We start from the raw sequence: 115,343 nt of genomic DNA on the forward strand, positions 1-115,343 counted from the left end.
CACTTCCAGCGTGGTCTGGTTGTAGACCTTCTCCCGGTTGAAATAGGCGCCCAGGATGAAATCGAACGGCCCGCCGGTATTGCTGGTCAGGCGCAGGTCCTGCGCAAACTGGCTGGCCCGGTCGAAGTAGGGCACTTCAAGGTTTCTGGCGGTGATGCCGTCGGTGTCTTCCTTGAAGAACAGCGAGCCCTTGTCATAGCTGGTGATGCTGGTGACCGCGAGCGTATCCGAAACATCGTAGTTCACGGTGAGCGCCACCGAGGTGGTTACCGCGCGGCGCTTGTCACGCACGTTGGAGGCGATCTGGAACTGGCCAAGGCCGGGGCGGTTGACCGCTTCGGGTTGGGCGTAAATCCCGTAGTTCTGCGGGTTCTGGAAGCTGTGCGAGGCGCGCAGGGTGATCTTCACCCGGTCGCTCGGCTCCAGCTTGAGCGTGCCGCGCAGGCCCCACTCATCGGTGCTGGCGAGATCGGGAAAGCCGGGGTTGACGTTCTTGAACCAGCCATCGGCCTTGGCATAAGTGCCCGCGATGCGCAGCGCGGCCTTCTCGCCCAGCGGCACGTTGACCGCGCCGTTGAGGTCGACGCGGTTGTAGTTGCCGTAGCCGGCGTTGAAGTATCCACTGGTTTCGCCGAGCTTGGCATCGCGGCTGATCAGGTTGACCGCACCGCCGGTGGTGTTCTTGCCGTAAAGCGTGCCCTGCGGCCCGCGCAGCACCTCGACGCGCTCGATATCGTAGAGCGCGATGCCGAGGAACGCGAAGTTGCCCTTGTAGACTTCGTCGTAATAGGTCGCGACCGGGCTCGACTGGTTGAGGCTGAAGTCCGACATCGAGACGCCGCGCAGTGCGAAGATCGGGGTGTTGTCACCCACGGTCGAGGTCAACTGGAGGTTGGCGACCTTGTTGACGAGGCTGTCGACGCTGGTGATGCGCGACTTGGACAGCGCATCACCGCCGATTGCCGAAACCGAGATCGGCACGGACTGCAGGTTTTCCGAACGCTTTGCTGCGGTCACGACGATTTCGCCGGAGTCTTGCGCCTCGGTGCCGGTCGTCGCCTGTGCTGCCTGCTGCGCAACGGCCGGCTGCGCCGCGAGCAGGGCGGCCAGCGCGGCGCTGGAAAGAAATACAGTCCTCATGGGTTTTCCCTCGCTTCTTTTCAAATTTCTCTGATTATTGTGATTGATGCTCATGCGTCTTGGCAAAACCGGCCACCAGACGCGCTCTCATCGCGGCGCGTTCCAGGCGGAGCGGGTTTTGGCGCAGGCGCCCGATTTCCTCGGCTGTGTAGGGCTGGAAATTCTGCGGCACATGCGCCGGATCGAACCGGAACAAGGTCCAGTTGACGAGATTGGCCAGGCGGTCATCGGGCAGATCGACGGTGGCGACACCCGGCACGCGGCCGATGAATTCGCGCCCGCCCGGCACGCTGAGGAAGCGCGCGACAATGCCGCGCATCGGTGGGTTCGAATGGTCATCGCCGCCACCATCCGGGCGATGGCAACCCTGGCACTTGAGCTGATAGTCGGTGCGGGCCTGATAGGCATCGCGCACGCCGGGAATGGCTGCCTCATCCGCTTTCACTGCTGCGCTTGCCGCCAATCCAAGGCCAAGCGGAAAGCCTGTGAGAAGGGCAAGGCGGCCGGGCTTCATTGGCCGCCCGCAGCGGCGTGGAGCTTGCCGACATCCTGCGCGGAAAGCGAAGTGCCGCCCGCCCGGATTGTCGCCACTTCGGCTTCGGCGAAGGGCGTGAAGGCGGGGCCGGTCTTGGCAATCTCGGTACCGACGTGGTTGAGCACCGCCGCCACCGAGGCATCATCGAGCGTCGCCTGCGCGGGCATCACTCCGGCATAGGGCTTGCCGCCGACCTTGATCGGGCCGCTCACCCCGCGTGTGACGACGAGCGCGAGATAGCGGCGCCCGGCATCGCTTGACGCCATGACGCGGAAGTCCTCGCCAAGCGGCGGGAAAACGCCGGGCACGCCTGCACCGGTCTTGGTGTGGCAAGCCGCGCACCGGCCATAGATCGCCGCGCCATCCGCCGCAGCGTGGACCGGCAGCGTCAGGCCGGCGAGGGCCGCAGCACCGCCTGCGACGAAGGCGAGGGAGGCCGCGCGTTTCACTTGGCCGCCGGCAACGCTACGCCGATGACCGCCGCCACCGAGCAGTTGTAGATCGAGCTCTCCGAGCCGAGGCACCAGTTGTAATCGTTGTTCGATTGCGGCCGGACCTGCGGGCGATCACCTTCGTTGCGGTTGCACAGGCACTGCCCGCACGAGGAGGTGCCGCAGCAATCATTGTAGCTGATGACATAGGCGCGGCCATCGGCCGGGTTGGTGCAGGTGCCGATCCAGGTGATGGGCGACATTTCGGTGCCCGGCGGGCAGGTGTTGACCGAGCCGCCGCAGCATGAGCAGAGGAACCCGTCGATGGCGCAGTAGCGCCAGTAATCGCAAGATGACTGATCGCCCGGATCCTGTTCAAGGCCGGAGACAACGGCAGGCCGGGCAGCGCCCGCGCCGTGTGCGCCGTGCGGCGCTTCCGGGGCCGGCGTTGCCGCGCGGGCAACGGGAAGCAGCGGGATGGAGGCCGCACCGGTCATCCCCGCGCCCAGAAAGGCGAGCAGCGAACGGCGCGAAGTGCCGCGGGCAATCCCGCGCGCGAGGTTTTCAGTGAGCTTGTCGAAACGCGCCATGGGTCAGGCCTCCTGATGGTTGTGCGCCTGGCGGCGAGAGAGAAATTCCTGGATCGAGGCGACGCCCCGTTCCTTTGCCTCGAACAGGCTTTCCAGATGTTCGCGGCTATTGATAAGGCCGACCGAGGCGACGCGGCCTTCCTCGTCTAGCAGTACGGCATAGGGCAACTTGGAAACGCCAAACGCGCGGCCCAGCGCTTCGGACAGAACCATCGGCAGCGCCTCCAGCCCATGTTCGCGGGCCATCGCGAGATAGCCGGACTTGCTGCCGTCGCCCGCCATCACGATATCGAGCCAGCCAGCCTCGGCGCGCGCGGCGCTGCGCACCACGGGCAGCAACGATTTGCACATCGGGCAATCGGGCGATGCGAAGAACAGGAGCTGGCTGCGGCCATCACGAGTGCCGCCAATGGCGACGCCCGCGCCGTTCACGTCTGCCAGCGTCATCGGTGTGGCCTTTTCGCCCAGCGCAACCTTCTGGTGCAGCGTGAGCGCGCCGGCCGGGGCAATGCGTTCGTGGAGGATGCCGACCTGACGCGCGAGCGCGGCGATCAGCAGGGCTTGGCCGATGACCGCCGCCCACAAGAGGATCTGGCTTGTCAGCATCAGGCTGCTTTCCATTGCGGCGCCGGGATCGCGAGAAGTTCGCTGGCGCCAAGGTAGAGTGCAAGGAGCCCGGCCGCCGCGAACGGGGCATCGAGCGTGAGCGGCGCGTCCGGAAACAGGGCAACGGCTGCGGCCAGCAGCGCGAGGCCGCCAGCGCGCAGCATTTGCGCCGTGCTGACGGGCTTGGGGCGCGCAGCAAGATCGCACCCGCAATCGAGCGTTTCGCCCCGGCGGCGGGCAAGGGCGAGGGCATATGTGCCCCAGACCAGTGCCGCGATGACCGCGCCGGCAAGGCGCAGCGGCGCTGCCAGCAGGCAGGCGGCTGCAACAAATTCCAGCGTCCCGGCAAGCACCAGCAGCAGCTGGCCCGGCACCGCGCCGACGCCAACGAGCCGCGCGGTCGCCTCAGCCAGCCGATCGCGGGCCAGAACCTTGTGCAAGGCCGAGGCCGCGAGCAGGCCCACGCAGAAGAGGACCAATGCGGCCATCAGGGCACCTGGATCACGATCGGATTGGCCGCGACGGTGGCCCCAAGCGTGCGCACGAACGCGCCGGTCGCCGCATCATAGATGTCGATCGCGCCGCCGGCCTGTGCGACCACGAGATGCGGTGTCGCCTCACGCGTCACGGCAATGGCGACAGACTGGCCCTTCAGCGCAATCCGCATGGTGCGGGCCTTCTTGGCCGGATCGACCACCCACACCTCGCTGCCGCCGTCCTTGTGGCTGCCTTCTTTGCCGTAGGGGCTCATCAGCACATAGAGCTTGCCCGCGGCATCGGCGTTGATGACCTGCCAGCCGCCGGGACGCCATTCCGGCGATCCGCCATCGGCTGTGCCGACGCTGAAGCTGCCGGGGAGCGGCTTGGCGACGGTGCCCGAAAGATCGAAGCCCTGGATCATGCCATGGAAGCTGACGAACCACGCTGTCGTGCCGACCATGGCCGGGGTGCCGAACAGCGCCTGATTGTCGATGTCCTGCACCTTGGGCACCGACTTCGACGAAGCAGCCGCGCCATTGGCATCGAGCGCCACGCTGAACAGCGAGCCATCGGCGCAAAGGCTGGTGAAGCCGCGTTCACCGGTGGGATAGATCTGCGAACAGCCGGGAAGATCGATCTCGCCCAGCACCTTGCGTGCGGCCAGATCGACCACGGTGACCGACTGGGCGGGCGTGAAGTTGGCCACGAGTGCCCACTTGCCGCCGTTGGTCAGCTGGAACAGGTGCGGATAAGTAACCGATTGCTGGCGCTTGCCGCCGGGCAGCACGATCTCGCCCTTGGGCTGCAGCGTCGAGGCATCCCAAATGGTGATCGCGTCGGTGCGCTCACCGCGTGTGAGGCGGGTGTAGAACGTCTCGGCGGTGTAGAGTTCGCCGCGATCCTTCGCGATGAGGAAGTTGGCAAACTGCGACGCGCGGACGAGGCCCTTGAGCGGCTGGACCGTATCGGCCGTATCAACCACGGCGATGCGGCCATCGATGATCGCGTTGAAGTGGAAATCGTGGATCGTGACCCAGCTCTGCGGCCATGTGGCAGGCAGCTTTGCGACGCTGGGGAGGGTTTCTTCGGCCAGTGGCTGCGGGAAACGGTTTTCGGCCGCCATGACGGGTGAGGCCAGAACAGCGGAGAGGCACAGCGCAGATGCGAAAACGGGTGCGATCAATCGCATTCTATTTCCCTTTCAAAACGGGCGGACCCCGCTTTCCCGTCTGCAAAATGGCCCAAGCGGCATAAAATTGTCAACTGTCCTAAATTGGACGATGGACATAAATTCAACCTGGGTTAGGATGTTCACATGGCACTTCGCCATGCCGGAGACTGATATGGACGGTATCCCGAAGCTGGTGACCGACCTGATGATGCCCGATCGCGACGGCGGCTATGCCAAGGGGTATGAGACTCGCGAACTCATCCTGCGCACCTCGCTGCATATTCTGATCGAAGAGGGCTACCGCGCCATGTCGATGCGCCGGATCGCGGCGGCTTGCGGCATGCGCCTCGGCAATCTCACGTATCACTACCCGACGCGCGAGGATCTCGTGCGCGAACTGCTCAACGCGGTGATCAGCAGTTACGAGGTCGAGTTCGGCGCGATTGTCCATGCACCCGGCCTTGCACCGGAAGAACGCCTCACGCGGCTGTGCAGTCTCATCATCGAGGATATCGGCAGCAAGAAAACGACGCGCCTGTTTCCCGAGCTCTGGGCGCTCGCGAACCACGATGCCTTCGTTTACGAACGCGTCCACGAACTCTACGACCGTGCCCGCGCGCCGCTTGTCGAGATCATCGCGGAAATGCGTCCCGATTTGCCGGAGGAGAAGCGTCTGGACCTTGCGCTGTTCATCTCCGCCTCCATGGAGGGGCTTACTGTTTTCGCCGGGTATCAGATGCCCTTTGCGCAGCGGATGCCGGCGGTGGAGCATATCGCGGTCCGCTCCTTCATCGATATCGTGCGAAGCTTCGATCCGGCCTAGACGACGCTACCTTCAAGGATCTGCAGCGTCTTGAGGTCGGAGTGGAAATCGAGCGCATAGTCGCCGCCCTCACGCCCGATCCCCGAAATGCCGATCCCGCCGAACGGCGCGGTGAGATCGCGCACGAGGAAGGTGTTCACCCACACCGTGCCCCCGCGCACTGCCCGGCCAACGCGCTGGGCACGCTCTTCGCTGCCGGTGTAGACGATGCCGGAGAGGCCATAGGCGGTCGAATTGGCGAGCATCACACCTTCGGCTTCGTCCTTGAACGTCTGGAAGGTGAGGACAGGGCCGAAGACTTCGCTCTGGACGACTTCGCTCTGGTTGTCCTTCGGCACGATCAGCGTCGGCTCGATCCAGTTCGCGCCTTCCTTCCAGCGCTTGCCGCCGCGCACGATGGTATCGCCTGCCGCCCGCGCGCGGTCGATGAAGCCGAGGACGCGGTCGGCATGGACGGGGTGAATCAGAGCGGACATCGTGGTTGCGGGATCGCGGCTGTCGCCCATCACATGCGCATCAGTATAGGCGTGGAACTTGGCGAGAAATTGGTCCTTCACGCTGTCCTCGACGATGATCCGCGTGCCAGCCATGCAGACCTGCCCGCTGTCATCAAACTGGCCCGCGGCCTTCTTTGCCGCTGCATCGAGATCGGCATCGGCGAAGACGAGGAGGGGGGACTTGCCGCCCAGCTCTGCGGTGAAGGGGACGATGTTCTCCGCCGCCGCCTTGCCGATGATCCGTGCTGTCGGCACCGAGCCGGTGAAGCTGATGCGCTTGATGCGCGGGTCGGAGGTCAGTGCATTGCCAAGCTCCGCGCCAAGGCCCTGCACAATGTTGAACACGCCCTCCGGAAAGCCCGCTTCCGCGATCAGGTCTGCCAGCACCGAGGCGGACAGCGGGGACCAATCAGCGGGCTTGAGGATCACCGTATTGCCCGCCGCGAGCGCAGGCGCGCACTTCCACGTGGAGAGCATGAACGGCGCATTCCACGGCGTGATGATCAGCGCCGGGCCTGCCGGCATGCGGATCACGCGGTTGAGCGTACCGCGCGAGGACCAGACGCGTTCCTCATGCGCCGTCGCCAGATCGGCATAGTTGCGGAAATTCGCCGCGCCGCGCAGGATCACGCGCAGGCGCAGGCTTTCGAGCAGCATGCCCATGTCGAGGCATTCGATCGTGGCCAGCTTTTCGACATTGGCCTCGATCAGGTCCGCCAGTCGGTGCAGATAGGCACCGCGCTCGGCGGCGGTCAGCGCTGCCCAGGCTGGAAATGCTGCGCTAGCCGCTTCTGCAGCAAGCGCAGCCGTCTGCGCATCTCCGCGCGCCATGTCGGCCAGCTTGCAATCCCAGTCGAACGGGCAGCGCGTCTCGAACGTTTCAGCCGAGCTGACCCGCTTGCCGCCGATAAAATGGTCGGGCGAGACGGCAAAGCCGCCGATATCGATGCGTTCGCGCATGGCGCTTCCCGTCAGATGTAGTGGAGGTAGTAGGCGAGCTGTTCTTCGGCCGACTTGCCTTCGAGAATGCGCACTTCCTCGCGCTTGATGGCGATGAAGTTGTCGACCAGTTCCTGCCCGATCGCGCCGGACAGAACTGTGTCCGCCTCCAGCGCATCGAGCGCAGAGCCGAGATCGTGCGGGGTGTGGCGATCGGTGCTGATCGTCTCCAGTCCGTCGTTCACTTCCTCCGGCGGCAATTCGTAGGCATTGTCGAGACCGAGCAGGCCCGCCTGCAGCATCGCGGCCATCGCAAAGTAAGGGCTGGCGGCGCAGTCTGCCATGCGGTGCTCGATGCGGGCGGCAGGGCCGGTCTCTGCCGAAACGCGCACGGTCACGCTGCGGTGATCGATGCCCCAATTGGCCCAATAGCCCGAAAGGCTGGCGGGCTGGAGCCGGGCATAGCTCTGGGTGAGCGGTGCCATGATCGCGGACAGCGCTTCGTGGTGGCGCAGCATTCCGGCGATCGCGCCCTGCATGGTGGGCGAAAGCGAGCCATTGGCCACATCGTTCGCGAAGGCATTGCTGCCGTCCGCCTGCATGAAGCTGAGGTTGAAATGGAGCCCGCTCCCGCTTTTGTCGGCGAAGGGCTTGGGCAGGAACGAGAGCAGGTAGCCGCGCTTGTAGAGCACTTCGCGCGCCATCTGGCGGAAGAGGAAGGCATCGTCCGCCGCCTTCATCGCATCGGCATAGCGCAGGGTAAGCTCGAATTGCGGCGCATCGAATTCGGCATTGATGGATTCGATGGGAATGCCGCAAGCCGCCGCTGTCGCCCAGACTTCCTCGATCAGGCCGGCCGGATCGGCGAACGGGCCGGTGCCGTAAACGAACCCGCCCGGCGTGTCATAGGGCACCCAGCTACCATCCGGTCCGCGCTGGAAGACATAGGCTTCCATTTCGATGCCCACCATCGGATCGAGCCCGCGCGCCCGCCACGCCTCGATCGCGCGGGCGAGCGCAGAACGACCGCACAACGCGAACGGCTCGCCCTTGAACCGCAGCGCGCCCAGCGCGATTTGCGTATTTGCCTCCCACGAGGGGCGCATTTCCGCCGGATCGAAGGTCACTTCCATATCGGGCAGACCCGTCAGCAGCCCACCGCCCGGTGCTGCCACCAGCGCCTTGTCATAAGTCACCGCAAAGGTGCCAACGCACATGCGCGCATGGCCCTTGGCTGCCTCGCTCATCGGCACATATTTGCCGCGCGCGAGATTGAGCTGGTCGGCGAAGAGAATCCGGCATCTTTCGAAGGCTTTGGGTTCGAAGCTCTCGGCGCGCACCTGGCTGGGTTCGATCCTGGACATGCGGTTCATCTCTCTCCCCTTCAGCGCGCTTTTACGCGTACCGGCAGATGCTTTATGCCGTGAATGAAATTGCTGCGCAAAAAGGCGTGATCGCGCACTTGCTCGATTGCTGTCAGGCGCTTGGCCAGTTCCTGCATGACGATAGCTACTTCAAGCTTGGCAAGCCACATGCCGAGGCAGATATGCGGGCCGCCCTGGCCGAACGAGAGGAACGGATTGCGCTCCCGGCCAAGATCGATGCGGTAGGGATCGGGGATCGCCGTCTCGTCGCGGTTGCCCGAAATGAACCACAGCAGGACCTTGTCGCCTTCACGCACCTGCTTGTCATGGAAGGTGAAATCGCGCGTCGCGGTGCGGCGGAAATGCGTGGTGGGGGAGGCATAGCGGATCATTTCGTCCGCCGCGCCTTCCCAGCTGTGGAATTCGCCGTTCTGAAGCCGCTGCAGCAGCGCGGGATCATTCGCCAGTGCATGGATCGTGGCCGAGATCGAATAACGCGTCGTGTCGTTCCCCGCCGCCACCAGCAGGCAGAAGAAATTGCGGAACTCGTCGCGCGACATTTGCGCGCCGCTGTTGGTCGGCTCGCGCACCAGATTGAGCACGCCGATTTGTTCGCCCGCATCCATCCGGTCGAGCAGCTTGTTCGCATAATCGAACAAGTCCATCGCGGCGGGCGAGCGGAACGGGAGCATGCGGTAAGCATCGCTATCGAGCTGATCGACGACGAAGTCGGTGTAGTCCGGGTCGGCGTTGGAAATCAGCGCATCGCCCTTTTCGACGAGCCACGGGCCGTCTTCCTGCGGCACGCCCATGATCTGCGCCAGCATCTGCATGGGCAAGCGCCGCGCGATGCGGTCGACAGCGTCAAACTCGCCTTCCTCAAGCGCGACATCGAGCAGTTCGGTCACGATCTTGCGGATCTGGTCCTCGAACTGGGCAACGGTGCCCTTGGCAAAGGCCTTGGAAACCAGCGCGCGAAAGCCGCGGTGGTGCGGCGCGTCGGTCTCCTGGAAGGTTTTGCGCGCCTCGACTTCCTCCATCGTCTGGTCTTCCATGCGGATGCCGCGCGCGGAAGACAGCAGATCGGCCTGCCGGTTGAGTTCGAGCAGGTCGGCATGGCGCGTTACCGACCAGAAGCCCTTTTCGCCGCTCGCCATTTCGGACCACGCCATCGGCGCTTCGCGGCGCATGCGCGCGAAAGTTTCGAAGGGTGCGCCGTCGTTGAAGGCATCGAGCGAGGACAGATCGACGTGCGCGTCAGCCTGGCGCGAAAATGCAAATGGCATGGGAACCTCTCCTGTTCGATTGCCGTGCTAGTCCCACCTTGGGCCGAGGGACTTGGCATAACCGGACAGAGTGCGCTGTGTGCGGCTTGGGGGCCTTCTTGTCCGCGCGCAGCAGGCCTATTGAGCGCTCATCGCAGCACAAGGAACCGCAACATGGGTGAGATCATCGGAGCAGGGCTCGTCGCACACGCGCCGACCATCATGATGTCCGAGGCGGACCGCCACGAGCTCAACGAGGGCAAGGAAATCAGCCTCGTGCCCGGATTGCGGCGGCTGAAAAGCGAAGTGCTTGATGTGCTGAAGCCCGATGTGATCGTGCTGTTCGATACGCACTGGTTCACCATCGTGGAATTCTGCATCGCCGCGCACGCGCGCCGGACGGGGCTCTACACATCGGACGAACTCCCGCGCGGCATGAAGCAGCTACCCTACGATATTCCGGGCTGCCCCGAACTCGCCGCCGCGATGGCGCAGCGCGCCACCGAACACGGGGTGCGCACCACGGCGAACGATGACCCCTACCTCCCGATGCACTATCCCACGGTCAATCTCTCGACCTTCCTGCAAGGCGAGGAAAAGTGGATTTCGGTGAGCCACGCCTATTCGGCTGAGCCGCACAATTTCCTCGGCGTCGGCGCAGGGATCGGGCAGGCGATCCGCGAATCCGACAAGCGCGTGGTGCTCATTGCCAGCGGATCGATGAGCCACCGCTTCTGGCCCTTCGACCAGATCGCGCAGCACGAAGCCTCCGATCCCATCCACATCTCGTCACCCGAAGCGCGCGAGGCGGATCTTGAGCGGTTGCGCTGGTTTGCCGAGGGCAATCACGCGGCGGTGATCGACACGATGCCGGATTACCTGCGCCACGCCCCTGAGGCCCGCTTCGGCCACTACCTGATGATGGCGGCAGCCTGCGGCGGGCACGAGTGGAAGGCGAAAGGGCGGCAGTTTTCGGACTACGAAAACGCGACCGGGACCAGCCAGGTGCATGTCTGGTTTGATATGTAGGGTTTGCCGTTTGGCGCCGCGCACCCCCACCCGGCCTCCCCCGACCGGGGGAGGGGAAGAAGGAGTGCGGCTGTTGGATTTGGCGGCGCGGCGGTGGGCTGTTCGGGCAATGGGGAGTGATCGCGCGACCGGTGCGGCACCTGCACAGGTGCTGCGGGAGGGGCGTCGTATTCCGCCGGGTGCGAGTGGCCGGACTGCGGAAGAGGTCCGGCGCAGCCATTTGTGTCGATCATGGCCCGGGACCGGGGTAGCGGCTCGCAGGCGTGCCGGTCTTTGCTCGCGTCCGGCAGAAGCGGGACGGGAGCCATGATCCTGTGCTGGCGCGGTAAGTGCCTGGCCAAGGACTTTGGGGAAACCGCCCCACCTTGAACCCGCAGCCCGCACCGGTCGCGTTGGCCTGTTACGGCCAAAGGAGCGAGGGCGAGGCCGGCCAAGCCTGCTCCCGATCTGGGCGGGGCGTATAACCTATATGGTTCATTTTGTCAAGGGTTGTGTGCCTCCGGGATCGCGGCGCACCCCCACACACCTTCGTCATTCCCGCGAAGGCGGGAATCCAGACCTCCAAACGCCGCGCTTGCCGCTCTGGATTCCCGCCTTCGCGGGAATGACGAAGGTTTGGATGCTAGCGGATTGGACTAATAAAGCACCTTCGCCTCGATCCAGGCGAGGATTTCCGCACGGCGGGTGCGGTCGTCAAGCACGTCCTCGTCCACCCCCAGCTGCCACGCGAGACCGGAATTTGCCGGATCGGCCGCCAGCGCCGCCAGCTTGTCGCGGTAGGCCACCAGTTCAGCCATATCGGCAAAGAACCCCTGCGCCACCATGTCCTCGGCATAGAGCGTGTAGAGCTGGACAAGCTGCCCGAGATCGAACTCCGGGTGATACTGCACCGCCCACACTTCGCTCTTGCCGAGCGGGATCACCGCCGCCTGGATCTCGCTGTGCGCGTTGGAAGCCAGCAGCGTCGCGCTTTCCGGCAGGCGGATCACTTCGTCATAATGGATGCAGGGCGCGTCGAACACGGGGGCCTTACCCTTGAACATCGGATGCGTGCGGCCTGCGTCATTGAGCAGGATCTTGCGCGCAAAGCCCACTTCGCGGCCCTTGGGATTGAAGGCGACTTCGCCGCCTGCCGCGACGGCCGCGATCTGCAGGCCCCAGCACGAGCCGAAGATCGGCAGGCCGGCCTTCGCCGCCTCGACCAGCAGCGCGATCTGGTTGGTTACCGCAAACTCGGCATCATAGGCATGGAGCGCCGAGCCGGTGACGACAAAGCCCGCGTAATCGGCCCAGGTCCGCCCGCCGGGGATCGTCTCGCCTTCGTCGGCGCCGTTCAGCACGTCGAGCGCGATTTCCGGGTGATGCGCGGCAATCGCCTCGATGTAGATCTCGCTCGAGGTGCGCACGCCGAGTTCATGAGCGCGGGCGCGCTTGGGCGCGGTATTGCCTTCAAGCAGCAGCAGTCGGGTCATGGTCTGTCCTGCAAATCAGTGCGCGGTGCCGGCGAGCTTGGCCCGGCAGGCCTGCGGGGAAACCCCGCTCCAGCGGTGGAACGCGCGGGTGAAGTTGCTGTGCTCGGCATAGCCCAGCCTTAGCGCGATCTGCGCGATCGACAAATCGGGGCGAACGCGAAATTCGAACACCGCCTGCCGCATCCGGCATTCATCGAGCACCTGCTGGAACGAACTGCCTTGCTCCGTAAGCTTGCGGCGCAAGGTGCGGCTCGACATGCCCATTTCGCGCGCAAAGCGCTCCTGTTCGATGGCCTGCGTATTGAGATCACGCAGCACCATCTGGCTCAGTCGGTCGACCAGCGGCGTCTCGCGCCGTTTGGTGACGATCGAGCGGGTCAGCAGGCGCACGTCGGCCAGATGGGGATTGGCCTGCGCCGGAAGCGCGAGATCGAGCATCGCGGCGGGGAAGCGGATCTGGTTGGTATCCGCGCCAAAGGTGCAGGGCGCGCAGACGACCTTGCCAATATCGCCGCGCATCTCGTGGCTTTCGGCCTCGAACGCGAATTCGATCTTGTCCCATCCCCCACGCGTCCCGCGCTTCAGGATCTGGCTGACGATGCCCAGCGTGAACATCGCATCATGGTGGCGCGGCCAGATATCGGGATCGAGGATGCGGTAGCTGACCGAGGCCATGTCGTCCTCAAGCCCCAGGCGGATATCGGTGCAATCCTGCAGCAGCGAAAAGTAGTCCACCAGCCGCCGCAGGGCCGAACCCACGCGGCCTGCCGAGTTGATCGCATCGCCCAGCGGCCCGAGCGCGGCGAGATCGTAGTTGCCCCCGGCCAGCCACGGGATAGCGACATCGCGGGTGCGGGCGACAACGGCTTCAGAGAAGCGCACGAATTCCGCCAGCGGCATGGATTCGGGTGGCATCGAATCCGGCGGTGGGCCGGCGCCCAGCACGGGCGCGGCGGCGCGATCTTCCAGAAAGCTTTCCCAGCCGTTCATTGCGGCGGCGCGTACGGTCGCTGGTGCCATGCTGTCTCCCCGGGGGCACGCGTAGGCGTGTTCTTGTGATGCGAGGCTAAGCGATTCGCAGCTTAGGGATATTGATCCAAATCATCAAATCATGATCCAAATAGTCGTGGGCGAGGGCATGGACGTGGCGGCCGGAATGTCCGATCCTGCCAAGCGTGCGCGACCCTGCCATGCAAGGGCACCGGAGATATACGGGGAGACAAACGGCAGATGGCGAACGCAACGCCCGCGCGGCGCGACATTGACGTCAATGGCTGGCCGGCGATCCTCTGCGCGGTGATCCTCGGCACGATCGGCGTGCTCTCGTTCATCATCCAGCCGGGCGTGGTGCAGGGCTATGTCACCCAGCTTCATGTGGACGAGGCGACTGCGGTCAACCTCGCGGGCGTCGAGATGCTGGGGGTCGCGCTGGCGACGATTTTCATGGCGGTGTGGGGCACGCGGATCAACTGGCGCTGGGTTGTGGCGGCAGGACTGGTCATTGCAGCGCTCGGCAACTTTGCCTCGCTCGGTGCCCCTCAAGGCGGACCCTTCGAGATTGCGCGCTTTGTCACAGGGCTTGGCGAGGGGACGATCACCTCGATCAGCTTCACCTTCGTCGGCGTGACCATTCGCGCCGAACGCAACCTCGCGCTCTATCTCACGTTGCTGCTCACCTATGGCGCGTTCGGGCTGTGGTATCTCCCGGAATTCCTGGGCGGTCATGGCCTTGACGGCATGTTCATCGGTTTCGCGGTGCTCTCGCTGGCTTCGCTTGCTACCCTCCCGTTCCTGCCGCACGCCTATTCGCCCGAGGAAATGGTCAATCCCGAAGCCCGCCAACTGGCGACGCCGATGCTGGTCGTCGCACTGGCCGGCGTGCTGGCCTACAACATCGCGCAAGGGATCGCCTGGGCGGTCCTGTTCCTCGTCGGCATCGGTGCAGGGCTGGCCGAGCAATCTGTGGCAGACGCGCTGTTTCTCTCGCAGATCCTCGCCGTTGGCGGCGCGCTCGCTTCGGTGTTCCTCGCGGGGCGTATCAGCCGCAATGGTGCCATCGCTTTCGGCATCCTTGCCGGTGCGGCGAGCATCACGCTGCTGATCGGCAAGCCCACCCTGATGCTCTTCGTGGTCGGTGTCTGCGGTTTCAACGTGCTGTGGAACTTCGTGCTGCCGTTCATCCTTGGCCGCGTCTGCGATTTTGACGAGAGCGGGCGAATGATGTCGTTCGCGATCATGATGCAGATGATCGGCCTCGGCGGCGGTCCGCTGATCGCGGCGCAGCTTCTTGATGGAAGCGGCTATCGTTCGGCCGAATTGCTGTGCGTGGCGCTGTTCCTCGTGAGCTATGCGCTGTTGCTGGTTCCCATCCGCAAGCATCAGGCGCTATCCGCGCTGCCAACCTGATTCCGTTTCAAGAGGAGCTCATGCGTGTTTGAAATCGTGCCAGAAGGCACCGGCCTCGCTGTCCATAACCCGGCGACCGGCGCGCTGATTTCCACCGTGCGCGACTATGCACCCGCCGAGATCGCCGCGATCATCGATGCCGCCGATGCCGCTCGCCCCGCCTGGGCAGCCGAAACAGCCAAGGCGCGCGCAGCCGTGCTCCGCCGCTGGTACGGCCTCATCATGGAGCGGCAGGAGGAACTTGCCGCGCTCATCACCGCCGAATGCGGCAAGCCGCTGGCCGAAGCGCGCGGCGAGGTGGCCTACGGTGCCTCGTTCATCGAATGGTTCGCCGAAGAAGCCAAGCGCGCCTATGGCGAAACGGTGCCGACCTTCGCGGCGGGCAAGCGCGTCCTCACCATCAAGCAGCCGGTTGGCACTTGTGCCGCGATCACGCCGTGGAACTTCCCCATCGCGATGATCACCCGCAAGGTCGGCCCCGCGCTCGCGGCGGGTTGCTCGATCGTGCTGAAGCCCGCCGAGGCGACACCGCTCTCCGCGCTCGCGCTCGAAACCTTGGCGCGTAAGGCAGGGCTGCCGGCGGACTTGTTCCGCGTCACCCCGTCCAATGATCCGGCGGCAGTGGGCACGCTGTTTTGCCACCACCCCAAAATTCGCAAGCTCAGCTTCACCGGCTCGACCCGCGTGGGCAAGATCCTGATGGCGCAGGCGGCGGAGAACGTCACCCGCCTCAGCCTCGAACTCGGCGGCAACGCGCCATTCATCGTGTTCGATGATGCCGATCTCGATGCCGCTGCCGATGGCCTGATGGCCTCCAAGTTCCGCAATGCGGGGCAAACCTGCGTCTGCGCCAATCGTGTGCTGGTGCAGGACGGCGTCTATGATGCCTTTGTCGAGCGCGTGCGCGCAAGGGTCGCGGCGCTCGTAGTGGGCGATGGCGCTACCCCCGGCACCACAGTCGGCCCGCTGATCAACGGTGCGGCGGTTGAGAAGGTGGACGCGCTCGTGCGCGATGCGCTTGCCGGCGGTGCGACCGCGCTGATGGGCGGCAACCGCTCGGACGTCGGCCCCGGCTTCTTCGAGCCGACCGTGCTCACCGGTGTGCGCGGCGATATGGCGATTGCCACCTCCGAAATCTTCGGCCCCGTGGTGCCGCTGATCCGCTTCGCTGATGAGGATGACGCCGTTCGCCAAGCCAACGACACGCCCTTTGGTCTCGCCGCCTACTTCTACGCGCGCGATCTGGGCCGCGTCTGGCGCGTGATGGAAGCGCTCGAATACGGAATGGTCGGCGTGAACGACGGCATCCTGTCGACCGAAGTGGCGCCGTTCGGCGGCATCAAGCAGTCTGGCCTTGGCCGCGAAGGTTCGCGCCACGGCCTCGATGAATATCTCGAACTCAAATACTGCCTCATGGGGGGAATCGGCCGATGACAAGCAATCAGGACCTCTGGGCCCGCCGCGAAGCCGCCGTGCCGCGCGGGGTCTCCTCGATCCACTCGCGCTTCTTCGAGCGCGGTGTGAATGCCGAAGCGTTTGACGCGGACGGCAACCGCTATATCGACTTCGCGACCGGCATCGCGGTGTGCAACACCGGCCATTCCGACCCGCGCATTGTCGATGCGGTGAAGCGCCAGCTTGATCAGTTCTCGCACTGCTCGTTTCAGGTAACGCCGTACGAGAGCTACATCTCGCTGGCCGAACAGCTCAACGCGGCGGCGCCCATCGAAGGGCCGGTCAAGACGATTTTCCTGACCACCGGCGCGGAAGCGCTGGAAAACGCGGTGAAGATCGCGCGTATGGCGACCGGACGGCGCGGCATCATCACCTTCCAGGGCGGCTATCACGGCCGCACGCTGCTCACGCTGGCGATGACCGGCAAAGTGCTTCCCTACAAGGCCGGGTTCGGCCCGCTGCCCGGTGATGTGTTCCACACCCGCTTCCCGATCCCCTACCACGGCTTTGACGAGAAGCAGGCCGTAGCCGCGCTCGAAGCCCTGTTTGCCGCGACCATCGAGCCCTCGGCCGTCGCCGCCATCGTCCTCGAGCCGGTGCTGGGCGAGGGCGGGTTCTACACCGCCTCCTACGCTTTCTTCCGCGCCCTGCGCGATATCTGCGACAAGCACGGCATCCTGCTGATCGCCGACGAGGTCCAGTCGGGCTTTGCGCGCACGGGCCGCCTCTTCGCGATGGACTGGGTGCGCGAGGCGACCGGCGTGACGCCTGATATCATGACCATCGCCAAGGCCATGGCAGGCGGATTCCCGATTTCGGGCGTCATGGGCCGCGCCGATATCATGGACGCACCCGATGCTGGCGGCCTCGGCGGCACCTATGGCGGCTCGCCGCTCGGCTGCGTGGCGGGGCTGGAAGTGCTTAAGATCATCGCCGAGGATGGGCTTTGCGAACGCGCGGTCACCATCGGCAACACGATCAAGGGCACCCTGCGCGCGCTGCAGCAGGGCGGCATGCGCGTGATCGGCGATGTGCGCGGCCCCGGTGCGATGATCGCAATGGAGCTCGTCCACGATGGTGATCCGGACCGGCCCAATCCTGAGCTGACCAAGGCGATCGTGCAGGAAGGCGCGAAGGACGGGCTGCTGCTGCTCTCCTGCGGCATGCGCGGCAATGTGGTGCGCTTCCTGCCGGCACTGACCATGCCCGATGATCTGCTGAACGAAGCGATGGACCGGCTGACCGGCCTGATGCGGCGGGTGGCTGGATAACCAAATTGGAAATAGGGACTGTCCCTATTTTTCCGGCACGCCTTCGCCCTTCCGGTAGCGCCCCGGCGGAATGCCGAAATGGCGGGCGAAGGCGCGGGTGAAGCTCGCGCTCTCGGCAAAGCCGACGTCGAGTGCGATCATGCTGACATTGCGGCGGCTGGTGCGCAGCAGGCGCGCGGCGGTTTCCATGCGGTGTTCGTGCACCAGCTTGCGCCAGCCGGTGCCCTCAGCGGTCAGGCGGCGGTGCAAGGTAGGCACCGAAAGGTCCAGCCGCCGTGCCGCTTCGGCAAGGTCGGGCGGTGCATCGAGCGGTGCCTGCTCGATCATCGCGCGGACCTGACCCGCCAGCGATGCCGCCGTCCCGCGACCGGCCAACCGTTGGAGATGTTCCTCGAGGATCGGATGGAGGCTGGGGCTGAGCACGCGGCCGCGCGCATCGAGATAGCGCCCATCCATCGCAATCGCGTTGCAGTCCTGCTCGAAGAACACGTCGCAGCCGAAGAAGTCGCGGTAGCGCGCATAGTCGCCCACCCGTTCGTGCTCGAAGCGCACTTCGCGGAAATCGATCTCGCCGCCGGTGAATTGCCGGGCGAGGCTGGCCATTGCGCCGATCGAGTACTCTGCATCCTGCCGCCGCCGGGTGAGCGATTGATCGAGCACGCCGTAGGAGAACGTGGCCCAGCCGCCTTCGTCAGCGAACTGGTTCCGGCTCGCCTGCTGCATGGTTGCAAGGTGGCGGGTAAAGCTGGTGAACGCGGTGCGCAGGTCTGGCGCGCTGAGGAACAGGAAGCTGAGCGGGCCGAGGCTGTCCGATCCGGATAGCCGCCCCGCATGCAGCCCGAAGTGCGGGTTGCGCACCAGTTCCGCCGCGTCCTCGAAGAACGAGACGAAGCTTGCGAGCGGGATCAGCCCGTCCGGATCTTCCAGCACCTCGCGCGTCACGCCGATGCGCGCCAGCAGCCCCGCCGCAGAATGGCCGGTCAGCTCGACACAATTGGCCACGTGGCGCAGGAACTGCGCGGCGATCTGGGGCTCGGCCATGCGGCCTAGCCTATCAGCCGCACCCGTGTCGGCAAAGCGCTGTCACTTTGTCTCGAGCGCGGACTCATAGAACGCCGCGCCCTGGCCGCCAGCCGCGCGCTTGCCGCGGAATTCCCAGTCGCCGCCCATCGCGGTGGAGATCACTTCTTCGGACTCGGTCGGCTGCGCGCCGCAATCGTCGCGTATCGGGGTGGGGCCATGGACGATGGTGTTGGTGAGCTTGCCAAGGCCTTCGACCTCGACTTCCACCACATCACCCGGCTGCACCGGGCGGCTGTTGGCAGGCGTGCCCGAAAGCAGCACGTCGCCCGGCTCCAGCGTGATCGTGCGGGCGATGTCTGCGACGAGGTAGTGCATGTCCCACTCCATCTCGCTGGTATTGCCGTCCTGCCGGACTTCGCCGTTGACGATGGTGCGGATCTGCTTGTTCCGGAAATCCCAGCCCGTCACGAGGCCGGGGCCGATCGGGCAGAGCGTGTCAGACCCCTTCACCCGCAGCATCGAACCTGCATCAGTGTCGCGGAAATCATGGAGGCCGTAGTCGTTGGCGACCGAGTAGCCGAGGATGTAGTCGGCAACTTCATCGGGCGAAACGTTGCGGCAGGTCTTGCCGATGACGATGGCGATCTCGCCTTCGTAGTTGAGGTACTTGCAGCGTTCGGGGCGCACGACTGCGCCCTTGTGGGTGTTGAGCGCGGTCAGCGGCTTCTGGAAGTAGGTCGGCGCGGCGGGGAGCCTGGTGATGAACTCCTTGACCCGGCTGATGTAGTTCAGATGCACGCAAATGATCTTGCTGGGGTTGCAGGGCGCCAGATGCACCGCTTCATCGACGCCAACGCTGCGCCCGTCCTTGGTGACAAGTTCGTCGCCGTGGCGGGTGGTCAGGATGGGATAGCCATCGAGCAGGATGCGGCGGTATTCGGTGGTCATCGTCTGGCCCTCGTTTTCATCTGTGCTACGCCTTAGCCGCGCGGCGCGCCACAGGCATTGGCCGCTGCGGCCAAGCTTGCAGGACAGCGGACGCTAGAAGCGGGTGACAGCATCGAGACGAGGTAATGATGAGCGACCTGAAAGGCCTGTTCTATCCCCGCACGCCGAGCGGCAAGGCGAGCATCGTACCGCCGGTGCCGTGGCACTATTCGGGCGAGCTCATCACGCTGGAATACCGCACCGACCCTGCGAAGATCGCGGCGCTGCTGCCCGAGGGTTTCACGCTGGCCGAGGAAGACCCCGGCGCGGTCGCGGCGATCTGGGCGGACTGGCAATCGACCTCCGACGATCCCTTGCAGATCCTTGATCCGGTGCGGGTGCAGTACAAGGAAATGTTCATCGTGGTGCGGTGCCAGTTCCAGGGCAAGACCTGGTCGCGCTGCGTCTATATCTGGGTGGACAAGGAATTCGCGATGCTGCGCGGCCAGCATCAGGGGTATCCCAAAAAGCTCGGCTCGATCCAGATGAGCCGCCCGGTCTACGTCGGCAAGGCTGGCCCGCGCCTGCAGCCGGGCGGAACCTTCGGTGTGACGCTGGCGGCGTTCGACCGGCGGCTGGCCGAGGGGCGCTTCACCATCACCGAGGCGGCGGAGAAGCCCGGCTTCGTCAACGGCTTGCCGATGGTGCACAACCGCTGGATGCCCGCGATCGAGACCGACGGAACCCAGAGCCTCGACGAAGTGGTCACCATGTCGAGCTACGATGTGGACTTCGGGCGCTGCTTCAAGGGCGATTTCGATCTCACGTACTTCGATTCCCCGGTCGAGGAATTGCTGGATATCGCGCCGCAGGAGAAGATCGCCGGGTACTGGCACGAAGTCGGCGTTTCGTGGCGGGCAGGAACGACATTGGCGCGGAACAACCTCGTCTGATCACCGGACCACCGCACCTCCCTTCATCACCAGCTTGATGCGGGCAAGCGCGGATAGATCGCGGGTCGGGTCGCCATCGACAGCAATCAGATCGGCGAGCAGGCCCAGCTTGACCGCACCGCGGTCGGTTAGGTGGAAGGCCTGCGCATTGCCCGAGGTGGCGGCGATGAGGACGGCGGCGGGGCTCATCCCGGCGGCGGCCATCGCGGTCATTTCGCGCACGTTCTCGCCGTGAGCGAAGACGCCGACATCGCCGCCCATGCAGATCGGAACGCCGGCGGTGACGGCGAGCCGCAAGACCGAGCGCCCCTCCACAACGCCCGCCGGGGCGGGCTCCGCACCGTTCCAGCCGCGATAGCGCGCGATGGCTTCCCCGGCGGCGAGCGTGGGGCAAAAGGCGATGCGCTTGGCGGCCATGGCCTTGAACACGGCGGGCGTGCCTTCATCGCCGTGCTCGATGGTATCGACCCCGGCAGCGATGGCGCGGCGCATGCCTTCCGCCGTCACGGCATGGACCGCGACGGTGCGCCCCGCATCGTGCGCGGCGGCGGTGGCGGCGTCCATTTCGGCCTGGCTGAAGGTGGGCAGGCTCGGCTCGCCCGGGCGGTAGTGGTAATCGGCATAGAGTTTCACGACGTCTGCGCCCGCCGCGATCTGATTGCGGACGGCGCGCACCACGCCCTCGACACCGCTGGCTTCCTCGGCGCCCTGCGGGACGGCGACGCCGGGTTCGAAGCCCTTGGGGCCATAGGCGCCCTGCGCGACAATGGCGCGGGTGGCGACGAGGAGGCGGGGGCCGGCAGTTAGGCCGCTGTCGATCGCCTTCCTGAGGCCGACATCGGCATAGCCCGCGCCTTCGGTGCCAAGATCGCGCTCGGTGGTGAAGCCTGCACGCAGCGTGGTTTCGGCGGCCTTGGCGGCGCGGATGGTGCGCAGGGCGAGGGGTTCGTGGAGGACCTGATCGTCCCACGGGGCTTCATTGTAGGGGTGGAGAAACAAGTGGCCGTGGCCCTCGATCATGCCGGGCATGAGGGTTTGGCCGGGGAGGTCGATGGTGGCGGTGCCCGGCGGGACGGTGAGGTTGGGGCCGACGGCGGCGATCCTGTCGCCCTCGACCAGCACCTGCCAGCCGGGATGGGGCGCGGGATCGGTGCCATCGAACACTTGTGCGGGGCGAAGCAGGGTGCGCTGCGGTTCGGCAGCGCCAGCGGCGGCGGGGAGGGCGAGGACAAGCGCGAGCGCGGTGGTGAGAAGGGCCTTCATGCGCGGTGCGCTCCGTTTGAATTCAGGTCAGGTTGACACAGTTGACACAGTCCAGAGGAGAAACTCGCGCGGGCTTTTCCGGCGGGGGCGCTGGCGGCTGGCGGGGCCGAGCGGGTGGCGGAATTGCGCGGGTTTCTGCTCATGCGGGGAGTGTATCGCAGAGCGATGCTGTAGGACAGGGGGCGCTGGGCAGGCTTTGCTGTCCTGCGCATGGCGGTGCGGTCGGCTTTGGGGTGTTTCGTTGCGAATGCTGCCGTTCTGTAGGCGACCCCATTGAGGACATCGCTTGAGGTGATAGCCTCTCGTGATGAGACTTTTCCTCTTAACCGTGTCGTTGCTTCCCATTGATGCGACTGCCGCGTCGTTGGTCGCGGCCTTGAGGGTTGAGGCAGACGCATCAACTTTTATGGTACAGGTCACGGAAGGACTTCCCGGTGGCAACCAGATTGCAATTGACTGCACTGAAAACTGCACAAGGGCGGTTCACTATCGCGAGACAACCGGTGACGCGCCCCTTGGCCTGTTTTCTCGTGATCAGAATGGCTTAGTTTTCTCCATCTGGTCCGGAGGATCAGCTTATCGCGTGATTGTTTGGTCGGTGGCCGGGACCAGCGTGCAGAAAGTTGTCGAACTATCCAGCCGGGGCAGACCCAACTTTTTGTCCGACGCAAATGGTCGGCCTGCGATCGAAATCTTTGAAGGCGAGAGCGGCTTTGTTCCGCTGCACCGGGTACGTTGGACTTTTATCAAGGGTCACTTCGTTCGCTCTGCTGCGAAGGTCAACTAACCACCCAATCGCTGCCATCTGCGTTCGCTAGGGCACTCCCCGTTAGCTGTCATTGCACCGGAACCACGGTTGGCCCGGTGCGGGCATTGCGGGAGGGCTGCGAATGAAAACACAAGCCCCGTGTTGAGCACGGGGCGACGGGGAGAGAGGACAATGTCAGGGGAGGTCTGGACTACCACCCCTTAGTGCCTGTGGACCGCACCTTGAAGCGGGGTGACAAATTCCGCGGGGGCGGTTAGCTGATCGAGGTGACCGTACTAGAACTCCAGAAGCCCGCCGAATCCCTTATCGAGCGCACTGCCGCTGCGCCGATTGATCCGCGGCAGCTCGCGCGCGATTTGCAGCCGTTTCGTGATCCGCAGCCGGTGCGCAGCGGGTGGGAACTGGCGATCACGCTGGTACCGTTCATGGCCTTGTTTGCGCTGATCACGATTGCGGTGAAAGCGGGCTATTGGCCCGCGCTCGCGGCGACTCCGCTGGCCGGGCTGTTTCTGCTGCGGCTGTTCATCATCCAGCATGACTGCGGGCACGGTGCCTTCTTGCGCAACCGCACCAGCAACGACTGGATCGGTCGCGCGCTGGGCGTGTTGACCCTTACGCCCTATGATTGCTGGCGGCGCTCGCATGCGCTGCACCACGCTGGCACCGGCAATCTCGAAGCACGCGGGTTCGGCGATGTGGATATGCTGACGGTGCGCGAGTATCGGGAGCGTAGCTGGCTGGGACGGTTCGCGTATCGGCTCTATCGTCATCCGGCGGTGCTGCTGGGACTGGGGCCAGCCTATCTGTTCCTGCTGCGCCACCGGTTGCCGATCGGCCTGATGAACGAAGGCTGGACTTATTGGGTGAGCGCCATGGCCACCAATGCGGTGACCGCGCTGGTGCTGGCCTTGCCGCTCTATTTTTTCGGGTTTGGTGTGACGGCGCTGGTGTTCTTCCCTGTGCTGCTGTGTGCGGCATCGCTGGGGGTCTGGCTGTTTTACGTGCAGCATCAGTTCGAGGACGCGTACTGGAAGCAGCGGGCGGACTGGTCTTTCTACGATGCTGCATTGATGGGCAGTTCGTACCTTGAGTTGCCACGCATTCTTGGCTGGTTCACGGGGTATATCGGGATCCACCATGTCCATCATCTATCGAGCCAGATCCCCTTCTATCGCTTGCCTGAAGTGCTGAAACAGCATCCGACCTTGCGCGATCTGAACCGGTTCAACGCGCTGCAGGCGTGCGGCACCTTGCGGCTGGCGCTGTGGGACGAGGACCGGCGCGGGATGGTTTCGTTTCGCGAGGCGGCGGGCTCTGTGTGATCCGCGGGCGCTTGGCGGCTGCCCACCCCAAACCCCTCCCGCAGGCGGGAGGGGTTTCTTCGTACTAGCGCTGCTAAGGAAGCGGCCCGTCCGGCAGGCCGAGCGCGGCGCGGTCTGCGGTCGCGCCGGCAAGGTCTATGCCAGCAAGGGCCGCGCGGGCCTGCGCATCAAGGAGGCGGACGCGGGCGTCGGTTGCAGCCTCTTCACGCATGTTGAGCAGGAAGAAATCGCTCGCGCCGAGATCGAAGCGGCGGCGTTCGGCGGCGGCGAGGTCGTCGGCGAGGCGGGCTTCGTCACCCGCCAGGCGGGCGGTCTTGGCGGCACCATCGACGGCGATGCCGATGCCCTTGACTTCGACCGCGATCTGTTCGCGCACGAGCTGCTGGCGGGTGCGCAGTCCATCGATTTCGGCGCGGGCCTCGGCGATCTTGCCCTTGGCGCTGCGGCGCTGGAGCGGGACGGTGAGGCGGACGCCGACAATGGCTTCCTCGCCATCGCGCGATTTGCCGCCGGGTCCGGTCTTGCCCAGATCGTAGGAGAGCTCGCCGCGCAGATCGAGGCGCGGTTTCAGCTCGTTTTCGGCGAGCGCGAGCTTGAGTTCGGACTGGGCGAGGCGGGCGCTGATGGTCTGGACGTCGGGGCGATCGAGCGGTGTGCCAGGGCGGGTGGGGCGGAAGCCGGGGAGGCTGGCGGGCAGGCGTTCGGGGCCAGGGAGGATGCGCTCGCCATTCTCGTCACGGTAGAAGAACGAGAGCGCGTTGGCGGCAGCGCCGAATTCCTGTTCGGACCGGACGACGAGCGCGCGGCGGCGGACGATGTTGGTATCCGCCTCGGTGAGGAGGATGGCGGGGCGCGCGCCGAGCTGGACCTGACGGGCGATGCCGGCGCGGCGCTGTTCGGCGAGATCGAGGAGGGCCTGATAGGCCTTGAGGCGCAGGCCAGCCGCGACCCAGTTCTGATAGGTGGCGGCGGCGCGGGCCTGAACGCCGATGGCGACCATTTCGCGTTCGAGGCGCGCGGCATCGATATCGCGCGCGGCCATGGCGATGCGGCCGCGCCTTTCGTCGATTGCGCGGTCGCGCAGGAGGGAGAACAGGCCGCCGATTTTCAGTTCGCCGAGGCGGTCTGTATAGGCCTTGTCCTCGTAGATCGGGAAGGTGCCGCTGCTGACGCGGTAGCCGCCGTAGATCGAGCCGCCGTTATCGGTGAGGGGGCGGGTGGCCTTTCCTTCGAGATACGTGCCTGAATAGTAGCCGAGGACGCGGCTTCCGGCATCGACATCGAACACGGTGTCGAACGCGCCTTCAGCGGAGAGCGCGCGGCCTTCGGCCTGGCGGACGCGGGCCATCGCCTCGACGATCTGGGGTGCCTGCGCGGCGGAGCTCGCCAGGATTTCGCCCAGCGTGAGGGGGCCGGACGCGGGGCTCGCCGCCGGTGCCGGATCGGCGGGCAGCTGCGCGGCGAGCGGCCATGCGCAGCCGAGCGCGAGCGCGGCGAGGACAGGTCGGATCAGGCGCATGTTAGCGGGGTCCCGTCACTTGGGCTTGCCCGCCTTGCGCACGGTGGCATCGTCGTCCTTCGAGACGCTGTCTCCATCATCGCCCTTGGCATCCTTGCCGCTGATCGAGGCCTTGATGTCCTTGCTGAATTCGAGCGGGAAATCGTTGAGCTGACGCCACAGTTCGTAGCCGACGGAGACGGTCTCCATCTGGATCCAGCCGCGCACCTTGGCGCCGAGCTTGGTGAAGCGCAGGTCGGGCCAGGGGCGCTTGCCCGGTGCGGGATCGATGAGGACGCGGAACAGGCCGCCCGAGCCGGAGGTGGGATCGACGGCGCGCACGCGGCCATCGAAGATGCCCTGCGCGACCGAGGGCCAGCCGCTGAACTGGATGGCCGGCCAGCCTTCGAATTCGAGGCGAACCTGCTGGCCGGGGCGCACCAGCGCGATATCGCGGCCATCGATGTAGAGCGCTACGGCGCGGGTCGCGGTTTCGGGCGCGATGGTGGCGAGCACCGAGCCGGGCGAGACGACGCCGCCGCTGAGGCCGGCGTTGACGGTCTGCACCCGGCCGGCGCGCGGCGCACGCACGAGCTGGCTGGACTGGCGGGCAAGCTGCACGTCGATGCGCTGGAGCTTGGCGCGCGATTCCGCGAGCTTGGCGCCGCCTTCGGCGACCTTGATCTGCGCGAGTTCGACATCGCGCCGGGCGATCAGGCCTTCGCGGAACAGCGCTTGCGCACGGTTCACATCGAGCATCGCGGTGGCGCGCGACTGGGTGACCGCGCCGATTTCCGCTTCGATCTGCGCGCGTTCGGCGGCGAGGCGGGTGAGGTAATCAGGATCGAGATCGACCACGCGGGCGATGGGCTGCCCGGCTGCGACCAGTTCGCCGTCCTTGACGTACCATTCGGTGATGCGCCCGCTGACGAGCGCGGAGACGTCTGCCGAGCGGTCATCAGGATTGAGCGCGACGACGAGGCCGTCGCCATTGGCGGTCTGGACCCAGGGCACGAAGGCCATGACGAGCGCAGCGGCGGTGATCGCGAGCGCGACCATCCACGCGGTGATGACCACCACGCGCGGCGCCTTCATGCCGGCGAGCGTGGGGAAGTGTTCGATGTGTTCAAGCCGATAGGGCACGTGCGGCCTCCCGTTCTTTCACATGGGCCTGCAGTTCGGCGGCGGAGGCAAAGCGGAGCTGTTCCTGCTTGCCGAGCCAGAGCCAGCCATCGAGCGCTAACGAGCCGGGGCGCGTGGTGCACAGCATCACGGTGGTGCCGGCGGCCTTGAGCCGTTCGAGCACGCCGAACAGCTGCGCGGGCGGCATGACATCGAACACTGGCGCGAGCACGAGCACCTTGGGGCAGGCCAGCAGCGCGTTGGCGAGCTTGAGTTCCATCACCTCGCCCACGGTGAGCGGCCAGCCCGAATTGGCAAGCGGCGTGTCGAGTCCATCGGGCAGGCTGGCGATGCGTTCGCTGAGGCCGACCGCATCGAGCGCATCGAGGATGCTTTCCGAGGTTGCATCGGAGATCGCGAGATTGAGGTACTCGCGGATGGTGACCTCGACGATCGTCGGCCGGTCAAGCACGATGATTTCGGAGCGCAGCATGTACATGTTGAGCCCGCCGAGATCCGAGCCGCCGACAGTGACAAGGCCGTGATCGGGCGCGACATGGCGCTTGAGAAGCATCGAAAGCGTGCGCTCCACCCCGGCTTCGGGCACAGTGACGACGCGCTCGCCGGCGTGAAGCGAGAAGTTGAGGTGCGTTTCGCCGAGCTTGACGTCGCGCAGGGCAATCGCGCCGTCGCGCGGGCCCTGGGTGCTGGGGATCGGCAGCTTTTCCTGGGTGATGCCATAGAGCAGCGAGAGTTCCTCGCAGCTGGCGACGAGATCGTAGAAGGTATCGAGGTACCAGCCGAGCTGGCCGACCCCGTAAAACACGCTGGAGAGGATGAGCTCGGCGCCGACGAGCTGGCCGATGGTCAGCTCGCCCGCAAGGATCAGGTTACCGCCCAGCGCAAGGAGCGCGGCCGAGGCGGTGGCGTAGAGCGTGAAGAACGCCAGCGTCTGCGCAAAGCTGTAGCGGAAGTAGCCCTTGTGCTTGGCGATGTAGTTGGCGGTCATCGCCTCCGACCGGTCCATCGCGAAGCCGACATGGCGGCTCGACTTGTAGAAGCCGTTGGAGCCGCCGACGCTTTCGAGCCAGCGCGCGGTATCGTGCTTGGCGTGGGAAAGTGCCACCGCGCTGGTCATCGAGCCGCGCGACCACAGCAGCCAGATCACGAGGAGCGCGAGCAGCAGCACCACGTTGAAGGCGAGGAAGAACGGGTGATAAAAGCTGGTGACGATCAGGCCGACCGCCGATTGCAGCACGATGGTGAAGCCGCCGATCAGCAGGCTGGGCACCGATTTCTGCACGACGGTGAGATCGAAGAAGCGGTTGAACAGGTCTGCCCGCCGCGCATCGCCGAAGAAGGGATCGCGCGCATGGACCGCGCGGATGGTGATCTCGGCGACGATGCGGGCGAACAGGCGCCGTTCGAACAGCGTCATGATGTAGACGCGCAGCGCCGAAAGCATCGCGACGACGAAGAGGAGTGTGAAGAGGAGGACAGCGAGCGTCCACAACTGCGCGGGCAGTGCGGTGTAGGCGACGCTGTTGATGAGCAGCTGAACTGAAATGGGCGTGGCCAGCGACAGCAAGCCGATGGCTATGCCGTATACCGCTGCCAATCGCAGATAGCCGGCATCTGGCCCGATGATTTCGGCCAGCCAGCGTATTGCATCGCGCAGTTCGACCCGCGTTGGTGCAGCCATGAAATTCCCTGAGAGCTCTGATTTTCCGAAACGGTGATGCCTTTCTAAGCCATTGTGCACCGCAGCGCCAATTACAACTCTTGTCTGGAGGCTATAATCTGTGATTATGGTCTCGCATGACGACTATCCGCCAGTTGCAGTATCTCGTCGCGCTTGCCGACGAAGGCTCGTTCGCCGAGGCCGCGCGGATCAGCCACGTTTCGCAGCCGGCGCTGAGCCAGCAGGTCAAGGCGCTGGAGGAGCGGCTGGGGGTGCGGCTGCTTGACCGGTCCACCACCGGCGCGATCCTGACGCCGATCGGGCGGAGCATCGTTTCGAAGGCGCGCGGGATCCTGGGCGAAGTGCGCGGGATCGAGGAACTGGCGCGCAGCGCCGCGACGGGCCTCACCGGAACCTTGCGCCTGGGGACGACGCCGACGCTGGGGCCCTATCTGCTCTCGCCGATCATCGCCGACCTCCACCGCGCGGCACCGGGCCTCAGGCTCTATGTGCGCGAGGGAATTCCCGACGAGCAGGCGCTGCAGGTCTCGCGCGGGGAGCTTGACGTGATGCTGGGGCCGCTGCCGATCCGGGGCGACGATCTCGAGATCGAGCCCTTGTTCCGTGAGCCGCTCGATCTGGTGGCGGCAGTGGACAGCCCGCTGGCGCGCGGGCCGGTGGAATCTTCGGCACTGGCGGGGCAAGTGCTGCTATCGCTTGATACGCGGCATCACCTGCACCGCGAAACGCGCGAGATTGCCGAGACCCATGGCATGGCGCTGAGCCCGGACTACGAAGGCACGAGCCTTGATAGCCTGCACATGATGGCGGCCTCGGGCCTCGGCCTCACGGTGCTGCCGCGGCTTTATCTGCAAAGCGACGTGGGCGGGCTTTCAGGGCTGAGCGTCGTCGATGTGGAAGGCTGGAAGGCGCACCGTTCGGTGGCGCTGGCCTGGCGGCGCGGCACGAGCATGGAAGCGGCGTTTCGCGTGATTGCGGAGCACGTGCAGCGTTCGGCGCGGCGGATGCTGGACAAGGCTTTGGGTTGAGGTGGGGGCTTGTGGAGAGTTTCTCGCAGAGACTCAGAGAAGAAGGGACGACCGCAAAGAACTCTTGCTGGGCCGTGACGCCCCTTGTCAATTGGCCGTTGCGGTTTGCGAGGACGAGTGAGGCAGATTACGGCCTTGCCGCTTGATCAACCTCTTTGCGATCTTCTTTTCCTCAGCGTCTCTGCGAGAAATACGCTTTTCTGGAGGTTGCGGTTGTTCCCCTCTCCCAATCCTCTCCCCTGAAGGGGAGAGGGCTATTCGGGGTTAGGGCGTGGCCTGCCAGCCGCCGCCCAATGCCTTGAACACGCTGATCTGGGCGTCGGCGCGGTCCGCTTCGGCTTGGGCGAGTGCGGCGCGGGTTTGGGCGCGCTGGCGCTCGGCGTCGAGCAATTGCAGGAAGCTGTCCGCGCCGTAGTCGAAGCGGGTGCGCGAAAGGCGGGCGGCATCGCTGCTGGCGTTCATCGCGCGGCGCAGCGCATCCTCGCGGCTGGTGGCACCGCCGGCGCGGGCGAGGGCCTGTTCGGCTTCCTTGAGCGCGTTGAGAACAGCGGCATCGAAGCGGGCGAGCGAGCCTTGCGCGATCGCCTCGTTCTGCCGGACGCGGGCGCGCGCGGCGCCGTTCAGCGGGAAGTTCCAGCTGATCAGCGGGCCGACGGAATAGCCGACCGAGCCCGAATTGCCGAGATTGCTGAAGCGCGTGGCGCCGAGCGAGACGCTGCCGAGCAAGCTGATCGAGGGATAGAGCGCGGCGGTGGCGACGCCGATGCGCGCGGTGTCGGCGGCCAGCGTGCGTTCGGCCTGGCGCACATCGGGGCGGCGCGCGAGGAGGGACTGACCATCGCCGACGGGGAGTGGTTCGCTCGCTGCGGGCACGGTGCGGCACTTGGCCGCCGCGCTGTCAAGGATCGCGGCGGGGGGATCGCCGGTGAGGACGGCGAGCGCATAAAGTGCGGAGCGGCGCTCGGCTTCGAACACCGGCACCTGCGCGCGGGCCTGCTCGACAAGGACGGTGGCCTGATCGACCTCGCTGCGCGTGCCTCTGCCGGCGGAAAGGCGGCGTTCGGTGAGTTCGAGCGTGCGGGCCTGAAGCGCCTCGGTCTCCCGCGCGACGTCGGCCTGTTCGCCGAAACCGCAGGCCGAGGCATAGGCGCGCGCCGTTTCAGCGGCGACCGCAACGCGCGCGGCATCGACGGCAGCCTGCGCGGAAGCCGCATCGGCGCGCGCGGCTTCGATCGAGCGGCTCACCCCGCCAAAGAGATCGGCTTCGTAGGACGCATCGAAGCCTACCGTGAAGAAATCGTTGGTAATCGCGCGGCCGAAGGCGGGGATGACCTGGCGGCTGTGGCTGTATTGCGCGCTGGTGGTCGAGGTGGGCAGGCGCGCGGCTCCCACTTCGGAGAGCGCTGCGCGGGCGCGCTGGAGATTGGCGGCGGCGACGCGCAGATCGGTGTTCTTTGCCAGCGCCTGCGTGACGAGCCGGTCGAGCTCCGGATCCTTGAACAGCTGCCACCACTGGTCCGGCAGCGGCGAGGGCGTGACCGTGCCGCTTTCGAGCGCTTCGGTAAGGCGCACTTGTTCGGGTGGCAGCGCGGCGGGGCGCTTGTAGTCTGGCCCCACGGCGCAGGCAGCAACGAGAAGCGCAGGGATCAGCGCGGCGAGACGCTTCATGCCTCGCTCTCCGGAGCGGCTGGAAGCTCGTCAACTGGCTTGGGCTTGCGGCGCAGCATGGCGCCGACCCGTTCGCCGAAATTGCGGCTGATGATGTAGAACGACGGCGTGAAGAGGAGGCCGAAGCCGGTCACCCCGATCATCCCGAAGAACACCGCGATGCCGAGCGCCTGGCGCATTTCCGCGCCGGGGCCAGTGGCGATGACGAGCGGCAGGGTGCCGAGGATGAAGGCGATCGAGGTCATCAGGATCGGGCGCAGGCGCTGGTGCGCGGCGCGTTCGGCGGCGGCGCGGGGTTCCAGCCCGTCGTCCTCGCCCTGCCGCGCGAACTCGACGATGAGGATCGCGTTCTTCGCGGCAAGGCCGATCAGCACGACAAGGCCGATCTGGGTGAGGATGTTGTTGTCACGCCCCATCAGGCCGACGCCGACGATGGCCGCGAGCAGGCACATCGGCACGATCAGGATCACCGCCAGCGGCAGCACGAGGCTTTCATACTGCGCGGCGAGCAGGAGGAACACGAAGATCACCGCGAGGCCGAAGACGAGACTGCCGGTGTTGCCCGCCTGCTGCTGCTGGAAGGCCAGTTCGGTCCATTCATAGGTGAACCCGGCGGGCAGGTTGGCCTTGGCTAGCTTGTCCATGGTGGTGAGCGACTGGCCCGAGGAGAAGCCGCGCTTGGTATCGCCCTGGAGTTCGGCGGCGGGATAGAGGTTGAACCGCACGACGCGGTAGGGGCCGCTGTCGTTCTTGAGCGTCATCACCGCAGCGAGCGGGACCATCGTGCCCGAGGCTGAGCGGGTCTTGAGCCGCAGGATATCGCCGATATCGTCGCGGTAGGGCGCGTCGGCCTCCGCCGTCACGCGGAAGGTGCGGCCGAGGAAGTTGAAATCGTTGACGTATGTGCTGCCGAGATAAGTGCCGAGCGTGGAGAACACGCGCTCGACCGGCACGCCGATCTGCTCGGCGCGCTCGCGGTCGATATCGGCCTTGAGGCGCGGGGTCTTGGTGTTGAAGGTGGTGAAGACCGAATTGAGCCCGGGTTCCTGATTTGCGGCCATCATCATCTTGAAGGCGGCACCTTCGAGCGCGGCATAGCCTGCGCCCGAGCGGTCCTCGATCATCATCTTGAAGCCGCCGCCGGTGCCGATGCCGCGCACGGGCGGGGGCGGCACGACGAGGACGTTACCCGCAGTGATCGCGCCGTAGGCCTTGCGCAGCTCGTTCGCGACCTGATCCGACGAGGCGGTGCGGTGGTCGAAATCCTTGAGCGTGATGAAGATCGCGCCAGCGTTCGGCGCGGTGGTGAAGGTCGCGCCGTCGAAGCCGGCAAACGCGATGGTGGTCTTCACCGAAGGGTTCTGGCGCGCGATGGCAGCGGCTTGCTGGACAATCTCGTCGGTGCGCTGGAGCGAAGCGCCCGGCGGCAGCTGGACGACGCCGATCAGGTAGCTCTGGTCCTGCGCGGGGATGAATCCGGTCGGCGTTGCATAGAAGCGCCAGCCGGCGATGGCGAGGAGCAGCACATAGGCGATGCCGATCATGCCGAGCGCGCGCACCAGCCGCGCAGTCAGCTTGCCGTAGCGCACCGACAGGCGTTCGAAGCCGTGGTTGAAGCTGCGCGCAAAGCGCACCGGCAGGCCGCGCCAGCCCGCCGGGGGCGCGGTTTCCTCGTGGCTCTTGGGCTTGAGGATCAGCGCGGCGAGCGCCGGCGAAAGGGTGAGCGAGACGAAGGCGGAAATCGCGGTGGCGCTGACGATGGTGAGCGCGAACTGCTTGTAGAACGCGCCCGAGATGCCGGGGATGAAGGCGGTGGGGATGAACACCCCGCACAGCACCAGCGCAATGGCGATGAGAGCGCCGGAAACCTCGTCCATCGTTTTGTGTGCAGCCTCGCGCGGGGCGAGGCCTTCTTCCATCAGCCGCTCGATGTTCTCCACCACGACGATCGCGTCATCCACCACGATGCCGATGGCGAGCACGAGGCCGAATAGCGAGAGGTTGTTGAGGCTGAAGCCGAACGCGGCCATCGCCGCGAAGCTGCCGACGAGCGAGACCGGGATCGCGATGATCGGGATGATCGAGGCGCGCCAGCTCTGCAGGAACACCAGCACGACCAGCGCGACGAGCACGATCGCTTCAAACAGTGTTTCTTCCACCGCGGCGATCGAGGCGCTGATGTATTCGGTCGGGTGGTAGGGGATGGAGTAGATCAGGCCGGGCGGGAAGGCCTTCGACAGCGCTTCCATCTCCGCCTCGACCGCAGCGGCGGTCTTGAGCGCGTTGGAGCCGGGGAGCTGGGTGACGGCGACGCCGATCGACGGGTATTTGTCGCGATAGGCGTTGGTGCCGTAGTCCTGCGCGCCGAGTTCGATGCGGGCGATATCGCTGAGGCGGGTGAGGCGGCCATCATCCGAGCGCTTGATGATGATATCGCCGAACTCTTCGGTCGTGGTGAGGCGTCCGGTGGTCTGGATGCCGAGCTGGAAGGCGGTGCCGCCCTGGTTGAACGGCGGCTGGCCGACCGAGCCGGCGGCGACTTGCGCGTTCTGGGCGCGGATCGCGGCGATGATCTCGTCAACCGTGAGATTGCGGCTGGCGGCTGCATCGGGATCGATCCACACGCGCATGTTGTAATCGCGCCCGCCGATGATGCGCACGCCGCCCACGCCGGGCACGCGGCTCAGCCGGTCGACCACCTGCAGCGTCGCGTAGTTCGCCACGTATTGCTGGCTGAGCGACTTGTCCGGCGAATAGAGGTTCATCACCATGAGCAGGTCGGGCGAGTTCTTGCGCACCGTCACGCCGATCTGGCGGACTTCCTCGGGCAGGCGCGGCTCTGCCGTGGCGACGCGGTTCTGCACCAGCACCTGCGCCTGATCGACATTGGTGCCCGCCTTGAAGGTGACGGTGATCGAAACGTTGCCGTCGCCCGTGGAGGACGACTGCATGTAGATCATGTTCTCGACGCCGTTGATCGATTCCTCGAGCGGGGCGGCGATGGTTTCGGCCAGGGTTTCGGCGGTTGCGCCGGGGTAGTTGGCCGAGACGACGACGGTGGGCGGGGCAATTTCCGGGTACTGGCCGACGGGCAGCGAGGGATAGGCGATTCCCCCGATGATCACGATCAGGATCGACAGCACCGCCGCGAAGATCGGCCGGTCGATGAAGAAATGCGGCAGGCGCATTACTTGGCCGTTGCCTCGGCCGCAGCAGGTGCCTTGATGGCGTTGGAAGCAGGCGAATCCGCCGCCGCGCGGGGCTTCAGCGGGATGACCTTGGCATCGACGTCCATGCCCGGCTGCAGCCGCGCAAGGCCATCGAGAATGACCTTCTCGCTGGGCGCCAGGCCGGTCTTGATCACGCGCAGGCCTTCGACGAGCGGGCCGGTTTCGACGTTGCGCTGAACCGTCTTGCCATCCTTGCCGACGACATAGACGAAGCGGCGGGTCTGGTCGGTGACGATGGATTCATCGGGCACCAGCAGCGCGCTGTAGGTGCCCGACCCCAGCAGGCGGGCGCGGCCGAACATGCCGGGGACGAGGAAGCCGGTGGGATTGTCGACTTCGGCAAAGGCGCGGATCGTGCCCGAATTGCGGTCGATCGCGTTGTCGACGAACTTCATCAACCCGTGCCAGCGATAGTTCGTTTCATCCGCCAGCTTGATGTCGACCGGATTGGGGGCATAGCGCGAGGATTCGCGCTCGCCCGATTGGGCCTGGCGGACATATTTGAGGTAGAAGGTTTCCGCGCCTTCGAAAGCGAAGCGGATCGGATTGACCGTGACGACGCGGGTCAGCACCGTCTGCCCGGCGGCAACATAAGTGCCGATCGAAACGCGCTTGTCCGATATGCGGCCGCTGATCGGCGAGCGGATCGTGGTGAAGGACAGATCGAGCGACTTCGCCTCAAGGTTGGCGCGGGCCGCCCCGGCTGCGGCCACGGCGCTGCGCAGATTGGCTTCCTTGGTCTCGAACTCCTCGCGGCTGATCGCCTGCGCATCGACGAGTTTCTGCGCGCGGGCCAGTTCGGTGCGGGCATTGGTGACGAGCGCCTGCGCCTTGGCGAGATCGGCGCGGGCCTGCTGCGCGGCGGCGCGATAGGGGCGCGGATCGATGGTGAAGAGCACCTGGCCCTTGGACACCTCCACGCCTTCGCGGAAGTTCACGCTATCGACCGCGCCGGAGATACGCGGACGGATCTCCACATCCTGCACTGCCTCGAACCGGCCGACATAGTCATCCCAATCCACGACCTGACGCTTGAGCGGCACGGCAACCGAGACATGGGGCTTGGGCGGCGGAGGCGGGGCTGAGGGGGAGCAGGCGGCGAGCGCCGCAGTTGCGAAAAGCGGGGGGAGGATGATTCGGCGCACGCCTTCAAAGTATGGGCATGCCGGTTACAGCGCAACCGTTGCTGCGGTGCAGCGAGAGGCCCCCGGCGGCTGGAGCAAATTCGACGTGCTTGAACAGGTTCCGTCTTGGCAGTGGCGCAGGCTGAAATCCGTTGCTAAAAGCGACCTATTGCGACACGCAACGCAGTGAATGCTTCCAGGGGAGTGGGTAATCGTGGCTATCGAGGCAAAGGTTAACGGAAAGCCGGTCAGCTTCGCAGTCGAGCCGGATACGCCGCTGCTCTGGGCCATCCGCGAGGAGCTGGGGATGACCGGCACCAAGTTCGGGTGCGGGATCGCAGCCTGCGGTGCATGCAGCGTGCATGTTGACGGGGAAATCACCCGATCGTGCAGCGTGCCGGTAAGCGATGTGGCCGGAAAATCGATTACCACGATCGAGGGCCTCTCCGGGGCAGGGGGCACGTTGACGACCTTGCAGCAGGCGTGGATCGCGCATCAGGTGCCGCAGTGCGGATACTGCCAATCGGGGCAGATCATGGCAGCGGCCGCGCTGCTGGCGAAGACGCCCAAGCCCACCGACGCCGATATCGATGCAGCGATGACCAATATCTGCCGCTGCGGGACTTATCCCCGCATCCGCGCGGCGATCCACGATGTGGCCGGCACGGCTGCTGCGCCTGCCGCGGCCCCCGCCACGCCCGCCACCAACCCCGCCTGAGGAGCAAGCACATGGGCATGATCCGCAGAACATTCCTGATTGGCGGCGCGGCACTGGTTGGCGGCGGCATCTTCGCAGTCCAGTATGGCGACAGCTCGGCCAAGTCGCAGGCCGCCAAGCTGACCGACGGCAAGGGCGGGCACAATTTCGGCACCTGGCTGCGCATCGGCGAGGACGACACCGTCACCATCTATTCGCCGCACACCGATATCGGGCAGGGTTCCAACACCGGCCTTGCGCAGATGCTGGCCGAAGAGCTGGATGCTGATTGGAGCAAGCTTTCGGTCGTCTCCGCGCCGGCGGAATCGGCGTTCGCCAACGTGGTGCTGGGCAAGGGCTTCCTTTCCGAAATGAGCGGCTATCCCGGCATCATCGGCGCGATGCCGATGTCTCTGCTGGGCATGGTCGCGCGCCAGCTCAACCTGCAGATCACCGGCGGCTCCTCGGCGCTGCGCTTCACCGGGCAGCAGGGGCTGCGGGTGCTGGGCGCAGGCACGCGGGCGGCGCTGATCGAGACGGCGGCGGGGCGCATGGGCGTTCCGGCTGGCGAGCTGACGACGGCGGACGGCAAGGTGGTCCACGCCAAGTCCGGCAAGTCGTTGCGTTATGGCGAACTGGCGGCGGAGGCGGCGACGCGGAGTCTTTCGACCAAGGTCGCGCTGAAGGACCCCAAAGACTTCAAGCACATGGGCAAGTCGGTTCCCCGTTTCGACATTCCGGCGAAGGTCAACGGCACCGCGCAATACGGCATGGACGTGACGAAGCCCGGTATGCGGGTGGCGACGGTGATCGCGGCGCCGGTGCGCGGGGGCAAGCTGCTTTCGGTCGATCCGGCACCGGCCATGGCGATTGGCGGCGTCGAGAAGGTGATCAGCCTTGAAAGCGCCGTCGTGGTCGTTGCCAAGGGCTACTGGCAGGCGCTGAAAGGCGCCCGCGCGCTGGCGCCCAAGTTCAGCGACGGCGGCAACGGGCTCATCACCACGGCCACGATCTTCGCCGAGCAGGACAAGCTGCGCGCCGAGGGCAAGCCGACCAAGACCGCAGGCGAAGGCGATGTCGATGCCGCGCTCAAGGCTGACGGCGTGAAACTGCTCGATGCCGACTACAAGATGCCCTTCCTCCACCACGCGATGATGGAGCCCTTTGCGCTGACGGCGCATTACAAGGACGGGCACCTCGATCTGTGGGGCGGGATGCAGGATCCGCTGGGTGCCAAGGCGGCAGCGGCCAGCGCGGCGGGCCTGAGCGCGGACAAGGTGACGTTCCATCCCATGCTGATCGGTGGCAGTTTCGGCCGCCGTCTGCCGATGTACATGGAGATTGTCGATCAGGTGGCGCGCGTTGCCATGCAGGTGCCGTTCCCGGTCAAGCTGATCTGGTCGCGCGAGGAGGAAGTGTCACAAGGCGCGTACCGTCCGCAAAGCTCGGCGAAGCTGACGGCGGCGCTCGGGGCCGATGGCAAGATCACGGCGTGGCGCAACGACTTCGCCCAGCCGGAAGACGGCCTGCGCGAAGTGCCGTTCTTCTATGACGTGCCGGCTGTGGCGCGGCGGCATTTCAAGCAGGTTTCCAACCAGACGGTCGGCGCATGGCGTTCGGTCAACGCCACGCAGCATGGCTTCACGACCGAGAGCTTCATGGACGAGCTTGCCCATACGGCGGGCGCCGATCCGGTCGAGTTCCGCCTCAAGCACCTGAAGCCCGGGCGGCATCGCACGGTGCTGGAAGAAGTGGCGAAGCGCAGCGGCTGGGGCTCACCGCTCGAACCGGGCCGCGCGCGCGGCGTGGCGGTGGTGGAATGCTTCAACACGATCGTCGGGCAGGTGATCGAGGCCTCGCTCGCCGAGGACGGTACGCCCAAGGTGCACAAGGCGTGGGCCGTGGTTGATTGCGGCACAGTGGTGAACCCGACCGCCGCCGAAGGGCAGATCCTCGGCGGGCTGGTGATGGGGCTCTCGTCCGGCATCGGTGAGGCGATCACCGTCGACAAGGGCGCGGTGCAACAGAGCAACTTCAGCGACTATGAAGTGCTCAAGCTGGCGAATGCGCCGACGGTTGATGTCCATTTCATCAACAGCGGCGCGGAAATGGGCGGCATTGGCGAACCGGGCCTGCCGCCTGCGACGCCTGCGCTGGCGAATGCGCTGTTTGCGCTGACGGGCAAGCGGGTGCGCTCGCTGCCGATCAGGGATCAGGCGAAGGCTTGAGGGGACGGTTAGCGGGGCCCCGGGTGACGGGGTGAACTTGCCCCATCGTTCGTCATTCCCGCGAAGGCGGGAATCCAGAGCCGCTGGCGCTGTGGTTGGCCGCTCTGGATTCCCGCCTTCGCGGGAATGACGAGGAGGTGGGGACTGATTCCAGTTTCGGGCCGCTGCAAAGCGCCCGGTTGGCATTCACGGCGCGATCTTCACCGCCCCTTCAGGCGTGGTCCAGCCTCGGATCGCAACGCTGGCTGGCTTGGCGCTGGCCGGCACGCGGACGGTGATCGCGCGTTCTTCGCCCGGCATAAGCGAGACATAGTTGTCCTCGTAGTAGGCAGGGAGCACGCGTGCGCCGGCCTTGTCGAGGACGGTGAGCTTGATCGCGAGCGCGGGGGTCTTGCCGGTGTTGGTCAGCGTGAGAGCGAGTGGGAGATCTTCGCCGACCGGGGCAGCGGACTTCGCCTTCAGCGCTATCGTGGCGGGCGGCATCGCGTTCAGTTCGCGGTAGGCAGCGGGATCTCGGCCGCGCCAGTAGAAGTTGCGGCTGAGCAGCGCGCCGTTCGCATCGGCCAATTCCAGCGCGACGAGGGCCATGCCGCCGCCTGCCATGAGCGGGGCGAGATCGACCGTTCCCGCTTCGGTTGCCGTGTTGGCAGGGGCAGATAGCGCCTTTTCCTGCTGGAGCAGCGTGCGGCCCGCAAGATCGGTCACGCGAATCCGTGCGGTGAGGCCCGGCAGATCGCCGCGCGTGGTGTTGATCAACATGAGCTGGTTGTCCGGCAGATTGAGCTGGATGTGCACCGGCTCGGCCCCCGTGCGGGCGCCGTAGTAGGCGGCGTGGGTGTCCATATCCGAGCTGTAGAGCTGCCAGGCGTTTGACGGCCACGAGGGGTGGGTCATCCAGAACAGGCGGCCGGAGTTCTTCGTCCAGAGGTGGCCGACGAAGCCTTCCATCATCGCCTTGTGCGTTTCGAGGTTCATCATCTGCGCCTTGCGCTCGAATTCGGCGAGGCTGGTTGCTGGGCCGAACATCTGGGCCAGCGTATCCATGAACGTGCGCGTGTCGCCGTTCCCGCTGAAATGCCAGTCGTGGTAGGCCATGGTGTCGCCGAGCGGCCAGCGATCCGCGGCAGGGACGCTGGCCTCGATCGCTTCGCGGGTGGCGAGGCTGGGCGTGCCGGTTTCGACCGAGAAGCCTGAGGCGAGATCGGTGAAATAGCCTTCGGGCGGACGGTAGTTATAGGGGCCGGAGCCTTGCAGGTTCACGACGTTGGACGAGCCGGTGTACCAGCGGGTGCCATCGAGCTTCGTGACCAGTGCATCGAGGCCTTCGTTGAGCGCGGGGTAGGGGACGCCTTCGTTGCGGCCGAACCAGACCACGATGCTGGGGTGATTGCGATAGCGCGCGATGGTGTCTGCCGCGTTGGCGAGGAATAGCTGGGGGTCTTCGGGTTCGATCTGGAAATCCTGCGTGGATTGCCAGAAGTCGTTGAGGATCATCATGCCGTTCTCGTCGGCAAGGTCGTAGAACGCGGGTTCGGTGTTGTTGCCCATCCAGTTGCGGATCACGTTCATGTGGGCTTCCCGCTCAAGGCGGAAATAGGGTTCGAGCTCGGCGCGGCCGAAGCGCTTCATCGCATCGTCCATGCCCCAGCTGCCGCCGCGCGCGGCGATGCGCACGCCGTTGACGCGCAAGGTGAGGTGGGGGAGCGCGATGGAGGGCGGGACGGGGCGGACGGCGGGGGAGTGCTCGCCGCTGGGGGTGAGGCTTTGCGCCCAGCCGAGCGGGGTTTGCTTGATGGCGGCGTGGCGCACGTCGATCAGCGGGCGTTCGCCGGGCTTGGCATCGGTGGGATCGACTTCGACGCGGTTCAGGCGGCCATCGCTGCCGAACAGCGAGAGTTCGTAGCTGATTTCGCGGATGCCGAAGCGAAGGGTTCGGGTGTCTGACGGCGCGCTGCTGGCGGCGGCGGTGATGGTCAGACTGTAGAGCGCGGGATCGCCGTAGCCGTTGGGCCACCAGAGGCGCGGATTGGCGATGTGGAGCGCAGTATCGGTGGCGGGCGAGAAGGTGACGGTGGTTTCGCCGGGCGCGGCGGTGAGCGCGCGGGTGAGAGTGATCTCGCCGATTTTAGCGGTGATAGTAAGCGGGACGGGCTGGCTGGCCGCGTTGGTGAGAGGGACCATGATCGTGATGTCCGCGCTGTCTGTGCGCGGCAAGGGCAGGTCGGTGACGACATGGGGATCGCCGAGGCGTACCGGGCCGGTGGCTTCCAGCGTGACGCCCTGCCAGAGGCCGGTGTTGCGATCGCGGATGCCGGGGATCCAGTCCCAGCCTTCGGTGGCGACAAACGTCGGCCCGTCGATGGCGAGCTGGCCACCGTTTTCGCCGACGCCGCCTTTCACGGACTGTTCGTGCGGGATGCCGGGGTGCGGCGGGGGGCTGACGCGGACGGCGACGACGTTCTCGCCGGCTCGCGGAGTGAAGGCGAAGCGGCCGCGCGTGAAGGCGCCTTTCATGCTGCCTTGGCGCTCGCCGTTGATCCAGACTTCGGCGGCGTAGTTGATCCCGTCGAAGCGCAGGGCGAGGGATTTGCCGGCGGCTTCGGCGGGGAGGGTGAAGCTGGTGCGATACCAATAGTCCTGCCGGGCGAGGCTTTCGGGAATCGCGAGGTTGCTGAGGCCGTAATAGGGGTCAGGATAGATCCCGCGGTCGACCATGGTGGCGAGAACGGTGCCGGGGACGCGGGCGGCGAGCCACTTGGCGGTATCGACGCCGGGGCGGGACAGCGCGGCGCCATCAGGTGCGACGAGATCGGGGGCGGGGATCAGTTTCCAGCCATTGACCTGCCACTGGCCGGGGGCGGTGGGGGCGAGTGCTGGCAGGGGCGTGATGGGCACGGCGCGCGGGGCGCTGGGCGGCGTCTTGGCATGTGGGAGCAGCCAGGGGTCCTGCTGTTCGGTGAGGCCGATATTGGCCTTGCGCTGGAATGGCCAGCCGACCCCGACATCGCGGAACTGGACGGTGGCGAAATCCGGACGGGCGGCGAAGAGCGTGGCGGGATCGCCGAGCGCGTCATCGATCTGCGCGGCGGCGAGTGCTCCGGCGAAGTGCGGCTTGCCGGGCAGCGGCGGGGCGATGGCGATGCGCGGTTCGGCGGCGGGGCTGGCGGCGGCTTGCTGGCCTGTGGGCTTGCCGTCGATGAAGAGGCGCGCCGTCTTGCCGTCATAAGTGGCGGTGAGCTGGCTCCAGCGTCCGGCGGGGAGGGGAGCGGCGGCGGCCAGCAGGGCCTGGTCCAGCCGCAGGGCCGGGCGGCCATCGACGAGGACGAGGGCGCGGCGGCCCTGCTCGATCAGGGTGACTTCGCCGGGCTGGATGCGGCTGGGCTGAACCCATGCGGACAGCGTGAAAGGCGCGCCTGCCGCGAGGATCGGGCTGGCAGCGGGGAGGTCGCGCTCGATCCCGATGCCGCCTTCGAGAATGCGGACATTGTAGGGGCCGCCGTTGTCGGGCACTTCGGCGCAGAGCGGCGTTGCGGTGAGCGCGCTCGCAGCAAGGAGGAACGGCGCCAGACGGCGCTGGGTGGTGGGCATGGTTCGTCTCTCTCCCCGCACCCGGGTTGGATGCGCCCGGGTTCCTGACAACGCAATCAATTTAACGCAGCATAGGCAATTTAAAATGCATAATACATGCATTATTTTGAGACAGGTTTGCACCTTGCGAGGATATCGCCCTTGGTGCCCAGCGTCACGCTGGCGAGCCCGAACGAGAGCGGGCCGCGCGTGGTGAGAACGAGGGGGCTGGAGACAGCCTGGCTCGCCGATCCCGCGGGAAGCAGGCACTTCAGCGGGACGGCGAGGGTCTGCCAGGTGCCGAGAGGCATGGCGTTGAGTTCGGGCAGCGCCACCGGCGCGCCGCAGGGGCCGCTGCCGCAGCGGGCGGACAAGGTGACCTGCGCGCCGGGCCTGGCATCAAGCCGCATGGTGATCAGCAGCAGGACATCTCCGTTGGTTTCACGCGCAAGATCCTGCGGCGTGGCGGCCTCAAGCGCAATCGTGGCGGGCTGAGTTCCAGCGGCCAGCGTGATGCGCCGCGCACCTTCCTGCACATCCTTGTCGATTGCGGCGATGGTCAGGCGATGGCCCGCGGTGGACGCAGGAACGGGGCCAACCGTGTGCGGCGCGGCGGCCAGATCGGTCAGCACCAGCGACCAGCCGGGGGCGGCCTGTCCGCGCTGGACGAAGACGCCGGGCAGGGCCTCGGCAGCGACGCCAGCGTCCTCGGGCAGACCCGTCCATGGTGCGGGGCCGCCGGCCATCGACAGGCCGTAGCCATAAGCGAAGAGCGGATCGTCGCCGGGCCGGGCGGTGCGCGGCCAGGCGGTGGGGAGGCGGCCGGTGAAGTCTGCGCCATCATTTGCATAGAGCACATCGGCGACGCCGCCGCCTTCCGAGCCCGGCAGCCAGGCGACGACAAAGGCATCGGCGGCGTTAAGCTCCGGGTTCACGAACAAGGGCCTGCCGGTGAGCATGACCGCGACGACGGGGATGCCTTGCGCTTTCAGCGCTTTCATCGTGGCAAGCGGGCCGGTGAGATCGCTGCGCAGCTGGAGCGAGCGGATATCGCCCTGAAACTCGGCATAGGGCGTTTCGCCGAAGACGACGATTGCGGCATCGGGCTTTTGGGTGAAGCGGCCATCGGGCGCGAGCTGGGCGCTGCCGCCGGAGGCTTCGGCGGCGGACTTGAGGCCTTCCCACAGCGTGGTCGCGCCGGGGAAGAGATCGCGGGTGAGGCCGGTGCCCTGCCAGGTGATCGTCCAGCCACCGGACTGGCGGGCGACATCGTCCGCGCCGTCACCCGCGACGAGCAGGCGCGCGCCCTTCTTCAGCGGTAGAACGCCGATGTTCTTGAGCAGGACCAGCGACTTGCGCACAGCCTCGCGGGCAATCGCGCGGTGCTCCGGGCTGCCGAGGAGGTTCCACTGGCCGGCAAGGGGCCGGGTGGACGGCGCGCCCATTTCAAACAGGCCGAGGCGCAGCTTGACGCGCAGGATGCGGCTTACGGCGTCGTCGAGCCGGGCCATGGGGACGGTGCCGTCCTGAACCTGCTTCAGCAGGCTGGCGTAGAGCGGCTTCCAGCTATCGGGCGCCATGTACATGTCTACCCCGGCGAGGAGGGCCTGCGGGCAGCTGGCGTTGGTGCAGCCGGGGATCTGGCCATGCGCGTTCCAATCGGTGACGACGAATCCGCCAAAGCCGAGGCGGTCCTTCAACACATCGGTGACGAGGCCCTTGTTGGCGGCGATCTTGACGCCGTTCCAGCTCGAGAAGCTGGTCATCACGGTGGCGACCCCGTTTTCGATCGCGGGGAGATAGGGCGCGCCGTGGACGAGGCGCAGCGTGGTCTCATCGATTTGCGCATCGCCCTGATCGTGGCCATCGGTGGTCGCGCCATCGGCAAGGAAGTGCTTGGTGCTGGCGATGACGTGGGGGCCGGCGAGCACGCGGTCGGTGGTCGGCGGGCCTTGCAGGCCGCGCACCATGCGGCCGACATAGCTCGCGACGAGCGCGGGATCGGAGGAATAGCCTTCGTAGGCGCGGCCCCAGCGCCAATCCTGCGGCACGGTGACAGTGGGTGCGAAGGTCCATTCCTGCCCGGTGACGCGGATCTCGGCGGCGGTGGCCGCGCCGATCTTCTCGATCAGATCGGGATCGCGCATCGCGCCCAGGCCGACATTGTGGGGGAACAGCGTGGCACCGATGATGTTGCTGTGGCCGTGGACTGCATCGGTGCCCCAGATCACCGGAATGGCCGGGCAGCCGGGGCGGCCGCGAATCGAGGCGGCATGGAACTTGTCCGCAAACTTCAGCCATTCGGAGGCGGGCGCGAGGTCGTTGCCGCCCGGCCCCGAATTGCCGCCATTGAGCACCGAGCCGAGATTGTAGCGCGCCACGTCCTCCGGCGTGAGGCTCGCGATATCGCCCTGGATCACTTGCCCGACTTTGCAGGCGGCATCCATCTGCTTGAGAAGCGACGCGATTTTTGCCTCGTCCGCGTCCGTGACGACCTTGGGCCAGGCGATTCGCGGCCATTGCTCCGGATGGACGCTGGCGGCCGAGTCGCTCGCGGCAACGGAGGGCGCTGCAAGGAGTGCGGACGGCGTCAGGCAGGCCGCGATGGCTACCGCCCAGGTTGTCGCCGCAATGTGGCCGTTCCGGTGCGAAATCCGCTTCATTCCTTGGCTTTCCTCTCCGTTGCCCGGGCCTCGTGAACCTTCTCGGGACAAATCAATAATGCATGATGATGACGTAATGTGAATGACAACGTTGACAATACGGCGAAGATGATCTTATTTCAACCATGCCACACGCCTCCGGCCAAATCCGCACTGCGGGTAGCCGGATAATCAGAAAGGCGGCAGCACCCCGTTCAAAGCGGGGGCTGCCGCTCAACTTTCAAGGGGAGAGACCATGTCTGATCGCATCGCACGTCCAAGGACCGTGCTGTCTAAGAAGGGACTTATGGGCGCCGCGTCGATCATGGCGCTGCTGGTTGCGGGCAATGCCGCCGCACAGGCTGCCCAAGGTTCGGGGCCGCAACAGGCCGATACCGCCGCTGCCGATGAAGGCGCCGCGCCGATCGTCGTCACCGGCTTCCGCCAGTCGCTCGCCGCCGCGCTTGATGCCAAGCGCAATTCGAACCTCATCATCGAATCGGTGAGCGCCGAGGATATCGGCAAATTCCCCGACCAGAACATCACCGAATCGCTGCAGCGCCTGCCCGGCATCCAGATCGACCGTGAGAACGGCCAGGGCACCAAGGTGCGCATCCGCGGTCTTGAGCAGAACCTGACCGTGCTCAACAACGAACTGTTCGTGACCGGGCAGGAAGTGTTCAAGGTGGGCGAGGGCAACTTCACCCGCACCGACAGCCTTGAAAGCGTGCCTTCCGAACTCATCGGCGGGGTCGAGGTGTTCAAGTCCCCCAACGCCTCGCTGCTGGAAGGCGGCCTCGGCGGTATCGTCAATCTCAAGACGCGCAATCCGCTCGATCTCAAGAACGGCCTCACCGTGGCGGGCAACGCACGGCTCAACAAGGCCAATGGCATCGATGGCTGGAAGCCGACCGGCGCGGTCGTCGCGAGCTACAACTTCAACGACAAGTTCGGCATCATCGTCTCGGGCAGCTACAGCAAGACCAACGGCCATTACGACATTCTGGGCGGCGAGAACCGCGGCAACTGGGCCTTCGGCGCTGGCCGCCGCGATACCGCGACGGTGCCGACCAACTACTACGCGCCCGAATACCGCTATGTGACGGACCGCGACCAGTACCGCACGCGCTGGGGCGTCTCGGTGGGCCTCGCCTATCGCCCGACCGATACGCTGAGCATGGACCTCCAGTACTTCCACTCCGATCTCAAGGTGGACACGCGCGAAGGCTCGGTGAAATTCCCGTTCGGCCAGGGCGAATCGCTGGGACTGCTGCCGGGCTACAAGATCAACAGCAACGGCGTGCTCGAGAGCGGCACCATCCGCGCGCAGTCGGCCGAGGCCATCTCGGTGGTGGACGAGTCGAACATCAAGTCGGACAACGTGCAGTTCGGCACCAAGTTCGACAACGGCTCGAACTTCCGTGCCAATGTCGAAGCGACTTACTCGACCGGCAGCCTCTTCCGCGACGTTGCCAACAACGACGTGCGCTTCACCAAGTATACGGTGCGGCAGGGTGCGGTGGGCGGACCGCTGCAGGACGGCGTGGCGCTCAACAGCGCGGCGCCGGCGACGTTCGACTTCACGTATAGCAACGGCGCGTTTCCGCGCTTCGGCATCGCGCCGGGCAGCCCGCAGGATCTGTTCAGCAACCCGGCCAATGGCTTCTTCAAGTCGCACTGGGCCTTCGGGGACCGCTCCAAGATCAAGGGCCACTCGATCCGCACCGACCTTGCCTGGGATGTCGATCCTTCGGAAAAGGGCAAGATCACGCTGAGCGCGGGCTTCCGTTATGGCCAGCGCACGGTGGACTTCACCTCGGGCCGCTATCTGGCGGACTATTCAGGCAAGGGCGAGATCGACGCGACCAAGATCCCGCTGGCCGAGCGCGATCCCACCTTCAACTACAACTACACGCCTTATGGCTACTTCCAGGACGGCGCGATCGGCTACAAGATCTGCGACCTGCCGGAAGCGAACAAGCCCGCCGCCTTCGCCGGGTGCAGCCGCTTCGGCAATTCGCCGGCGCTGATCACGCCCTATGATACGTTCACCAGCAATGCGGGCCGGGTCGAAACCTTGGTCAATCCCAACGTGCCAGGCGGCAAGGTGCTGATCCAGAACCGCGCGCAGATGGTCAATGCGCTCAAGTGGATCCAGAACCTCTATCCGTCCACACCGTTCAGCTTCTTCGAGGATCCGCTGCAGACCTTCTTCGTGAAGGAGGAGACCAAGACCGGCTATGTCATGGCCGATATCGGCGGCAAGGATGACAGCTTCCATGTCAACGTGGGCCTGCGCATCGTCAACACCCAGCTGAAGGTGGACCAGAACCAGGGCACCGCGAATCCGACTTACTGGGGCACCGACAGCTGGAACGGCGTGGTCAAGGACTTCGACACATCGAGTGTTCAGCGGTCTTACACCGACTTCCTGCCGAGCGTGAACGTGGTGGTCGATGCCGCGCAGGACATCAAGGTGCGTGCCTCGGCAGCCCGCGTGACCTCGCGCCAGCCGCTGTTCGATCTGGGCCGCGGCTTTGCCACCGACTTCACCCGCGATGCGGCGACCGACAAGTTCCTGTTCACCAGCGGCAGCCGCGGCAACGCGACGCTCGATCCGTTCCGGGCCTACCAGTTCGATCTCGGCGTCGAATACTACTTCGGCCGGCAGGGCCTGCTTTCGGCGGGCGTGTTCTGGAAGGAAGTGGACAGCTTCGTTGTAACGCAGACGGTGCCGGTCTTCGTCAATGATCAGGGTGGCGGGCGTGTCGGCCCGGTTTCGCAGCCGGTCAACGGCAAGGGCGGCCGGGTCAAGGGCTTCGAACTGGCGGCGCAATATGCCTTCCCGTTCGGCCTCGGCTTCACCGCGAACTACACCTTCTCCGATACAAGCACCGAGTTCAGCAACGACTTCGAGACGGGCCTGCCGCTGCCGGGCGTTTCGAAGCACTCGTTCAACGGGCAGGTCTATTTCGAGAAGCACGGGTTCGCGGCGCGCGCTTCCTACTCGTGGCGCTCGAAGTCGTACCTCGGCAACTTCGGCTTCGGCGATGGCGGCGTGACTCGCACGCTGGGCATCTACCAGAAGCCCTATGGCCAGCTCGACGGGCAGATTTCGTACCAAGTAACGCCGAACTTCAACGTGTTCCTCGAAGGCATCAACCTGAACAAGGAAAACACCAAGACCTACCTGCAGTTTCCCGAGCTGCCGTTCCGGTATGAATCGGGCTCGCGCCGCATCTTCGCCGGTGTGAAGTTCAACTTCTGACCTTAGCTCCACTCCCTCGGAGCCTCTTGGGGGGAGGGCCTTTGCGGGCCTTCCCCCCTTTCTTGTGAGGCGCATTCCAGCGAGATATTGTGTTGCGGCCGGATGACCGCCAGCATCGGACCGGACCTATGATGACCCCTGAACCCTTGCGTTCGATCCTGATCGTCGGCGGCGGCACGGCTGGCTGGTCGGCGGCGGCGCTGCTTTCTGCCGTGCTCGCGCCGTCTGGCTGCAAGATTACGCTGATTGAATCGAGCGACGTGCCCACTGTCGGCGTGGGTGAGGCGACGATCCCGCCGGTGTTCGAGTTTCTGGCGAACTGCGGCGTGGATGAAATTGATTTCATTCGCCATTGCCAGGCGACATTCAAGTTGGCGATCCGCTTTGATGACTGGCTGGAGCGAGGCCATTCCTACTGGCACCCGTTCGGCAATCTGGGCGTGACGATCAACCAGCGGCCGTTTCACCACTACTGGTGGAAGAACAAGGCGGCAGGGCATGGCGAAAGCTTTGCCGATCTGTGCCCGGCGATCGCTTTGGCGGAGGACGGCAAATTCGCGTTCCCGCCGCCCGATGGCAGCTATCCGGGCGGGGCGCTCAACTATGCGCTGCATTTCGATGCGGGGCTGGTGGCGCAATTCCTGAAGCGGCATTCGGTGGCGCGCGGGGTGGAGCATGTGGATGCGCGGATAGCGGGCTGCGAACTGGCTGATGATGGCGCGATTGCGGCGGTCAGGCTGGAGGATGGGCGCCGGATCGCGGCGGATTTCTTCATCGATTGCTCAGGGTTTCGCGGGCTGCTGATCGAGGACGCGCTCCACGCAGGCTACGAGGACTGGACGAAATGGCTGCCGTGCGACCGCGCGGTGGCGATGCCGACGGCAACCGTTGGGCCGCCCGCGCCCTACACCGTTTCCGCCGCGCACGAGGCGGGCTGGCGCTGGCGCATTCCGCTGCAATCGCGGGTGGGCAATGGTTATGTCTATTCAAGCCGGTTCATCAGCGACGATCAGGCGGCGGATACGCTGCGCGGTGCCGCCGCGGGTGAGGCGCTGGCGGAGCCGCGGTTCCTGCGCTTCACGGCGGGGCACCGCAAGGCGATGTGGGTGAAGAACTGCCTCGCTGTCGGGCTTTCGAGCGGGTTTCTGGAACCGCTGGAATCGACGAGCATTCATCTGATTCACACCGCGCTGAACCGGCTGCTCGATTACTTCCCGGACCGGCACTGCGATCCCGCGCTGGCGGCGGCGTACAACCGCGAGGCGGCGGACGAATATGCGCATATCCGCGATTTCCTGCTGCTGCATTACGTGCCCAACCGGCGGCATGGCGAGCCGTTCTGGGATGAGATCCGGGCCAATCCGCTTCCCGATACGCTGGCGGCAAAGCTTGACCTTTTCCGCCGCACCGGCCGCATCGTTTCGCGGCGGCGCGAGCTGTTTGCCGATATCAGCTGGTTCTTTGTCGCGGCAGGCATGGGGATCGTGCCGGAAGCGCTCGATCCGCTGGCCGATGCGGCGCCGTTCGGCGATGTGCGCCGCGTGATCGGGCAGATTAGCGAGGTCATGGGACGCTATCGCAAGGCCGCGCCGACGCATGGGGACATGCTGGCCCGGCTGCTCGATCCAGCGCTCAAGGGACGGCCCAACTTCCAGCAAACCTGGGGCGGGGCATGATTGCGGGCCTCGAACTCGGCGGCACCAAGTGCGTGGCCACGCTGGCGCGGGGGCGCGAGGTGATCGACCAGCGCCGGGTGCCGACGCGCGATGCAGCTGCCACTGTTGGCGATCTCACCGCGATCCTCGATGGATGGGTGGCCGCGCATGAAGTCGAGGCCATCGGCGTCGCCGCCTTTGGGCCGATCAGTACCGACCGGGCGGCGGCCGATTTCGGCACCTTCCTCGCGACGCCCAAGCCGGGCTGGCAGGGCTTCACCCTCGCGGCGCATCTGCGGGACCGGTACGGCCTGCCGGTCGGGCTCGACAGCGATGTGAACGGCGCGGCGCTTGCCGAGGGGCGCTGGGGCGGCGCGGTTGGTATGGCGAATCATGCCTATGTCACCGTGGGCACCGGGGTCGGCGTGGGGCTCGTGGTGGGCGGACGGACCATGGCGGGCCGCGCACACAGTGAAATGGGGCACATTTTTGTCGACCGTATGCCGGGGGACGAAGCGCCCGGGATATGCCCGTTTCACGGGGGCTGCGTGGAAGGATTGATCGCCGGACCAGCACTTGCTGCGCGGGCGGGGGTGGCGGGCGAGGCACTGGACGAATTGCATCCGATATGGAATCCGTTCGTCCATGTTCTTGCTCGGCTCGTCCATACCATTGTGTTGACCGGGGCACCCGAGCGCGTGGCACTTGGCGGCGGGGTCCTGACAAGTCGGCCCGGATTGATCGCGCAGGTCGATGCTGCCGTGCGCGCGAGCCTTGGTGGTTATGCGCAGGCTTCGTTCGGCGTGGGGGCGCCGGTGCTCGGTGATCAGGCGGGGCCACTGGGCGCGCTGGCGATCGCGCTCGATGTGCTGGAGGGCGGTACGGCGTGAATTTGGGGCTGACGCGCAGTGGCTATCGCGGCGCGACGATCGAGGATGCAGGGGCCCACAACACCCGGATCGTGCTGCGCGCCATCCGCGCGCAGGGCACGCTGACCAAGGCGGATCTGGCGCGGCAGACTGGCCTCGCCCATCCCACCGTCACCAATATCACCCGCCGCCTGATGGAGCGCGGCCTGCTGCGCACCGCCGGCATGCAGCGCGGCGGGCGCGGGCAGCCGGCGACGCGGCTCGTGATCAATGCCGAGGGCGCGCATGCCATAGGGCTCAATGTCGACCGCGATCACATCACGATGGTGCTGGCGGATTTTGCCGGGACGGTGAAGGCGCGGCTCGATCAGGAAATCGCGTTTGCGCTGCCCGAGCAGGTGCGCAGCTTCTATCGCCGCAATCTCGACAAGCTGCTGGCAATGGCGGGTGTGGGTGCGGAGGCGATCACCGGGATCGGGCTTGCGTTGCCCGATGGCCTCGGCGTGATCGATCTGCCGGGCATGCCGGGGGACTATGCGCAGTGGTCTGCCACCAATCTCGAGGCCTTGTTTGCCGAACCATTGGGCCGGCCGATCTTCATCGAGAATGACGCGGCAGCGGCGGCCATCGGCGAGATGCAGTTCGGGCGCGGGCAGAAGGAGGCGAGCTTCTTCTACATCCTCATCAGCTATGGCCTTGGCGGCGGGCTGGTGGTGGGCGGGCAATATGATCGCGGTGCGGACGGGCGCAGCGGCGAGATCGGCTTCATGAGCGTGCCGGGCGAAGGCCCGAACGGACAGGGCACCATGGTGCCGCTGCAGTCGATCGTTTCGATTGCCGGGCTCAACCGGCGGCTGCAACAGGCTGGCCGATCACCCTTTGCGCATGGCGAGGCGATTTCGGCAGACGCAGCGTTGCAGCGGATCCATGACGAATGGATCGAGGAATGTGCCCGCGCGCTGGTGCAGCCGCTGGTGGCGGTGAACCTGCTGATCAATCCGGGCGTGGTGCTGGTGGGCGGGCGCCTGCCGATGCCGCTGCTCGAACGGCTGACGCAGCGCACCAATTTCCTGCTGCGCAGCGGCGGGCGCGATGCCCCGGCAATTGCCCCGGTGATGGCGGCGGCGCTGGCAGAGGATGCCTCTGCGGTGGGTGCGGCGCTCCTGTCGTTCGACGATCTGGCGCTGGCGGTCGAGGCGGGCTAGCCGGACCCCAAGTCAACCAACTTCGTCATTCCCGCGAAGGCGGGAATCAAGAGGGGCCTGCGCGGTGTGTGCGGCTCTGGCCCCCCGCCTTCGCGGGGGTGACGAAAGGGGATGATTGCGGTTGTCCTATCCCGAGCGCGGCGGGGCGGTGCTGCGGCGGATCAGGAGTTCGTGCGCGAGGTGGATATCGCCGCCTTCGGGTTCGCCTTTCAGCACATGGAGCAGCATGTCCATCGCCTTGTAGGCCATGTCTTCCACCGGCTGGCGGATCGTGGTGAGCGGGGGCCAGACGACGCGCGAAATGTCGGAATCGTCGAAGCCGACGACCGAGAGGTCTTCCGGCACATGCAGCCCGCATTCGCGCGCGGCGGCGACGGTGGCGGCGGCCATGTCGTCGTTCTGGGCGAGGATCGCGGTGGGTGGTGGATTGAGCGCGAGCAGGCGGCGCGCGGCCGCCAGGCCGGAATCGAAGGTGAACAGGCCGGATTCGATCAGTTCCGGGTGCAGCGTGAGGCCCGCCCTGGCGAGCGCCTGCATGGTGCCGACGAGGCGCGCATCAGATGCGGCGTGGCTGGGATCGCCCTTGATCACGCCGATGCGCTTGTGGCCGAGCGCGACGAGATGTTCGGCGGCTTCCTGCGCGGCGGCGACATCGTCCATCGCCACGGAGGGGCCATTGCCAAGCAGGCGGGTGGGCGAGATCCGCGCAAACGGCATGCCCACTTCGCGCAATTCGGCCATCAGCCCGGCGTGGTCCGAGGCGGGAGGGGCAAGCAGCACGGCATCAAGCGCGGCGGAACGCAGCAGCGCGATGATCTCATCCTCGCGGTCGGTGACGGATTCGACCGGCAGCACGACAAGGCGGAAGCGCTCACCGTGGAGGCGTTCGAGCGCGCCTTTCTGCAATTCGACGACGTAGCTGGGGCTCGGCTTTTCGTAGACGAGGCCGATCAGGTAGGAGCGGCTGCGCACGAGGCCCTGGGCCGAGACATTGGGGTGATAGCGCAGCGTGCGCATAGCCTCGCGCACCCGGGTTTTTACCGCTTCGGTGACATGCGGCTCGTTGTTGACGACGCGGCTGACGGTTTTGGCCGAAACTTCGGCCATGCGCGCAACGTCGACAATGGTGGCCCGTTTGGGTCTGCTCATGGGTATCGGGCCGCCTCGGTGGATCTGCAAAGGTTCTTGGATGATCCTACACCGCGGCGGCCACGAATTGCAAAGCGCTGCTAGGCGCGGACCACTTCGCTGTCGATCATGCCGAAGGGGGCGCGGCCCGAGCGGTCCACCGCCGTCATCCGCACGGTATCGCCGAAAGCCATGAACGGCGTTTGCGGTGCGCCATGGGCGATGATCTCGATCGCGCGGATTTCCGATATGCAGCTTGAGCCGACTTCGGCGTAGTTGGCGTTCGAGACAGTGCCCGAGCCGATCACCGTTCCGGCGACTAGATCACGGGTAAGCGCGGCATGGGCGATGAGTTCGTGGAAACCGAAGGCCATCGCGCCGCCATTGGCCCGGCCGACTTCGCTGCCATTCCAGTCGATGATGAGATCGAGACCGACGCGCCCGTCCTGCCATGCCTCGCCGAGTTCGTCGGGGGTGACGGCGAAGGGGGCCATCGAGCAGGCCGGCTTGGCTTGAATCCAGCCGAAGCCGGTCTTCATTTCGATGGGGGCGATGGCACGCAGCGACCAATCATTGATCTGGACGATCAGCCGGATATGCTTCATCGCTTCGGCGGCGCTGGTGCCCATCGGCACGGCATCGACCACCACGCCGAACTCGCCTTCGAAATCGATGCCGTGTTCGATGGCGGGGAAGGGGACGGGATCAGCAGGGCCGTAGAACCGATCGGACAGGCCCTGGTACATCAGCGGGCGGTCCCCTTCGTGGGGATCGTGCTTGAAGGCTACGGCCATGAGATCGCCGTGCGTGGTGAAGGCCGAGCCATCGAGCCACTGCCAGGTGCGTGGGAGCGGCGCGGCGAAGGTCACATCGTCGGTCGGCTCACCTTCGCCGGCGTTGAGGCGGGCTTCGGCTTCCTTGAGCCTCGCTTCGGTCGAGGGCCAGTTTTCCATTGCGGCGAGCAGGTTCCCGCCGACACGCAGGGCACGGGTCCCATCCGCCGAGACAAGTGCCAGCGCGCCATCGGGCGTGCCGTCACGCAGGGTGGCGAGCCTCATGCCTTCAGTTCCGGCGCAAATTCGCCGTCGATCAGCACGAAGACGATGCGGCAGTTCTTGTCGGAGCGGTTGGCCCAGCCGTGGTTGGTGCCGCGCTGGATCACGATGTCGCCCGGATAGACGGTGGTTTCGCCCTCATCCATGATCAGCACGAGTTCGCCTTCGATGACGATGCCGTAGTCGATGGTTTCGGTGCGGTGCATCAGCGCATGACGCGCGCCTGCCTTGGCCGCGTTGGATGCATGGCCTGCGCCGACTTCGGCGAAGTGGGAGGCGGCTTCCTCGGCCGACATGTTGCGGATCGCATCGCCTTCGGGGGGAATGTCGAGCACGCGGATGCGGGTGCCGTTCTTGGGCGGGGCAAGGATCACACCGGCTTCGGCCGGTTCGCCCGAAGCAGCGTCGATGGGGGCGGGGGTGGCCTGCGTATTCCAGACTTCGTGGAACATCGGCCCGATCGCGCCGCCGACTTGCTGGACGCGGGGCGGGGCGCCATCTTCCTGGATGATCGCGCGACCTTCCGCATCGTGGCCGGTGACAATGCGGCGCACAGGTTTGACGTCCATATAATCTCCCGCGATGGTTATCTATCTGTTTGACAGATGGGTTTAGTTCACTTCGGATCAACAATGCCTATGAAGCGGCGGCAGGTCAATCCGCTGCCGGCTTGCGCTCGGTCGCAAACAGGGTTGAGGGCAATCGCGAGACGGCGAGCACCGCAATCGTCAGCAGCGCGGCGACCATGATCGCGCCAGGGACCAGACCGGCGAGCCGCGCCGCCGCGTCATGTCCGGCAACCGCGAAGTAGGCCGAGCCGACCAAGGCGATGCCGAGCGCGCCGCCGAGCTGCTGTGCGGTGCGCATCGTCGCGCTGGCGGTACCGGCATGGGTGCGCGGAACTTCCGAGACGACGATCGGGCCGAGCGGGCCTGAGAGCGTGCCGAAGCCGATCCCGGCGAGCGCGAGGGTGGCGATGAGCAGCGGCCCGCCTTCAACCCGCGCATGGATCAGCGCGAGGGTGGAGACGATGCCCGCCGCCATCAGTACGCCGCCCGCCATGGGCAGGAGGCGCCCGAGCTTTGGCAGCAGACGCGGGACGAGCAGGGCAACTGCCACCATCACGCCGAGGCCGAAGGGAATGTGGATCAGCGCCGTTTTCAGCGGGGTGAGCGCGAGGCCCTGCTGCAGCGCGACGGCGAAGATCATCAGGAAGCCGACCGAACTGCTGTTGAACGCCATCGCGGCGATCACGCCCCAGCGGAACGTGGGGAGGGCAAACAGCGAGGGTTCGATCATGGCCGGAAGCCCGGCCGCGCGGCGGGCGACGGAGCGGCGCCAGCCAAGGCCCACGGCGCTGATTCCGCCGAACAGGATCGCGGCTGCGGGCGCCAGACCCAGATCGTCGTGCGCCTGGATCAGGGCGAGGAGGATCAGGCCGAAGCCTGCGGCGAAGAGCGCCGCGCCGGGTAGATCGATGGCGAGGCCCTTGTGTTCCTCGCCCGTGCGGGGGAGCGCCACGCGGCCCACGGCGAGCGCGAAGAGGCCGACCGGCAGGTTGATCAGGAAGATCAGCCGCCAGCCGAGGCCGAAGAGGTTGAGCTCGATCAGGAAGCCGCCGATGATCGGGCCGATGATCGCGGCAAGGCCGATGATCATGCCGAAGAAGGCGAGGCGGCGCACCCGTTCCAGCGGGGTGTAGAGAAGCTGGACGATGGCCATGGTCTGCGGCCCCATCATCGCGCCCGCCGCCCCCTGAAGGACGCGCGCGAGGACCAGCACGCCCGGTGTCGGGGCAAGGCCGCAAAGCGCGGAGGCGGCAACGAAGCCCGCCACGCCGCCAAGGAACAGGGTGCGGTGGCCGAACGTATCGCCCAGCCTTCCGCCAAGCAGCAGGAGCGAGCCGAGCGTGAGCAGGTAGCCCGCGACGATCCACTGCATCGCGGCGGGAGAGGCGCCGAGCCCGCCGCGAATGGCGGGCAGCGCGGTGTTGACGATGGTCGTGTCGGCCACTTCCAGCACCACGGCGGTGAGCACGGTGAAAAAGGCCAGCGCCCGCTGGCGATCATCGAGTTCGTGCGGCAGCTTGCTGCCTGAGGCCGCAGCCGGTGCTGCCTGTTGCGCTGTCATTCGCGGTTGTCCGATGTCCCGTGCGCCTGCTCGTGGCGGTTATTGGTGCCGACCCCGATCAGCCGGTCAAATTAAAATCTTGCTTCTATTATGACCACGTCTCGCCTATGGTCAAGCGCAGCACGCAGGGTATCACGGGAATGACAGCCCGCCTGCGGGACAAAAATTGTTTGGGGAGAATATCTTGGCAAACACATCGACGGCCGCGCGCACCGCCGGGCCACAAGCGGGTCTGGCGCAGGGGCTGACAGTCATCATCGCAGGCTTCCTGCCGATTCTGGCCATTGTCACGATGTTTCCGGCGATCCCCGCGATCATCGGCCATTTCGCGCCCACCGATCCGACCGCGCCGACCAAGGTGCCCTCGATGGTGACGGCACCCGGACTGACGATTGCACTGGTGGCGTTGTTTGCCGGGCTGATGGTCGATCGCTTTGGGCGGCGCACCTTGCTGCTTGTCTCGACCTTCTTCTACGGCCTGATCGGCGCGGCGCCGTTCTTCCTCGAAAACCTCGATACGATCTATGCCTCGCGCCTGCTGCTGGGGCTGTGCGAAGCGGTGATCCTCACCACGGTCAACACGCTGATCGCCGATTACTGGCCCGATGAAGGCCGCCGCAAGTGGCTGGCACTGCAGGGGCTGGTCGGGCCGGCGCTTTCGTCGGTGATGATCTTCTTTGCCGGCACGATGACGGCGTGGCGGTGGAACGGCATCTTCCTGCTCTATCTCCTCGCGGTGCCGATCTGGGCGGCGATGGTGCGCTGGATGTTCGAGCCTTCGAGCGACGCGACCGTGCGCATGATGCTGGGGATGGACGAGAAGGATACGCAAGGCTTCCCGTGGCGCGCAATGCTCGGGATTGCCGGCCTCACGCTGTTTTCCTCGGCGATCTACTATGTGTTCATCGTCAATGGCGCGACTGTCTGGCAGGAACTGGGCGTGACCGATCCGCAGAGCATCGGCCAGATCACCGCACTGCCCACGCTGTTCATTCTGGCGGGCGCGAGCCTGTTCTGGTGGCTGGGCGCGCGCGGGGTCGGCTCGCCAGTGCTGATCGCGATCTTCCTGAGCTTCCTCGGCTCCGGCCTCGCGGTGATGGGGCTGGCGCATGACTGGAAGGGCATGATCCTCGGCATGGCGCTACAGCAGACGGGCGCGGGCATGGCGATCCCGACGCTGATCGCCTGGGCGCAGAGCCAGCTGCCCTTTGCACACCGCGGGCGCGGCATGGGGATCTGGACCGCGACGTTCTTCTTCGGCCAGTTCTCCTCGCCGCTGCTGGTGAGTGTGCTGCGCGGCGCGATGGGCACGATGCAGGGCGCGTTTCTCGTTGCGGGGATCGTCAGCGCGGTGGGGGCCGCGCTGTTGCTGGTGGTGCTGTCGGGCGCGGGGCGGAAAGCGGCAGCCTGACGTTCAGGCCGCCGCTCCCTCCTCCGCCTTGCGCCGCTGCATCAGCGCGCGGCGGGCGCGGATGGCTCCGGCGTCGGTCTTGAGGATCGCGGGGCGCGCGTCCCAGAAGTCCTGATTGCCGAGCGCGCGCTGGGCGGCCTCGATCATCGGCTCGTCTTCTTCCACGAACACGCGGCGCGCCATTTCGGCGGCCTGCGGGTTATCCTCGTGATCGTAGAAGTAGTGCGAAGACGTTTCCGTCTCGGGCGTGATGATGTGCGGGTTGATCATCGGCGGGACGATCAGATCGGCGCGCTGCGTGCCCGCGCGGGCGAGGCCGACGGTGAGCGCCATGGCGGCGGGCGCATGCCAGCGCATGTGGAGCCATTGGTCGATCTTCTGGCCCGGCTCCAGCATCGGCTTGGACCATTCGGGCGCTTGCGCGTCGGTCATGTCCCAATTGTTCCAGATGGCGCCATCCTCGTCCTGGCGCACGGTCTGCGCTCCGTGGAAGATCGAGCCGTTGACGCCGAAGGTCTCGATATGGAGGAACTCGGCGTGGGTGAGGTCCATCAGGTTGTCGGTGATGAGCTCGTAATTGCCTTCGATCCGCAGACAGCCCCGGTGCATGCCGCGATCCGCGTCAAGGAAGCTGAAGTCGGGGATCTTTGAAGGGTCGGCCAGTGCGGGATCGCCGGGCCAGAACCAGAGGCCGCGATGCTTCTCGACAATCGGCATCGCAGGCGCGCTGACATGCGCGGGCGGGCCATCGGGGAAGGGTGAGTGGACGCAGGTGCCCTGCCCATCGAAGCCGAGGCCGTGGTAGCGGCACTGCACCGTATCGCCCACGCGCTTGCCCATCGAGAGCGGCACGAAGCGGTGCGGGCAGCGGTCGGCGATCATCGCATAAGTGCCGTCCGCCTTGCGCCAGATCAGCCACGGCTTGCCGAGCAGGGTGCGCGAGAACAGGGCGTCGCCGGCGATTTCGTCGGCCCACGCGGCCATGTACCAGACGTTCTTCACATAACTTGTCATAGGGCACTCGATTTGAGCAGCGAGACCGCGTGGGCAGCGGCCCGGGCAGTCAGCGCCATGTAGGTGAGCGAGGGGTTCTGGCAGGCGGACGAGGCCATCTGCGCGCCGTCGGTGACGAACAGGTTGGCCACGTCGTGCGCCTGGCTCCACTTGTTGAGCACGGAAGTCGCCGGGTCATTGCCCATGCGCGCGCCGCCCATTTCGTGGATCGCGGTGCCGCCGGGGCCGGGGCGGTCGAAGCCGAACATCACATGGCCGCCTGCTTTGGTCAGCATTTCGGCGGCATCGGCCTTGGCCTGCGCCAGCGCGGCATTTTCCTCAGCGCCGAATGCGAAATCGATGTGGAGCTGGGGGATGCCGTTGGCGTCCACCTTCGTGCGGTCGAGTGTGAGGCGATTGGTGGCGCGCGGCACGCAATCGGCAAAGCCGACGAGGACCATGCGCCACGGACCGGGTTTGCGCAGACTGTTCTTGTAGTCCGCGCCGATCCCGGCTTCGCGCTTGCCGGCGGTCCAGGTCGATTGCAGCGCGCCGCCCTGAAACGAAAAACCGCGCGTGTGGCCCACGCCGTCCATCGTTTCCATGTTGCGGTAGCGCGGAATGACCGCGCCGGTTGGGCGGTTGCCGAAGCTGGTCCAAGCCTCGAAGCCGGGCATGATCGCGGCGGCGGAGAGCGTGTTGGCGTGGTCCATGATGTGGGTGCCGAGCACACCGCTGCTGTTCGCAAGCCCGCCGGGCATGGCCTCACTGGCGGAGTTCAGCAGGAGATGGACCGAATTGAATGCACCGGCATTGAGGAAGATCAGGCGCGCGGTGGCCTGATGCCGGGTCTTGGTCTTGCTGTCGATCCAGCGCACGCCAGTGACTTTGCGGGTCTTGGGATCGTAGTCCACGTGTTCGACCGCGGCATCGGTGATCAGCGTGAGGTTGCCGGTGGCTTGAGCTGCCGGAAGCGTGCTCGATTGCGTGGAGAAATAAGCACCGTAGGAGCAGCCGCGCGCGCAGATCGAGCGGCTTTGGCACAGGCCGCGCCCGTCCTTTTCGGCGGTGAGATTGGCGGTGCGGCCAATGGTGAGGCGGCGTTCGGGCCATTGCGCCATGATCCGCTCGCGCACCGCCTGTTCGACGACATTGAGCGCGAAGGGCGGCTGGAACTTGCCATCGGGTAGCTGCGGCAGGCCTTCCGCCGCGCCCGAGACGCCGATGAACTCTTCGACCTTGTCGTACCACGGGGCGATGTCGGCATAGCGGATCGGCCAATCGGTGCCGTGGCCGTCGCGCTTGTTGGCGCCGAAATCGTAGTCCGACCAGCGATAGCACTGGCGGCCCCAGGTGAGCGAACGCCCGCCGAGCTGGTAGCTGCGGAACCAGGTGAACGCGGTGTCCGCGCCGGTCTGGTAGGGGTTTTGCGCGTCGTTGACGAAGTGGCCTTGCGTGAATTCGGTAAAGTGGCGGTTGAGGCGCTGCACCGCGTATTCGCGGGCATAGAGATCGGCATCGCCTTCACCCCGGAAGGGCATGTCCCACGGGGCCTTGACCTCGGTCTCGTAGTCCACCTGATGCTCGATCTTGCGGCCGCGTTCGAGGAGGAGGACCTTGAGGCCCGCCTCGGTGAGTTCCTTGGCCGCCCAGCCGCCGGTTATGCCGGAGCCGACGACGATCGCATCGAATGTCATGCTGTCTTCCATCAGCCGAAATCCACCGCTGTCCAGTCGCTGGAATAGGCGCGGGTTTCTGGCGTGACCGGCACCTTGGGATCGAACCGTCCGGGGACCAGTTCGTAGTTCAGTTCCTTCGATCCGCCGACTTCGCTGGTGTAGTAGCCGGTGAGGATCAGGCCCTTGATCGCGCGCCATGGAGCGGCGCTTGCGTCTCCCTTGAAGGCGGCCGCATCGAGTGCGGCGAGGGCATCGTGGCGGCGCGCGGAGGGCAGGGTGAGCCACTTGGGGCCGAGCCTTGCCTCCAGCCATGCGGCGTGATCGAGGCTGCCATCTGCGCGCATGAAGGGCGCGAAGGCAGGGTTTGCTGCGGGCGGGCGGCGCGTGCCTTCGAGGCCGTGGGCGAGCGCGACGAGGACGAAATCGCCCGTGCCGACTGCGCCCGCGCCGGGGGTATCGGTGGCGGGGATCACGTGATCGGCGACCATGCGCATGAACTTGCGGCGGCGGGGGGAGGGCGCGTCCTTGGGATCGAGCTTGCCCAGAACTGCCGCGCCGCCGGGCACCGCGGCCTGCAACGCAACGAGGGCGGCGGCGCCAAGAAAGCTGCGGCGGCTCCAGCCGGTCATTCGGCGATGCCCATGATGCGGCGGTTGAGCGCGCGGTCGGCGCCCCCGGCGGCGAAATCATCAAAGGCGTGTTCGGTGACCTTGATGATGTGCTTCGCGATGAAGGGCGCGCCTTCTGCTGCGCCGACTTCGGGGTGTTTCAGTGCGCATTCCCATTCGAGCACGGCCCAGCCGGCGAAATCATTGGCTGCCATCTTGGAGAAGATCGCGCCGAAATCGACTTGCCCGTCACCCAGCGAGCGGAACCGGCCCGGGCGATCGACCCAGCCCTGATAGCCGCCATAAACACCGCTGCGGCCATTGGGGCGGAACTCGGCATCCTTCACGTGGAAGCACTTGATCCGCTCGTGGTAGATATCGATGAACTGGAGGTAATCGAGGCACTGCAGCACGAAGTGGCTGGGATCATAGAGAATATTGGCGCGCGGGTGATTGCCGACGGCTTCGAGAAAACGCTCGAAGGTCACGCCGTCATGCAGGTCCTCGCCGGGGTGGATCTCGTAGGCGGCATCGACGCCGTTGTCCTCGAACACATCGAGGATTGGCTTCCAGCGGCGGGCGAGTTCGGCAAAGGCATCCTCGACAAGCCCTGCAGGGCGCGCAGGCCATGGGTAGAAATAGGGCCAAGCGAGCGCGCCGGAGAACGTCGCGTGGGCAGTGAGGCCAAGGCGGCGGCTGGCGACGGCGGCGTTCTTGACCTGGCTAACGGCCCATTCCTGCCGTGCGGCGGGCTTGCCGTGGAGTTCAACGGGCGCAAAGCCATCGAACTGGGCATCGAATGCGGGGTGGACGGCGACGAGCTGGCCCTGGAGATGGGTCGAAAGCTCGGTGATCGCGAGGCCCTTGTCCGCCAGCATACCAGTCACTTCGTCGCAGTAGGTCTGGCTTTCTGCCGCCTTGGTCAGGTCGAACAGCCGCGCGTCCCAGCTGGGGATCTGGATGCCTTTGTAGCCGAGGGCAGCGGCCCAGTCGGCGATGGCCTCGAGGCTGTTGAACGGCGCGGCATCGCCTGCGAACTGGGCGAGGAAGATGCCGGGGCCTTTGATGGTCTTCATGGAGTGGTTCCTCAGACGGAAAGCGGCGTCCACCCGGCGCCATTGGTTCTTGCGGCGGCGCTGGCGCGGACGGCGGTATCGATGAAGGCCATGGAGCGCAGGCCCTCTGCGGCGCCGGGCAGCAGCGGGGCGCTGCCGCCGCGCAGCACTTCGGCGAAATCACGGTAGAGGTTGGCGAAGGCTTCGAGATAGCCCTCCGGGTGGCCGCCCGGCGTGCGGGTGCGGCGCGCGGCATCGGGGCCGAGGAGGCCGGTGCCCGCGCGGATACTCTCGCTGCGGCCATCGAGGTGGTGGAGCGTAAGCGTGTTCGGCTCCTCCTGCCGCCACACGAGGCCGCCCTTTTCGCCATAGACCCGGATGCGCAGGCCATTGAGTTCGCCGACTTCGATCTGGCTGGCGAGAAGCACGCCGCGCGCACCGTTTTCGAAACGGAGGAGTACGGAGCAATCATCATCGAGCTGGCGACCCGGCACGACCGCGCCGAGATCGGCGAGGAGTTCGGTAACATGGAGGCCGGTGACGAACTCGGCGAGCTGGAACGCATGGACGCCGATATCGCCGATGCAGCCACCAGCTCCGGCGCGCGCGGGATCGACGCGCCATTCGGCCTGCTTGCCTTCCGCCGGGCTGGCGAGCCAGCCTTGCGGGTATTCGACGACGACTTTGCGTACGGTGCCAAGCGCGCCTGCGGCAATCCGCGTGCGGGCTTCGCGGACCAGCGGATAGCCGGAATAGGTATAGGTGAGGGCGAAGGGGAGGCCAGCTTCGGCCACCGCGACGGCCAGTTCGCGTGCTTCATCCAGTGTCGCGGTCATCGGTTTGTCGCTGATCACGGGAAAGCCGGCGGCGAGCGCGGCGCGGGCCGAGGGGAGGTGATCGTGGTTGGGCGTGACCACCGCAACGAACTGCGCCCCGTCCACCAGCGCGCGTTCGGCGGCGAGCATTTCGGCGAGGCTCCCATAAGCGCGGGCGGGATCGATGCCATAAGCGATGCCCCCGGCACGGCTGCGCGCGGGATCGCCAGAGAAAACCCCGGCGACCAGTTCGATCTCGCGGTCCAGTTCTGCCGCGATCCGGTGCACGGGGCCGATAAAGGCACCCGGGCCGCCGCCGATCATGGCCATGCGCAGCCGACTCAAGACTGTCTCTCCCCGTCTATTTGTAATGTGTGTTCTAATTTGTTAGAGGCCGGGTTTCAAGCGTTTGATGGGGCGCAAAAGGGGAGAACGTGTCGATGGGTGGCTTCGATCTGGATCGGCGTTCGCTGTTCGCGCTGGGCGGGGCTGCGCTGACGGGAGCGGCCTTGCCGGTGAGTGTTGACGCTGCCGTTCCGGGGCGCATGGCCAAGACCGCGCCGCAGTGGGGACGGGGCATCGACGGGCAACGCAAGGCCGATCTGGGCAATGGCTGGTTTCGCAATCCGGTGCTTGCGGGCGACTATCCCGATCCTTCCATCCTCAAGGATGGGGAGGACTACTACCTCACGCATTCAAGCTTCGATGCCGCGCCGGGCTTGCTTGTCTGGCATTCGCGCGATCTGGTGAACTGGGTGCCGGTGGGGCCGGCGTTGGCGCATCCGGCGGCAATCGGCTTTGCGGTTGATCTGGTGAAGCATGCCGGGCGCTATTTCATCTACATCCCCTTCATCCCCGCGCCGTGGTCCGACAAGGTGAAGGATGCGCCGGAAATCTGGGTGATCCATGCGGACAAGATCACTGGGCCATGGAGCGAGCCGATCGACCTTGGCATTCGCGGCTATATCGATCCGGGGCATGTCGTGGGCGAGGATGGCAAGCGCTATCTGTTCCTTTCGGGCGTGGCGCGGGTGCCGCTGGCGGACGACGGGCTTGCTGCGGCGGGTCCGGTCAGCCACGCGTTCGATGGCTGGAAGTATCCCGACGAATGGGTGACCGAGGCCTATGCGCTGGAGGGGCCCAAGCTGATGCGGCGGGGGGACTGGTTCTACCTCGTGACGGCAGTGGGCGGCACGAGCGGGCCGCCGACGGGGCATATGGTGACGGTCGCGCGGTCGAAATCGGTTCAAGGGCCGTGGGAGAATTGCCCGCACAATCCGATCCTCCGCACGAAGGATGCGAGCGAGGCCTGGTGGTCGCGCGGGCATGCCACGGCGGTCGAGGGGCCGGGCGGGCAGTGGTACTTCGTCTACCATGGCTACGAGAACGGCTATCGCACGCTGGGGCGGCAGACCTTGCTGGAGCCCTTTGCGTGGACGGCCGATGGCTGGCCGCGTGCGCTCGGCGGCGATCTTTCGCGGGCGCTGCCGATCCCGGGCGGGAAATCGGGCGCACCGCATGGGATGGCACGGTCCGATGCGTTTGCATCATCCTCGCTCGGCACGCGCTGGACGGCCTATGGCGCATCGCCCGACGAGGCGGCGCGGATCGCGATGGGCGGCGGGAAGCTGGTGCTGCCGGGCAAGGGCGGCGGTCCCGGCGATGGCAGCGTGCTGACGCAGATGGTGGGCGACCGGGCCTACGAAATCAGCGTGACGGTGGACCTTGAAGGTGAAGGCGAAGCGGGGCTCTTGCTGTTCTATAACCGGCGGCTGTTCCTGGGCATGGGCATCACCGGTGCGGGCATGACCAGCTATCGCGGCGGTATGCCGATGTATTGGCGCGAGCCTGCGCCAGCCGCGCGCAGGCTGCATCTCAGGATCGTCAACGAGCGGCAGATCGTGACGTTCTTCTACAGCACCGATGGCGAGCACTGGACGCGCCATGGCGTTCGCTCGGAAGTCTCGGGCTACAACGCCAACACGATGGACGATCTGGCCAGCCTGCGGCCCGCGCTGTTCGCTTCGGGCAAGGGGCGGGGGGTGTTCCGCGATTTCCGTTACAGGGCGCTGGACTAGGCGTTCAAAGGCCGATGTCGGGCAGGCTTGCCGCATCGAGGTGCAGGGGAAAGCCGGCGTCTTGCGCGTGGCGCGCGATGCGGATGCGGTGGGGCGCTGGCAGCATCTCCCAGCCCTGCTCGCCCCAGATCATGAAGCGGCGGCGCGGGAGCGGGATCGTGACGAGCGCGGCATGGCCGGGTTCGACCAGGACTTTGGCAAAGCCGATCAAGGTCGGCTCCGGGGCATCCCGGTAGACCTGCACCACTTCGGCACCAGCGCGGGCGGAGAGGTTGGTGACGGTGACCGAGACGCCTTCTGCGGTGACGGCCGGATGCGACCATTCGAAGCGCGCGTAGCCTTGCCCGGCGCCCAGCGTGTGGCGCGCGGACTTGCCTGCTGCGATCACGCCGCGATAGCCGATGCGCGTGCCGTCGCTATAGGGCAGTGCGCCATCGGGCTGGGGCTGGAGATCGTAGCCGGGATAGTCCGCTTCGGCCTGCGCGATGGTGACGGGCATGCGGCCGCCGGGTTCGCGGTCTCCGGCCAGTACGCCCGCGAGCGCAGCGGCGAAGCCTTCGCCGGGATACCATGTGGCAAGATGCGCAGCGGCGGCGTCTTCCCACGAAGCATCGTAGGCGTGGCCGACATTGGTGACCACGGCGACGCGGGAATTGGCGGCAGTGACGCGGGCGATAAGCTCCAGTTGGCCGGGTGCGAGGCGGGTGCCTGCGCGGTCCTTGCTTTCAACCGAGCTGTCCGATGTCTCGCCGACGATGAGGACGACCGCATCGGCTGCGCGCGCGGCGACTTCTGCGGCGGCCAGCAGTTCCTCGCCGCTGCCGGGCGCGCGGATGCCGTACCACAAGCCGTGGACGCGCGCGGCGGCGAAGGTGAATTCTACTGTGACGGTGACGGACTGGCCTGCGTCGAGCTCGACCGGGGCGCTTTCGCTATCCCCCGCCTTGAGCACGCCCATGGTATCGCCCGGGGGGCATTCGGTGGTGGCAAGCACTTCCCGGCCATCGACCAACATCCGCGAAACGCCGGTGGCGCCGAGGTGGAAGCGGTGCGTGCCGGATTTCTCTGCGGTGAAGCGCCCAGAAGCGCGGATCGAGCCGCCTGCAGAGAAGCGGGCCTGATCGTGCATCCCGGCGAACCAGACGAGCGAATTGGTATCGCGCGCCTCGCGGGTGATGGGCTCGCCGCTGCAATCGGGGCTGGCGAAGTATTCGAGGCTCATGCCGCTTGTGCAGCCATCGCCCAAATCGTGCGCGGGCGTAACCGGCATGAAGGGCAGGCGCGGCGCGGGATCGACGCCGGGTTCGAAGACCACCTTGCAGTGTGCGCCGAAGCGGGCGCGGATGGCCTCGATGGGGGAAGCGAGGTCCGGGCGGACCGAAATCTTGGCGAACGTGCCGCCCTGGAAGCAGGGCGCGGCGGCATTGGGGCCGATCACCGCGAGCGTCTTGATGCTGGCGGGATCGAGCGGAAGGAGCGCGCCACCGTTCTTGAGGAGGACCATGCCGGCGGCGGCGGCTTCTTCGAGCAGCGCGGTGACGGCTTCTTCGGCGAGGGGCTTGGACTTTGCGCTGGTCACGCGCCTGGCGGCGTTTGCAACGCGGGCGGCGGCATCGTGAACGCGGGCTTCGGTCAGCGCGCCTTCGGCAACCGCACCGGCGGCCTTGGCGCCGAGAAACCGCGCGGGGCCGGGCATTTCGAGATCGAGCCCGGCGGCCAGCGTCGGCGCGGTGGAATGGGTGCCGAACCAATCGGACATGATCACACCTTCATAGCCCCATTCGCCCTTCACGACTTCGGTGAGGACGTGGTGCTGCTCGGCGCAATAGTCGCCGTTGACGCGGTTGTAGGCCGCAAGCATCCCGGCGCAGCCCGCGCGTGCGGCGAATTCGAAGGGGAGCAGGTAGACTTCGCGCAGGGTGCGCTCGTCGACCTGAACGTTCATCGTGTCGCGCGCGGTCTCGCTGTCGTTGCAGACGAGGTGCTTGGCGCAGGAGCCGGTGCCGGTGGACTGGAGCCCGCCGATCCACGCCGCGCCCAGCACGCCGGCGAGCAGCGGGTCTTCGGAGAAATATTCAAAGGCGCGGCCGGCGAGTGGGCTGCGGGCGAGGTTGATGTTCGGGGCGAGCACCATGTCGATCCCGCGCCCCACCGCTTCCTGCCCGACCAGCGTGCCCACGCGGCGGGCAAGGTCCACGTCCCAGCTTGCCCCGAGCGCCGTGGCGCAGGGGGAAAGCCGGGCAATGTCGCGCTCGTCCACTTTGCCGCTGGCGATGCCCATCGGGCCGTCGCTCATGGTGAACGACGGGATGCCCGCTTCGGGAACGGCGGGCGTGGCCCACATCGCGGCACCCGCCGTCAGCAGGGCGGCTTGATCGAGAGTAAGCTGTGTCATGCGCTCAGGCGGCCAGCGCCAGAACCTTGGTGTCCTTCGTGGTGGGCACGAAGGGCAGGTAGGACACACGCATGCGCACCGCGAACTCGATCTTGTGATCGCCAGCGGGCAGACCGCCGGGCTTCATCGCGATGATCTTGGCCTTTTCGCCGAAGTTCCAGCGGTCGTCGTAGACCGTTTCCATCTGGTCCAGCGTGTAGGTCTTGCCGCGCACGTGGAAGCGCACGTCGGCGCGGGGAACGGGCTCGCCGTCGACGGTGATCTGGATATCCTCGATCATCGAGAGGCCAAGGCCGCGGTAGTAGGGGAGGCGGCCGTAGAAGGCGAAGCCCTTGTCGGAAGTTTCGAGGCTGCCCTCGACGATCATCTTGTTGTCCATCATGGGATCGGTTCCTCAGGCTGCAGCGCGAAGCTGGGGGGCGGGCTCGCCGAGGAGCGAAGCCAGCATGACCTGCTGGCGGCGGACCTGCTCGACACTGTCGGGCTCCATGAAGTCCTCGATCCAGCGGTTGCCTTCGTATTCGGAGCAGATGTAGCCCTCGTAGCCGCCCTGCTGCAGGACCTTCACGATCTCGTCGTAGGGGATCGAGGGTTCCACATAGTCTGCGGTCATCTCGTAGAACTTGCCGTGGATATTGTGGATGCGCGGCATGTAATCGAGCATGCGCTTGGGCTCGAACGCGGCGTTGTGGCGCAGCGTTTCGGCCATGCCGATGGCGGGGCCGACGCCGCCCATCTGCTGGACATTGAGGATGACGTATTCCGAAAGGACGCGGTCGGCATAAGCCTTCTCGATGTAGTCGGCGATATTCTGCGGCACCCCGATGCGAAGGAACTTTTCCTTCCACACCGGCGGGAAGGCGTGGAGGAACATGCCCATGTCGGGCAGGAAGCCCAGCGCATCGGAGCCCGATTTCTCGAAGGCTTCGGCGTGGCGGATGATCCACGGGTGATCGAAGTGCAGCGGTGCGTGAACCTCGATGAGGATCTTGATGCCCTTTTCCTCGGCATAAGGCGCGGCGGCGACAAGCACTTCGGGCGCGATCGAGACGAGCGCGCGGATGTACTTCATGCCGAGGCGGGCGCCGAATTCGATGTCCTTGCGCACGCTGGCGACCTGCTCGTCGAAGGGCATTTCGCGGCCCTTGTAGCGCTTGTAATCGAGCATGAAATCGTGGCTGACGGGCACGCAATCGTACTTGGCGATGAGCTGGTGCCATTCGGCAACCGCAGCATCCTCGACGCCGACTTCGGGCCAGCCCCAGAAGGTCTGCTCGCCGATGATCTCGATGCCCTTGGCGCCCATTTCGGCGCAAGTGCGGATGCAGTCTTCAAGGGACATCCTGCCCTGAAAGGTCTCGTTCTGAAAGCTGTACAGGCTTACGCCGCGTTGGATCGGCATCGTGCTGTCTCCCCTGGGCAGCTGCCAAAGCGCTGCCTTGATTGTGTTCTGGAACCGCGTGGCTGCCTGCGATTCCCATGAAAATATTAGAACGCTAATTCTATTAATGGCCCTGCGAAGTCAAGGGGCCAAAGTGCCAAGCCGGTCGCGCCATGTCCCGTCCATCGGCCAGAACCACACGACTCCGGCCTGCAGCGTGAGCAGCCCGCCTGCGACGAGGAAGTAGGCGCTGCGGATATCGCTGCGGGCGGCGTCACTCACCGCGTCGGGCTGATAGCCCGCCCAGGCGAGGACGAACGCGCCGAGCGCGCTGCCCACCGCCATGCCGACCTTGGTCGAGGTGCTGATGCCTGAGGAGAGCAGCCCTTCGTGGCGCACGCCGAACAGCGCCTGATGATAGTCCGCCGTGGCGGCAGCCATCGAGAAGATCCCGGTGATCGTGACCGAGGTGACGATGGAAAAGGCAAAATAGGGCAGCAGCAGCGGCGGCACCGTGAGGGCGCCGATCTGCCAGTCCGCCGCATGATCAAGCCCGGCCATCGCGGCAAGGAGTGCGAGCGCAAGCACGACGGCGCCGATGCAGCCCTTGCGGATGCCGGTGCGCGCAAGGATCGGCGGCGCGATGAAAGCGGCGAGGAGCAGCCCGCCCGAGACCATCGGCAGCATGACCGGGATCAGCCAGGGCTTCTGCACCACGTCCTTTGCGTAGAAGATCGTGAGGCCGAGCATCGCGCCGAAGCGGATGAAATAGAGGAGGCAGAAGCCGAAGCAGACGGCCCACGCGCGGTTGCGCAGCATCTGGCCGATGGCGGGCAGCGCGCGGAAGGCGGATGCTGGCGCTTCATCGGCAATGCGTTCGCGGCAATTGCGGAACAGCATGGCCAGCGCGAAGAGCGAGAGGGCGCCGAACAGCAGCGTTACGGCGAAGAAGCCATGCGCCTCGTTGCCGCCGCCAAGCGCGCCGACCAGCGGCATCGTGGCAGCGGTGCCGAGGATCACGCCGACCGAAGTCCCGATCGAGCGCCAGCCGCCGAGGCGCAGGCGGTCTGCCGGATCGTCCGTCATCATCGGCATGAGCGCGGTATAGGGAATCGAGCCGAGGCTCATGATGATCCCGAGCGCCTTGAAGGTGAGGAAGGCGTAGACGAGCTGCGCGCCCTGGCTCCAGTGCGGCACGTTGAAGGTGGCGATGAAGACCACGACGTAAGGCACCGCAGTGAAAAGGAAATAAGGTCTGGTTCGGCCCCAGCGGCTGCGCGTCTTGTCTACCGCAATCCCGACCAGCGGATCGATCACCGCATCGAGCAGGCGCGCGACGAGGAAGATCGTCCCCACCGCCGCCGCCGGAAGCCCGACGACGGTGGTGTAGTAATAAAGCAGGAACGCGCCCGCCATGTTGTAGGCAAGGCTGTAGCCGAAGTCGCCGAAGCCGTAGCTCGCCCGCTCGGCGAGCGAGAGCCGGTCAGACACCGAGCGCCGCCCGGCTGGCCGCGAGCGAGGCCGCCGCGTCCAGCGTCGGCCGGTACTCGAGGCCGAGTGCGCCGGAATAGCCAAGATCGCGCAGGGTGCTGATCGCGGCCGGCCAGTCGATGGTGCCGGTGCCGGGTTCATTGCGGCCGGGGCTATCGGCCACCTGCACATGCTCGACGAGGTGGATGCGGCCGGCGAGCACTTTGCGCATGTCCTCGCCCATCACGTGGCTGTGGTAGACATCGTAGAGCAGCTTGAGGCGCGGGCTGCCCACGGCTTCGATGATATCGAGCGCGAGGGTCGTATCGACCAGATACATGCCAGGGTGCTCGACACGGTCGTTGAGCGGTTCGAGCACGAGGGTAACTTCGGCGGCTTCGGCAAGATCGGCGGCGCGGCGCAGGACCTTCACGGCCTCGGCCTTGTGCTCTTCGGGCGAAATGCCTTCGCGGGTAAAGCCTGAAGCGACGATCAGCGGCGGCGAACCGACGGTTTTTGCCACGGCCAGCGTATCGGCGACAGCCTGCAGCATTTCCTCATGCTGCGCGGGATCGACGATCGAGCGGCGCGGATCGACGCAGAAGCCGGTGAGCGTGACGCCGGTTTCATCGAGCGCGGCGGCGAGGCCAGCCATATCCCCATCGACGAGCTTGTCGCGCCAGAGGTGGAATTCGGCGTGGTTCAGTCCCGCTGCCTTCGCGGCGCGGACGCGGTCTGCAAGTGTGTCATTACCTTCGGCAGCCTGCCATTCGATGCAGGCGGACAAATCCATGTCCGGTCTCCTTTTTCGATCGGCTGGCTGCCGGTTGTAAGGGGGCGGTCGCCAACCGCCCCCCCATGGATCAGGGTGTCAGATCAGTACTTCACGCTCAGGCGGATGCCATAGGTGCGCGGTGCGCCGAACTGCCAGTTGAACACATCGTCCGGGCCGGCCGAAACGAAGCTGCCATAGGTCAGCGGGCGGTTGTTCTCGACATTCTTCACGAAGCCGATGACCGAGTACATCTTGTTCGCCGACTGGTATTCGAGGCTGAAGTCGCTCTGCGTGAAAGCGCTCTGCGTGCCATCGCGGTAGTTGTAGAAGTCGGTGAAGTACGACGACTTGAAGGTCGTGTCCGCACGCGCCGTCAGGCTGCCTGCACCCCCCAGCTGGAAAGTGTGATCGATCCCGGCGGTGATGATGAACCGGGGCGAGAACGGCGGACGGTTGCCCGCGAAGTTGGGCTGTTCGATGATGTCCTTCCCGTTCGCATCCTTGTTGCCAGGGATGAGATCGCCAATGCCATTCAGCGCACCCGTGGTGTCGAACACGTTGAACTGGGCGAGCAGTTCTTTGTACTCGGCGTTGAGGTAGTTGATCGAGGTGTGGAAGTTGGTGTTGTCGTCCAGCTGGATGCTGCCCGATGCCTCGATGCCCCAGATCTTGGCCTTGCCCGCGTTGAACGTCTGGCCGCCCACGGTGGTATCCAGCAGCACCGAAACTTGCAGGTCCTTGTAGTCGTAGTAGAACGCGCCAAGGTTGAACTGGTGCTGGCGGTGATCGCCGAAGGTCTGCTTCCAGCCGCCTTCGAAAGCGGTGTTGGTCTCGGGCCGGTAGGTGCCGACGGCATCGAAGCCGCCGCCCTTGAAGCCGGTCGAGGCCTTGAGGTAGACCAGCGTGTCCGAATTGGGCTTGAAGTTCAGCCCGGCGAGCCAGGTGACCTTGTTGTCCTTGCTGCCGAGCAGCAGCTTCTGCGCGTTGATCGCGTTGAGATCCTTGCGGCCCAGGCCTGCACCCAGCAGCGTGAAGTTGGGTCCGGTGGGATCGAACGTGACACCATCGGCCTTGAACTTCGCGAACGGCGTGCCGTTGATATAGAGGGCGTCACGCTTGTTGTCGGTATAGCGCAGGCCGCCGACCGCGGTCAGCTTGTCACCCAGCGGCACTTCGACCTGACCGAACAGCGACTTGCTGTCGCTGGAGATCTTGCGGCCGAAGTACGACAGGTAGGTGCCCGCCGGCGGCGCGATCGGGCCGAGGAAGAAGCCGTTCTCGCGCTCCTGCTTCTCCTTGAAGTAGAATCCGCCGATCTGGTAGATGATCCCGCCGATCTTGCCGTTGAGGCGCAGTTCGTGGCTCTGCGTGTCGGCCTCGTCCTGGAACGCGAACGACTGGTAGATCACCGGCAGGGTGAGGCGGTTCTTGGGATCGCCCGAGAAGCTGCGGTAGCCGCCGATATAGGTCAGCGTGGCAGCATCGCTGAATTCATAGGCAATGCGTCCGCGCACGGCCCAGGTGTCCTGCTCGACCCGGCCGATGCCATAGAGCGGCGCGGCGTATTCATTGCGATCGATCTTTGACAGCAGGTTGGTGTTGCTGGGCACGCACAGGGTCTGCGGATAGGCCGGGGCAACGCGGGTGAAGCCGTTGTCGCAGGCCCCGCCGCTCGGTCCGTTGCCTGCGCCGTTGAGGTCGGCCACTGCAAAGATGCCCGGGCTGAAGCGGCGCTTGGCATATTCGCCCGCCAGATTGATCGACAGCGCGGAGGAGGGATCAAGCCGCAGCGAGACACGGCCGCCATATGCGTTGTTGTCGTCCGAACGGCCCGCGGCATAGGCCGGAAACACGAAGAAGCCGCCGCCGGCCGGGTGCTTGTTGTAGCCATCGCGGTCTTCATAGAAGCCCGAAACGCGCACCGCCGCCATGCTGCCCAGCGGCACATCGACGCCGGCATCGGCGCGGACGGCGTTGTAGTTGCCATAGCTGATCGTGGCGTCGCCGCCGAACTCGCGGCCCGGCTTGCGGGTGATGAAGTTGATCGCGCCGCCGGTCGAGTTGCGGCCGTAGAGCGTGCCCTGGGGGCCGCGCAGCACTTCGACGCGCTCCATGTCGAACAGCGACATGCCCATGACGTTCGGGCGATTGATGTACTCGCCGTCGATGTTGATGACGACCGAGGTATCCTGCGCCTCGTCGTTCGACGTGGTGCCCACGCCGCGCACGGTAACCTTGACCGTGCCCTGATCCTGGTTGAGCTGGACGACCGGGGCGATCTTGTCGATGTCGTTGAGGGTGGAGAAGCCGACCTTCTTCAGTTCGTCACCGCTGATCACGTTGATCGCGATCGGCACGTCGTTGATCTTCTGCGAACGGTTCTGCGCCGTGACGACGATTTCCGCGGTGCTGGCTGAGTCCGTATCGGCCTGCGGTGCCTGCTGGGCATGCGCCGGAGCGGCCATGGCGATGATGGCGCAGGTGGCGAACAGACTTGTACCTTGGATGAAGTTGCGCATGATCCCTCCCGTTATGCACCCTGCTTGAGCCGGGGTGTCTGGTTTGTGATATTCAACAAAGAGCCCATGTTCGAAATTCGGGCTGCCAATCCAGCGGGCCTTTCATGCGGTGCAGCATGGATCGGGCCGGAACTGGAATGGCGAATAAGAATGTCCTGCCTGATTGGTTCCATTAAGTGAAATAGTATGTTTTCATCAATTAGCATCCACGAAATTGATGCATTATCCCATCGGCGTCGTGATCAGGCCAGTGCCGGCATGACCTTGCGCGAAAGCAGGTCCAGCGTCTGGTTGCCCAGCCGCAGGCGTTCCTCGGTCAGCGGTCCGGTGGTCGTGCCGCACAGCACATTGCCTATGCCGAGCTCCTTGTACGGCTGCAGGTGTTCGATGACCGTTTCGGGCGAGCCATAGAGGCACCAGGTGCCGATCCAGTCCTCGGTCAGCGCATTGGGGGTGCGGTCGGTCTTCTTGTTGGCGTCGTTGCTTTCCGCGCGGGCGTTGAACTCTGCCTCGCGTTCGACCGCGGCCTGATAGGCACGCAGGATCACCTCGAGCTCTTCGCGCGCCTGCTCGTCGTTTTCGGCCACATGGACGCACTGGTAGGTGTGCGTGGTCCAGTCGAGCGCGCTGGCAACGACTTCGTCGGAGTGGCCGGCTGCGGTCAGCATGCCGTGGTAGATGTCGAAGAACTTCTTCACGTGGACGAAGGGCTCGGTGCCGCCGATCTTGGGCGGCGTGAAGGCGGGGATGAAGGCGGGCCAGCCATGCGTTGCAGCGCGGCGGGCGCTGGCTTCCTTCATCGCCACCGGCATCAGCCGCGCATGGCCGGGCGTGTAGGCGGCGGGCGCGATGCGCTGAAGCACGCGGCCCTGATGCGGGCCGTTCTCGATCTCGATCGCAGGGTCGGTCATCGCCTTGGCCCAGAGCGCCTCGGCGAGTTCGAGGTTGCGGTCCGAGATCGCGCCGGCGTCCTTGTAGTCGACGCCGAAGCCGATCATTTCCTCGGGCGTCGTGCCGCTGCCGATGCCGACGAGGAGCTTGCCGTCGGTCAGCTGATCAAGAATGTTGATCCGCTCGGCAAAGCGCACCGGGTGGTGCAGCGGGACCGAGACGACCGAGAAGCCGAAGTGCATCTGCGGCATTTTCGCGGCCAGGTAGGCGGCGAAAATGAAGCTGTCGCTTGCCACCGGCATGTAGCCGTTGAAGTGGTGATCGGGGAGGAAGATGGCCGAGAAGCCGAGATCGCCCGCGCGCAGGGCGTGCGTCTCGAGATCCTTCATGAGCTGACGGTCGTCTTCGGGGCGCATCGTGCGCGCGTTGAGGAACACCGAGAAACGCATGTGCTTGTTTTCTCCCCCTTCGGCCTGCCCGCGCTTGCCCCGGTTGTGGGTGCGGAACGTTTTGGTACGTATCAGGCGAATCAAATTAGAATTGACGTTCCTGTTTTAGTAGGGTCTAGCAGGCCAATGTCAACAGCCACTCGTCACACCGAAGCGCTGGCGCTTCAGGCCCTCAGCCGAAAACCGCGCCAGGGGCGCAGCCTTGCCTCGTTCGAACGCATGATCGAAGCGACCAAGGCACTGATGATCGAGACGGGGGGCGACAGCTTCACGTTGCAGGATGTGAGCGAGCGGGGTCAGGTCTCGATCGGCTCGATCTATCTGCGGTTCGAAAGCAAGGACCGCCTGCTGCACGCGGTGATCGCCGAAGAGCTGACCGCGATCCTCGCCAAGGAGCGGGTAATGATCGACGAGGTGCTGGCCGAGACCGATAGTCTCGGTGCATTCCTGCCGCTCTACATCAAGCGCTACAGCGCGTTTCTCGAGCAGAATGCGCCGCTGCTGCGCACGATCATGGCGCGGGCCGAGGTCGATCCGTTGGTTTCGGATCCGGGCAAGGAAACCGCGCGGCGTTCAGCCGAAATGTCGATCGCGGCGATCCTGACCTTCCGTGACGAAATCAAGTCAGCCGATCCGGAAGCCAAGGCGCTGGCAGTGTTCCAGATCGTTTTCGCCACGATCGCGCGCCAGTTCGGGCTTGGCTCGACGCCGGAATCGAGCGATCCCTTCCTGTGGGGCTTCATCAAGGACGAGATTTCCAAGATGGCGCTCGCCTATCTCCGCCACGCGGATTGAGGACTGGGCGGCCTACCTTGTCGCGGGGCTGTGCAGGGTGGCCCTGGATCCCCGCCTTCGCGGGGATGACGAGATTTGGATATGGCCCGGCTTCCTGAACCTCTCGTCATCCCCGCGAAGGCGGGGATCCAGAGCGGCACCATATTACCGTAGCCGGTTCGCAAACGAGCGGGTGGTGGGGCGAGGGCCCCATCCCCTCAGAACGGCCCAGCCAGCCGGTGCAATGCGGCGCCCATGATGCCGCCGATTTCCTCGCCCGGGCGGCCCGCCAGCTGCGCGGCGCCGATCGAGACGCTGGTTTCCACCACATCGCGGCAGCGTTCGTAGCGGCGTTCCTCGTACGCCAGAAGCGCGGCTTCAGCGGTCCCGGCCCGCGCCAATTCCTCGCCCAGAACGAGCGCACTTTCCACCGCGATGCCCGCGCCCGAGGCGAGGTGCGGCGTGGTGGCGTGGACCGCATCGCCGAGCAGCACGATCCGGCCATCCGACCACGGGCGCGGCTGAATCTTCGCGGCGAGCGGGCGGTAGTTGACCCAGTCCTGCGCGCTCATCGTATCGCGCACCCAGCCGGCGTTGCCGCCGAAATCGGCAAGGTGGGCCTTCATTTGCGCCACGAGCGCCTCGCCTTCGAGGCGCTCCTCGCCAGCGTCGTGCGGGGTGAGCAGCCACAGGTAGATGCGGTCCTCGCCGCAGCGGGTGATGCCGACCATGTAGCGGTGGCCGAAGAACATCTCGCCGCGTTCCAGCGTTGGCGGCTTCTTCATCGAGACGCGCCAGCAGCCTTGCCCGGTGCTCTCGGCCTCGCCCATGTGGGGGAACGCAAGATCGCGCACGCGTGAGCGGATGCTGTCTGCGCCGATCACGAGATCGTAGCGGCCGGATGTGCCATCGGAGAAAGTGACGTCAACGCCGCCATCGCGGTTGGCGAGGGTGTCGACTGTCACGCCGAGGCGCACCGGAATGCCGGCGGCGGCAACGCGCTGCTGCATCAGGTGGTGGAGGACGGGGCGCATGATGCCGCCGGTGGCGGGAAGGCCATCCTCGATGGGGGGCTCATCGAGATCGCGCAGGTGCATGCCGTTGAACAGGAACATGCTTGAGCCCGCGACAATGGCGCCTTCGCGGGCAATATCTTCGACCATGCCGAGCCGCTGGTAGGCGCGCAGAGTGGGGCCGGTGATGCTGATGCCCGCGCCATAGACGCGCCATTCGGGATCGAGATCGATCAGCGTCACCGCCACACCGCGCGCGGCCAGATCGATGGCCGCCGCCATGCCGCCGATACCGCCGCCGACGATGAGGGCGGTGCCGATGGCGGAAATGCGAGCAGGTTCAGTCATGTGGCTTGCTTCCCTTGCTTCCCATGGCCCAGGCAATGCCTTCAGCCAGCAGCGCTGCTGCGTGGGGTTCGTCATAGTTTTCTGGCCGATGGCCGATGGCGGTGTAGAACATGCGGCCAGACCCGATGGCCTTGCGCCAGGCGATGGGATGGTAGCCCATCGACAGGCTTTCGCCGCGATAGCCGATCTGCTGGTAGTCCTTCTCGTCTATCGTCGCGACGGCGATCGCGCCGCCTGCCACCGGATTGCGATCGAAGGAATACCATTCCTCGAGCAGCGGGAAGGCCTTCGCGCCGCCCGCACCGATGGTGCCCTGCGGATCGACAAGGCTTACCGTGGCGGTCTGGAACTGCGGGCGGCCAGGATGGCCAATGAAGCGCGCGCCGAGCAGGGTATCGGCGTACCAATCCCAGAACCACTGGGGATCGCCGCCTGCGCCGTGGATGCCGGCATAGCCGCCACCGTGCTCCAGATAGGCCTTGAAGGCTGCGCGCTGCGGCATGGTAAGCGCGTCACCGCTGGTGTTGTTCCACACCACCACGGCAAAGCGGGCGAGGTCTGTCTCGTTCATCACGCCGCCGCGATCCGTGAACACGATCTGCCATCCGCGCTCCGCGGCGATGGCGCGCAGACGCGCGCGGGCGGAATCGACGGAGGGGTTGTCGCGGAAGCCGTTGATCTTCTCGAACACGAGGACCTGCGGGCGGCCATCTGCCGGGGGCAGGGCGGGGCGATCATGATCGTAGCGCGCGCAGCGGGCCACGGTAAAGCCATCGGTGATCGGGAGCATCGCGAGCTTTGCGGCAAGCGCCGGGCGCAATGCTGCTCCATCGGCGCGCACTTCCAGCAGCGCGTTGACGCTGAGGATATTGGCGAAGCCGGGCGGCAGCTCGCCGCCGCCGAAGTTGCGGGTGAAGCCGGATACGAGATCGGGCGCGACCGATGCCAGCGCGGCGGGGCCATCGGGATGCATCAGCACATCCGACAGCGGCGAAACCACGCCGAGCGGCGCCGCCGCCAACGGGCAATCCCGCACTGGCTCCCCCGCAAGAGCCGGGGTGCCTGCAAGCAGCAGCAGCGCGGTGGCGAACGCTCGCAGCATGATCACTGCACCGCCAGCCAGTTGATGTACTGGTCGATCCAGTGATCGCTCGTGGTGCCCTTGGGCATCATGCCAAAGCCGTGCTCGCCGCCGTAGTAGAGGTGGAATTCGACGGCATTGCTCTCCTTGAGCCAGTTGTCGACGAGCTTGAGCCCGCCTTGCTTGAACAGCGGATCGCCTGCGGCAATGGCAAGGAACAGCGGCGGGCGCGGGCCGCCGGTGACGGTCTGGGTCATCGGCGGGTAGATCAGCGCGGCGTGATCGAGCAGCGCGGCTTCCTTCTTCTGCTCGATCAGGCGGATGAGCGTGCGCGAGCCGGCGGAAAAACCGATGGCGCCGATCTCCTTGGGATCGATCTTCCATTCCGCCGCGCGGGACGAAACCACCGAGATGGCCGCGGTGAGATCATCGACCGCCGGGGGCAGATCGGCGAGCTCGCCCTTGCCAAGCTGGCCGAATTTCGACGCCATATCGGCCATGAAGCCTTCCGGCGTCGGCGGGGTGGGGTTCACCCGGTACTTGAGGACGAAGGCGGTATAGCCCTCTGCGGCGAGGCGGTCCGCCACGCGGAAGCCCTCGCTATCGATCGAGACGAACATGTAGCCGCCGCCCGGAACCACGATCACCGCCTTGCCATTGGCGCGGCCATTCTTGGGCCGGATCACGGTGAGCGTCGAGCGCTGGACATTGCGCGCCCAGACCTGACCGAACACGCGGTTCCACACTTCGCCGCCCACCGGCACGTTGTTGAGCACGATCTCCTCGCCGCGCACGGCGGGCACGGGATCGGCGGAGAGATCCGGCGCCTGCGCGCGCGCCGGGGCGGCAGCGAAGGCCAGCAGCGCGATCAGGAAGGCAAGGGTCTTGCGCATGGGGTCAGGCTCCTGCCGTGTGGTTCTTGATGTAGTCGCGGTAGACGAGCGCGCTGGGCTTGGGCGTGCGCGCGAAGGTCTGGCGGTCGAAGCTGTGAAGGCCGAACCGGGGCTTGTAGCCGAAGACCCATTCGAAGTTGTCGATCAGCGACCAGTGGCAGTAGCCCTTGACCGGCACGCCATCGGCCATCGCGATGCGCAAGTGATCGAGCGCCTCGGGAATCATCCAGGCGCGTGTGCTATCGTCGTCGGTGCCAACGCCGTGCTCGGTGACCATGATCGGCACCTTGCTGACATCGTGGGCATAGCGCACCGCCCCAGCGAGCGAGGCGGGATAGACTTCCGCGCCGATATAGTTGCGGCGCGCATCGGCAGGAGCGGGAAGCTTGCCGGTCTTGCCCCAGAGCGCGCGTTCGTAGTTCTGGACGCCGAGAAAATCATCGGCCTGGGCAAGGCGCAGCCACGAATTGTAGAACTTCTCGCGCATGGCATCGCGCACCGATCCGCGCTCCGCCTCCTGATCATCGATCATCGCGAGGCTGACGCCGACCGGGAGATCGCCGCGCACCGCCTTGATCGCGGCCTTGCCGAGGGTGTGGCCAGCCTGAAGGTGGGCCTGAACCTTGGCCGGATCGGGCTGGTAGAGCGCGTTGCCCGCAAGGAACAGCGGCACGCCGAGTTTCTTCGCCGCCGCTTCGACCATGGCCTTGTCCTGATCGAGCAGGCCTGGCGGCAGAAGGTATTGGAGCACGCCCGCCAGATTGGGCTCATTCAAGGTCGTCGCATGATCGATCCCGGCGGCGAGGCGGCGCGCGGCATGATCGCAGAAGCGGGCGAAAAGCTGCGGTGCTTCATCGTTCATCCAGCCGCCGCGCGCGGCAAACCAGATCGGCGTGGTGAAGTGATTGAAGGTGACGATGGGCTTGAGGCCCATGGCGCGCGCGCCTTCGATCACCTGCTTGTAGTGATCGAGCATGGCGATCGAGAACTGGCCCGGCTCCGGCTCGATCCGCGCCCATTCGAGGCTGAAGCGATAAGCGTTGAGGCCAAGGTTCTTTGCGAGTTCGAGGTCGGTCCGCCAGAGCTCGAAGCTGTTGGCGGCATCGCCCGAGGGCTCCGTGAATGCCGTGGGCTTGATGTTTTCCAGCAGCCAGCAATCGGCGTTGACGTTGTTGCCTTCGACCTGATGGCCGGCAGTGGCCGCGCCCCAGATGAACTCGGCGGGGAAGGGGCCGGGTGCTGCAGCCTTCGTCACCGCCTTCGCCACGGCGTGCGAGGCCGCGCTCATCGCAAGGCCCCCAGCGGTCGCCGCCACGAACGTGCGCCGGTCGATTGCCATTCCATGATCTCCCATCTGTTTGATGCTGATCTGGGCGAAATCATCAATCAAGTAAAATTGTCATGATGCATCAAGTCGTATAGACGGAATCGATACATTGGCTGGCCGCAGGGGATGATGGCAGGATGCGCTACAAGGGTCTCGATCTCAACCTCCTCGTCGCATTCGACGCGCTGATGACCACCCGCAGCGTCAGCCGGTCGGCCGAGCGGCTGAACCTCAGCCAGCCGGCGATGAGCGCGGCGCTTTCGCGGCTGCGCGAGTATTTCGGCGACGAACTGCTGCAGCTGCAGGGCAAGCGCATGCACCCCACGCCCTTCGCCGACGAGCTGATGCCGCAAGTACGCGAGAGCCTGCTGGGGCTGGAGGTCATGCTCTCGCGCTCGCCCCATTTCGATCCGGCGACGTCGCAGCGCAGCTTCAAGGTGGTGACCTCGGACTATGTCTTCGCCTCGCTGATCGTGCCGCTCGTCGCGCAGCTGGCCGAGGACGCGCCCGGCATCCGCATCGATTGCGAACTGCCGCAGCCGGGCACGGTGCAGGAGCTGGAGGAAGGCAAGATCGATATCACGATCACGCCGGAGTATGTGATCGGCGGCAATCACCTCTCCTATATTCTCTACCACGAGCCGCAGGTGGTCGTGGGCTGGAGCGGGAATCCGGCGATTGCGAACGGCACGATCACCGAGGAAGCGTTCTTTGCGGCGGGGCATGTCGCGGTGGTGCTGGGGGGCGGAAAGACGCTGTCCTACGCCGATCGGACATTGGACCTGATGGGGCGGACCCGCACGATCGAGGCGACAGTGGCGATCTTCACGGCGGTGCCCTGGCTGATCGAGGGCACCAATCGCCTTTCCGTGATGCATTCGCGCCTGGCCGCGCAGCTCAAGGGGCGGTTCGCGATCACGAGCGCGCCGGTGCCGTTCGAGATTCCGGCAATGAAGCAGATGCTGAGTTATCACCCCGGCCGCAAGGACGATGCCGGGCTGGCCTGGCTGCGCGGGCGGATCGAGGCGATTGCGCACAAGGGCGAACTGGTCAATGCATAAATCTTATGGATATCCAAACATCCAAAGAAGCATTTTTACAGATTGATCGCGCGCCAGCAGAAGGGTGCCGGGAGAGAGACCGGGACATGCTGACCTTCGCGCACGCACTCACGATCGCCATGGAGACTTTGGCGGAAGGCCGCCGCCGTGGCTTTGCGCCGCTGGCCTGCGTCGTGCTCGACCGCGGCGGGCACACGCTGGCACTGCTGCGCGATGAGAACGCATCGATCTACCGGCCCGAAATTGCCATGGGCAAGGCAGCGGGCTGCCTCGGCATGGGCTTTGGCGGACGCGAGCTCGCCAAGCGCGCTGCGGCGATGCCGATGTTCTTCAATGGCCTGCAGGCGGCTTTTCCGCATGGTATGCTGCCGGTGCCCGGCGGCGTGCTGATCCGCGACGCTGATGGCGCCTTGCTCGGCGCAGTTGGTGTGACGGGCGACACTTCGGACAATGACGAGATCTGCGCGCTTGCCGGGATCGCGGCGACGGGCCTCGTCGCGGATACCGGCGCATGACGGGCACGCTGTTTACCGATGTGATGATCTTCGACGGCAGCGGCGCGGCGCTGTTTCCGGGCGAAGTGCTGGTTCGCGGCGAGCGGATCGAGGCGGTGGCGAAGGGCGATGAACGCCTGCCGCGCGAGGGCGTGACGGTGGTGCAGGGCAAGCGCCGCACTCTCATGCCCGGCATGGTCGAGGCGCATGGCCATCTCACCTGGCCGACATCCATCGAGCGCACGATCAACACGATGAGGCCGCTGCCGATCGAGCAGCACGTGCTGGTCACGGCGCAGAACGCGCGGATCACCCTCGAGGCGGGGTTTACCAGCGTCTATTCGGCGGGCTCTCTGGGAGAGCGGATCGAGCCGGCGCTGCGCGACATGATCGACGCCGGCTTCCTGCCCGGCCCGCGCCTGCGCGCCTCTGCGCTGGAAAAGGGCGCGGAAGGCGTGCTCGGCGTGCCGGCGGGGCATGACCCCACGCACCAGCGCGATATCCCGCATTTGCGCGAGTACGTGGCGCAGAAGAAGGCCGACGGCTGCGACACGATCAAGTTCCTGATGTCGAGCGACGATGCCTTCCAGCCGGGCGGTTCGCAGACGCTGATGTATTCCGAAGAGGAAGCGCAGGCGATTGGCGAGGCCGCGCGCGAGGCGGGGATCTGGCTCGCTTGCCATGCGCAGGGGGCGGAAGCCGTGAAGCGCGCGTTGCGGGCCGGTTTCCGTGCGATCTATCACTGCACGTATGCCGATGAAGAAGCGCTCGACCTGTTCGAGGCCATGAAGGACCGGACTTTCACGGCACCGGCGGTCGGCCTGCTCTGGGCGCGGGCCTATGAGGCGCAGGACTTCGGGATTGGACCGAAGGAAGCCGCCGAACTCGGTGCGCTGCGCGGGATCGAACTGGGCAAGCAGGTTATCCCGCAAATGCGCAAGCGCGGCATCCGCGTGCTGCCCGGCGGCGACTACGGCTTCCCCTATAACCCGCACGGCCGCAATGCGCGTGATCTGGAGCACTTCGTGAACCTGTTCGGCTTTTCGCCCATCGAGGCACTGGTTGCCGCGACGAAGCAGGGCGGCGAACTGGTCGGCTGGGATGTCGGGCAGGTCAGGGCCGGGTATCTGGCCGACTTGCTGCTGGTCGACGGTGATCCCACGGCCGACGTGCGCATCCTGCAGGACAAGCAAAATCTTGCCGCCATCATCAAGGGCGGGCAATTCATCAAACCACTTGAGCGACATGAAAAGGGCTGAACTATGAGCCGCGTTACCGAAATCCGCTATGTCGGCTATGCCGTCACCGATCTGGCCGCCGAGCGGGCGTTCTATGCCGACAACTGGAAGCTCAAGGAGGTCCAGGAAGCGGACGGCATGGTCTACTTCGCCGCTGAGGGCCATGACGAGCTTTACGTGGTGCGGCTGCGGCCTGATGCGGTGCAGCGGATCGATGTGATCGCGTTGGCCGCCGACAGCGAAGCAGACGTCGATGCGCTGTTTGCCAAGGTGCGCGACTATGGCTGCCAAATCGTGTGGGAGCCCAAGGCGCTCGACCAGTTCGGCGGCGGCTACGGCTTCCGCTTCTTCTCCAAGGACGGCCTGCCCTACGAGATTTCCGCCGGCGTTGCGCGCGGGACAGCGCGGCAACTCGCGGTGCGTGAGGCGATCCCCGAGCGGATCAGCCACATCGTGATGCATTCGCCCCGCCACCACGAGGAGCTGGCGTTCTTCACCGATGTGCTGGGCTTCAAGGTGAGTGACTGGCTGGGCGATTTCATGGTCTTCCTGCGCTGCAACGAGGCGCATCACCGCATTGCCTTCCTCCCCGGTCCGCCGTGCCTGAACCATGTCGCCTATGACATGGCCAATGTGGACGAGATGATGCGCGGCGTCGCGCGGCTGAAGCGCCAGCACATCGATATCCGCTGGGGGCCGGGCCGGCACACGGCAGGCAACAACACCTTCAGCTACTTCACCACGCCGGGCGGCTTTGCGGTGGAGTATACTGCCGAGCTCGAGAAGGTCGATTTCGAGGGCCACGTCGCGCAAGTGATCGCGCCTGCGCCCGAGATCATGGACCAGTGGGGCATCGGCGTCGGCGGGCCGCAGACCATGCCCAAGCCCGCGCCCGATGCGGCGCTGTTCCAGCCGGCAGGGGTTTGAGCCATGGCGCTGTTTGAACCGTTTCCCAACTACATCTGGAACCTTTCGGTCGCCATCGCGATGGAGAACGGCGGGCGGATCGGCGAGATCGTCGACATGATCGCTCCGCTCAAGGCCAAGGCGCAAAGCGGCGCTGATGCCGGTACCGCCGATTTCATGGCCGAATGGGTCAAGATGGGCGACAAGCTGGTGGGCCTTGCCGAGGAAGACCTCGCGCTGGGCCGCGAGTTTTCCGCCGGAACCAAGCTCAAGCGCGCAACGATCTACTACCTGACGGGCGAGCGCATGCAGGCGCATGGATCGCCAGGGCGCGAGCAGACTTATGCCAAGGCGCTCGACAGCTTCCAGCGCGGTACGAAGTTTTCCGCCGATCCGGTGGAGCGGGTGGAGATCCCCTACGAGGGCAAGACGATTGTTGCCTATTTCCACCGCGCCGATGTCGATGGACCTGCGCCCTGCGTAGTCTATTGCAACGGGCTCGACAGCATGAAGGAAATGCTGTGGCTCGGCGGCTTCCCGGAAGCCTTGGCCAAGCGCGGCATCCACACGCTGTGCGTGGATCAGCCGGGCACCGGCGAGGCGCTGCGGCTGCAGGGGCTGAATGCGACGCCTTACTCCGAACAGTGGGCCTCGAAGTGGGTCGATTGGCTGGAGACGCAACCGCATGTCGACAAGTCGCGCATCGGCATGACCGGCATTTCGCTGGGCGGCCACTTCGCACCGCGCGCGGTCGCTTATGAGCCGCGCTTTGCCAGCGGCGCGGCTTGGGGTGCCAACCACAACTGGCGCGAAGTGCAGGACAAGCGCATGGCGCGTGAGGGCGAAAACCCGGTGCCGCACTACTGGGGCCACGTCTACTGGGTGTTCGGCGCGAAGGACCACGCGGACTTCCTCGCCAAGAGCGACGACATGAACCTCAACGGCCATCTCGACCGGATCAAGGTGCCGTTCCTCGTCACCCACGGGGCAACCGACCGACAGATCAGCGTGGATTATGCGCACCAGAGCTATGCGCAGCTGGTCAATTCGCCCCGGCGCGAACTGAAGATCTTCACCGCGCGCGAAGGCGGGGTGGAGCATGTCGGCGCGGACAACATGAGTTTCGGCAATGATTACATAGCCGACTGGTTCGCCGACACGCTGGGAGGCCGCACCAAGGCCTGATTCCGGCCTTCCCCTACGGACAGGCTACTATTTCCGGCCTGTTTCTGGCACTACCCTCTTGCGCCATTCGCGTGCGCAGGGGGAAATTGCGCGTGCCGGATCAGAAGACGCAGATCGTTGTCGTGGGCGGGGGTGCCGGCGGGCTGGAGCTCGTCCGCAAGCTCGGCGCCAAGTATGGGCGCAAGAAGCACGACATCATTCTGATCGACCGCAACCTGACGCATATCTGGAAGCCGCTGCTGCACGAAGTGGCCGCCGGCTCGCTCGACGCCAATCTCGATGAAGTCGGCTACGGCGGCCACGCGGTGCGCTGGGGCTACCGCTTCTTCCAGGGCAGCATCGAAAGCATCGACCGCGAGCATCGCACCATCACCACTTCGCCGCTGCTCGATGAGCGCGGTGAGGAAGTGATCGGGCGACATACGGTGCGCTACGATTATCTCGTGCTGGCGGTCGGCGGGATATCCAACGATTTCGGCGTGCCCGGGGTGCGCGAACATGCGATGTTCCTCGAGGATCGGCCGCAGGCGGACAAGTTCCGCCAGAAGCTGCTCAACGCCTGCCTGCGCACCAACCATGCGCACCATACCGGCAATCCCGATGCGCGGGTGCGGGTGAGCATCGTCGGCGGCGGCGCGACCGGCGTGGAGCTTGCGGCGGAACTCTACAACGCGGCCAAGGCGCTGCGGCACTACGGCCTTGAAGTGTTCGACGAGACCAAGCTGGAGGTCTCGCTGCTCGAGGCGGGGCCGCGCATCCTGCCCGCGCTCGATGAAGTGCTGGCCGGGACTGCGCGCGACGAACTGCAGAAGCTTGGCGTCAAGGTGCTGGAGCGCACGCAAGTGGTGCGGCTGGAAGACCGCGCGGTCCATACCGGCGATGGCAATGTGATCCCGTCAGACCTCATCGTCTGGGCGGCGGGTGTGAAGGGCGCCGAGGAAATCAAGACGATGAGCGATCTCGCGCTCACTCGCGGCAACCAGATCATCGTGCGCCCGACGCTGCAGAGCGAGACCGACGAGCGGATCTATGCGCTGGGTGACTGCGCATCCTGCATCCTGCCCGGCAAGGAGCGCCCGGTGCCGCCGCGCGCGCAATCGGCCCACCAGATGGCGAGCCTCGTGTTCACCAATCTCGTCCGTGCGCAGGCGGGGCAGCCGCTCAAGGACTTTGCCTACGCCGACCACGGCTCGCTGGTCTCGCTGAGCCGGTTTTCGACCGTGGGGAGCCTGATGGGCAACCTCGTCGGCGGGCGCATGCGTGTGGAGGGGCGCATCGCGCGGATGGTCTACATGTCGCTCTACCGCATGCACCTCATCGCCATTCACGGTTGGTGGCGGGGGATCACGCTGATCGTGATCGGGCATGTGAACCAGATCGTGCGGCCGAGGCTCAAGCTGCACTGAGGGCTGGCTGTCCGGCAGACCTGCTCATAACAGAGGTAATTTCCCCGTCGCCCCGTGCTTGACACGGGGCTTGGCTCGTCTTTGCCGCCAAAGAAAGCCAAGGCCCGTGTCAAGCACGGGCCGACGAAAGCTGGCTCAAAAGCGAACCGGAATTCAAGTTAAGCGGGCTACTTCTCCACGTTCAGCGTCACTGGCCCAAGCAACCCCGAAGGCCGCAGCGGCGCGTCGGCGCGGTAGGTTTTCAGCGTGGTGAAGGTGATCGGCTTGGCACCGGGTTGGGCGTCCCCGATCAGGCGGTTGACCCACAGGTTGGTGACGCGGATTTCGAGGGTGTTGGTGCCGGGGCGGGCGATGCCGGTGATGTCGGCTTCGTAGGGCGGGTTCCACAGTATGCCGGCGGACTTGCCGTTGACCAGCACTTCAGCGAGATCGCGCACATCGCCGAGATCGAGGATGAGGCGCTGGCCGGGCTTGGCGGCGGGCACCTTCAGCGATTGGCGATAAGTGGCGGTGCCGGAGAAGTAGCGCACGCCGGGATCGGCGTTCTGCGTCCAATCAGCGAGCGCGGGGAGGGTAACGCTGGCGGGGGCGCCGCGGCCGGGCTGGAAGGTCAGCGCCCAGGGGCCGGTGATCGTGGTGAGCGAGGTTCGCACCGGGGCCGGGGCGTCGAGGCTCACGGGGCCAGCCTTGCGGAACACGACGAAGCCCGATTGCCAGGGTTTCAAGGTCAGCGCGATGGCGGTGCGTCCGCTCTCGGTAGTGTAGCCGATCGGGCTCGCCTTGCCGGTGGCAGCGTCCCACCATTCTGCGGCCTTGCCGGTCTGCGCAAAGCTCAGCGTGGTTGGCTCGGCGCGGTTCTTGCGGTTGGTGATGAAGTAGATTTCGGCATCGCCGGTGGTGCGGTGGACGAAGCGGAGTGCGGTGTCCGGCGCGGCCTTGGTGTAGGTCAAGTCCGGCGCGATACCGAGCATGGCAAGCGCGCTGTCGGGGTCGTGGCTGGCGAGGACGCGGCCTTTGCCGGTAGCGCCGTTCCACAGCGCATCGGCGAGGCGCGCGAAGACGGCGGGATCGTCCTGCAGGGCAGGTGAGCCTGTGGGCTTTTCGCCGATCAGGGTGGCACCGCCGCGCACAAGGGTGTCGATGCGTCGGAGCACGGCGAGGCTCATCCGCGCCGAACTGCCGCCGAGGTAGAGCGCCTTGTAGCGCGCGCCGCTTTTGGCGACGAGGTCTGCGCCGTCGTTCGCAAGCTTGTTCAGTAAGACGTCTGGGTTGACGAAATCGAAGGCGTTGGCGGTGGGCAGATCGCCCGGCACCGCCTTGGCGAACAGGCCGGTGAGCGGGGCTTCCTCGCCATAGAAGTACGCGACATCCGCCACGTTGCGGCCCTGCTGGAGCATGTAGCTGCTGCGCGCCATGTAGTCGGTCCAGGGCCGCGCCTGCTCGGCCCAGGTTTCAAGGCGGTTGAAATACTGGCCGAAGATGAAGAGCGAGAAGCCGGGGGCCTTGTCCGTCAGGGGCTGGTGGACCGACGTGTGGATCACCGGGCGATTGACGCCGAGGGCGAATTCCATGTCGATCATCGGCTTCACGTCGCGCGGGGCGAAGGCCCAGGGCTGGAGCGCGGCGGTGAGCGATTCTGCGGCGACGAGGTTCTGCCCATAGACGTGCGCGACCGAGGCCGCGCCGCGCATGTCGCCCTGATAGCTCGGCTGAGGCTCGCCATGCGCGGCATCGTAGGACCACATCGCGGCCATCGGGATATCGGCGTTGCGGCGCATCGCCATGTCGTCGCCAAGCGAGGGGCGCTTGTCTTCCAGGGCTTCGGAGTAGTGGATCAGGCCGCGCTTGTGGGCCTCTTCGGCGATGGTCTTGTAGTGGGCATCCGCCATGAGATCAGCGAGCGTTTGGCGGTAATCGTGCAGGAACGCGTCGGTGCGCGCCGGGCTGCCGAGGATCACGCCGGTCAGCGCGGGCAGCCACGGAACGGGATCGTAGCCGCGGCGGGCCTTGAACTCGGCGACAATGTGCGGGGTCCAGTTGCTCGCGCCAACCTCGATACTGTCATTCAGAAGCGCGCGCACGCCGTGCTGGCCGATCATGTCCGGCCCGGCGGCGGCGATATAGGTATCGAGGTAGGTGTTCACATAGCGGCGAACAGCGTCCGCATCGAACTTGTCGACTTCGAACCCGGTCGCCTCGGGCGGGGCGGGGTGGTTCTCGGTGCCGGTGAGCGAGTAGCCAAGGCGCAGGACGCGCCACTGGCCCTTGGGCGGGGTCCAATCGAGACTGCCATCAGGTCCGACGCGGCTCGTGAGATCGATCACCGCGCTTTCCGGAGTGGCGGGCGCTTCCGGCGTAGGGATCGCGTTGTAATCGAGGGTGGTGGCGAAACCGGCCTTTTCCTCGAAGCGGTGGGTGCGCGGCGTGGCGGAAAAGCCGAGTTCGGCGATTGTGACATGGGGGCCGGTGCCACTCATGAAGCCGGGGAAGCTGGGAAATTCCACGCCAGGCGCGGGCGGGGTGGGCAGGCCGAAGCCGGACTGTTCGGTAAGGAAGCGCACGCGCAGCGCCTTGGCGGCGACCGGCGCAAATGTGATCGTGTACTGCGCCGAAGTGCCGGTGGGGAAGCGGGTGACTTCGTGAAACGCGGCGCCATCCTCGCTCGCCTCGAGGACCGGCACGAACTTGGCGGCGCTGAACAGCGAGACCGGCGGCATGGCGAGCGTGGCCGAGCGGACCAGTTGGGGCGCGGTGAAATCAGCGCGGATCCATGCGGGGGCTTCGGAATTGCCCGCCGACAATTCGATGGTGGTGGCCTGCTTGCCATCCGTAAGCCTTGCGCCGTCGATGGTGCCGGAGGACGCTGTCCACACCGGCGCAAGCGGTGCGGCTGCTTCAGGAACGGCGAGGACATAGGTATCGCGGTAGAGCTGCGGCAGATCGGTCTTGGGATGATCGACGCCGATCTCGGGCTGCATGCCGAGATCCTGGAACGGGCCGGTGGAGCTGGGCGGCGGGGCCAGCTTGCCCTTGAAGCGCTTGCCACCGGGGATGCGGGTTTCGGACCAGACGAGCTTCTTCATGCCGTCTTCGGGCTTGACCCACGGCCCGCCGCTTTCGCTCCAGCCCGGAGAAGCGGCGATGGCGAGTTCGAGGCCGAGCTTGTCGGCGGTTTCGGCGGCGGTGCGGAAGGCGTGCTTCCATTCCGGTGTCATGTAGACGAGGCGTTTTTCGACGACTTGCGGCGTCTGGAGCTGCGCATCGAAGGTCTGCGCGCCGCCGATGCCGATGCGCTTCATCCATTCGAGATCGAGGCGGATGCCTTCCTCGGTGATGTTGCCGTTCATCCAGTGCCACCAGACGCGCGGGCGGGCGGAGGAAGGGGGATCGCGGAAGCCATCGGCGAGCGGGTCAGCCGCTTGTTCGGCGTGAACGGGGGCGAGCGCGCTGCCAGCGAGCAGGAGCGCGCCGAGGGCGCGGATAGAGGCCTTGTGCAACGCTCTTCTCCCGAGGCGGTGATTGTTTATGATTGCTTTGATCAAAAACGCGCATCGGATGCAAGCGAAATTCCATTGCGACCGGGGCGCAGGTTAGCGTGGCATCGACCCCTTTGCAGGTATGACGAATGGGGCAGTTGTTGATATCGGGCCTTGGTGTTAGCTTTCCGCGCACAGAACAGCCGTGGGGGTTCGCGCAATGGCGGCAGGTATTAAGCCGGTGATATTCAAGTATTACCAGCCAGCGACATTGCTGGCGATCTTCGCGTTCTGGTCGCTGCTACCGCCGGAGCTGGTGACGAATGGCTGGACCATCGTCATCGCCGCGGTCTGCACCAAGTTCATGATCCTGGGGCTGGAACAGATCAACGAGCGCCACGCTGGCTGGCGGCTGACCCGGGCGGAGTTCTTCTCCGATCTGTTCTACTTCGTGATGTTCTACACGGTGGTGCGCTGGGCGGGCAAGCACTGGGCCGATGCGCCGCTGATCGGCGTCAAGGATGCGCTGGGCATCCACACGCCTTGGCTGGAGCACGCGCCGCTCATTGTTCAGGTCGCGCTGATCATGCTGTTGATCGAGTGGGGCCACTATTGGCTGCACCGCGCAATGCACAACTGGTTTCCACTGTGGGTGGTCCATGCGCCGCACCACTTTGTGCGCCAGCTGAATGCGCTAAAGGGCGCGGTGGGCAATCCCTTCGAACTGTTTCTGATCGGCCTCAGCGTGACCGTCTTCCTCGATTTCTCGCTGACCGCGCTGCTGTGCGCCGGGCATATGCTGGGGACAATCGCGGCGTTCAGCCACGCCAATGTGCGGTTCAATCCGCCGCGCTGGTATTCGGCGGTGTTCACCACGGTGGAGGCGCACAGCCTGCACCATTCGGTGGAATACGAAGACACCCGCTGCAACTATGCCTGCGCGCTGATCCTGTTCGACCGGCTGCACGGGACGTTCAAGGCGGGCGAGGCGGTGGAAGTGGGGCAGGAAGGCCGGCGCCATATGGGGATCGGGGAGACGCTGATCTATCCGGTGAGCCCGGTGATCAGCTGGATGAAGGGGCGCGTGTCCCCCTCTCCCAACCCTCTCCCCTAAAGGGGAGAGGGCTTCTCAGGGTTTCGCCAGTTCCGCGCCCTTGGGCCACCACGTCAAGGTGTGGATATCGTGCGCCGAGGTCCAGACGCCCTTGGGTGTCCAGCGCAGTGCGCCGCTGCCGACGGGCTTGCCGAGGCGGGATAAGATCGCGTTGGTCGCTGCGTCGATCACCACGAATTCCTGATCGTCGGTGGTGCGCAGCCACACTTTGCCGTCGCCGGTATCGATATCGCCCCACTTGAGGTTGTCGCCCACCTTGATGCGGGTGGTGACAGTCATCGTGGCGGGATCGATCTTCGCGACTGTGCCGTCCCCCTGTTCCTGAACCCAGACCGCGCCTTCGCCCGCGACGAGGAAGCCAGGTGCTTTGCCGAGCGGAACGGTGCCAGTGACGGTGTTGGTAGCAGGATCGATGCGGCTGAGGAGCTGCGTCTTGGCGCTCACTGCCCAGAGCGCGCCTAGGCCGAAGCTGAGATACCACGAGCCGGGGGAAACTTCGATCGTGGCGACGACCTTGTTGGTGGCGGGATCGATGCGCGCGATCTTGCCGTTCGCATCGGAACCGATCCAGACCGCGCCCGCGCCTGTTACGGTGTTGAGTTCGCCTTCCAGGTTGTTGGCGATTCCGGAGGAGACGGTAGCGAGGAGCTTACCGGTCTTCACGTCGATGCGCTTGACCGCGGCTTCGGGGCAATCGGCAACCCACAGAGAGCCGAAATCGACGCTCATGCCGCCGCAGGGGCGGCCCATGGGGCTTTCCGCTTTCTTGCCCTTGGCGGACCATTGCTCAACGCGGCCCTTGTTGGTGGCCCAGACGGTGTCGCCATCGATCGCGAGAAAATCCGCAAAGCCGGGGACGACCTGAACGTGGGGCTTGGGGGCCTCTGCGTGGACGGCAACAGGGGCCAGCGCGCTGGCGGCGATGAGCAGGGCCTTGAGCAGGGTCATGCGGATGCTCCTTTAGTTCTTCTGCGCGATATAGGCGCGCCAGCCGCCGAGGTGGGTGATGTCTTGCGCACCGGTCAGCGCGCGCGGTTCGGCGACGAAGCCTTTGACGCTGGTGCCGTCTGCCAGGGTGACCGTGCCGATGGCGAGCGGGGCGGGGACCTCGACGGTGAAGCTGCCGAATTCCGCGACGCCCAGTTCATAGACTTCGACGGCGATGGCGGCGCCCCCTTCGGCGCCGTGGACCAGCGCGGGCTTGGGCGGCACGCTGTCGGCCATGGCGTAGAGCTTGTAGGTGGGGGCGGTGTGGGTCGCCTCGACGAACGCCGCCTCGCGCGAGGTGAGCTGCCAGTGGAGCGGCATGTCCTTGAGGTGGGCGCCGACGACGGCAAGCTTTACGGTCTGCATGGTTCCCTCCAGATCGAGCGGGGGCGGCGGGGCGAGGTTCGCTTGCGCCAGGTAGGCATCGGCGAGGGTGAGCAGCGCTCGGTCGGTGTCGGCCGGACCGATCAGCGTGATCCCGAAGCCGGTGCAGTTGTGGCGGGTTCCCGCCGGAACTGCGAGCGCGGCCATATCGAGCAGGTTCACGAAATTGGTATAGGCGCCAAGGTTGCTATTGAGCGCGATGGGCGCGGCGGCGAGTTCGGCGACGCGGTAGGTGGTGCCGGTGGTGGGGAAGGCCAGCGCATCGAGTTCGCCCCACATGAGGTCGGCGTGGCGCTTCAGTTCGGCGAGGCGGTAGACGCCGTTGAAGGCTTCGACGGCGGTCTTGCTCCACCCGGCTTCGACCACGGTGCGGACGGTGGGATCGATGGCGTCCGGGTTTTCGGTGAGGATCTGCGCCATCGCGGCGGTGCGTTCGGCGACCCAGGGGCCGCCGTAGAGCAGCTGCGCGGCTTCCTGCAGCGGGGCTATGTCGATCTCGACGATCTGCGCGAGAGTGGCGAGATGATCGAGGGCGCGGTCGTAGAGGTATTCGCTTTCCGCATCGCCGAAGAATTGGCGCTGGCGGCGCAGCGGGACGCCGATCTTGCGGGGCGTGAGGCTGCGGTCTGCCAGCGGTTTGGACCATGGATCGGCGGGGTCGAGGCCCGCGAGGACGCCATCGAGGAGCGCAGCATCGGTGGTATCGTGCGCAAAGACGGTGACGCAATCGACCGAGCGGCAGGCAGGCACGACGCCGCGCGTGGGCCAGCGACCTTTGGTGGGCTTGAAGCCGATCAGGTGGTTGAACGCGGCGGGAACGCGGCCCGAGCCTGCGGTATCGGTGCCAAGCGCGATGGGCACGAGGCCAGCCGCGACCGCGATGGCCGAGCCCGAGCTGGAGCCCCCGCTGACATAGGCGCGGTTGAAGGCATTGCGCGGGATGCCATAGGGGCTGCGCACACCAACGAGGCCGGTGGCGAACTGGTCGAGGTTGGTCTTGCCCATGCAGATCGCGCCGGCAGCGGCGAGGCGCTGCGTGACAGTGGCCGATGCTTCGGGCTGGTAGGCGAAGGCGGGACAGGCTGCGGTGGTTTCGAACCCTTCGACGTCGATGTTGTCCTTTACGGCGTAGGGGACGCCAGCAAGGGGCAGTGTTTCGCCCGCCGCGATGCGGGCATCGACTGCGCGGGCGGCGGCGAGGACCTGTTCATTCGAAGCGCGGCTGATCCAGATCTGGGGCTGGATCGCGTCGTATGCCGCGATGCGGGCGAGCGCGGCTTCGGCCTGCGTAACGGCGGTAGTTTCGCGTGCGTTGACAGCGGCTGCGATATGGGCGGCAGGTTCAATCATAGTCACAAACCAACATCCGTTCGTGTCGAGCGAAGTCGAGACACCATGCGCCGCGTCAGGTGTCTCGACTTCGCTCGACACGAACGGGAGGGGAATTGGGGCTCAAGCCGGTTGGTCATGCCGTCCTCCGCAGCGCGAGCATGGGCGAGCCGGGCTGCAAGGACTGCTTTTCCTTGATGTAGAGCGCCTCGATCGTGCCGGTGCCAGGGCTTTCGACGGGGCATTCCATCTTCATCGCCTCGATCACCGCGATGGTATCGCCGGCCTTGACCGCATCACCGGCCGCGACGAGCAGCTTCCAAACGCTGCCGCCGAAGGGGGCCTCGACGAGGTCGGTGCCGTCGGGCACTTGCGTTGCGCCAGCGGCGGGGGCTTCGGCTTCGGCGAGGTCGGTCACGCGGTCGAATTCGCCGCGCGCCTGCCAGTCTGCGCGTTCGGCATCGAAGGCGGCCTGGCGGCGGGCTTCGAATTCCCCGATGGCGTCGGCGTTGTCGGCAAGAAACTTGCGGTAGTCGGCGAGGCGGAATTCTGATGGCTCGATCTTCAGCGCGCGGCGGCCGGCGGGGAAATCGCGGCGCCATTCGACCAGTTCTTCGGCGCTGACCGGATAGAAGCGAATCTGGTCGAAGAAGCGCAGGAGCCAGGGCTTGCCCTCGGTGAAGGCCTCGGTCTGCTTGTAGGTGTTCCAGACCTGCACGGTGCGGCCGAACAGTTGGTAGCCGCCGGGTCCCTCCATCCCGTAGATGCACATGTACGCGCCGCCGATGCCGACGACATTGGGCGGGGTCCAGGTGCGCGCGGGGTTGTATTTCGTCGTCACAAGGCGGTGGCGCGGGTCGACCGGGGTGGCGACGGGGGCGCCCAAGTAGACGTCGCCCAGGCCCATGACGAGGTAGTTGGCCTCGAAGATCAAGTTCTCGACCGCGGCCACATCGGGCAGGCCATTGATGCGGCGGATGAATTCGATGTTGTCCGGGCACCACGGCGCGTCGTCGCGGACGGCGGCGATGTACTTCTCGATGGTCTCGAGCGTGGCGGGATCGCGCCATGAGAGCGGAAGGTGGACGACGCGCGAAGGGATGGTGAAATCGGCGAGATCGCCCAAGGCTTCTTCGGCCTCAATCAGTGCGGCGAGCGCGCTGGCCTGATCCAGCTGCACGCCGTCGAAATGGAGCTGAAGCGAGCGGATGCCGGGGACGATATCGATGACGCCGGGCAGCGCTAGCCGTTCGAGTTCGACCATCAATGCGTGGACGCGGATGCGCAGTTCGATATCGAGGACGATCTGGCCGTATTCGACGAGGATGTTGCGGTCGCCCTGCTGGCGGTAGATCGTGCGCGGGCGGCTGGGTGTTTCCGCGATTTCGGCGAGGATCGGCGAGAGGTGCGCGACGGGACGGTCTGGCACGGGGCCGGGCAGCGCGCCTTGTGTGAGCAGGCGCTGCTGATCCGCATCGGCGGCTGCGGCATCGGCAATAGTGACGGGGGCGAAGCGCAGCCGGTCACCCGGCACGAGCTGGCCGAGCTTCCAGCGGTCGGCCGCGATGACGACGAAGGGGCAGACGAAACCGCCGAGCGAGGGGCCATCGGGGCCGAGGATGATCGGCATGTCGCCCGTAAAGTCGACCGCGCCGATGGCGTAGGGGTTGTCGTGGATATTGGACGGATGCAGGCCCGCCTCACCGCCATCCTTGCGCGCCCAGTGCGGCTTGGGGCCGATCAGGCGCACGCCAGTGCGGTTGGAGTTGTAGTGGACCTGCCATTCGGCGCCGACGATCATGGCAATGTCGTCCGGGGTGAAGAAATCGGGCGCGCCGTGCGGGCCGTAGAGGACGCGCAGGGTCCATTCGTTGCCGAGTGGCGGGAGCGCGGTCGCGGCTAGCGGGGCCTCGGCGGGTTCGTCGCCGAGGTGGAGCACATCGCCCGCAACGAGGCGGCGCGCGGCGTGGCCGCCGAACTGGCCGAGCTCGAAAGTGGCGCGGCTGCCGAGATAGGGTGCGATATCGAGGCCGCCGGCAAAGAGCAGGTAGCCGCGCATGCCGCCGCCGCGCGCACGGCCGAGTGCGAGGGTCTGGCCGGCAGCGATGGGGATCACCTGCCCGCGCGGGACGGGTACGCCATCGAGCGTTGCGCCGAAATCGGCGCCTGCCAATGCGACGCGCGCGGGCGCAGTGAAGGCGAGGGTGGGGCCGGAATGGGTGAGTTCGAGGCCTGCGGTGCCCTCGGGATTGCCGAGCAGGCGGTTGCCGAGGCGGAAGGACTGGTCGTCCATCGGCCCCGAAGGCGGGACGCCTACCGCCCAGAGGCGCTGGCGGCCGGGCCAGTCCTGCACAGTGGTGGCGGTGCCGCCGCTGACGACGCGGACGCTGCGCGGGGTATAGGCGATGGTGTCGAGGACGCGGGTCGAGACTTCGCCGGTGGTGAAAGCAGGCGTGCGGACAACGTCGCGCAGCCAGCGCAGGTTGGTTTCAATCCCATCGACACGGGTCTGATCAAGCGCAGTCTGCATCGCGGTTACGGCGAGATCGCGCGTCGGCGCGTGGACGATCAGCTTGGCGAGCATGGGATCGTACCAAGCGCTGACTTCGCTGCCGGCCATGACCCAGGTCTCGGTGCGGATATCGGCGGGAAACTGGACTGCGGTGAGCGTGCCCGAAGTGGGGCGATAATCCAGCGCCGGGTCTTCGGCATAGAGGCGGACCTGCACCGAGTGGCCTTGCGGCACGGTGGGTGCGGTATCGAGGAAGCTGAAATCCCCTGCGCCGCCGCGCACCATCCATTCGACGAGATCGATCCCCATGACCATCTCGGTCACGCCGTGCTCGACCTGCAGGCGGGTGTTCATCTCGAGGAAGTAGAACTGCTCCCGCTCGGCATCGTAAAGGAATTCGACCGTGCCAGCGTTGCGATAGCGCGCGGCTTCGCCAAGGCGGATCGCGGCGGTGTAGAGATCCTGCCGGATGTGTTCGGGAAGCAGCGGGGCAGGGGATTCCTCGACCACTTTCTGGTTGCGGCGCTGGAGCGAGCAATCGCGTTCGCCGAGCGCGACGACACGGCCCTCGCCATCGCCGAAGATCTGAACTTCGACATGGCGGGCGCGGCGCACGTAGCGTTCGAGGAACACGCCGGCATCACCGAAGTTGCTCTGGCCAAGGCGGGCGACGGTGGCGAAGCCTTCGCGCACATCGGCCTGGCTTTCGCAGACGCGCATGCCAATGCCGCCGCCACCCGCGGTCGCCTTGAGCATGACGGGAAAGCCGATTTCGTTGGCAGCGGCGAGCGCTTCCTTCTCGCTCGTCAGCAGCTCGGAACCGGGCGCGAGCGGCACGCCGTGCGCCTTCGCGAGCGCGCGGGCGCTGTGCTTGAGGCCGAACATGCGGATGTTGTCGGGCGTCGGGCCGATGAAGACGATTCCGGCGGCTGCGCAGCTTTCCGCAAAATCGGTGTTCTCGGCGAGGAAGCCGTAGCCGGGGTGGATCGCGCCCGCGCCGGTGGCCTTGGCGGCAGCGAGGATCGCCTCGACGTTGAGGTAGCTTTCAGACGGCCGCGCGCCGCCGATGCAGATCGCCTCGTCTGCCTCCGAGACATGGAGCGAACCCGCATCGGCCTCCGAATAGACCGCGACCGAGCGCAGCCCCATGCGGCGCAAGGTGCGAATGATCCGGGTGGCAATGGCGCCCCGATTGGCAATGAGGACGGTGTCGAAAGGCATCGGTGTGTTCGCGCTCATTGCTCCCCTCCCCGGTGGGGAGGGGTTGGGGGAGGGGGCACGGCGTTACAGTCATCAGGCGCTGGGCACCCCCACCCAGCCTCCCCCGAACGGGGGAGGGGCGGAAAAGGTGGGGTTGGCAGCGCGCTTCGATTCATGCGGCGACGATCATGCGCACGGGCGTCGGGTTGAAGCCGTTGCAGGGGTTGTTGATCTGCGGACAGTTCGAGACGACGACGATGACGTCCATTTCGGCCCTCAAGTCCACCGTGAGGCCGGGCGCGGAAATGCCATCGACGATGCCGAGCGCGCCGTCTGCTTCGACCGGGACGTTCATGAAAAAGTTGATGTTGGCGACGATATCGCGCTTCCCGCGGCCTTCGGTGAGGTTGGCTTCGAGGAAGTTCTCGACACAGGCGTGCTGGGCCTTGGTGTGGTGGCCATAGCGCAGCGTATTGCTCTCGCAGGAGCAGGCGCCGCCGATGGTATCGTGGTATTCGACCGTGGTGGCGGCGATGGTCATCATCGGGCGACCTTCGTTCGATCGAAGCGCGGTGCCGGTGCGCAGGAACAGGTTGCCTTGCGCGGCGACGGTATCCTGCGCGCTGTAGCGCTCGGTATCGTCAGCCTCGCTGTAGAGCAGGAAATCGACCGCCTGGTTGCCTTCAAGGTCGACGATGCGCAGCGTCTGGCCCTTCTTGATGTGGTGGATCCAGGGCGCGCGAGCGGGGACGACCTCGTCGTGGACGATGGTATCGGGCAGGCCATCGTGATGCGGATCGCGGTTCTGCATGGGGCTGCCTCCTTACCGGCGGTAATAGTCTTCGACGTTGAGGAAGGCGCGCAGGCCCTCCGGCGTCGCGGTGCGGATGGGATCGTCCTCGGCGGCCACGGGCCCGCGCCACGCGGTCGCGCGCAAGGTGGTGACGGTGTAGTCGGGCCGGGGATCGAGCACGTGGGGGACGTTGGCGATTGCTACGATAACGTCCATTTCAGCGCGCAAGACGACCTCGCGGCCCGGCTCGAACGGGCCAATCTGTGGCTCGATCGTGCCATCGTCCGCAATGCGCGCGCCCTTGAACAGGGTGACCGCAGCGTGAATGTCGCGGCGCTGGAGGCCGTGCTTGGCGGCACCAAGGAGGAAGCGGTCGCGCCCGTTCGGGAACTGGCCGCTGTTGCGCCCGTCACCGTACTTGGCGGCGTTGGTGTAGGCGTTGGAGGTACCGGAGAAGGTATCGTGCGTGCCGCCGGTGCTATCTTCGGCGATGCTCATGAGGACGCGGCCCATGTCCGACAGGAGCAGCTTGCCCGCGCCGAGATAGGCGTTCCACTGGATCTTCACCGTGTCGGCAAAGCTGTAGCGCTCGGTCGGCATTTCGGCGTTGAAGATCTGGAGGCTCGCGCAGGCATCGCCCTTGGTGTCGATGAGGCGCAACCGGCTGCCGCGCGGCAGGCGGCGTGTGGCATAGCCGCCGGGGGCGATGGTTTCCTCCCACAGCAGCGCTTCGGGCGCGACGCCCTCGGGCAGGTCGGGCGCGACCGGGGGGAGGGTCGGCATCGCCTCGACCACGGTGCCTCCCTGTGCGCGGGCGTGATCGCGAGCAGCGTTGGGGTTTGCCAGAACCTGAGTCATGCGGCGGCTCCCTGCGGCGCATCGGCTTCCGGCTCGTAAAGCTGCGGAAGGAGCGCGGTGGTGGTGACGAGTTCGAGCTGCTGGACACCGCGCACGCGGCGAAGTGCGTCCGACAGATCCTTGAGGCGGGCAGCAGGGCCCTGGACGAGAAGGACTTCGAGCGACTGGTCGTCTTCCAGGAAGACGTGCTGCGAGGAAATCACTTCCTTGAGGTAGTGCGCCTGCGTCTGCGCGAGCTGGTGGCGGACGCGGCCGCGTTCGCCCTTGTAGACAAGCGTGATCGTGCCGGCGAGCATCTCGTCGGGCCGGGTGAACGCCTCGTGCGCGGCAAGCGCGTGGCGGATCAGTTCGGCCATGAGCTGCGAGCGCGAAGGGAGCTGGCGCTCGGTCACCATCATGTCGAGCTTGCGGAACAGTTCGGCCGGAAGGCTCATGCTCAGCCGGGCTAGGCCGGGGGTTGAGCCGAAGGTTGGGGGCGTCATTGCCATTCCTCTCAGTTCGTGGCCGCGACGGGTGGTGGCTGGGTTTCGGGCTCGGGAGCCGGGACAGGAGGACCGCGCAAGGGCAGGTCGTAAACCGCTGTCGCGCCGTAGCGGTGCGGCGCGTGGGGATCATGGCGGCGCTTGTCGAGCGCGAGAACGCGCGTGCCGAGCGTGAAGGCTTCCTTGATATCGTGCGTGACCATGACGATGGTAAGGCCGTAGTCCCGCCACAGGCGCGTGATCAGGCCGTGCATGTCCGCCCGGATGCCGGGGTCGAGCGCGCCGAAAGGTTCATCGAGGAGGAGAATGCGCGGGCGCTTGATCAGCGCCTGCGCAATGGCGAGACGCTGCTGCATGCCGCCCGACATCTGCGCAGGATAGAGGTGGAGGCTATCCGCCAGGCCAACCGCTTCGAGCATTTCGGTGGCCTGCGCTTCGGCCTTGCGGCGCGCGGTGCCGAACAGGCGCGCAGCGAATGGCGCGGCGGGGCATTCGAGGCCGAAGGTGACGTTGCCGAGCACCGTCATATGCGGGAACACCGAATAGCGCTGGAACACGACCCCGCGATCGGGGCCGCACTGGGCTTCAAGCGGCGCGCCATCGAGCAGGATCTTGCCGCGCGTGGGGGCTTCCTGACCGAGGATGAGGCGCAGGAGGCTGGACTTGCCCGCGCCCGAGGGGCCGATGATCGAGAGGAAGGCGCCATCGGCGACCTCGAGGTTGACCTTCTCGAGCACGACCTTGTCGCCATACTCCACCCAGACGTTCTTGAGCGAGAGGAGCGCGCTCATCTTCCGTCTCCGTGCGCCCAGGGGAAGGCACGGCGGCTGATCGCGGCAAGCGTCACGTCCATGAGGATGGCGAGCAGCGCGATCCACGCGACGTAGGGGATGATCACGTCCATCGCGAGATAGCGGCGGACGAGGAAGATGCGGTAGCCAAGGCCGATATCGGAGGCGACCGCTTCGGCGGAAATCAGGAAGACCCACGCCGGGCCAAGCGCGAGGCGGATCGCCTGCAGCAGACGCGGCATGGCTTGCGGCAGGGCAACGCGGGCGATGATCTGCCACGAATTGGCACCCAACGTCTCGGCCTTGATGATCTGTTCGCGCGGCAAGCTGGCGACATGCGCGGCAATATCGCGGACCATGACCGGCGCAACGCCGATGGCGATGAGGACGACCTTGGAGGTCTCACCCAGCCCGAGTGCGATGAACAGGATGGGAAGCAGCGCGATCGGCGGGATCACGGCAATGCCGGTGACGAGCGGGCTGAGCGCCGCGCGCACCGGTGGCAGCGCGCCGATGAGGAGGCCGAGGACGATTGCGAAGAGTGTCGCGATGCCGAGGCCGAGGCCGAGCCGCTGGAGGCTGGCGAGTGTATCGGCCCAGAACACCAGATTTCCGGAGAGCGGATCGGGCGTGGTGAGCAGCGCCGTGATCGCGCTCGCCATCGCGGAGGGGAGGGGGAGGATCTTGTCGGACGGATTGACGGCGTGGCGCTGCACGGCGGTGATCAGGTAGAAGACCACGAGCAGCAGGATCGGCGCACCGCCCGCGATCAGGCGGTCGCGCTTGGTAAGGTGCCAGTTGATCCAGCGCATGCGCTCAGATCTTCCCGTCTGCGGCGAGCTTCATGAAGCTGTCGTCGAAGCGCAGAGTGACATGCGCCGCATCGCCAAGCGTCTTGCCGCCGGGGAAGGCAATGCCGACCGCGTCGGCCGAAGTGGCGCCCTTGAACAGACCCTTGGAGAAGCTGAAATCGCGCACGCGGGTCATCGTGGTGACCAGCGCGGGGGACTGGGCGGCGGCGACAGCGGCCTTGGGATCGATGTAGAGGAAGGTGGTCTTCAGTTGGCTGTCGAAGGTTTCGGGCGCGGCACCGGCGAGCTTCGCCATCGCGGCGCGGGCGGCCTTTCCTTCGGCGTTCTGCTGCATCATCAGCTGGACGGTATCGTACCAGATGCCCGCCAGCGCTTTGCCGAGATCGGGGTTGGCCTTGAGCGTAGCGGTATCGACGACAAGGAGATCGAGAATCTCGCCCGGAATGTCGGCCGAGGAGAAAACCTGCGTCACGCCGGGCTGCGCACGCATGACCGAAAGCTGCGGGTTCCACGCGACCGCAGCTGTGACGTCTGCGCTGGCGAAGGCGCTGACGATATCGGCATCGGCGGTGTTGACCGTCTTCACATCGGTCATGCCCATGCCGCCCTTTTCGAGCGCGCGGGCAAGCAGATAGTGCGAGACGGAGAGTTCGACGAGATTAACCGAGCGGCCCTTGATCGCGCCGAGATCGGTGGCGCCCTTGATCAGGACGCCGTCGTTGCCGTTGGAATAGTCGCCCAGAATCACGGCCGTCGTATCCTTGCCGCCAGCGGCGGGGATGGTGAGCGCATCCATGTTGGCGAGGGTCACGCCGTCGAGCTTGCCGGCGGTGTACTGGTTGATCGATTCGACGTAGTCGTTGACCTGCACGATCTTGATCTTGAGGTGGTACTTGTCTTCCCACTTCTTCACGATGCCGGCCTGCTGCGCATAAGGCCAAGGCATCCACCCGGCATAGATCGACCAGCCGATGCTGAATTCGGTCTTCTTTTCAGTGGGAGCACTGCCACCCGAACAGCCACCAAGGGCGAGCGTGGCGGCAAGTGCCGCAGCAAGGAGCGAACCGGTTAACGCCCGGGCAGGCCTGGCGAGGGAGGTGGCTGACACGATTCTGTCTCCTTTCGCAGTGCAGCATTGCGAGAAAGATGTCGCTTGTCCATGGCAAAATGTTACGTTTTAGAAAAAACGTAATACCCCTGTGGGGCAGGCCGCCGAGGGATTCGCGAATCAGGCAAGGGATTCCGGGTGACTGTGTTGATTTCGCGCAACGTCACCAGAGCCCCGGTGTGCTGCCAGTGCGCATGCATGCGGCACTTGCACACCAAAAAATCAAGGAATTCCGCACTGCAGCGAAGGCCGGATAATACCGGGTCGGCGCCGAATTATTACGCTTGACCTGTTATGTAATATCGATAGCGTAACTGAAATGTCGCAGAGGTGATAGTCCTTTGCGGCGGCAACAACGAAATTTCAGGCTAGGCATCCTTATTGTCTGGCATGAATACTCTGCGCGGCGGCGTTCGTGCGGACGATATTTTGTGCGTTTTCGGAAGATCTTTATGAAGGCGTGCAATATTGTTTGATTTGAGTATCGGTGGATGACGGGCCCTTCAGGTCGAATTGCCTCTTTGGTCATCTGGAGCGGAAACGAGTTCAGTCGCCTTCTTGGCGACCATTGAATTGAGGGAATGATACGGCGCCAGACCTGCAAAGGGTCGGCGTGCTCCTGCAAAAGCAGGCAATCAGGGACGGGGATGTCGCTTCGAGAAGGCTTTCACGCAAGCAACGCGGGGGCTCGAGTGACCAAGAAATCTTACAAGACGACACTGGCCAAGAAGGCCCTGTTAGGTGCGACGATCCTCATGGGCAGCACCGCCTTTCCCGCCTTTGCACAGATGGCGCCCGAAGCGGCTGCCGATGCGCCGCAAGCCGCGGCGACGAGCGAGGACAACAGCGCGATTGTCGTGACAGCGACGCGGCGCGCGACTTCGCTGCAGGACGTACCGATCAACATCGCGGCAGTGAGCGCCGAGCAGCTTTCGCGCCAGCGGATCGACGACGTGCGCGACATCGCGGACTTCACCCCCGGCGTGACGATTGCCGACACCGGCCCGGGCAGCGCCGGCACCATCGTGTTGCGCGGCCTTAACGCCTCGGACACGGATACGACTGGCGCCACCTACGACAACGCTTTGGGTGTCTATCTCGGCGAAGTCCCGCTCTACTACGATTTCAAGATGCTCGACCTCAACCGCGTCGAGATCCTGCTTGGGCCGCAAGGCACGCTCTACGGGCTCGGCACGCTGGCCGGTGCGATCCGCAACATTCCGAACCGGCCCGATCCCACCAAGTGGGAGGCGGCTTGGCATGGCCGCGTCTATGGCAAGAACGAGGCTTCCAAGGCCGGCTACCAGCTTGATGGCATGATCAACATCCCGATCGTGAAGGATCACATCGCCTTCCGTTCGTCGACCGGCTACTACTCCGACCCCGGTTTCATCGACTATCCGCTGCTGGTGAAGACCCCGGGCGTTTCGAACCCGCAGCCTGATGGCTTTGCAACCGTTCCGCCGACCTCGATCTCGCAGGCCGGGTATGATGCGAACCTTTACCGGCGCAAGGATCTCAACTTCGAGAAGACCTTCACCACCCGCAACCAGCTGCTGTTCCAGGTCACCGACGATCTCTCGGTCGACTTCACCTACGCCTACCAGCATACCAAGACCGATGGCGGGCAGTATAACAGCGATGGCGTGCTGGGCACCGGCAAGTACGAGAGCGCGGCGCGCTACGCCGAACCCGTCGACCGGCAGGCGCATCTCGCCAGCATGGAAATCAACGCACACGTTGGCGAAGTGTTCGATGTCGTGGCCACCACCGCCTACACGCAGGTGAAGAACAAGCGGATCGGCGACAACACCGACCTGCTGCTCGATCTCGACTATGACTACGAGACGTTCCCGCAGTTCACGAGCTGGAACGAGAGCGAGAACACGCGCAAGCAGTTCAACCAGGAAATCCGCCTCGTCTCGACCCATGGCGGGCCCTTCAGCTGGGTTGTCGGCGGCTTCTTCAACGAACAGAAGCTGCAGGCAGACTACCGCGAGCATGTCCCGGGCCATCCGTGGGTCGAATTCGGCACGCAGCCGAACCCGGACGAGATCGAATACGCCTCGTTCAACCGCTCCAAGGTGACCGAAAAAGCCGTGTTCGGCGAAGGCACCTTCAAGATCACGCCGGAGTGGCAGGTCACGGCCGGTGGGCGGTATTTCAGCTATACGTCGCGGGTTTCGGGCCGCGCGGTGACGCCGCTACTCGGCGATCCGATCAGCCCCTATGATCTGGCTCCGGCCGGCGGCACGACGGAGAAGAGCGGCGGGGTGTGGAAGTTCAACACCTCCTACAAGTTCTCGCCCGGTCTGATGCTCTATGCCACCTACAGCAAGGGCTACCGCATCGGCGGCCCCAACACGGTGGCGCCGTGCGTCCTCCCGCTGAAGCCGCCGCCGTTCCAGAACGTCTGCGCCCTGCCGAACGAGCTGCAATACGGTCCGGATTCGACCAAGAACCTTGAAGTCGGCATCCGTGCCGAACTGTTCAACCGCAAGCTGACCTTGAACGTCAACGCGTTCTCGATTGACTGGAGCGGCATTCAGGTCGCTTCCGCAACGGTCAACGGCATCGTCGGCATCACGGTGAACGGCGGCAAGGCCAAGTCGGAAGGGTTCGATGCCTCGTTCCAGTTGCGGCCGATCGACGGTCTTTCGATCCAGGGAACCTATTCGTACACGAACGCCAGGCTGACCGAGGACGTGCCCGCCATCATCGCGGTGAACAGCCCCGCGGCAACCTATCCCAGCCGGCCCATTCAGCTGGACGCGCTGAAGGGCGACCGCCTGCCGGGTTCGACCCGCAACAGCGGCAGCCTTGGTGTGAGCTACACCATGCCGCTGCTGGGCGGCGACCTGATCGGCGACTGGACCGCAACCTATCGCGGCGATGTGGTGACGCGCCTTGGCTGGGATCGTGCCTATGGTGACAAGCTGCCGGGCTTCGTGCTGCACCGCGCGTCGCTTACCTGGCAGAACGACACTTTCACGATCGGGGCGTTCGCGAACAACATCTTCAACAAGTTCGCGATCACCGCCGTTTCCAACGACCGTTCGCGCGTCGGCCTGAACGACGGGGTTGTGCTGCGTTATCTCCGCAACACGGTGATCACGCCGCGCACCTTCGGGCTGGAGTTCCGCGTGAAGTACTGATCTTCAAGCGAATATGGCGCAAACAGGGGGCGGGGTTGATCCTCGCCCCCGATTGCGCAATCCTGCGGCAAATTGAAAGGCAGCAGGACGGGACAACGAACCGGAACAGGCGAGGAGTGGCGAGATCATGAGTTCGGGCCTGAAGCAGCTGGCGGTTGATTGCATTCCGCCCGCGACATTGGTGGCGGTGGTGGCATTCTGGGCTTGGGCTCCGGCCTCCCTGGTCGATAACCCGTGGACCCTGCTCATCGTCAACAGCGCAGTAACGGCGTTTGTGCTGGGTCTTGAACTCGTGTTCGAACGGCATGAAGGCTGGCGCATCAACGCCCGCGAGTTCTTCACCGACCTGTTCTACTTCGTGCTGATCAGCACGGTCATCTCGCGCATGGCCTATCTGCTGTCAGAAGCGCCGCTGCACTCGCTGAAGGAGGCCTGGGGCATTGCAACGCCTTGGGTCACCGCAATGCCGTTCCTTGCCCAAGTGGCGCTGGTGGTGTTCCTGTGGGAATTTGGCCAATACTGGATGCACCGGCTGATGCACAATTGGGAGCCGTTCTGGCTGACCCATGCGCCGCATCACCATATCACCCAGCTCAATGCGATGAAGGGCGCGGTTGGCAATCCGATCGAGCTGTTTCTCATCAGCCTCGGCATCGTGGCGCTGCTGGATGTTTCCCCGGCGGCCTACCTCTGCGCCTTCGCCGTGACCAATGTCGTGGCAACTTATGCGCATGCCAACGTCAAGAGCAATCCGCCGCTGTTCTACAGCTTCTTCTTCACGACGATCCGCCATCACAGCTTCCATCACTCGGTGGGCTATGAGAACACGCGCTGCAACTATGGCAACTCGCTGATCCTGATCGACCGCATGTTCGGCACCTACAAGGAAGGCGAGGGCATTCTGGTGGGGCAGGACGACCGGCGGCGGCTGACGATCTGGGAGCAGTTCATGTTCCCGTTCAAGCCGGTGATCGCGATGCTCGAGCGGCGCAGGGACACGTCGTCTCCGGCCGGTTGATCGCAGGGCGTGAAGGCTGAACCTGCCCGGATCGCCGCCGTCCGCCGCGCGCTGGGTCGTGGCGATCTCGGAGCAGCAGAGCAACTGGCAGGGAGCGTTGTTGCCGCTTTTCCGGATGATGCGGAGGGGCGGTTTCTGCTCGGCATGGCGCGGGCAGAAGCCGGGCGGGTGAGCGCGGGTATGGCCGATATCGCCCATGCGGTGGAGCTCGATCCGCGCGGGGATTACCGCGCGCAGCTGGCGCGGCTGCAGGTGATGCTACGGCAGGATCACGCGGCTGCGCAGACGCTCGCGGCAGCCGAAGGGGCGCTGCCGGAGAGCGCGCTGGGGCGCGATACCATCGGCTGCGTCTATGCCCGGCTGGGCGAACATGCCGCTTCGGTGCCGCATTTCCAGGAAGCGGTGCAGCTCGCGCCGGACAACGCCGCGTTCCGCTACAACCTTGCTGCCGCACTCAATTTCATCGGTGATGTTGATGGGGCCGAGGCGGAGGCCGAGGCGTTGATCGGGATCGATCCGGACTATGCGCGGGGCCATCACATGCTGGCAGGGATGCGCAAGCACAGCGCGGAGCGCAACCATGTCGAGCGGCTGATGGCGGCGCTGGCCCGCGCGCAGGGGCCGGACGCGCGGCTGCTGCTGGGCTATGCACTGGCGAAGGAACTCGAGGATATCGGCGAGCAGCAAGCCGGGTTTGCCCGGCTCGCCGAAACCAATGCCGAGCACCGGGCGCGGCTTGCGTATACCTTCGCGCGGGACAGTGCCAACTTCGACGCGATCGAGCGGACCTGGGCGCGTGTGGCGGCGGCACCGGTGCGGGGGGCACCGCAGGACGCGCCGATCTTCGTGATCGGCATGCCGCGCACTGGCACCACACTGGTCGACCGTATCCTCTCCTCCCATCCCGCCGTGCGCAGCGCGGGCGAACTGCAGGCGATGCCGCTGGCGGTGAAGATGGCGGCGGGCACGACCAGCCGCATGGTGCTCGACCCCGAAACGATCGAGGCGGCGGCAAGCGACGACCTCGGCGCGATCGGGCGCGACTATCTGGCGCGGGCGCTCAGCCATGCGGGCGCGCGCGAGCAGGGCCGGTTCGTCGACAAGTTTCCGGGCAACTTCCAGTATGCGGGGTTCATCGCGCGGGCGCTGCCCGAAGCGCGGATCGTGTGCCTCCGCCGCCATCCGCTCGATACGGTGCTGGCGAACTTCCGCAATCTCTTCGCGATTTCCTCACGCTATTACGACTACAGCTACGACCTGATGGACATTGCGCGGTACTATGCGCGGTTTGACCGGCTGATGGCGTTGTGGCGCGCGGCGCTGCCGGGGCGCATTCTGGAGCTGCGCTACGAGGATCTGGTGGCCGATCAGGAAGGCGAGACGCGGCGGCTGCTGGAGCATTGCGAGCTGGACTGGGATGCGGCCTGCCTCGATTTCCACCGCAACACCGCGCCGGTTTCCACGCCGAGCGCGGCGCAAGTGCGGCGGCCGATGTATACCGATTCAGTGGCTCGCTGGACGAAGCACCGGGACGCGCTGGCCCCGGTAATCGCGTTCTTCGAGGAACAGGGTATCGCTATCTAGCCGGGCTTATCTGCCCGGACAGGGTATCGTCTGGCCGACGCCTTCGATGCTGGCACCGCGCAAGGTGAGGACGAGGCCCTTCTCGCCCGCGATGCGCAGCGGGGTGCCGACCGCCTTGAAATTCGCGCCAGCATCCTTGAAGCAGCGCAGCGGGATGCGGACCGTCAGCGGCCCGGCAGGCGGCGTGATCTTGAGCGTGGCGCCCGCCATGGTCACCGCAATGGGGCTGGCGGCGGCATCGAGGCGACCTTCGAGCTTGAGCGCAAATTCCTCGTCAAGCTGGCGCATGAGATCGACCGGGGGGCCGTCGATACCGATGGCGCCGGCCTCGCTCCAGCTGAATGCCTGCGCGTCTTCCTGCGCGCCAAGATCGACCGCGCGCGCGGCGATGCCGGGATCGAGGCTGAGGTGCCACGGCGAGGGGACCTTGCCGAGCGCGAAGTATACGCCCTCGCTGGCCGAGGCGACGAGATCGACGTGCGGGTCTACATTGACCGGGCCGAGGACGGCCTTGCTGGCATAGCCGAGGCCATAGCCTGCGGGGAACAGCGGGGTCTTGACCGGCGATACTGCGTCGGCGGGCCAGGGGAAGGAGAGCTTGCCGGTGAAGCCGCGCACCGGCTTGCCGTCCTTGCGCGCGACGAGCACGTCCGCCACGCCCTGTCCCTGCGTGCCTGGAAGCCACGCGGCGACGAAGGCGTCCGAAGCGTTGAGTTCGGGCCCGGTGAATAGCGGGCGGCCCGAGAGGAAGACCGAGACGACCTTGATCCCTTGCGCCTTCAGCTTGGCCAGCATGTCCTTCTCGCCCGCCTGCGCGCGGAAGGCGATGTTGGGCATGTCGCCCTGGAATTCGGCGTAGGGCTGCTCGCCATAGACGACGACAGCGACATCGGGACGAGCGGCAAAGCTGCCGTCTGCCGAGATGGCAGCGCTGCCCCCCGCATCCTTGACTGCAGTAGCGATGGCGCGGCCGATGGTCTGGCCCTTGGGGAAATCGGCGGCGGTGGTGTCGGTGCCCTGCCAGGTGATCGTCCAACCGCCGGCCTGCATGGCCATGCTGTCAGCGCCCGGGCCGGTGATCAGCACCTTGGCGCCGGGACGCAGCGGAAGGACGCCGCCATTGTTCTTGAGCAGGACGAGCGACTTGGCCGCCGCTTCGCGCGCGACGGCGAGGTGCGCATCGCTGCCGACCACAGACGGATTGCCGCGATCAACGGGCTTCGCGCCGAGCAGGCCGAGCTTTGCCTTCACGCGCAGGATGCGCGCGACGGCATCGTCGATGCGCGCCATGGGGATCGTGCCGTCCTTCGCCTCGCGCACGGTAGCCTCGAACAGGCCCTTCCAACTGTTGGGCGCCATGGCGAGATCGAGCCCGGCGGTGAAGGTGTGCGCGCAATCGGTGACGGTGCAGCCGGGGATCTGTCCGTGGCCGTTCCAATCGCCGACGACGAGGCCCTGAAAACCCATGCGGCCCTTGAGCACATCGGTCAGCAGGCTTTGGTTGCCGTGGTTCTTGGTGCCGTTCCAGCTGGAAAAGCTGGCCATGACGGTGAGCGCACCAGCATCGATCGCGGGGGGATAGCCCTGCGCGTGGCGGGCGACGAGTTCGCGTTCGGAAATCAGCGCATCGCCCTGATCCTTGCCGCCATCGGTGCCGCCATCGGCCAGATAGTGCTTGGCGGTGGCAGCGACGCGGTCTGCCGCGATGGGCTTGCCGGCGACGAGCGGGCCTTGCAGACCCACGGTCATCGCCTTGGCATAGCTTGCGACCAGCGCGGGATCGGCGCCGTAGCCTTCATAGCTGCGGCCCCAGCGCAAATCCTGCGGGACGGCGAGAGTTGGGGCGAAGGTCCAGTCGATGCCGCTGGCGGCAACTTCGATCGCCGTCACTTCGCCAATGCGCTGGATCAGCGCGGGATCGTGCGCGGCGCCAAGGCCGATGTTGTGCGGGAAGATCGTGGCGCCGGGGAGGTTGGAATGGCCGTGGACGGCATCGATGCCGAAAAGCATCGGAATGCCCGCGCCTGACTTTGCGGAGGCCGCGCGGAAGGCGCGGACAAGCTTTTCCCATTTGGCCGCATCGGCGCGCTCATCGCCATAGGGGCCGGAATTGCCGCCAGCGAGGATCGAGCCGAGCGGGTACTTCGCAAGGTCTTCAGGGGTGATCGCGCTGATATCCGCCTGGATCATCTGCCCGACCTTTTCCTCGAGCGTCATCGCCGCGATCATGCGGGCAATGCGGCGCTCGGTGGCGGGGCTGGTGATTGCGGCCGGACTGTGCGCGGCGGGCCAGAGCGCCGGATGTGCAGTGCTGGAGGTTTCGCCGGGTGCCGACGCATTCGGTGCTGCGAGGGCACTTCCCGACGCCAGCAACATGGCTGCCAAAAGCGCGCGCCGAACCATCATTCTCACCCTTCCCGTTTTTCTGTGAACGTTCTCATCGGGGTTCGTCGCATGAGAAAGCATCAAAATCAAGCGGGCCTGTCAGATTTCGCGAACCGTTCCGTTCGAAAGGCCCCGGAGAAGCAGCGCGGCCAGCAGGGCAAGTGCGGCAAACAGAAGAAAGAGCCCGGAAAAACCGAACCACGGCACCAGTGCGAGCGTGAACCAGGGCATGACCAGCGAGGGCATGGTATTGGTGAGGTTGAACAGGCCGAGATCGCGTCCACGCCGGTTGCTGTCTGGCAAAGTGCGCAAGGTCTGGGCGGAATGGAGTGCGAGGAAAATCGAGGTCGAGAATCCGAAAACGGCGTAGCTGACGATCCCCGCCGTGACGCTCTGCGCGAGCGCCATGCCGACAAGGCCGAGCGGCGCGACAAGGGTGCACGCGACAAGCGGCAGGAACGGCTGCAGGCGCTGATCGGCCCAGCGGCCCGCCAGGAGCGCTGCCGGGGCCGAAAGCACGAGGACCATGCTGAACACCCGCGCGGTGAGGTGATCCTCAACGGTCGGATCGATCGATCGCAGCCAGAGGTAGAGGAACGAGAACAGCGCGGCTTCGGCCACCTGCACGAGGAGGCGCGCGGCCCACATGCGCAGGGCCGCACTCCTGCGCAAGCGCTGTGCGGAGGGTGCGGGCGGGGCTTCAGCTGGCGCGGCCTTGACCACGGTGCGGCCGCCCAGCAGGAGCGCGGGCAGCACTGCCGCGGCGACGACCGCCGCGACGACAGTGAGGCGGCCATCTGCCGAGGCGAGGCCGGGAATGGTCACCAGCGCTCCGGTCAGCGCACCGAGCCCGGGTGCGAAGGCAAGGAGGCCGCCCAGCAAGCCCTTCTGGCCATCGGGCACACAGTCCGCGCCCCAGGCCGCAAGCGGGGCGAGCATCATGTTGAGCCCGAGCTGCCAGAGAACCACGACGATCACGATGGCGCGAAGGCTGTGCGCCGATGGGACGATGAGCAGCAGCACGCAGGAGAGCGCCAGCCCCAGCCCGGACCAGAGGCGGCGCGAGCCGGTAATGTCGCTCAGCCAGCCGAACAGGATATGGCCGACACTGGCTGAAATGGCGCCGCAGAAGGCGATGGCGGAAAGCCAGACGATGGCCTGCTCTCCCGGCACCAGAGCCGCGACACGCACCGGCAGCAGGATGGTGAGGAACGGGACATAGGCAATCGAGCCGCCGGCCCAGGCCAAAGCATAGAGCACAAGGAACCAGAGGGACCGGCGCTGCTGGCCCTCGCCCAGCGTGTCAGGCACGCACGGTTTGCCGGGCGCTGGCGACCGAGCCGCGCTCGACCAGACTGGCCGGGATCACCGTGAGCGCAGCGGGCAGAACATCGCCCTTCTGCGCGGCGATGATGAGTTCGACCGCCTTGGACGCCGTCGCCGCAATGGGCTGGTCGATCGCGGTGAGCTGGGGCTGGGTGAACTGCATCATCGGCGTGTTGTCGAAGCTGATGATCGAGAGGTCGCGGGGCACGGCGAGCCCGGACCGGCGCGCCACTTCGAGCGTGGCCAACGCCATCTGGTCGCTGCTGGCGATGATCGCGGTTGGCGGCTCGCGCAGCGCAAGCAAGGCCAGCGCGGCGCTCTCACCCGAGGCATAGGTGAAATCGCCGGCCTGAAGCAGCCCATCGGTTGGGAGGCCGGCTTCGGTCATGGCGGCTTTCCAGCCATCGACGCGCCAGCCGCTGAGGTTGTATTCTGCCGCGCCCGCGATGAAGCCGATGCGACGGTGGCCATGATCCACCAGATGGCGCGTGGCTGTGGCGGCGGCGCCTTCATCGTCCATCAGGATCGGCATCCCGGCATCGCGCGCCTTGGAGCCGATCCGCGCGAAGGGGATCTTCTGCTCATCGAGGCAGCGCACGATCTGCGGGTTGTCCGAATGCGGCGGGGTGAGGATGATGCCATCGGGCTGGAGCGCGGCAATGGCGGCGAGCAGTTCGCGCGTCACATGGTCGCTGTGCGTATCGACCAGTTCGACGATCATCCGGTAGCCGTGTTCGGCGCACTTGAGCATGCCGCCCAGCAGCATCTGGTCGACCCAGTCGGTGCCCTGCCGCGCGCGCCAATCAGCAATCGTGCGATCGCGGTCGTTGAGCGCGAGGATCAGGTAGGAGCGTGACCCGCTCATCCGCTGAGCCGCAATCGAGGGTACGTAGCCGAGGCGATTGATCGCCTCGAGCACGCGCTCCTTGAGTTCGGGACGGACGTTGGGCTCGTTGTTGATGACGCGGCTGACGGTCTGGAGCGAAACCCCGACATCTGCCGCAACGTGCCTGATCGTGACCGCCTGACGACGCCGCGCCATGCGTTATTGGTCCCTTTGCTGTGCTGCTGGCGTGATGCCGGCGCCCTGCGGAGGCCTTTGCCAGACGCGCACCCAATCGATCAAGAAGCGCTTGGGAAAATTGCTGTTGGACACGCCCTTGGACCCGCGCGATTCCGCAAGGCCCCCGCCGAACGCAAGGTTGAGAATGAGGTGGAAGGGCTGATCGAAGGGCGCGCCCGGGGTGGCCGAGCCGGAAGTGAACCATTCGCTGCGCTTGCGAACGGCGTAAGTCTCGCCATCGATCTGCCACGTGATCCGGTCCGGCTCCCATGCGATGGCATAAGTGTGGAAGCCTTCGAGCACGGCGGGTTTGTGGACTTCGTCACCCTTGTGGGTGTTGCCGGGCCAGGGCTTGCCGAAGTGCAGGGTGCCGAGGATCGTGTCCTCCTTGCCGCCTTCGCAGGCCTTGCAGGGCACGCCGAGGTTCACCGCCTCGAGAATGTCGATCTCGCCCGAGGCGGCCCATGGGCCGTAAGTATTGGCTTCCGGCAGCATCCAGATTGCGGGCCAGGTGCCCTGTCCCTGCGGCAGGCTGGCGCGCACTTCGATGCGGCCATAGCGCCACGCGGCCTTGCCGCGCGTGGTGAGGCGGGCGGAGGTGTAGTCGCGAGTGACGAGGTCGCCGGGCTTCGCCGGATTGGCGCGTTGGCCGGCAGGAAGGGCCGGGCCGCTGACGCGTTCGTGCAGCGCGGTGATGACGAGCGCCCCGTCCACGATGCGAGCGTTGTCCTTGTGATCGGTGTAGCACTGGCGCTCGTTGTTGCCGCCGCCCCAGCAATCGACGTCAAAGCTCCACTTCGCGCTGTCGATGGCAGCGCCAGTGAACTCGTCCGACCAGACAAGCTGCCAATCGTCTGCCGCGGCATGGGCCGGCAGTGGCACGGCCATGGCCGCGAGCGCGAGCAGGCGCCGCATCACGCCGCGCGCGCTTCCTGCGCGCCGCAATATTGCGCCACATAAGCGTGGTGATCGGGGAGGCCCGCGACCGTTTTCGCAACGCTTTCGCGCAGGCCGCCCAGCAGGTGCGCCAGTTCCGCGTCCGAAAGCTTGGTCGCGACCGGGTGGTAGCTTTGCGGCATGATGCCCTGGCCCATCATCACCTGCACCCAGCTGTTCTCGACGAAAAGCTCCTCGTTCTTGCGGAAGACGCGGCCGGTTTCGCGGAACAGTTCGATCTTGTGGGTGAGGCTGTCGGGGATCTCCATCGCCGCGCACTGGCGCCAGAATGGGCTGTCGCGCCGGTCGGTCGCCTTGTAGTGGAGGATCAGGAAATCGCGGATCTGCTCCATGTCGGTCATCTGCTGATCGTTGAATTCCGCCACGTCGCGCGGGCTGATCGTGCCCGCCGGAAGCATGCGGACGATGCGCAGGATGGCGCGCTGGATGAGATGGATGCTGGTCGATTCCAGCGGTTCCATGAACCCGCCCGAGAGGCCGACCGCCACGCAATTGCGGTGCCACTGCTTGCGCCGCGCGCCGGTGGTGAAGCGGATCACGTTGGGCTGAGTCAGCCGCTCCCCCTCGACGGTGGAGAACAGGCGGTCCATCGCGGCATCCTTTGAAAGGTAGCGGCTGCAATAGACAATGCCGTTGCCCTGCCGGTGCTGGAGCGGGATGCGCCACTGCCAGCCCGCATCATGCGCGATGGCGCGGGTATAGGGCACGGGCGGGCGGACGCTGGCGGTCTGCACCGCGATGGCGGAATCGCAAGGAAGCCAGTGAGTCCAATCGTCGTACCCCACGTGCAGCGCGCCTTCCATGAGCAGCGCGCGAAAGCCGGTGCAATCGAGGAAGAGATCGCCTTCGAGCCGCTGGCCGGATTCAAGACGCAGCGCGGCGATATCGCCGGTTTCGGGATGGAGTTCGACTTCGGCGATCTTGCCTTCGACGCGGCGGCAACCGTCGGCCTCGGCCAGCTTGCGCAGGAACATGGCATAGAGGCCGGAATCGAGCTGATAGGCGTAGTTGATCCGGTTGTCGGGCAGGTGCGCGAACTTCGACTTCATCGCGGCCTGAAGCTCGATGCAATAGTCGTCGTAGCTCGCTTCGTGGCCCTTCGTGAGGCCGTGCATCCAGAAGTGCTGGAAGCCCGCGCTCCAGTGATCGCGGCCGGTTACCCCGAAGGAGTGGAAATAGCTTTCGCCCGGCACGCGCCAGTTCTCGAAATTGATGCCGAGCTTGAAGGTGGCCTGCGTGGCGCGCATGAAATCGGCCTCACCAATGCCAAGCAGGCGGTTGTAGGCGACAAGCGGCGGGATCGTGCTTTCGCCCACGCCGATGGTGCCGATCGCTTCGGACTCGACGAGCGTGAGTTCAATCGCATCGCCGAGGGTACGCGCGAGCGCGGCGGCGGCCATCCAGCCGGCGGTGCCGCCACCGGCCACGACGATACGGCGTTTGGGGCTCGTTTGAGTCATTTGCTGAGGGTCCTTAGCAGAAATGCGCGGATGCGGCCGGCGGCGGCAGGATCCAGCGGATCCAGAATGCCGCGCCCGCCTGCGGGGATATGGTCGGTGACGTCAGGGCCGTTTTCGAACACGTAGTAATCGAACAGCGCGCGCCAGATCGCCTTGTCCTCGGCGGGCAGATCGCGGATCGAAAGGATCGCGTGGTTGAGCGCATCCTGCGGCTGGCCGAGCCAGCGCGGGGTATCGCGCCACCAGTAGTTCATCAGGATGTTGAACGGGGCGAGCCCTTCGACATGGTGCCACCACATCGAGGGGATGAAGAGCGCGTCGCCCGGCTCCAGCACGGCGACTTGCGCGTGTGCCAGCGCTTCGGCGAACCGGGGGTGGAGGGCGAGGTCCGGCGCGTGGAAATCCACCATCGAAACCGCGCGTCCTGCCGGCGTGTTGTCGATGGGGCCGAGGTGCAGATTGGCGAACTGCTCGGGCGGGAACAGCGTGAAGCGGCGGCGCCCGGCAGCACAGCAGGCGAGGTTGTCGGGAAAATCGTTGTGTGCCGCGATCCGCGTGGGCGTGCCGATCCACAGGCTGATAATCGCTTCGCGGCTGCCGAGATCAATGGCGTTTTCAGCAGCGACGGTGGTGAAGTGCGTCGGCACATCGATCGAGCCGAGATAGATCGCCGGGGCATCGGCGCGGCCCTCGTTGGCGTCCATCCCGGCGAACACATCGGCGAGCTTGCCGCGCGCTTCGCGGAAATTCATTTCCA

The 115,343-nt window shown here is 65.8% G+C and carries 87 protein-coding genes (2 of these 87 cut by a window edge); 28 read left to right on the forward strand and 59 right to left on the reverse strand.

What is annotated here, in order from left to right:
• The 7 genes in view from ACO06X_RS00225 to ACO06X_RS00255 are tightly spaced (at most 47 nt apart) and all read right to left on the reverse strand, a layout consistent with a single transcriptional unit that may run on beyond the window.
• A protein-coding gene (locus ACO06X_RS00225) for a TonB-dependent receptor (RefSeq protein WP_421838025.1) crosses the window boundary here: on the reverse strand, nucleotides 1–1,140 show its 5' portion. 939 nt of this gene lie to the left of the window's left edge; only the first 1,140 of its 2,079 coding nucleotides appear in the window; it begins with the start codon at nucleotides 1,138–1,140; its stop codon lies beyond the left edge, outside the window.
• A 34-nt stretch (nucleotides 1,141–1,174) separates the two neighbouring features.
• Entirely contained in the window at nucleotides 1,175–1,603 is a 429-nt protein-coding gene (locus tag ACO06X_RS00230; RefSeq protein WP_421838026.1) for a cytochrome C, read from the reverse strand.
• Nucleotides 1,604–1,650: 47 nt separating this feature from the next.
• Entirely contained in the window at nucleotides 1,651–2,124 is a 474-nt protein-coding gene (locus ACO06X_RS00235) for a c-type cytochrome (protein ID WP_421838027.1), read from the reverse strand.
• Nucleotides 2,121–2,696, reverse strand: a complete 576-nt coding sequence (locus ACO06X_RS00240) for a methylamine dehydrogenase light chain (protein WP_421838028.1) — start codon at nucleotides 2,694–2,696, stop codon at nucleotides 2,121–2,123. Before ACO06X_RS00240 ends, ACO06X_RS00235 begins: the two co-directional genes overlap by 4 nt.
• 3 nt (nucleotides 2,697–2,699) lie before the next feature.
• Nucleotides 2,700–3,317, reverse strand: coding sequence for a methylamine dehydrogenase (locus ACO06X_RS00245; RefSeq protein ID WP_421838029.1), 618 nt, complete (start codon nucleotides 3,315–3,317; stop codon nucleotides 2,700–2,702).
• On the reverse strand, nucleotides 3,302–3,790 hold the full coding sequence (locus ACO06X_RS00250; protein ID WP_421838030.1) for a MauE/DoxX family redox-associated membrane protein: 489 nt from the start codon (nucleotides 3,788–3,790) through the stop codon (nucleotides 3,302–3,304). The genes ACO06X_RS00245 and ACO06X_RS00250 overlap by 16 nt, the downstream gene beginning before the upstream one ends.
• On the reverse strand, nucleotides 3,790–4,971 hold the full coding sequence (locus tag ACO06X_RS00255) for an amine dehydrogenase large subunit (RefSeq protein ID WP_298170450.1): 1,182 nt from the start codon (nucleotides 4,969–4,971) through the stop codon (nucleotides 3,790–3,792). The genes ACO06X_RS00250 and ACO06X_RS00255 overlap by 1 nt, the downstream gene beginning before the upstream one ends.
• 139 nt (nucleotides 4,972–5,110) lie before the next feature.
• On the opposite strand from ACO06X_RS00255, the gene ACO06X_RS00260 reads away from it, so the two are divergent.
• Nucleotides 5,111–5,776, forward strand: a complete 666-nt coding sequence (locus tag ACO06X_RS00260) for a TetR/AcrR family transcriptional regulator (RefSeq protein ID WP_421838031.1) — start codon at nucleotides 5,111–5,113, stop codon at nucleotides 5,774–5,776.
• Here ACO06X_RS00260 and ACO06X_RS00265 read toward each other — a convergent pair.
• The 3 genes from ACO06X_RS00265 to ACO06X_RS00275 are packed head-to-tail and all read right to left on the reverse strand — an operon-like array spanning nucleotide 5,773 to nucleotide 9,862.
• Nucleotides 5,773–7,233, reverse strand: a complete 1,461-nt coding sequence (locus ACO06X_RS00265) for an aldehyde dehydrogenase family protein (RefSeq protein ID WP_421838032.1) — start codon at nucleotides 7,231–7,233, stop codon at nucleotides 5,773–5,775. The genes ACO06X_RS00260 and ACO06X_RS00265 overlap by 4 nt on opposite strands.
• Before the next feature lie 11 nt (nucleotides 7,234–7,244).
• Entirely contained in the window at nucleotides 7,245–8,585 is a 1,341-nt protein-coding gene (locus tag ACO06X_RS00270; RefSeq protein WP_421838033.1) for a glutamine synthetase, read from the reverse strand.
• A gap of 11 nt (nucleotides 8,586–8,596) precedes the next feature.
• Complete coding sequence (locus ACO06X_RS00275) at nucleotides 8,597–9,862, reverse strand: cytochrome P450 (RefSeq protein ID WP_421838034.1); 1,266 nt, start codon at nucleotides 9,860–9,862, stop codon at nucleotides 8,597–8,599.
• 153 nt (nucleotides 9,863–10,015) lie between these two features.
• On the opposite strand from ACO06X_RS00275, the gene ACO06X_RS00280 reads away from it, so the two are divergent.
• Nucleotides 10,016–10,870 (forward strand): 3,4-dihydroxyphenylacetate 2,3-dioxygenase, encoded by an 855-nt coding sequence (locus tag ACO06X_RS00280; RefSeq protein ID WP_421838035.1) that lies wholly within the window; start codon nucleotides 10,016–10,018, stop codon nucleotides 10,868–10,870.
• A 635-nt stretch (nucleotides 10,871–11,505) separates the two neighbouring features.
• Here ACO06X_RS00280 and ACO06X_RS00285 read toward each other — a convergent pair.
• Together ACO06X_RS00285 and qhpR are read right to left on the reverse strand one after the other, a co-directional pair.
• Nucleotides 11,506–12,342, reverse strand: a complete 837-nt coding sequence (locus tag ACO06X_RS00285) for a type 1 glutamine amidotransferase (RefSeq protein WP_421838036.1) — start codon at nucleotides 12,340–12,342, stop codon at nucleotides 11,506–11,508.
• A gap of 15 nt (nucleotides 12,343–12,357) precedes the next feature.
• Complete coding sequence (gene qhpR / locus ACO06X_RS00290) at nucleotides 12,358–13,362, reverse strand: AraC-like transcriptional regulator QhpR (protein ID WP_421838037.1); 1,005 nt, start codon at nucleotides 13,360–13,362, stop codon at nucleotides 12,358–12,360.
• Nucleotides 13,363–13,572: 210 nt separating this feature from the next.
• Between qhpR and ACO06X_RS00295 the strand changes: the two genes are divergently transcribed.
• The 3 genes from ACO06X_RS00295 to gabT are packed head-to-tail and all read left to right on the forward strand — an operon-like array spanning nucleotide 13,573 to nucleotide 17,474.
• Complete coding sequence (locus ACO06X_RS00295) at nucleotides 13,573–14,748, forward strand: MFS transporter (protein ID WP_421838038.1); 1,176 nt, start codon at nucleotides 13,573–13,575, stop codon at nucleotides 14,746–14,748.
• A 24-nt stretch (nucleotides 14,749–14,772) separates the two neighbouring features.
• A complete protein-coding gene (locus tag ACO06X_RS00300) occupies nucleotides 14,773–16,182 on the forward strand; it encodes an NAD-dependent succinate-semialdehyde dehydrogenase (RefSeq protein WP_421838039.1) in 1,410 nt (469 codons plus the stop codon).
• Nucleotides 16,179–17,474 (forward strand): 4-aminobutyrate--2-oxoglutarate transaminase, encoded by a 1,296-nt coding sequence (gene gabT / locus ACO06X_RS00305; protein WP_421838040.1) that lies wholly within the window; start codon nucleotides 16,179–16,181, stop codon nucleotides 17,472–17,474. Before ACO06X_RS00300 ends, gabT begins: the two co-directional genes overlap by 4 nt.
• A gap of 24 nt (nucleotides 17,475–17,498) precedes the next feature.
• Here the strand turns inward: gabT and ACO06X_RS00310 are convergent, their stop codons facing one another.
• Complete coding sequence (locus ACO06X_RS00310) at nucleotides 17,499–18,515, reverse strand: AraC family transcriptional regulator (RefSeq protein WP_421838041.1); 1,017 nt, start codon at nucleotides 18,513–18,515, stop codon at nucleotides 17,499–17,501.
• A 42-nt stretch (nucleotides 18,516–18,557) separates the two neighbouring features.
• Nucleotides 18,558–19,445, reverse strand: a complete 888-nt coding sequence (locus ACO06X_RS00315) for a fumarylacetoacetate hydrolase family protein (RefSeq protein ID WP_421838042.1) — start codon at nucleotides 19,443–19,445, stop codon at nucleotides 18,558–18,560.
• Nucleotides 19,446–19,573: 128 nt separating this feature from the next.
• Between ACO06X_RS00315 and ACO06X_RS00320 the strand changes: the two genes are divergently transcribed.
• On the forward strand, nucleotides 19,574–20,377 hold the full coding sequence (locus ACO06X_RS00320) for an acetoacetate decarboxylase family protein (protein ID WP_421838043.1): 804 nt from the start codon (nucleotides 19,574–19,576) through the stop codon (nucleotides 20,375–20,377).
• Here the strand turns inward: ACO06X_RS00320 and ACO06X_RS00325 are convergent, their stop codons facing one another.
• Complete coding sequence (locus ACO06X_RS00325) at nucleotides 20,378–21,640, reverse strand: amidohydrolase family protein (RefSeq protein WP_421838044.1); 1,263 nt, start codon at nucleotides 21,638–21,640, stop codon at nucleotides 20,378–20,380. It abuts the gene before it with no gap.
• Nucleotides 21,641–21,947: 307 nt separating this feature from the next.
• On the opposite strand from ACO06X_RS00325, the gene ACO06X_RS00330 reads away from it, so the two are divergent.
• Both ACO06X_RS00330 and ACO06X_RS00335 read left to right on the forward strand, forming a co-directional pair.
• The gene (locus tag ACO06X_RS00330) at nucleotides 21,948–22,427 is read left to right on the forward strand and encodes a hypothetical protein (protein ID WP_421838045.1); all 480 of its coding nucleotides are present in this window, start codon (nucleotides 21,948–21,950) and stop codon (nucleotides 22,425–22,427) included.
• 248 nt (nucleotides 22,428–22,675) lie between these two features.
• A complete protein-coding gene (locus ACO06X_RS00335; RefSeq protein WP_421838046.1) occupies nucleotides 22,676–23,731 on the forward strand; it encodes a fatty acid desaturase in 1,056 nt (351 codons plus the stop codon).
• 73 nt (nucleotides 23,732–23,804) lie between these two features.
• Here ACO06X_RS00335 and ACO06X_RS00340 read toward each other — a convergent pair whose 3' ends face one another.
• From ACO06X_RS00340 to ACO06X_RS00350, 3 genes are read right to left on the reverse strand one after another with little or no spacing between them, the layout of a single operon-like run.
• Nucleotides 23,805–25,250 carry a TolC family protein gene (locus ACO06X_RS00340; protein ID WP_421838047.1) on the reverse strand — a complete coding sequence of 482 codons (1,446 nt, stop codon included), beginning with the start codon at nucleotides 25,248–25,250 and terminating at the stop codon, nucleotides 23,805–23,807.
• Between the two features lie 15 nt (nucleotides 25,251–25,265).
• Nucleotides 25,266–26,324: an HlyD family secretion protein gene (locus ACO06X_RS00345; protein ID WP_421839958.1), complete on the reverse strand. Its 1,059-nt coding sequence runs from the start codon at nucleotides 26,322–26,324 to the stop codon at nucleotides 25,266–25,268.
• 31 nt (nucleotides 26,325–26,355) lie between these two features.
• Nucleotides 26,356–28,053, reverse strand: coding sequence for an ABC transporter ATP-binding protein (locus tag ACO06X_RS00350; protein WP_421838048.1), 1,698 nt, complete (start codon nucleotides 28,051–28,053; stop codon nucleotides 26,356–26,358).
• A 116-nt stretch (nucleotides 28,054–28,169) separates the two neighbouring features.
• Between ACO06X_RS00350 and ACO06X_RS00355 the strand changes: the two genes are divergently transcribed.
• Nucleotides 28,170–29,081 (forward strand): LysR family transcriptional regulator, encoded by a 912-nt coding sequence (locus ACO06X_RS00355; protein ID WP_421838049.1) that lies wholly within the window; start codon nucleotides 28,170–28,172, stop codon nucleotides 29,079–29,081.
• Nucleotides 29,082–29,345: 264 nt separating this feature from the next.
• On the opposite strand, the gene ACO06X_RS00360 is transcribed toward ACO06X_RS00355, so the two are convergent.
• The 3 genes from ACO06X_RS00360 to ACO06X_RS00370 are packed head-to-tail and all read right to left on the reverse strand — an operon-like array spanning nucleotide 29,346 to nucleotide 35,124.
• The gene (locus tag ACO06X_RS00360; RefSeq protein ID WP_421838050.1) at nucleotides 29,346–30,749 is read right to left on the reverse strand and encodes an efflux transporter outer membrane subunit; all 1,404 of its coding nucleotides are present in this window, start codon (nucleotides 30,747–30,749) and stop codon (nucleotides 29,346–29,348) included.
• Entirely contained in the window at nucleotides 30,746–33,937 is a 3,192-nt protein-coding gene (locus tag ACO06X_RS00365) for an efflux RND transporter permease subunit (protein WP_421838051.1), read from the reverse strand. Before ACO06X_RS00365 ends, ACO06X_RS00360 begins: the two co-directional genes overlap by 4 nt.
• Nucleotides 33,937–35,124: an efflux RND transporter periplasmic adaptor subunit gene (locus ACO06X_RS00370; protein WP_298170513.1), complete on the reverse strand. Its 1,188-nt coding sequence runs from the start codon at nucleotides 35,122–35,124 to the stop codon at nucleotides 33,937–33,939. Before ACO06X_RS00370 ends, ACO06X_RS00365 begins: the two co-directional genes overlap by 1 nt.
• A 193-nt stretch (nucleotides 35,125–35,317) precedes the next feature.
• Here ACO06X_RS00370 and ACO06X_RS00375 point away from each other — a divergent pair, with 193 nt between their 5' ends.
• Nucleotides 35,318–35,821: a (2Fe-2S)-binding protein gene (locus ACO06X_RS00375; RefSeq protein ID WP_421838052.1), complete on the forward strand. Its 504-nt coding sequence runs from the start codon at nucleotides 35,318–35,320 to the stop codon at nucleotides 35,819–35,821.
• Nucleotides 35,822–35,838: 17 nt separating this feature from the next.
• Nucleotides 35,839–38,028 carry a molybdopterin cofactor-binding domain-containing protein gene (locus ACO06X_RS00380; protein ID WP_421838053.1) on the forward strand — a complete coding sequence of 730 codons (2,190 nt, stop codon included), beginning with the start codon at nucleotides 35,839–35,841 and terminating at the stop codon, nucleotides 38,026–38,028.
• Nucleotides 38,029–38,214: 186 nt separating this feature from the next.
• Here the strand turns inward: ACO06X_RS00380 and ACO06X_RS00385 are convergent, their stop codons facing one another.
• Together ACO06X_RS00385 and ACO06X_RS00390 are read right to left on the reverse strand one after the other, a co-directional pair.
• Entirely contained in the window at nucleotides 38,215–41,616 is a 3,402-nt protein-coding gene (locus ACO06X_RS00385; protein WP_421838054.1) for a glycosyl hydrolase 2 galactose-binding domain-containing protein, read from the reverse strand.
• Nucleotides 41,617–41,717: 101 nt separating this feature from the next.
• Nucleotides 41,718–44,258: a glycoside hydrolase family 3 N-terminal domain-containing protein gene (locus ACO06X_RS00390; RefSeq protein ID WP_421838055.1), complete on the reverse strand. Its 2,541-nt coding sequence runs from the start codon at nucleotides 44,256–44,258 to the stop codon at nucleotides 41,718–41,720.
• Between the two features lie 235 nt (nucleotides 44,259–44,493).
• Between ACO06X_RS00390 and ACO06X_RS00395 the strand changes: the two genes are divergently transcribed.
• From ACO06X_RS00395 to ACO06X_RS00410, 4 genes are all read left to right on the forward strand, one after another.
• The gene (locus ACO06X_RS00395) at nucleotides 44,494–47,505 is read left to right on the forward strand and encodes a TonB-dependent receptor (RefSeq protein ID WP_421838056.1); all 3,012 of its coding nucleotides are present in this window, start codon (nucleotides 44,494–44,496) and stop codon (nucleotides 47,503–47,505) included.
• Between the two features lie 128 nt (nucleotides 47,506–47,633).
• Nucleotides 47,634–49,181 (forward strand): tryptophan halogenase family protein, encoded by a 1,548-nt coding sequence (locus ACO06X_RS00400; protein WP_421838057.1) that lies wholly within the window; start codon nucleotides 47,634–47,636, stop codon nucleotides 49,179–49,181.
• A complete protein-coding gene (locus tag ACO06X_RS00405; RefSeq protein WP_421838058.1) occupies nucleotides 49,178–50,050 on the forward strand; it encodes an ROK family protein in 873 nt (290 codons plus the stop codon). The genes ACO06X_RS00400 and ACO06X_RS00405 overlap by 4 nt, the downstream gene beginning before the upstream one ends.
• A complete protein-coding gene (locus ACO06X_RS00410) occupies nucleotides 50,047–51,234 on the forward strand; it encodes an ROK family transcriptional regulator (protein ID WP_421838059.1) in 1,188 nt (395 codons plus the stop codon). The genes ACO06X_RS00405 and ACO06X_RS00410 overlap by 4 nt, the downstream gene beginning before the upstream one ends.
• A 126-nt stretch (nucleotides 51,235–51,360) precedes the next feature.
• Here the strand turns inward: ACO06X_RS00410 and ACO06X_RS00415 are convergent, their stop codons facing one another.
• From ACO06X_RS00415 to ACO06X_RS00430, 4 genes are all read right to left on the reverse strand, one after another.
• The gene (locus ACO06X_RS00415; protein WP_421838060.1) at nucleotides 51,361–52,383 is read right to left on the reverse strand and encodes a LacI family DNA-binding transcriptional regulator; all 1,023 of its coding nucleotides are present in this window, start codon (nucleotides 52,381–52,383) and stop codon (nucleotides 51,361–51,363) included.
• A gap of 80 nt (nucleotides 52,384–52,463) precedes the next feature.
• The gene (locus ACO06X_RS00420; RefSeq protein ID WP_421838061.1) at nucleotides 52,464–53,420 is read right to left on the reverse strand and encodes a fumarylacetoacetate hydrolase family protein; all 957 of its coding nucleotides are present in this window, start codon (nucleotides 53,418–53,420) and stop codon (nucleotides 52,464–52,466) included.
• On the reverse strand, nucleotides 53,417–53,986 hold the full coding sequence (locus ACO06X_RS00425) for a cupin domain-containing protein (protein ID WP_421838062.1): 570 nt from the start codon (nucleotides 53,984–53,986) through the stop codon (nucleotides 53,417–53,419). Before ACO06X_RS00425 ends, ACO06X_RS00420 begins: the two co-directional genes overlap by 4 nt.
• Nucleotides 53,987–54,071: 85 nt before the next feature.
• Nucleotides 54,072–55,547: an MFS transporter gene (locus ACO06X_RS00430; RefSeq protein ID WP_421838063.1), complete on the reverse strand. Its 1,476-nt coding sequence runs from the start codon at nucleotides 55,545–55,547 to the stop codon at nucleotides 54,072–54,074.
• Between the two features lie 184 nt (nucleotides 55,548–55,731).
• Between ACO06X_RS00430 and ACO06X_RS00435 the strand changes: the two genes are divergently transcribed.
• Nucleotides 55,732–56,958 carry an MFS transporter gene (locus ACO06X_RS00435; RefSeq protein WP_421838064.1) on the forward strand — a complete coding sequence of 409 codons (1,227 nt, stop codon included), beginning with the start codon at nucleotides 55,732–55,734 and terminating at the stop codon, nucleotides 56,956–56,958.
• A 3-nt stretch (nucleotides 56,959–56,961) separates the two neighbouring features.
• Here ACO06X_RS00435 and ACO06X_RS00440 read toward each other — a convergent pair whose 3' ends face one another.
• Genes ACO06X_RS00440 through ACO06X_RS00460 form a run of 5 tightly spaced genes read right to left on the reverse strand, consistent with a single transcriptional unit; the run spans nucleotide 56,962 to nucleotide 62,438 of the window.
• Nucleotides 56,962–57,972 (reverse strand): Rieske 2Fe-2S domain-containing protein, encoded by a 1,011-nt coding sequence (locus ACO06X_RS00440; protein ID WP_421838065.1) that lies wholly within the window; start codon nucleotides 57,970–57,972, stop codon nucleotides 56,962–56,964.
• Nucleotides 57,969–59,648, reverse strand: coding sequence for a GMC oxidoreductase (locus tag ACO06X_RS00445; protein ID WP_421838066.1), 1,680 nt, complete (start codon nucleotides 59,646–59,648; stop codon nucleotides 57,969–57,971). Before ACO06X_RS00445 ends, ACO06X_RS00440 begins: the two co-directional genes overlap by 4 nt.
• A gap of 11 nt (nucleotides 59,649–59,659) precedes the next feature.
• A complete protein-coding gene (locus ACO06X_RS00450; protein ID WP_421838067.1) occupies nucleotides 59,660–60,259 on the reverse strand; it encodes a gluconate 2-dehydrogenase subunit 3 family protein in 600 nt (199 codons plus the stop codon).
• Complete coding sequence (locus ACO06X_RS00455; RefSeq protein WP_421838068.1) at nucleotides 60,256–61,314, reverse strand: sugar phosphate isomerase/epimerase family protein; 1,059 nt, start codon at nucleotides 61,312–61,314, stop codon at nucleotides 60,256–60,258. Before ACO06X_RS00455 ends, ACO06X_RS00450 begins: the two co-directional genes overlap by 4 nt.
• A gap of 11 nt (nucleotides 61,315–61,325) precedes the next feature.
• Nucleotides 61,326–62,438, reverse strand: coding sequence for a Gfo/Idh/MocA family protein (locus ACO06X_RS00460; protein WP_421839959.1), 1,113 nt, complete (start codon nucleotides 62,436–62,438; stop codon nucleotides 61,326–61,328).
• A 110-nt stretch (nucleotides 62,439–62,548) separates the two neighbouring features.
• On the opposite strand from ACO06X_RS00460, the gene ACO06X_RS00465 reads away from it, so the two are divergent.
• Nucleotides 62,549–64,186, forward strand: coding sequence for a family 43 glycosylhydrolase (locus ACO06X_RS00465; protein ID WP_421838069.1), 1,638 nt, complete (start codon nucleotides 62,549–62,551; stop codon nucleotides 64,184–64,186).
• A 4-nt stretch (nucleotides 64,187–64,190) separates the two neighbouring features.
• Here the strand turns inward: ACO06X_RS00465 and ACO06X_RS00470 are convergent, their stop codons facing one another.
• From ACO06X_RS00470 to ACO06X_RS00500, 7 genes are all read right to left on the reverse strand, one after another.
• Nucleotides 64,191–66,581, reverse strand: coding sequence for a glycoside hydrolase family 3 protein (locus ACO06X_RS00470; protein WP_421838070.1), 2,391 nt, complete (start codon nucleotides 66,579–66,581; stop codon nucleotides 64,191–64,193).
• 4 nt (nucleotides 66,582–66,585) lie between these two features.
• Nucleotides 66,586–66,963: a C-glycoside deglycosidase beta subunit domain-containing protein gene (locus ACO06X_RS00475; protein ID WP_421838071.1), complete on the reverse strand. Its 378-nt coding sequence runs from the start codon at nucleotides 66,961–66,963 to the stop codon at nucleotides 66,586–66,588.
• A gap of 12 nt (nucleotides 66,964–66,975) precedes the next feature.
• Nucleotides 66,976–67,983 carry a sugar phosphate isomerase/epimerase family protein gene (locus ACO06X_RS00480; RefSeq protein ID WP_421838072.1) on the reverse strand — a complete coding sequence of 336 codons (1,008 nt, stop codon included), beginning with the start codon at nucleotides 67,981–67,983 and terminating at the stop codon, nucleotides 66,976–66,978.
• Between the two features lie 120 nt (nucleotides 67,984–68,103).
• Nucleotides 68,104–69,453 carry an MFS transporter gene (locus tag ACO06X_RS00485; protein WP_421838073.1) on the reverse strand — a complete coding sequence of 450 codons (1,350 nt, stop codon included), beginning with the start codon at nucleotides 69,451–69,453 and terminating at the stop codon, nucleotides 68,104–68,106.
• Entirely contained in the window at nucleotides 69,446–70,225 is a 780-nt protein-coding gene (locus ACO06X_RS00490; protein WP_421838074.1) for a TIM barrel protein, read from the reverse strand. Before ACO06X_RS00490 ends, ACO06X_RS00485 begins: the two co-directional genes overlap by 8 nt.
• A gap of 83 nt (nucleotides 70,226–70,308) precedes the next feature.
• Nucleotides 70,309–72,726 (reverse strand): TonB-dependent receptor, encoded by a 2,418-nt coding sequence (locus tag ACO06X_RS00495; RefSeq protein WP_421838075.1) that lies wholly within the window; start codon nucleotides 72,724–72,726, stop codon nucleotides 70,309–70,311.
• Between the two features lie 242 nt (nucleotides 72,727–72,968).
• Nucleotides 72,969–74,066, reverse strand: coding sequence for an LLM class flavin-dependent oxidoreductase (locus ACO06X_RS00500; RefSeq protein WP_421838076.1), 1,098 nt, complete (start codon nucleotides 74,064–74,066; stop codon nucleotides 72,969–72,971).
• Nucleotides 74,067–74,192: 126 nt separating this feature from the next.
• On the opposite strand from ACO06X_RS00500, the gene ACO06X_RS00505 reads away from it, so the two are divergent.
• Nucleotides 74,193–74,861 carry a TetR/AcrR family transcriptional regulator gene (locus ACO06X_RS00505; protein ID WP_298170585.1) on the forward strand — a complete coding sequence of 223 codons (669 nt, stop codon included), beginning with the start codon at nucleotides 74,193–74,195 and terminating at the stop codon, nucleotides 74,859–74,861.
• 197 nt (nucleotides 74,862–75,058) lie between these two features.
• Here the strand turns inward: ACO06X_RS00505 and ACO06X_RS00510 are convergent, their stop codons facing one another.
• From ACO06X_RS00510 to ACO06X_RS00525, 4 genes are read right to left on the reverse strand one after another with little or no spacing between them, the layout of a single operon-like run.
• Nucleotides 75,059–76,201 (reverse strand): FAD-dependent monooxygenase, encoded by a 1,143-nt coding sequence (locus tag ACO06X_RS00510; protein WP_421838077.1) that lies wholly within the window; start codon nucleotides 76,199–76,201, stop codon nucleotides 75,059–75,061.
• Nucleotides 76,194–77,303, reverse strand: a complete 1,110-nt coding sequence (locus ACO06X_RS00515; RefSeq protein ID WP_421838078.1) for a ThuA domain-containing protein — start codon at nucleotides 77,301–77,303, stop codon at nucleotides 76,194–76,196. The genes ACO06X_RS00510 and ACO06X_RS00515 overlap by 8 nt, the downstream gene beginning before the upstream one ends.
• A 2-nt stretch (nucleotides 77,304–77,305) precedes the next feature.
• A complete protein-coding gene (locus ACO06X_RS00520; protein ID WP_421838079.1) occupies nucleotides 77,306–78,175 on the reverse strand; it encodes an alpha/beta hydrolase in 870 nt (289 codons plus the stop codon).
• A gap of 4 nt (nucleotides 78,176–78,179) precedes the next feature.
• Nucleotides 78,180–79,514 carry a glycoside hydrolase family 1 protein gene (locus ACO06X_RS00525; protein WP_421838080.1) on the reverse strand — a complete coding sequence of 445 codons (1,335 nt, stop codon included), beginning with the start codon at nucleotides 79,512–79,514 and terminating at the stop codon, nucleotides 78,180–78,182.
• Between the two features lie 125 nt (nucleotides 79,515–79,639).
• Between ACO06X_RS00525 and ACO06X_RS00530 the strand changes: the two genes are divergently transcribed.
• The 6 genes from ACO06X_RS00530 (at nucleotide 79,640) to ACO06X_RS00555 (ending at nucleotide 85,792) form a co-directional block, all read left to right on the forward strand.
• Nucleotides 79,640–80,563: a LysR family transcriptional regulator gene (locus ACO06X_RS00530; protein ID WP_421838081.1), complete on the forward strand. Its 924-nt coding sequence runs from the start codon at nucleotides 79,640–79,642 to the stop codon at nucleotides 80,561–80,563.
• Nucleotides 80,564–80,649: 86 nt separating this feature from the next.
• Nucleotides 80,650–81,078, forward strand: coding sequence for a GlcG/HbpS family heme-binding protein (locus tag ACO06X_RS00535; protein WP_421838082.1), 429 nt, complete (start codon nucleotides 80,650–80,652; stop codon nucleotides 81,076–81,078).
• Entirely contained in the window at nucleotides 81,075–82,316 is a 1,242-nt protein-coding gene (locus ACO06X_RS00540) for an amidohydrolase family protein (RefSeq protein WP_421838083.1), read from the forward strand. Before ACO06X_RS00535 ends, ACO06X_RS00540 begins: the two co-directional genes overlap by 4 nt.
• Before the next feature lie 3 nt (nucleotides 82,317–82,319).
• Nucleotides 82,320–83,222 (forward strand): VOC family protein, encoded by a 903-nt coding sequence (locus ACO06X_RS00545; protein WP_421838084.1) that lies wholly within the window; start codon nucleotides 82,320–82,322, stop codon nucleotides 83,220–83,222.
• 3 nt (nucleotides 83,223–83,225) lie between these two features.
• On the forward strand, nucleotides 83,226–84,386 hold the full coding sequence (locus ACO06X_RS00550) for an alpha/beta hydrolase (RefSeq protein ID WP_421838085.1): 1,161 nt from the start codon (nucleotides 83,226–83,228) through the stop codon (nucleotides 84,384–84,386).
• 92 nt (nucleotides 84,387–84,478) lie between these two features.
• Entirely contained in the window at nucleotides 84,479–85,792 is a 1,314-nt protein-coding gene (locus ACO06X_RS00555; RefSeq protein WP_421838086.1) for an NAD(P)/FAD-dependent oxidoreductase, read from the forward strand.
• A 167-nt stretch (nucleotides 85,793–85,959) separates the two neighbouring features.
• On the opposite strand, the gene ACO06X_RS00560 is transcribed toward ACO06X_RS00555, so the two are convergent.
• Nucleotides 85,960–89,289: a glycosyl hydrolase gene (locus tag ACO06X_RS00560; protein WP_421838087.1), complete on the reverse strand. Its 3,330-nt coding sequence runs from the start codon at nucleotides 89,287–89,289 to the stop codon at nucleotides 85,960–85,962.
• 199 nt (nucleotides 89,290–89,488) lie between these two features.
• Here ACO06X_RS00560 and ACO06X_RS00565 point away from each other — a divergent pair, with 199 nt between their 5' ends.
• Nucleotides 89,489–90,382 (forward strand): sterol desaturase family protein, encoded by an 894-nt coding sequence (locus ACO06X_RS00565; RefSeq protein WP_421838088.1) that lies wholly within the window; start codon nucleotides 89,489–89,491, stop codon nucleotides 90,380–90,382.
• A gap of 15 nt (nucleotides 90,383–90,397) precedes the next feature.
• On the opposite strand, the gene ACO06X_RS00570 is transcribed toward ACO06X_RS00565, so the two are convergent.
• From ACO06X_RS00570 to ACO06X_RS00610, 9 genes are all read right to left on the reverse strand, one after another.
• Nucleotides 90,398–91,330: a YncE family protein gene (locus ACO06X_RS00570; RefSeq protein WP_421838089.1), complete on the reverse strand. Its 933-nt coding sequence runs from the start codon at nucleotides 91,328–91,330 to the stop codon at nucleotides 90,398–90,400.
• Nucleotides 91,331–91,342: 12 nt separating this feature from the next.
• The gene (atzF, locus tag ACO06X_RS00575) at nucleotides 91,343–93,103 is read right to left on the reverse strand and encodes an allophanate hydrolase (RefSeq protein WP_421838090.1); all 1,761 of its coding nucleotides are present in this window, start codon (nucleotides 93,101–93,103) and stop codon (nucleotides 91,343–91,345) included.
• Nucleotides 93,104–93,218: 115 nt separating this feature from the next.
• Entirely contained in the window at nucleotides 93,219–96,815 is a 3,597-nt protein-coding gene (gene uca, locus ACO06X_RS00580; RefSeq protein ID WP_421839960.1) for an urea carboxylase, read from the reverse strand.
• Between the two features lie 151 nt (nucleotides 96,816–96,966).
• Nucleotides 96,967–97,605 carry an urea amidolyase associated protein UAAP2 gene (locus ACO06X_RS00585; RefSeq protein ID WP_421838091.1) on the reverse strand — a complete coding sequence of 213 codons (639 nt, stop codon included), beginning with the start codon at nucleotides 97,603–97,605 and terminating at the stop codon, nucleotides 96,967–96,969.
• 12 nt (nucleotides 97,606–97,617) lie between these two features.
• Nucleotides 97,618–98,445, reverse strand: coding sequence for an urea amidolyase associated protein UAAP1 (locus ACO06X_RS00590; protein WP_421838092.1), 828 nt, complete (start codon nucleotides 98,443–98,445; stop codon nucleotides 97,618–97,620).
• Entirely contained in the window at nucleotides 98,442–98,927 is a 486-nt protein-coding gene (locus tag ACO06X_RS00595; RefSeq protein ID WP_421838093.1) for a CopG family ribbon-helix-helix protein, read from the reverse strand. Before ACO06X_RS00595 ends, ACO06X_RS00590 begins: the two co-directional genes overlap by 4 nt.
• An 11-nt stretch (nucleotides 98,928–98,938) precedes the next feature.
• Nucleotides 98,939–99,718, reverse strand: a complete 780-nt coding sequence (locus ACO06X_RS00600) for an ABC transporter ATP-binding protein (RefSeq protein WP_421838094.1) — start codon at nucleotides 99,716–99,718, stop codon at nucleotides 98,939–98,941.
• Nucleotides 99,715–100,530: an ABC transporter permease gene (locus ACO06X_RS00605; protein WP_421838095.1), complete on the reverse strand. Its 816-nt coding sequence runs from the start codon at nucleotides 100,528–100,530 to the stop codon at nucleotides 99,715–99,717. The genes ACO06X_RS00600 and ACO06X_RS00605 overlap by 4 nt, the downstream gene beginning before the upstream one ends.
• Before the next feature lie 4 nt (nucleotides 100,531–100,534).
• Nucleotides 100,535–101,638 carry a putative urea ABC transporter substrate-binding protein gene (locus ACO06X_RS00610; protein WP_421838096.1) on the reverse strand — a complete coding sequence of 368 codons (1,104 nt, stop codon included), beginning with the start codon at nucleotides 101,636–101,638 and terminating at the stop codon, nucleotides 100,535–100,537.
• Nucleotides 101,639–102,393: 755 nt separating this feature from the next.
• Between ACO06X_RS00610 and ACO06X_RS00615 the strand changes: the two genes are divergently transcribed.
• The 3 genes from ACO06X_RS00615 (at nucleotide 102,394) to ACO06X_RS00625 (ending at nucleotide 107,395) form a co-directional block, all read left to right on the forward strand.
• Nucleotides 102,394–104,793, forward strand: a complete 2,400-nt coding sequence (locus tag ACO06X_RS00615; protein ID WP_421839961.1) for a TonB-dependent receptor — start codon at nucleotides 102,394–102,396, stop codon at nucleotides 104,791–104,793.
• 127 nt (nucleotides 104,794–104,920) lie between these two features.
• Nucleotides 104,921–105,811, forward strand: a complete 891-nt coding sequence (locus ACO06X_RS00620; protein WP_421838097.1) for a sterol desaturase family protein — start codon at nucleotides 104,921–104,923, stop codon at nucleotides 105,809–105,811.
• A 9-nt stretch (nucleotides 105,812–105,820) separates the two neighbouring features.
• Nucleotides 105,821–107,395: a sulfotransferase gene (locus ACO06X_RS00625; protein ID WP_421838098.1), complete on the forward strand. Its 1,575-nt coding sequence runs from the start codon at nucleotides 105,821–105,823 to the stop codon at nucleotides 107,393–107,395.
• A 6-nt stretch (nucleotides 107,396–107,401) separates the two neighbouring features.
• On the opposite strand, the gene ACO06X_RS00630 is transcribed toward ACO06X_RS00625, so the two are convergent.
• From ACO06X_RS00630 to ACO06X_RS00655, 6 genes are all read right to left on the reverse strand, one after another.
• The gene (locus ACO06X_RS00630; RefSeq protein WP_421838099.1) at nucleotides 107,402–109,801 is read right to left on the reverse strand and encodes a glycoside hydrolase family 3 N-terminal domain-containing protein; all 2,400 of its coding nucleotides are present in this window, start codon (nucleotides 109,799–109,801) and stop codon (nucleotides 107,402–107,404) included.
• Nucleotides 109,802–109,879: 78 nt separating this feature from the next.
• Nucleotides 109,880–111,091: an MFS transporter gene (locus ACO06X_RS00635; RefSeq protein ID WP_421838100.1), complete on the reverse strand. Its 1,212-nt coding sequence runs from the start codon at nucleotides 111,089–111,091 to the stop codon at nucleotides 109,880–109,882.
• Entirely contained in the window at nucleotides 111,084–112,148 is a 1,065-nt protein-coding gene (locus ACO06X_RS00640) for a LacI family DNA-binding transcriptional regulator (RefSeq protein ID WP_421838101.1), read from the reverse strand. Before ACO06X_RS00640 ends, ACO06X_RS00635 begins: the two co-directional genes overlap by 8 nt.
• Nucleotides 112,149–112,151: 3 nt before the next feature.
• Complete coding sequence (locus ACO06X_RS00645; RefSeq protein ID WP_421838102.1) at nucleotides 112,152–113,084, reverse strand: glycoside hydrolase family 16 protein; 933 nt, start codon at nucleotides 113,082–113,084, stop codon at nucleotides 112,152–112,154.
• Nucleotides 113,084–114,586 carry a tryptophan halogenase family protein gene (locus tag ACO06X_RS00650; protein ID WP_421838103.1) on the reverse strand — a complete coding sequence of 501 codons (1,503 nt, stop codon included), beginning with the start codon at nucleotides 114,584–114,586 and terminating at the stop codon, nucleotides 113,084–113,086. The genes ACO06X_RS00645 and ACO06X_RS00650 overlap by 1 nt, the downstream gene beginning before the upstream one ends.
• Nucleotides 114,583–115,343, reverse strand: partial view of a cupin-like domain-containing protein gene (locus ACO06X_RS00655; RefSeq protein WP_421838104.1) — the 3' portion only. 271 nt of this gene lie beyond the right edge of the window; 761 of the gene's 1,032 nt are visible here — the last part of the coding sequence; its start codon lies off the right edge, out of view; the stop codon is at nucleotides 114,583–114,585. The genes ACO06X_RS00650 and ACO06X_RS00655 overlap by 4 nt, the downstream gene beginning before the upstream one ends.

Origin of the sequence: Novosphingobium sp., from assembly GCF_965229225.1 — a bacterium.
In the GTDB taxonomy this organism is placed as follows: domain Bacteria; phylum Pseudomonadota; class Alphaproteobacteria; order Sphingomonadales; family Sphingomonadaceae; genus Novosphingobium.

Excerpts from the sequence above, each read along its gene's own strand:
- ACO06X_RS00480 (WP_421838072.1), bottom strand. The coding sequence starts at position 67,983 with ATGCCGATCCAACGCGGCGTAAGCCTGTACAGCTTTCAGAACGAGACC.
- ACO06X_RS00390 (WP_421838055.1), bottom strand. The coding sequence starts at position 44,258 with ATGAAGCGGATTTCGCACCGGAACGGCCACATTGCGGCGACAACCTGG.
- ACO06X_RS00510 (WP_421838077.1), bottom strand. The coding sequence starts at position 76,201 with ATGACTGAACCTGCTCGCATTTCCGCCATCGGCACCGCCCTCATCGTC.
- ACO06X_RS00445 (WP_421838066.1), bottom strand. The coding sequence starts at position 59,648 with ATGACATTCGATGCGATCGTCGTCGGCTCCGGCATAACCGGCGGCTGG.
- ACO06X_RS00600 (WP_421838094.1), bottom strand. The coding sequence starts at position 99,718 with ATGAGCGCGCTCCTCTCGCTCAAGAACGTCTGGGTGGAGTATGGCGAC.
- ACO06X_RS00550 (WP_421838085.1), top strand. The coding sequence starts at position 83,226 with ATGGCGCTGTTTGAACCGTTTCCCAACTACATCTGGAACCTTTCGGTC.
- ACO06X_RS00325 (WP_421838044.1), bottom strand. The coding sequence starts at position 21,640 with ATGAAGGCCCTTCTCACCACCGCGCTCGCGCTTGTCCTCGCCCTCCCC.
- ACO06X_RS00490 (WP_421838074.1), bottom strand. The coding sequence starts at position 70,225 with ATGGATTTGTCCGCCTGCATCGAATGGCAGGCTGCCGAAGGTAATGAC.
- ACO06X_RS00315 (WP_421838042.1), bottom strand. The coding sequence starts at position 19,445 with ATGACCACCGAATACCGCCGCATCCTGCTCGATGGCTATCCCATCCTG.
- ACO06X_RS00515 (WP_421838078.1), bottom strand. The coding sequence starts at position 77,303 with ATGCTGCGAGCGTTCGCCACCGCGCTGCTGCTGCTTGCAGGCACCCCG.
- ACO06X_RS00255 (WP_298170450.1), bottom strand. The coding sequence starts at position 4,971 with ATGCGATTGATCGCACCCGTTTTCGCATCTGCGCTGTGCCTCTCCGCT.
- ACO06X_RS00240 (WP_421838028.1), bottom strand. The coding sequence starts at position 2,696 with ATGGCGCGTTTCGACAAGCTCACTGAAAACCTCGCGCGCGGGATTGCC.
- ACO06X_RS00345 (WP_421839958.1), bottom strand. The coding sequence starts at position 26,324 with ATGAAGGCGCCGCGCGTGGTGGTCATCACCGCGTGGATGGTCGCGCTC.
- ACO06X_RS00260 (WP_421838031.1), top strand. The coding sequence starts at position 5,111 with ATGCCGGAGACTGATATGGACGGTATCCCGAAGCTGGTGACCGACCTG.
- ACO06X_RS00530 (WP_421838081.1), top strand. The coding sequence starts at position 79,640 with ATGCGCTACAAGGGTCTCGATCTCAACCTCCTCGTCGCATTCGACGCG.
- ACO06X_RS00475 (WP_421838071.1), bottom strand. The coding sequence starts at position 66,963 with ATGATGGACAACAAGATGATCGTCGAGGGCAGCCTCGAAACTTCCGAC.
- ACO06X_RS00430 (WP_421838063.1), bottom strand. The coding sequence starts at position 55,547 with ATGACAGCGCAACAGGCAGCACCGGCTGCGGCCTCAGGCAGCAAGCTG.
- ACO06X_RS00520 (WP_421838079.1), bottom strand. The coding sequence starts at position 78,175 with ATGCGCAAGACCCTTGCCTTCCTGATCGCGCTGCTGGCCTTCGCTGCC.
- ACO06X_RS00350 (WP_421838048.1), bottom strand. The coding sequence starts at position 28,053 with ATGGCTGCACCAACGCGGGTCGAACTGCGCGATGCAATACGCTGGCTG.
- ACO06X_RS00440 (WP_421838065.1), bottom strand. The coding sequence starts at position 57,972 with ATGACAAGTTATGTGAAGAACGTCTGGTACATGGCCGCGTGGGCCGAC.
- ACO06X_RS00595 (WP_421838093.1), bottom strand. The coding sequence starts at position 98,927 with ATGACGCCCCCAACCTTCGGCTCAACCCCCGGCCTAGCCCGGCTGAGC.
- ACO06X_RS00275 (WP_421838034.1), bottom strand. The coding sequence starts at position 9,862 with ATGCCATTTGCATTTTCGCGCCAGGCTGACGCGCACGTCGATCTGTCC.
- ACO06X_RS00285 (WP_421838036.1), bottom strand. The coding sequence starts at position 12,342 with ATGACCCGACTGCTGCTGCTTGAAGGCAATACCGCGCCCAAGCGCGCC.
- ACO06X_RS00615 (WP_421839961.1), top strand. The coding sequence starts at position 102,394 with ATGGGCAGCACCGCCTTTCCCGCCTTTGCACAGATGGCGCCCGAAGCG.
- ACO06X_RS00310 (WP_421838041.1), bottom strand. The coding sequence starts at position 18,515 with ATGGCCGAGCCCCAGATCGCCGCGCAGTTCCTGCGCCACGTGGCCAAT.
- ACO06X_RS00450 (WP_421838067.1), bottom strand. The coding sequence starts at position 60,259 with ATGACCGGCTGGAGCCGCCGCAGCTTTCTTGGCGCCGCCGCCCTCGTT.
- ACO06X_RS00470 (WP_421838070.1), bottom strand. The coding sequence starts at position 66,581 with ATGACACAGCTTACTCTCGATCAAGCCGCCCTGCTGACGGCGGGTGCC.
- ACO06X_RS00355 (WP_421838049.1), top strand. The coding sequence starts at position 28,170 with ATGACGACTATCCGCCAGTTGCAGTATCTCGTCGCGCTTGCCGACGAA.
- ACO06X_RS00250 (WP_421838030.1), bottom strand. The coding sequence starts at position 3,790 with ATGGCCGCATTGGTCCTCTTCTGCGTGGGCCTGCTCGCGGCCTCGGCC.
- ACO06X_RS00265 (WP_421838032.1), bottom strand. The coding sequence starts at position 7,233 with ATGCGCGAACGCATCGATATCGGCGGCTTTGCCGTCTCGCCCGACCAT.
- ACO06X_RS00460 (WP_421839959.1), bottom strand. The coding sequence starts at position 62,438 with ATGGCCATGATCGGCGGCGGCCCGGGTGCCTTTATCGGCCCCGTGCAC.
- uca (WP_421839960.1), bottom strand. The coding sequence starts at position 96,815 with ATGCCTTTCGACACCGTCCTCATTGCCAATCGGGGCGCCATTGCCACC.
- ACO06X_RS00495 (WP_421838075.1), bottom strand. The coding sequence starts at position 72,726 with ATGCGCAACTTCATCCAAGGTACAAGTCTGTTCGCCACCTGCGCCATC.
- ACO06X_RS00650 (WP_421838103.1), bottom strand. The coding sequence starts at position 114,586 with ATGACTCAAACGAGCCCCAAACGCCGTATCGTCGTGGCCGGTGGCGGC.
- ACO06X_RS00645 (WP_421838102.1), bottom strand. The coding sequence starts at position 113,084 with ATGCGGCGCCTGCTCGCGCTCGCGGCCATGGCCGTGCCACTGCCGGCC.
- ACO06X_RS00630 (WP_421838099.1), bottom strand. The coding sequence starts at position 109,801 with ATGATGGTTCGGCGCGCGCTTTTGGCAGCCATGTTGCTGGCGTCGGGA.
- ACO06X_RS00425 (WP_421838062.1), bottom strand. The coding sequence starts at position 53,986 with ATGGACGTCAAACCTGTGCGCCGCATTGTCACCGGCCACGATGCGGAA.
- ACO06X_RS00360 (WP_421838050.1), bottom strand. The coding sequence starts at position 30,749 with ATGAAGCGTCTCGCCGCGCTGATCCCTGCGCTTCTCGTTGCTGCCTGC.
- ACO06X_RS00465 (WP_421838069.1), top strand. The coding sequence starts at position 62,549 with ATGGGTGGCTTCGATCTGGATCGGCGTTCGCTGTTCGCGCTGGGCGGG.
- ACO06X_RS00320 (WP_421838043.1), top strand. The coding sequence starts at position 19,574 with ATGAGCGACCTGAAAGGCCTGTTCTATCCCCGCACGCCGAGCGGCAAG.
- ACO06X_RS00330 (WP_421838045.1), top strand. The coding sequence starts at position 21,948 with ATGAGACTTTTCCTCTTAACCGTGTCGTTGCTTCCCATTGATGCGACT.
- ACO06X_RS00535 (WP_421838082.1), top strand. The coding sequence starts at position 80,650 with ATGCTGACCTTCGCGCACGCACTCACGATCGCCATGGAGACTTTGGCG.
- ACO06X_RS00380 (WP_421838053.1), top strand. The coding sequence starts at position 35,839 with ATGATCCGCAGAACATTCCTGATTGGCGGCGCGGCACTGGTTGGCGGC.
- ACO06X_RS00640 (WP_421838101.1), bottom strand. The coding sequence starts at position 112,148 with ATGGCGCGGCGTCGTCAGGCGGTCACGATCAGGCACGTTGCGGCAGAT.
- ACO06X_RS00605 (WP_421838095.1), bottom strand. The coding sequence starts at position 100,530 with ATGCGCTGGATCAACTGGCACCTTACCAAGCGCGACCGCCTGATCGCG.
- ACO06X_RS00620 (WP_421838097.1), top strand. The coding sequence starts at position 104,921 with ATGAGTTCGGGCCTGAAGCAGCTGGCGGTTGATTGCATTCCGCCCGCG.
- ACO06X_RS00270 (WP_421838033.1), bottom strand. The coding sequence starts at position 8,585 with ATGAACCGCATGTCCAGGATCGAACCCAGCCAGGTGCGCGCCGAGAGC.
- gabT (WP_421838040.1), top strand. The coding sequence starts at position 16,179 with ATGACAAGCAATCAGGACCTCTGGGCCCGCCGCGAAGCCGCCGTGCCG.
- ACO06X_RS00455 (WP_421838068.1), bottom strand. The coding sequence starts at position 61,314 with ATGAAGACCATCAAAGGCCCCGGCATCTTCCTCGCCCAGTTCGCAGGC.
- ACO06X_RS00590 (WP_421838092.1), bottom strand. The coding sequence starts at position 98,445 with ATGACTCAGGTTCTGGCAAACCCCAACGCTGCTCGCGATCACGCCCGC.
- qhpR (WP_421838037.1), bottom strand. The coding sequence starts at position 13,362 with ATGGCACCAGCGACCGTACGCGCCGCCGCAATGAACGGCTGGGAAAGC.
- ACO06X_RS00400 (WP_421838057.1), top strand. The coding sequence starts at position 47,634 with ATGATGACCCCTGAACCCTTGCGTTCGATCCTGATCGTCGGCGGCGGC.
- ACO06X_RS00405 (WP_421838058.1), top strand. The coding sequence starts at position 49,178 with ATGATTGCGGGCCTCGAACTCGGCGGCACCAAGTGCGTGGCCACGCTG.
- ACO06X_RS00245 (WP_421838029.1), bottom strand. The coding sequence starts at position 3,317 with ATGGAAAGCAGCCTGATGCTGACAAGCCAGATCCTCTTGTGGGCGGCG.
- ACO06X_RS00525 (WP_421838080.1), bottom strand. The coding sequence starts at position 79,514 with ATGGCAATCGACCGGCGCACGTTCGTGGCGGCGACCGCTGGGGGCCTT.
- ACO06X_RS00585 (WP_421838091.1), bottom strand. The coding sequence starts at position 97,605 with ATGCAGAACCGCGATCCGCATCACGATGGCCTGCCCGATACCATCGTC.
- ACO06X_RS00280 (WP_421838035.1), top strand. The coding sequence starts at position 10,016 with ATGGGTGAGATCATCGGAGCAGGGCTCGTCGCACACGCGCCGACCATC.
- ACO06X_RS00295 (WP_421838038.1), top strand. The coding sequence starts at position 13,573 with ATGGCGAACGCAACGCCCGCGCGGCGCGACATTGACGTCAATGGCTGG.
- ACO06X_RS00505 (WP_298170585.1), top strand. The coding sequence starts at position 74,193 with ATGTCAACAGCCACTCGTCACACCGAAGCGCTGGCGCTTCAGGCCCTC.
- ACO06X_RS00415 (WP_421838060.1), bottom strand. The coding sequence starts at position 52,383 with ATGAGCAGACCCAAACGGGCCACCATTGTCGACGTTGCGCGCATGGCC.
- ACO06X_RS00565 (WP_421838088.1), top strand. The coding sequence starts at position 89,489 with ATGGCGGCAGGTATTAAGCCGGTGATATTCAAGTATTACCAGCCAGCG.
- ACO06X_RS00395 (WP_421838056.1), top strand. The coding sequence starts at position 44,494 with ATGTCTGATCGCATCGCACGTCCAAGGACCGTGCTGTCTAAGAAGGGA.
- ACO06X_RS00500 (WP_421838076.1), bottom strand. The coding sequence starts at position 74,066 with ATGCGTTTCTCGGTGTTCCTCAACGCGCGCACGATGCGCCCCGAAGAC.
- ACO06X_RS00340 (WP_421838047.1), bottom strand. The coding sequence starts at position 25,250 with ATGCGCCTGATCCGACCTGTCCTCGCCGCGCTCGCGCTCGGCTGCGCA.
- ACO06X_RS00365 (WP_421838051.1), bottom strand. The coding sequence starts at position 33,937 with ATGCGCCTGCCGCATTTCTTCATCGACCGGCCGATCTTCGCGGCGGTG.
- ACO06X_RS00420 (WP_421838061.1), bottom strand. The coding sequence starts at position 53,420 with ATGAGGCTCGCCACCCTGCGTGACGGCACGCCCGATGGCGCGCTGGCA.
- ACO06X_RS00540 (WP_421838083.1), top strand. The coding sequence starts at position 81,075 with ATGACGGGCACGCTGTTTACCGATGTGATGATCTTCGACGGCAGCGGC.
- ACO06X_RS00545 (WP_421838084.1), top strand. The coding sequence starts at position 82,320 with ATGAGCCGCGTTACCGAAATCCGCTATGTCGGCTATGCCGTCACCGAT.
- ACO06X_RS00570 (WP_421838089.1), bottom strand. The coding sequence starts at position 91,330 with ATGACCCTGCTCAAGGCCCTGCTCATCGCCGCCAGCGCGCTGGCCCCT.
- ACO06X_RS00385 (WP_421838054.1), bottom strand. The coding sequence starts at position 41,616 with ATGCCCACCACCCAGCGCCGTCTGGCGCCGTTCCTCCTTGCTGCGAGC.
- atzF (WP_421838090.1), bottom strand. The coding sequence starts at position 93,103 with ATGATTGAACCTGCCGCCCATATCGCAGCCGCTGTCAACGCACGCGAA.